General features: G+C 39.1%; 135 protein-coding genes, 1 tRNA gene and 1 pseudogene (2 of these 137 running past the window's edge). 45 read left to right on the top strand and 92 right to left on the bottom strand.

What is annotated here, in order from left to right:
- From FA584_RS11435 to FA584_RS11520, 18 genes are all read right to left on the bottom strand, one after another.
- Positions 1–479, bottom strand: the 5' end (the start) of a protein-coding gene (locus tag FA584_RS11435; protein ID WP_167749539.1) for a PD-(D/E)XK nuclease family protein. Its footprint begins 1870 nt before the window's first position; the window shows 479 of its 2349 coding nt (coding positions 1–479); its start codon is at positions 477–479; its stop codon lies off the left edge, out of view.
- A gap of 240 nt (positions 480–719) precedes the next feature.
- Positions 720–1214 carry a FixH family protein gene (locus FA584_RS11440; protein ID WP_096047347.1) on the bottom strand — a complete coding sequence of 165 codons (495 nt, stop codon included), beginning with the start codon at positions 1212–1214 and terminating at the stop codon, positions 720–722.
- On the bottom strand, positions 1195–1815 hold the full coding sequence (locus FA584_RS11445; protein ID WP_096047348.1) for a hypothetical protein: 621 nt from the start codon (positions 1813–1815) through the stop codon (positions 1195–1197). Before FA584_RS11445 ends, FA584_RS11440 begins: the two co-directional genes overlap by 20 nt.
- Before the next feature lie 111 nt (positions 1816–1926).
- Entirely contained in the window at positions 1927–2139 is a 213-nt protein-coding gene (locus FA584_RS11450; protein WP_087439348.1) for a DUF4006 family protein, read from the bottom strand.
- A 10-nt stretch (positions 2140–2149) separates the two neighbouring features.
- Positions 2150–2998: a c-type cytochrome gene (locus tag FA584_RS11455; protein WP_167749540.1), complete on the bottom strand. Its 849-nt coding sequence runs from the start codon at positions 2996–2998 to the stop codon at positions 2150–2152.
- Between the two features lie 13 nt (positions 2999–3011).
- Positions 3012–3221, bottom strand: coding sequence for a cytochrome c oxidase, cbb3-type, CcoQ subunit (locus FA584_RS11460; protein WP_369805675.1), 210 nt, complete (start codon positions 3219–3221; stop codon positions 3012–3014).
- A 16-nt stretch (positions 3222–3237) separates the two neighbouring features.
- A complete protein-coding gene (ccoO, locus tag FA584_RS11465) occupies positions 3238–3903 on the bottom strand; it encodes a cytochrome-c oxidase, cbb3-type subunit II (protein WP_096047351.1) in 666 nt (221 codons plus the stop codon).
- A 15-nt stretch (positions 3904–3918) separates the two neighbouring features.
- The gene (gene ccoN, locus FA584_RS11470; RefSeq protein WP_096047352.1) at positions 3919–5385 is read right to left on the bottom strand and encodes a cytochrome-c oxidase, cbb3-type subunit I; all 1467 of its coding nucleotides are present in this window, start codon (positions 5383–5385) and stop codon (positions 3919–3921) included.
- Positions 5386–5541: 156 nt separating this feature from the next.
- Positions 5542–6222 carry a response regulator transcription factor gene (locus FA584_RS11475; protein ID WP_096047353.1) on the bottom strand — a complete coding sequence of 227 codons (681 nt, stop codon included), beginning with the start codon at positions 6220–6222 and terminating at the stop codon, positions 5542–5544.
- A gap of 12 nt (positions 6223–6234) precedes the next feature.
- Positions 6235–7458 (bottom strand): PAS domain-containing sensor histidine kinase, encoded by a 1224-nt coding sequence (locus FA584_RS11480; protein ID WP_096047354.1) that lies wholly within the window; start codon positions 7456–7458, stop codon positions 6235–6237.
- Positions 7455–8066, bottom strand: coding sequence for a sulfite exporter TauE/SafE family protein (locus tag FA584_RS11485; RefSeq protein WP_369806280.1), 612 nt, complete (start codon positions 8064–8066; stop codon positions 7455–7457). The genes FA584_RS11480 and FA584_RS11485 overlap by 4 nt, the downstream gene beginning before the upstream one ends.
- 85 nt (positions 8067–8151) lie before the next feature.
- Positions 8152–9282: a glutamine-hydrolyzing carbamoyl-phosphate synthase small subunit gene (gene carA, locus FA584_RS11490; protein ID WP_167749542.1), complete on the bottom strand. Its 1131-nt coding sequence runs from the start codon at positions 9280–9282 to the stop codon at positions 8152–8154.
- On the bottom strand, positions 9279–9833 hold the full coding sequence (locus FA584_RS11495) for a DUF507 family protein (protein WP_087439354.1): 555 nt from the start codon (positions 9831–9833) through the stop codon (positions 9279–9281). Before FA584_RS11495 ends, carA begins: the two co-directional genes overlap by 4 nt.
- Before the next feature lie 83 nt (positions 9834–9916).
- Entirely contained in the window at positions 9917–10444 is a 528-nt protein-coding gene (locus FA584_RS11500; protein WP_087439355.1) for a MotE family protein, read from the bottom strand.
- Entirely contained in the window at positions 10441–10875 is a 435-nt protein-coding gene (locus FA584_RS11505) for a flagellar export protein FliJ (protein ID WP_167749543.1), read from the bottom strand. The genes FA584_RS11500 and FA584_RS11505 overlap by 4 nt, the downstream gene beginning before the upstream one ends.
- A 105-nt stretch (positions 10876–10980) precedes the next feature.
- Positions 10981–12228, bottom strand: coding sequence for an adenylosuccinate synthase (locus FA584_RS11510; RefSeq protein WP_167749544.1), 1248 nt, complete (start codon positions 12226–12228; stop codon positions 10981–10983).
- Position 12229: 1 nt separating this feature from the next.
- Positions 12230–13084: an ATP phosphoribosyltransferase regulatory subunit gene (locus tag FA584_RS11515; protein ID WP_167749545.1), complete on the bottom strand. Its 855-nt coding sequence runs from the start codon at positions 13082–13084 to the stop codon at positions 12230–12232.
- 2 nt (positions 13085–13086) lie between these two features.
- On the bottom strand, positions 13087–14196 hold the full coding sequence (locus tag FA584_RS11520; RefSeq protein WP_167749546.1) for a pyridoxal-phosphate-dependent aminotransferase family protein: 1110 nt from the start codon (positions 14194–14196) through the stop codon (positions 13087–13089).
- Between the two features lie 221 nt (positions 14197–14417).
- On the opposite strand from FA584_RS11520, the gene FA584_RS11525 reads away from it, so the two are divergent.
- Both FA584_RS11525 and FA584_RS11530 read left to right on the top strand, forming a co-directional pair.
- Positions 14418–16283 carry a methyl-accepting chemotaxis protein gene (locus tag FA584_RS11525; RefSeq protein WP_167749547.1) on the top strand — a complete coding sequence of 622 codons (1866 nt, stop codon included), beginning with the start codon at positions 14418–14420 and terminating at the stop codon, positions 16281–16283.
- A 239-nt stretch (positions 16284–16522) separates the two neighbouring features.
- On the top strand, positions 16523–18385 hold the full coding sequence (locus FA584_RS11530) for a methyl-accepting chemotaxis protein (protein WP_167749548.1): 1863 nt from the start codon (positions 16523–16525) through the stop codon (positions 18383–18385).
- Between the two features lie 3 nt (positions 18386–18388).
- Here FA584_RS11530 and FA584_RS11535 read toward each other — a convergent pair whose 3' ends face one another.
- The 38 genes and pseudogenes from FA584_RS11535 to rpsJ all read right to left on the bottom strand — a co-directional run bounded on the left by FA584_RS11535 (position 18389) and on the right by rpsJ (position 39872).
- Positions 18389–19045, bottom strand: a complete 657-nt coding sequence (locus FA584_RS11535; protein WP_167749549.1) for an HAD family hydrolase — start codon at positions 19043–19045, stop codon at positions 18389–18391.
- The gene (gene tkt / locus FA584_RS11540) at positions 19023–21017 is read right to left on the bottom strand and encodes a transketolase (RefSeq protein WP_245394688.1); all 1995 of its coding nucleotides are present in this window, start codon (positions 21015–21017) and stop codon (positions 19023–19025) included. Before tkt ends, FA584_RS11535 begins: the two co-directional genes overlap by 23 nt.
- A gap of 7 nt (positions 21018–21024) precedes the next feature.
- On the bottom strand, positions 21025–21885 hold the full coding sequence (locus tag FA584_RS11545; RefSeq protein WP_167749550.1) for a polyprenyl synthetase family protein: 861 nt from the start codon (positions 21883–21885) through the stop codon (positions 21025–21027).
- A gap of 10 nt (positions 21886–21895) precedes the next feature.
- Positions 21896–22972, bottom strand: a complete 1077-nt coding sequence (locus FA584_RS11550; RefSeq protein WP_167749551.1) for a DUF7488 domain-containing protein — start codon at positions 22970–22972, stop codon at positions 21896–21898.
- Between the two features lie 9 nt (positions 22973–22981).
- Positions 22982–23299: a YbaB/EbfC family nucleoid-associated protein gene (locus tag FA584_RS11555; RefSeq protein ID WP_087439362.1), complete on the bottom strand. Its 318-nt coding sequence runs from the start codon at positions 23297–23299 to the stop codon at positions 22982–22984.
- Positions 23299–23664 carry an aspartate 1-decarboxylase gene (gene panD, locus FA584_RS11560; RefSeq protein ID WP_087439363.1) on the bottom strand — a complete coding sequence of 122 codons (366 nt, stop codon included), beginning with the start codon at positions 23662–23664 and terminating at the stop codon, positions 23299–23301. Before panD ends, FA584_RS11555 begins: the two co-directional genes overlap by 1 nt.
- 44 nt (positions 23665–23708) lie before the next feature.
- Positions 23709–25022, bottom strand: a complete 1314-nt coding sequence (locus FA584_RS11565; protein WP_167749552.1) for a UDP-N-acetylmuramoyl-L-alanyl-D-glutamate--2,6-diaminopimelate ligase — start codon at positions 25020–25022, stop codon at positions 23709–23711.
- Positions 25023–25031: 9 nt separating this feature from the next.
- Complete coding sequence (locus FA584_RS11570) at positions 25032–25595, bottom strand: tetratricopeptide repeat protein (RefSeq protein ID WP_087439365.1); 564 nt, start codon at positions 25593–25595, stop codon at positions 25032–25034.
- A complete protein-coding gene (locus FA584_RS11575) occupies positions 25592–25876 on the bottom strand; it encodes a NifU family protein (protein WP_087439366.1) in 285 nt (94 codons plus the stop codon). The genes FA584_RS11570 and FA584_RS11575 overlap by 4 nt, the downstream gene beginning before the upstream one ends.
- A 151-nt stretch (positions 25877–26027) precedes the next feature.
- Entirely contained in the window at positions 26028–26378 is a 351-nt protein-coding gene (rplQ, locus tag FA584_RS11580) for a 50S ribosomal protein L17 (RefSeq protein WP_087439367.1), read from the bottom strand.
- A 3-nt stretch (positions 26379–26381) separates the two neighbouring features.
- A complete protein-coding gene (locus FA584_RS11585) occupies positions 26382–27395 on the bottom strand; it encodes a DNA-directed RNA polymerase subunit alpha (protein ID WP_087439368.1) in 1014 nt (337 codons plus the stop codon).
- A gap of 15 nt (positions 27396–27410) precedes the next feature.
- Entirely contained in the window at positions 27411–28037 is a 627-nt protein-coding gene (rpsD, locus tag FA584_RS11590) for a 30S ribosomal protein S4 (RefSeq protein WP_167749553.1), read from the bottom strand.
- Positions 28038–28115: 78 nt separating this feature from the next.
- Positions 28116–28508: a 30S ribosomal protein S11 gene (rpsK, locus tag FA584_RS11595; RefSeq protein WP_014770213.1), complete on the bottom strand. Its 393-nt coding sequence runs from the start codon at positions 28506–28508 to the stop codon at positions 28116–28118.
- A gap of 21 nt (positions 28509–28529) precedes the next feature.
- Positions 28530–28898, bottom strand: a complete 369-nt coding sequence (gene rpsM, locus FA584_RS11600; protein ID WP_069478756.1) for a 30S ribosomal protein S13 — start codon at positions 28896–28898, stop codon at positions 28530–28532.
- A 2-nt stretch (positions 28899–28900) separates the two neighbouring features.
- Positions 28901–29014 carry a 50S ribosomal protein L36 gene (rpmJ, locus tag FA584_RS11605; RefSeq protein ID WP_038533455.1) on the bottom strand — a complete coding sequence of 38 codons (114 nt, stop codon included), beginning with the start codon at positions 29012–29014 and terminating at the stop codon, positions 28901–28903.
- Between the two features lie 163 nt (positions 29015–29177).
- Positions 29178–29396, bottom strand: a complete 219-nt coding sequence (infA, locus tag FA584_RS11610) for a translation initiation factor IF-1 (RefSeq protein ID WP_012857710.1) — start codon at positions 29394–29396, stop codon at positions 29178–29180.
- A gap of 16 nt (positions 29397–29412) precedes the next feature.
- The gene (gene map / locus FA584_RS11615) at positions 29413–30171 is read right to left on the bottom strand and encodes a type I methionyl aminopeptidase (RefSeq protein WP_167749554.1); all 759 of its coding nucleotides are present in this window, start codon (positions 30169–30171) and stop codon (positions 29413–29415) included.
- Positions 30172–30176: 5 nt separating this feature from the next.
- Positions 30177–31439, bottom strand: coding sequence for a preprotein translocase subunit SecY (gene secY, locus FA584_RS11620; RefSeq protein ID WP_087439371.1), 1263 nt, complete (start codon positions 31437–31439; stop codon positions 30177–30179).
- Positions 31436–31840: a 50S ribosomal protein L15 gene (gene rplO, locus FA584_RS11625; protein WP_096047364.1), complete on the bottom strand. Its 405-nt coding sequence runs from the start codon at positions 31838–31840 to the stop codon at positions 31436–31438. Before rplO ends, secY begins: the two co-directional genes overlap by 4 nt.
- Positions 31841–31857: 17 nt before the next feature.
- On the bottom strand, positions 31858–32301 hold the full coding sequence (gene rpsE / locus FA584_RS11630) for a 30S ribosomal protein S5 (protein ID WP_012857714.1): 444 nt from the start codon (positions 32299–32301) through the stop codon (positions 31858–31860).
- A gap of 24 nt (positions 32302–32325) precedes the next feature.
- On the bottom strand, positions 32326–32682 hold the full coding sequence (rplR, locus tag FA584_RS11635) for a 50S ribosomal protein L18 (protein ID WP_167749555.1): 357 nt from the start codon (positions 32680–32682) through the stop codon (positions 32326–32328).
- 9 nt (positions 32683–32691) lie between these two features.
- The gene (rplF, locus tag FA584_RS11640) at positions 32692–33228 is read right to left on the bottom strand and encodes a 50S ribosomal protein L6 (protein ID WP_096047366.1); all 537 of its coding nucleotides are present in this window, start codon (positions 33226–33228) and stop codon (positions 32692–32694) included.
- A 75-nt stretch (positions 33229–33303) separates the two neighbouring features.
- Positions 33304–33699, bottom strand: coding sequence for a 30S ribosomal protein S8 (gene rpsH / locus FA584_RS11645; protein ID WP_096047367.1), 396 nt, complete (start codon positions 33697–33699; stop codon positions 33304–33306).
- Between the two features lie 11 nt (positions 33700–33710).
- The gene (locus FA584_RS11650) at positions 33711–33896 is read right to left on the bottom strand and encodes a type Z 30S ribosomal protein S14 (protein WP_012857718.1); all 186 of its coding nucleotides are present in this window, start codon (positions 33894–33896) and stop codon (positions 33711–33713) included.
- A 1-nt stretch (position 33897) separates the two neighbouring features.
- Positions 33898–34443: a 50S ribosomal protein L5 gene (rplE, locus tag FA584_RS11655; protein WP_087439375.1), complete on the bottom strand. Its 546-nt coding sequence runs from the start codon at positions 34441–34443 to the stop codon at positions 33898–33900.
- A complete protein-coding gene (gene rplX, locus FA584_RS11660; protein WP_096047368.1) occupies positions 34443–34679 on the bottom strand; it encodes a 50S ribosomal protein L24 in 237 nt (78 codons plus the stop codon). The genes rplE and rplX overlap by 1 nt, the downstream gene beginning before the upstream one ends.
- The gene (gene rplN / locus FA584_RS11665; RefSeq protein WP_012857721.1) at positions 34679–35047 is read right to left on the bottom strand and encodes a 50S ribosomal protein L14; all 369 of its coding nucleotides are present in this window, start codon (positions 35045–35047) and stop codon (positions 34679–34681) included. Before rplN ends, rplX begins: the two co-directional genes overlap by 1 nt.
- On the bottom strand, positions 35047–35298 hold the full coding sequence (gene rpsQ / locus FA584_RS11670; RefSeq protein WP_069478761.1) for a 30S ribosomal protein S17: 252 nt from the start codon (positions 35296–35298) through the stop codon (positions 35047–35049). The genes rplN and rpsQ overlap by 1 nt, the downstream gene beginning before the upstream one ends.
- Before the next feature lie 9 nt (positions 35299–35307).
- The gene (rpmC, locus tag FA584_RS11675; RefSeq protein WP_037960715.1) at positions 35308–35496 is read right to left on the bottom strand and encodes a 50S ribosomal protein L29; all 189 of its coding nucleotides are present in this window, start codon (positions 35494–35496) and stop codon (positions 35308–35310) included.
- Positions 35483–35908 (bottom strand): 50S ribosomal protein L16, encoded by a 426-nt coding sequence (rplP, locus tag FA584_RS11680; RefSeq protein ID WP_087439377.1) that lies wholly within the window; start codon positions 35906–35908, stop codon positions 35483–35485. The genes rpmC and rplP overlap by 14 nt, the downstream gene beginning before the upstream one ends.
- Entirely contained in the window at positions 35908–36621 is a 714-nt protein-coding gene (gene rpsC, locus FA584_RS11685; protein ID WP_087439378.1) for a 30S ribosomal protein S3, read from the bottom strand. Before rpsC ends, rplP begins: the two co-directional genes overlap by 1 nt.
- 4 nt (positions 36622–36625) lie before the next feature.
- Positions 36626–36955 (bottom strand): annotated as a pseudogene (gene rplV / locus FA584_RS11690) (50S ribosomal protein L22); the annotation flags it as partial.
- 7 nt (positions 36956–36962) lie between these two features.
- Positions 36963–37244, bottom strand: coding sequence for a 30S ribosomal protein S19 (gene rpsS, locus FA584_RS11695; protein ID WP_025345775.1), 282 nt, complete (start codon positions 37242–37244; stop codon positions 36963–36965).
- Positions 37245–38075 (bottom strand): 50S ribosomal protein L2, encoded by an 831-nt coding sequence (rplB, locus tag FA584_RS11700; RefSeq protein WP_087439380.1) that lies wholly within the window; start codon positions 38073–38075, stop codon positions 37245–37247.
- Positions 38076–38077: 2 nt separating this feature from the next.
- Complete coding sequence (locus FA584_RS11705; RefSeq protein ID WP_025345777.1) at positions 38078–38359, bottom strand: 50S ribosomal protein L23; 282 nt, start codon at positions 38357–38359, stop codon at positions 38078–38080.
- Positions 38360–38361: 2 nt separating this feature from the next.
- Positions 38362–38976 (bottom strand): 50S ribosomal protein L4, encoded by a 615-nt coding sequence (gene rplD / locus FA584_RS11710; RefSeq protein WP_087439381.1) that lies wholly within the window; start codon positions 38974–38976, stop codon positions 38362–38364.
- On the bottom strand, positions 38973–39551 hold the full coding sequence (gene rplC / locus FA584_RS11715) for a 50S ribosomal protein L3 (RefSeq protein WP_096047369.1): 579 nt from the start codon (positions 39549–39551) through the stop codon (positions 38973–38975). The genes rplD and rplC overlap by 4 nt, the downstream gene beginning before the upstream one ends.
- A 9-nt stretch (positions 39552–39560) precedes the next feature.
- The gene (gene rpsJ / locus FA584_RS11720) at positions 39561–39872 is read right to left on the bottom strand and encodes a 30S ribosomal protein S10 (RefSeq protein WP_096047370.1); all 312 of its coding nucleotides are present in this window, start codon (positions 39870–39872) and stop codon (positions 39561–39563) included.
- 168 nt (positions 39873–40040) lie between these two features.
- Between rpsJ and FA584_RS11725 the strand changes: the two genes are divergently transcribed.
- A complete protein-coding gene (locus FA584_RS11725) occupies positions 40041–41114 on the top strand; it encodes an ATP-binding protein (protein WP_167749556.1) in 1074 nt (357 codons plus the stop codon).
- Here FA584_RS11725 and FA584_RS11730 read toward each other — a convergent pair.
- The gene (locus FA584_RS11730) at positions 41103–42353 is read right to left on the bottom strand and encodes an ATP-binding SpoIIE family protein phosphatase (protein WP_167749557.1); all 1251 of its coding nucleotides are present in this window, start codon (positions 42351–42353) and stop codon (positions 41103–41105) included. The two genes, FA584_RS11725 and FA584_RS11730, sit on opposite strands and share 12 nt — an antisense overlap.
- 67 nt (positions 42354–42420) lie before the next feature.
- On the opposite strand from FA584_RS11730, the gene rnhB reads away from it, so the two are divergent.
- The 11 genes from rnhB (at position 42421) to feoB (ending at position 53836) form a co-directional block, all read left to right on the top strand.
- On the top strand, positions 42421–42969 hold the full coding sequence (gene rnhB / locus FA584_RS11735; protein WP_167749558.1) for a ribonuclease HII: 549 nt from the start codon (positions 42421–42423) through the stop codon (positions 42967–42969).
- A 229-nt stretch (positions 42970–43198) separates the two neighbouring features.
- Entirely contained in the window at positions 43199–45115 is a 1917-nt protein-coding gene (locus tag FA584_RS11740; RefSeq protein ID WP_228447989.1) for an FTR1 family iron permease, read from the top strand.
- A 52-nt stretch (positions 45116–45167) separates the two neighbouring features.
- Positions 45168–45701: an iron transporter gene (locus FA584_RS11745; protein WP_041959187.1), complete on the top strand. Its 534-nt coding sequence runs from the start codon at positions 45168–45170 to the stop codon at positions 45699–45701.
- A 111-nt stretch (positions 45702–45812) separates the two neighbouring features.
- Positions 45813–47225: a Fe-S-containing protein gene (locus tag FA584_RS11750; RefSeq protein WP_167749559.1), complete on the top strand. Its 1413-nt coding sequence runs from the start codon at positions 45813–45815 to the stop codon at positions 47223–47225.
- Complete coding sequence (locus tag FA584_RS11755) at positions 47222–48499, top strand: ABC transporter permease (RefSeq protein ID WP_167749560.1); 1278 nt, start codon at positions 47222–47224, stop codon at positions 48497–48499. Before FA584_RS11750 ends, FA584_RS11755 begins: the two co-directional genes overlap by 4 nt.
- Positions 48486–49649 (top strand): ABC transporter permease, encoded by a 1164-nt coding sequence (locus FA584_RS11760; protein ID WP_167749561.1) that lies wholly within the window; start codon positions 48486–48488, stop codon positions 49647–49649. Before FA584_RS11755 ends, FA584_RS11760 begins: the two co-directional genes overlap by 14 nt.
- A gap of 6 nt (positions 49650–49655) precedes the next feature.
- On the top strand, positions 49656–50318 hold the full coding sequence (locus tag FA584_RS11765) for an ABC transporter ATP-binding protein (RefSeq protein ID WP_167749562.1): 663 nt from the start codon (positions 49656–49658) through the stop codon (positions 50316–50318).
- A complete protein-coding gene (locus FA584_RS11770) occupies positions 50311–50796 on the top strand; it encodes a peroxiredoxin family protein (protein WP_167749563.1) in 486 nt (161 codons plus the stop codon). Before FA584_RS11765 ends, FA584_RS11770 begins: the two co-directional genes overlap by 8 nt.
- Positions 50796–51293: a TlpA family protein disulfide reductase gene (locus FA584_RS11775; protein ID WP_167749564.1), complete on the top strand. Its 498-nt coding sequence runs from the start codon at positions 50796–50798 to the stop codon at positions 51291–51293. The genes FA584_RS11770 and FA584_RS11775 overlap by 1 nt, the downstream gene beginning before the upstream one ends.
- Before the next feature lie 141 nt (positions 51294–51434).
- Positions 51435–51659 (top strand): FeoA family protein, encoded by a 225-nt coding sequence (locus FA584_RS11780; protein ID WP_096047854.1) that lies wholly within the window; start codon positions 51435–51437, stop codon positions 51657–51659.
- Entirely contained in the window at positions 51659–53836 is a 2178-nt protein-coding gene (gene feoB, locus FA584_RS11785; protein ID WP_167749565.1) for a ferrous iron transport protein B, read from the top strand. The genes FA584_RS11780 and feoB overlap by 1 nt, the downstream gene beginning before the upstream one ends.
- A gap of 42 nt (positions 53837–53878) precedes the next feature.
- On the opposite strand, the gene aroC is transcribed toward feoB, so the two are convergent.
- The 4 genes from aroC to FA584_RS11805 form a co-directional block, all read right to left on the bottom strand.
- Positions 53879–54961: a chorismate synthase gene (gene aroC, locus FA584_RS11790; RefSeq protein ID WP_167749566.1), complete on the bottom strand. Its 1083-nt coding sequence runs from the start codon at positions 54959–54961 to the stop codon at positions 53879–53881.
- Positions 54958–55641 carry a ribonuclease III gene (rnc, locus tag FA584_RS11795; protein WP_167749567.1) on the bottom strand — a complete coding sequence of 228 codons (684 nt, stop codon included), beginning with the start codon at positions 55639–55641 and terminating at the stop codon, positions 54958–54960. The genes aroC and rnc overlap by 4 nt, the downstream gene beginning before the upstream one ends.
- Positions 55642–55744: 103 nt before the next feature.
- The gene (rnhA, locus tag FA584_RS11800; RefSeq protein ID WP_087439390.1) at positions 55745–56170 is read right to left on the bottom strand and encodes a ribonuclease HI; all 426 of its coding nucleotides are present in this window, start codon (positions 56168–56170) and stop codon (positions 55745–55747) included.
- Complete coding sequence (locus FA584_RS11805) at positions 56145–57191, bottom strand: tetratricopeptide repeat protein (RefSeq protein ID WP_087439391.1); 1047 nt, start codon at positions 57189–57191, stop codon at positions 56145–56147. Before FA584_RS11805 ends, rnhA begins: the two co-directional genes overlap by 26 nt.
- A 67-nt stretch (positions 57192–57258) precedes the next feature.
- Between FA584_RS11805 and dnaG the strand changes: the two genes are divergently transcribed.
- The 5 genes from dnaG (at position 57259) to FA584_RS11830 (ending at position 61926) form a co-directional block, all read left to right on the top strand.
- The gene (gene dnaG / locus FA584_RS11810) at positions 57259–58917 is read left to right on the top strand and encodes a DNA primase (protein WP_087439392.1); all 1659 of its coding nucleotides are present in this window, start codon (positions 57259–57261) and stop codon (positions 58915–58917) included.
- Positions 58895–59878, top strand: coding sequence for an argininosuccinate synthase domain-containing protein (locus tag FA584_RS11815; protein WP_167749568.1), 984 nt, complete (start codon positions 58895–58897; stop codon positions 59876–59878). Before dnaG ends, FA584_RS11815 begins: the two co-directional genes overlap by 23 nt.
- Positions 59879–59939: 61 nt before the next feature.
- Entirely contained in the window at positions 59940–60320 is a 381-nt protein-coding gene (locus FA584_RS11820) for a response regulator (RefSeq protein WP_228447993.1), read from the top strand.
- Complete coding sequence (locus FA584_RS11825; RefSeq protein WP_167749569.1) at positions 60321–60926, top strand: chemotaxis protein CheC; 606 nt, start codon at positions 60321–60323, stop codon at positions 60924–60926.
- A 40-nt stretch (positions 60927–60966) separates the two neighbouring features.
- Complete coding sequence (locus FA584_RS11830) at positions 60967–61926, top strand: GGDEF domain-containing protein (RefSeq protein ID WP_228448565.1); 960 nt, start codon at positions 60967–60969, stop codon at positions 61924–61926.
- Between the two features lie 34 nt (positions 61927–61960).
- On the opposite strand, the gene FA584_RS11835 is transcribed toward FA584_RS11830, so the two are convergent.
- From FA584_RS11835 to FA584_RS11855, 5 genes are read right to left on the bottom strand one after another with little or no spacing between them, the layout of a single operon-like run.
- On the bottom strand, positions 61961–63259 hold the full coding sequence (locus tag FA584_RS11835; protein WP_167749570.1) for a response regulator: 1299 nt from the start codon (positions 63257–63259) through the stop codon (positions 61961–61963).
- Positions 63260–63262: 3 nt separating this feature from the next.
- A complete protein-coding gene (locus tag FA584_RS11840) occupies positions 63263–64771 on the bottom strand; it encodes a PAS domain-containing sensor histidine kinase (RefSeq protein WP_167749571.1) in 1509 nt (502 codons plus the stop codon).
- Between the two features lie 9 nt (positions 64772–64780).
- The gene (locus tag FA584_RS11845) at positions 64781–65806 is read right to left on the bottom strand and encodes a protein-glutamate methylesterase/protein-glutamine glutaminase (protein ID WP_167749572.1); all 1026 of its coding nucleotides are present in this window, start codon (positions 65804–65806) and stop codon (positions 64781–64783) included.
- Positions 65799–66272, bottom strand: coding sequence for a chemotaxis protein CheD (locus tag FA584_RS11850; protein ID WP_167749573.1), 474 nt, complete (start codon positions 66270–66272; stop codon positions 65799–65801). Before FA584_RS11850 ends, FA584_RS11845 begins: the two co-directional genes overlap by 8 nt.
- A complete protein-coding gene (locus FA584_RS11855; protein WP_167749574.1) occupies positions 66272–66505 on the bottom strand; it encodes an ATP-binding protein in 234 nt (77 codons plus the stop codon). Before FA584_RS11855 ends, FA584_RS11850 begins: the two co-directional genes overlap by 1 nt.
- Before the next feature lie 87 nt (positions 66506–66592).
- Between FA584_RS11855 and FA584_RS11860 the strand changes: the two genes are divergently transcribed.
- From FA584_RS11860 to FA584_RS14745, 3 genes are read left to right on the top strand one after another with little or no spacing between them, the layout of a single operon-like run.
- Positions 66593–67054, top strand: a complete 462-nt coding sequence (locus tag FA584_RS11860; RefSeq protein ID WP_025343414.1) for a transposase family protein — start codon at positions 66593–66595, stop codon at positions 67052–67054.
- Positions 66976–67203 (top strand): transposase family protein, encoded by a 228-nt coding sequence (locus tag FA584_RS14930; protein WP_167749575.1) that lies wholly within the window; start codon positions 66976–66978, stop codon positions 67201–67203. Before FA584_RS11860 ends, FA584_RS14930 begins: the two co-directional genes overlap by 79 nt.
- The gene (locus FA584_RS14745; protein WP_167749576.1) at positions 67163–67441 is read left to right on the top strand and encodes a transposase family protein; all 279 of its coding nucleotides are present in this window, start codon (positions 67163–67165) and stop codon (positions 67439–67441) included. The genes FA584_RS14930 and FA584_RS14745 overlap by 41 nt, the downstream gene beginning before the upstream one ends.
- 14 nt (positions 67442–67455) lie before the next feature.
- On the opposite strand, the gene FA584_RS11875 is transcribed toward FA584_RS14745, so the two are convergent.
- From FA584_RS11875 to FA584_RS11905, 7 genes are all read right to left on the bottom strand, one after another.
- A complete protein-coding gene (locus tag FA584_RS11875; RefSeq protein ID WP_167749577.1) occupies positions 67456–68085 on the bottom strand; it encodes a sensor histidine kinase in 630 nt (209 codons plus the stop codon).
- Position 68086: 1 nt separating this feature from the next.
- Positions 68087–68905: a CheR family methyltransferase gene (locus FA584_RS11880; protein ID WP_167749578.1), complete on the bottom strand. Its 819-nt coding sequence runs from the start codon at positions 68903–68905 to the stop codon at positions 68087–68089.
- A complete protein-coding gene (locus tag FA584_RS11885) occupies positions 68905–70935 on the bottom strand; it encodes a chemotaxis protein CheA (protein ID WP_167749579.1) in 2031 nt (676 codons plus the stop codon). The genes FA584_RS11880 and FA584_RS11885 overlap by 1 nt, the downstream gene beginning before the upstream one ends.
- Entirely contained in the window at positions 70928–71197 is a 270-nt protein-coding gene (locus tag FA584_RS11890) for a hypothetical protein (RefSeq protein WP_167749580.1), read from the bottom strand. Before FA584_RS11890 ends, FA584_RS11885 begins: the two co-directional genes overlap by 8 nt.
- Positions 71198–71260: 63 nt before the next feature.
- On the bottom strand, positions 71261–73246 hold the full coding sequence (locus tag FA584_RS11895; RefSeq protein ID WP_167749581.1) for a methyl-accepting chemotaxis protein: 1986 nt from the start codon (positions 73244–73246) through the stop codon (positions 71261–71263).
- Positions 73247–73249: 3 nt separating this feature from the next.
- Positions 73250–73753 (bottom strand): chemotaxis protein CheW, encoded by a 504-nt coding sequence (locus FA584_RS11900; protein WP_087439405.1) that lies wholly within the window; start codon positions 73751–73753, stop codon positions 73250–73252.
- A gap of 1 nt (position 73754) precedes the next feature.
- Positions 73755–74141: a response regulator gene (locus FA584_RS11905; protein ID WP_087439406.1), complete on the bottom strand. Its 387-nt coding sequence runs from the start codon at positions 74139–74141 to the stop codon at positions 73755–73757.
- A 170-nt stretch (positions 74142–74311) separates the two neighbouring features.
- On the opposite strand from FA584_RS11905, the gene FA584_RS11910 reads away from it, so the two are divergent.
- The 3 genes from FA584_RS11910 to FA584_RS11920 all read left to right on the top strand — a co-directional run bounded on the left by FA584_RS11910 (position 74312) and on the right by FA584_RS11920 (position 75762).
- The gene (locus tag FA584_RS11910) at positions 74312–74818 is read left to right on the top strand and encodes a J domain-containing protein (protein ID WP_167749582.1); all 507 of its coding nucleotides are present in this window, start codon (positions 74312–74314) and stop codon (positions 74816–74818) included.
- 43 nt (positions 74819–74861) lie between these two features.
- Positions 74862–74937: transfer RNA gene (locus tag FA584_RS11915), tRNA-Ala, on the top strand.
- A 180-nt stretch (positions 74938–75117) separates the two neighbouring features.
- Positions 75118–75762: a cytidylate kinase-like family protein gene (locus tag FA584_RS11920; protein ID WP_228447995.1), complete on the top strand. Its 645-nt coding sequence runs from the start codon at positions 75118–75120 to the stop codon at positions 75760–75762.
- Between the two features lie 32 nt (positions 75763–75794).
- Here the strand turns inward: FA584_RS11920 and FA584_RS11925 are convergent, their stop codons facing one another.
- Genes FA584_RS11925 through FA584_RS11930 form a run of 3 tightly spaced genes read right to left on the bottom strand, consistent with a single transcriptional unit; the run spans position 75795 to position 77249 of the window.
- On the bottom strand, positions 75795–76574 hold the full coding sequence (locus FA584_RS11925; protein ID WP_245394671.1) for an Opr family porin: 780 nt from the start codon (positions 76572–76574) through the stop codon (positions 75795–75797).
- Positions 76575–76584: 10 nt separating this feature from the next.
- Entirely contained in the window at positions 76585–76929 is a 345-nt protein-coding gene (locus FA584_RS14545) for a hypothetical protein (protein WP_228448566.1), read from the bottom strand.
- Between the two features lie 14 nt (positions 76930–76943).
- Positions 76944–77249 (bottom strand): DUF2325 domain-containing protein, encoded by a 306-nt coding sequence (locus FA584_RS11930; protein ID WP_096047396.1) that lies wholly within the window; start codon positions 77247–77249, stop codon positions 76944–76946.
- 161 nt (positions 77250–77410) lie between these two features.
- On the opposite strand from FA584_RS11930, the gene FA584_RS11935 reads away from it, so the two are divergent.
- Genes FA584_RS11935 through FA584_RS11945 form a run of 3 tightly spaced genes read left to right on the top strand, consistent with a single transcriptional unit; the run spans position 77411 to position 80125 of the window.
- On the top strand, positions 77411–78157 hold the full coding sequence (locus FA584_RS11935; protein ID WP_167749583.1) for a nickel/cobalt transporter: 747 nt from the start codon (positions 77411–77413) through the stop codon (positions 78155–78157).
- A 3-nt stretch (positions 78158–78160) separates the two neighbouring features.
- The gene (locus FA584_RS11940) at positions 78161–79600 is read left to right on the top strand and encodes a nickel/cobalt transporter (protein ID WP_167749584.1); all 1440 of its coding nucleotides are present in this window, start codon (positions 78161–78163) and stop codon (positions 79598–79600) included.
- A 9-nt stretch (positions 79601–79609) separates the two neighbouring features.
- A complete protein-coding gene (locus FA584_RS11945) occupies positions 79610–80125 on the top strand; it encodes a DUF1007 family protein (RefSeq protein WP_167749585.1) in 516 nt (171 codons plus the stop codon).
- A 133-nt stretch (positions 80126–80258) separates the two neighbouring features.
- On the opposite strand, the gene FA584_RS11950 is transcribed toward FA584_RS11945, so the two are convergent.
- Both FA584_RS11950 and FA584_RS11955 read right to left on the bottom strand, forming a co-directional pair.
- Entirely contained in the window at positions 80259–80765 is a 507-nt protein-coding gene (locus FA584_RS11950; protein ID WP_167749586.1) for a flavodoxin, read from the bottom strand.
- Between the two features lie 23 nt (positions 80766–80788).
- Positions 80789–81235, bottom strand: coding sequence for a hypothetical protein (locus FA584_RS11955; protein WP_167749587.1), 447 nt, complete (start codon positions 81233–81235; stop codon positions 80789–80791).
- A 104-nt stretch (positions 81236–81339) separates the two neighbouring features.
- Between FA584_RS11955 and FA584_RS11960 the strand changes: the two genes are divergently transcribed.
- Positions 81340–81966, top strand: a complete 627-nt coding sequence (locus FA584_RS11960) for a LysE family translocator (protein WP_096047400.1) — start codon at positions 81340–81342, stop codon at positions 81964–81966.
- Here FA584_RS11960 and FA584_RS11965 read toward each other — a convergent pair.
- Genes FA584_RS11965 through FA584_RS11990 form a run of 6 tightly spaced genes read right to left on the bottom strand, consistent with a single transcriptional unit; the run spans position 81963 to position 86401 of the window.
- A complete protein-coding gene (locus tag FA584_RS11965; RefSeq protein WP_167749588.1) occupies positions 81963–82781 on the bottom strand; it encodes a TIGR01777 family oxidoreductase in 819 nt (272 codons plus the stop codon). The two genes, FA584_RS11960 and FA584_RS11965, sit on opposite strands and share 4 nt — an antisense overlap.
- A gap of 1 nt (position 82782) precedes the next feature.
- Complete coding sequence (locus tag FA584_RS11970) at positions 82783–83292, bottom strand: hypothetical protein (protein WP_167749589.1); 510 nt, start codon at positions 83290–83292, stop codon at positions 82783–82785.
- Positions 83289–84251 carry a hypothetical protein gene (locus FA584_RS11975; protein WP_167749590.1) on the bottom strand — a complete coding sequence of 321 codons (963 nt, stop codon included), beginning with the start codon at positions 84249–84251 and terminating at the stop codon, positions 83289–83291. Before FA584_RS11975 ends, FA584_RS11970 begins: the two co-directional genes overlap by 4 nt.
- The gene (locus FA584_RS11980; protein ID WP_167749591.1) at positions 84248–84916 is read right to left on the bottom strand and encodes an ABC transporter ATP-binding protein; all 669 of its coding nucleotides are present in this window, start codon (positions 84914–84916) and stop codon (positions 84248–84250) included. Before FA584_RS11980 ends, FA584_RS11975 begins: the two co-directional genes overlap by 4 nt.
- On the bottom strand, positions 84913–86100 hold the full coding sequence (locus FA584_RS11985) for an ABC transporter permease (RefSeq protein WP_167749592.1): 1188 nt from the start codon (positions 86098–86100) through the stop codon (positions 84913–84915). The genes FA584_RS11980 and FA584_RS11985 overlap by 4 nt, the downstream gene beginning before the upstream one ends.
- Positions 86090–86401 (bottom strand): hypothetical protein, encoded by a 312-nt coding sequence (locus FA584_RS11990; RefSeq protein ID WP_167749593.1) that lies wholly within the window; start codon positions 86399–86401, stop codon positions 86090–86092. Before FA584_RS11990 ends, FA584_RS11985 begins: the two co-directional genes overlap by 11 nt.
- Before the next feature lie 118 nt (positions 86402–86519).
- Here FA584_RS11990 and FA584_RS11995 point away from each other — a divergent pair, with 118 nt between their 5' ends.
- On the top strand, positions 86520–87143 hold the full coding sequence (locus FA584_RS11995) for a LysE family transporter (RefSeq protein ID WP_167749594.1): 624 nt from the start codon (positions 86520–86522) through the stop codon (positions 87141–87143).
- Here the strand turns inward: FA584_RS11995 and FA584_RS12000 are convergent.
- Positions 87140–87481 (bottom strand): arsenate reductase family protein, encoded by a 342-nt coding sequence (locus FA584_RS12000; RefSeq protein ID WP_191342052.1) that lies wholly within the window; start codon positions 87479–87481, stop codon positions 87140–87142. The genes FA584_RS11995 and FA584_RS12000 overlap by 4 nt on opposite strands.
- Positions 87478–89580 (bottom strand): diguanylate cyclase domain-containing protein, encoded by a 2103-nt coding sequence (locus FA584_RS12005; protein ID WP_167749595.1) that lies wholly within the window; start codon positions 89578–89580, stop codon positions 87478–87480. The genes FA584_RS12000 and FA584_RS12005 overlap by 4 nt, the downstream gene beginning before the upstream one ends.
- A gap of 139 nt (positions 89581–89719) precedes the next feature.
- Between FA584_RS12005 and rarD the strand changes: the two genes are divergently transcribed.
- The 6 genes from rarD to FA584_RS12035 all read left to right on the top strand — a co-directional run bounded on the left by rarD (position 89720) and on the right by FA584_RS12035 (position 96055).
- Complete coding sequence (gene rarD, locus FA584_RS12010) at positions 89720–90616, top strand: EamA family transporter RarD (protein WP_096047410.1); 897 nt, start codon at positions 89720–89722, stop codon at positions 90614–90616.
- Positions 90617–91291: a response regulator transcription factor gene (locus FA584_RS12015; protein WP_167749596.1), complete on the top strand. Its 675-nt coding sequence runs from the start codon at positions 90617–90619 to the stop codon at positions 91289–91291.
- Entirely contained in the window at positions 91278–92672 is a 1395-nt protein-coding gene (locus tag FA584_RS12020) for a sensor histidine kinase (protein WP_228447996.1), read from the top strand. The genes FA584_RS12015 and FA584_RS12020 overlap by 14 nt, the downstream gene beginning before the upstream one ends.
- A gap of 62 nt (positions 92673–92734) precedes the next feature.
- On the top strand, positions 92735–94291 hold the full coding sequence (locus FA584_RS12025; protein WP_167749598.1) for a phosphoethanolamine transferase: 1557 nt from the start codon (positions 92735–92737) through the stop codon (positions 94289–94291).
- 34 nt (positions 94292–94325) lie between these two features.
- Entirely contained in the window at positions 94326–94799 is a 474-nt protein-coding gene (locus FA584_RS12030; protein ID WP_167749599.1) for a DNA-deoxyinosine glycosylase, read from the top strand.
- Positions 94800–94867: 68 nt separating this feature from the next.
- Complete coding sequence (locus tag FA584_RS12035; protein WP_167749600.1) at positions 94868–96055, top strand: EAL domain-containing protein; 1188 nt, start codon at positions 94868–94870, stop codon at positions 96053–96055.
- On the opposite strand, the gene FA584_RS12040 is transcribed toward FA584_RS12035, so the two are convergent.
- From FA584_RS12040 to FA584_RS12050, 3 genes are all read right to left on the bottom strand, one after another.
- Entirely contained in the window at positions 96036–96863 is an 828-nt protein-coding gene (locus FA584_RS12040) for an FAD:protein FMN transferase (RefSeq protein ID WP_167749601.1), read from the bottom strand. The genes FA584_RS12035 and FA584_RS12040 overlap by 20 nt on opposite strands.
- A gap of 11 nt (positions 96864–96874) precedes the next feature.
- The gene (locus tag FA584_RS12045; protein WP_167749602.1) at positions 96875–97339 is read right to left on the bottom strand and encodes an EF-hand domain-containing protein; all 465 of its coding nucleotides are present in this window, start codon (positions 97337–97339) and stop codon (positions 96875–96877) included.
- Between the two features lie 82 nt (positions 97340–97421).
- On the bottom strand, positions 97422–98189 hold the full coding sequence (locus FA584_RS12050) for an undecaprenyl-diphosphate phosphatase (protein WP_167750641.1): 768 nt from the start codon (positions 98187–98189) through the stop codon (positions 97422–97424).
- A gap of 96 nt (positions 98190–98285) precedes the next feature.
- On the opposite strand from FA584_RS12050, the gene FA584_RS12055 reads away from it, so the two are divergent.
- The 3 genes from FA584_RS12055 to FA584_RS12065 all read left to right on the top strand — a co-directional run bounded on the left by FA584_RS12055 (position 98286) and on the right by FA584_RS12065 (position 101112).
- Complete coding sequence (locus FA584_RS12055; protein ID WP_167749603.1) at positions 98286–98858, top strand: flavin reductase family protein; 573 nt, start codon at positions 98286–98288, stop codon at positions 98856–98858.
- Between the two features lie 176 nt (positions 98859–99034).
- Positions 99035–100354, top strand: a complete 1320-nt coding sequence (locus FA584_RS12060; protein WP_167749604.1) for a double-cubane-cluster-containing anaerobic reductase — start codon at positions 99035–99037, stop codon at positions 100352–100354.
- Complete coding sequence (locus FA584_RS12065) at positions 100354–101112, top strand: acyl-CoA dehydratase activase (protein WP_167749605.1); 759 nt, start codon at positions 100354–100356, stop codon at positions 101110–101112. Before FA584_RS12060 ends, FA584_RS12065 begins: the two co-directional genes overlap by 1 nt.
- 46 nt (positions 101113–101158) lie before the next feature.
- Here the strand turns inward: FA584_RS12065 and FA584_RS12070 are convergent, their stop codons facing one another.
- The 3 genes from FA584_RS12070 to FA584_RS12080 all read right to left on the bottom strand — a co-directional run bounded on the left by FA584_RS12070 (position 101159) and on the right by FA584_RS12080 (position 105147).
- On the bottom strand, positions 101159–102229 hold the full coding sequence (locus FA584_RS12070; RefSeq protein WP_228447998.1) for an ABC transporter substrate-binding protein: 1071 nt from the start codon (positions 102227–102229) through the stop codon (positions 101159–101161).
- On the bottom strand, positions 102211–102978 hold the full coding sequence (locus FA584_RS12075) for a class I SAM-dependent methyltransferase (RefSeq protein ID WP_228447999.1): 768 nt from the start codon (positions 102976–102978) through the stop codon (positions 102211–102213). The genes FA584_RS12070 and FA584_RS12075 overlap by 19 nt, the downstream gene beginning before the upstream one ends.
- A gap of 72 nt (positions 102979–103050) precedes the next feature.
- Positions 103051–105147 carry a TonB-dependent receptor gene (locus FA584_RS12080; protein ID WP_191342053.1) on the bottom strand — a complete coding sequence of 699 codons (2097 nt, stop codon included), beginning with the start codon at positions 105145–105147 and terminating at the stop codon, positions 103051–103053.
- A gap of 242 nt (positions 105148–105389) precedes the next feature.
- Between FA584_RS12080 and aspA (FA584_RS12085) the strand changes: the two genes are divergently transcribed.
- The 6 genes from aspA (FA584_RS12085) to FA584_RS12110 all read left to right on the top strand — a co-directional run.
- Positions 105390–106820, top strand: a complete 1431-nt coding sequence (aspA, locus tag FA584_RS12085; protein WP_167749607.1) for an aspartate ammonia-lyase — start codon at positions 105390–105392, stop codon at positions 106818–106820.
- Positions 106821–106979: 159 nt separating this feature from the next.
- Positions 106980–108386 (top strand): aspartate ammonia-lyase, encoded by a 1407-nt coding sequence (aspA, locus tag FA584_RS12090; RefSeq protein WP_167749608.1) that lies wholly within the window; start codon positions 106980–106982, stop codon positions 108384–108386.
- A gap of 130 nt (positions 108387–108516) precedes the next feature.
- Entirely contained in the window at positions 108517–109818 is a 1302-nt protein-coding gene (locus FA584_RS12095; protein WP_096047424.1) for an anaerobic C4-dicarboxylate transporter, read from the top strand.
- Positions 109819–109891: 73 nt separating this feature from the next.
- On the top strand, positions 109892–110944 hold the full coding sequence (locus tag FA584_RS12100; protein WP_167749609.1) for a type II asparaginase: 1053 nt from the start codon (positions 109892–109894) through the stop codon (positions 110942–110944).
- 83 nt (positions 110945–111027) lie between these two features.
- A complete protein-coding gene (locus FA584_RS12105; RefSeq protein WP_167749610.1) occupies positions 111028–112878 on the top strand; it encodes a sensor histidine kinase in 1851 nt (616 codons plus the stop codon).
- Positions 112875–113161, top strand: the 5' portion of a protein-coding gene (locus FA584_RS12110) for a response regulator transcription factor (RefSeq protein WP_096047427.1). It continues 361 nt past the right edge of the window; only the first 287 of its 648 coding nucleotides appear in the window; its start codon is at positions 112875–112877; its stop codon lies beyond the right edge, outside the window. Before FA584_RS12105 ends, FA584_RS12110 begins: the two co-directional genes overlap by 4 nt.

Genomic DNA, 113161 nt, shown 5'->3' on the forward strand with positions numbered 1-113161 from the left:
AAATGAATACGAACTTCCCCTAAAGAGCGAATGTACGACTCGTTGAGTTCATAACACTCAGGAAGCGTGATGCGATCATACAAGGCGTGTTTTGAAAGAAGCGCTTTATAGTGCTTAAGCAAGGTTTGTAAGACCTCTAAATGCTCAGCGTAGTGCTCATAGGTATCAGCACTTAACAAAGCATCCAGTGCGACTTTTTCATGGCTGAGTTCTTCAAAAAAACGAAAGAGGTAGGAGGAGTTTTTCAAAAAAGTAAAAAATTCACGCTCAATGTACAAAAGCTCAAACTTGGTAAAGCGTGAAGCTTCTTGCATCAAAAGAACACGCATATCGTCATCAACTAAGGAATGATGAGGCACTAAGACAGCTTTTTGCTCAAGTTCTGCAATGGTAATAGCTTTGGGAAGAAGCGTATTAGCATCTAAAAATGTGTCATAAAAGGAGCGTACAGCACGACTCGTTGCAAAAACTTCTAACATCTTCCCTCTTTATTTTAATTCTTGACACGCTTTTAGAGCAAAGCTCAAAAACTACGTTAACACTAAGTTTTCCTAGACGCAATGCCCGAGCACCATTGGTACTTTTTTGCAAAGTGACCTTGTAAAAGGGACTATTATAACAAAGGAAAGATTTGAGAAGAATTTTTATATCAAAATGAAAGAAAACGGTAAGATCACACAACCGATCTTACCGTAGGTTATTAAGGGAGAAAGGGGAAACTACTGTGCTGCATAGGCTTCATTTTTATGATAGCCCTTAAATTCACCTAGTTCTATTTTACTCAAAATCTGCCAACGACCCGGTTTATTAATTTCAAAAGGTCCAAAGGTATAATTGCCATTTTCTACCTTAGAAGGTAATAACTGCTTATTATCCTTATTGCTATCAGGGCGAGAGAGCATCATTATAATATTTGCATTATTAACGGCTACTCCACTTTTATCGGTGAGCTTTAACGTAATGCTATTTTGTCCTATTACAAATTTTTCTGTGGAATAGGCAAGATCAAATTTAGTATCAAACTTTTCCTGTAATGCCATAATTTCATTAATATTATTCTCAACCTTTTGATATTTTTCCATATAAAAGGTATCCATCTCAACAGGATTATCAATAGCAATTTTAATGGTATAAGCACACCCAATCACACATCCAATAATCATACCGATAACTACATGAGGATAGTAGGTACGTTCACTTTTCACTTTGTCCACGGCTTTTTATCCTTTTATAAATGATGAGTATTACAACAATCGCCATAAATCCATAAATCAGAAGTCTCACAATATTGATGGTAATTTTATTGGCACTGCCAATGGCACTCTCTAACTCTATTTTACGATACGCTGCGATCTCTTCAACCAATTCCGCATAGCCATTGAGCAATGCAGGTCCAACACTCACTTCATTTTTTTTAGACGTTAGTAGTGGAATAATCGTACCATTCCATGGTAAAGGTGAGAGGAGCGCTTCACGATCAAATTCTTTCTCAAGCCCTGCTGATTGGTATACATCTACTTTTTTTTCTGCTTGAAAAAGCGTTAAAAGCACATACGGTGTGGTTAAATTTTTGGCAAAGTTTTGCTCATATGCGAGAATATTTTCACCCTCGCCACTTTTTTTAGCAATCAAAATAACTTTTACACCACTTTTTGCAAAAAGTTCACTGCCCATCTCTTCAATTTTCTGAGCGGTTCTCTCTTCTAGGCTATCATCATAAATGACAAATTCCTTGGCAAAAATCAACACTGGGAAAAAGGCAAGAAAGCAAAGAAGCCATAGCTTCTTTGCTTTTACATGTAACAAATTTTTCATTAACCGATGAACAAATGGTGTGGTGTTAATACAGCCCATACCGATACTGCTGCTAGTATAACTAAACCTAGAACAATCACTTTATCCATAATTTCAGCCATGTTATACTCCTTATTTTGCTATAACTTTTTGATTCGCATTCGCAGCATCTCTCATTTGAAGTGCTTGCGGATCCGTAATCTTATAAGGTTTATCAGCAACTGCTTGTTGTGCCTTTAATCCAAAGAATGTTAATACCCCAAGAATAGAGAGCAACAATACTGTTGCAATCAACATTCCTGTAATACCATTAAGTCCAAAGACGTTTCGATTTGTATTTTCCATTGATGAGTCCTTATTTTGCTAAAGAGCTGACATAAGTGCCAACCGCTGTTTTTTGAACATTGGTTAAGCGTCCATCATTAAACTGTGGCATATTACCAATCGTTCCTTTTTTACCCAAACCAAGGACATTGACAACAAATTTAGCATTACCATAGACGCTAAGATCTGGCGCGCTTCCAGCCATTCCTTTACCATCATCACCGTGACATGCAGCACATGTTGCCCACAGTGCTTTACCACTCTCAACAAGTGCTGGATTGCTACTTTTTTTAACTACAGAAACTTCTTGCATTACATATGCTGCAACGGCTTTGGCACTTTCTGCATCCAAAAGTCCAGCTGGCATCTCACCAAGAGGATAATTTGAACCTTTTGCACCACCCAGAATAGTAGCAACAATCGCTGCTTCATTACCCCATTTGGCTAAGTTCATTGCTTTTCCATTCATGCCATCACCCGTTACACCATGGCATGGTGCGCATTGTACCAAGAAAACGCCCTCACCCATTCCCATCAATGTAGCATTGTCAGGATTTGCAAATTTACTCTCAAAATGAGTGTTGTAGCTTTTTACTTCTTGGTTATATTCACCTATTTGTGAATAACTCGCAAGAGGGTATCCAGCAAGGAAATACCATAATCCCCATATAATAACTCCTACAAAGGAGAGTGCCCAACCAATAGGAGGTACATTTTTGTATTCTCCAATACCATCCCAATTCTCTTTTGCTAATTCTCCGCTATTTTTATCGGTTTGCATCTGTCTTATATATTTACCAACAACAAAAATAGTGAGAATTAAAATTGCTGCTGCACCAAGCAATGATAATACGTTTACATTGTCATTCAGCCAATTCATTTATTGCTCCTCTTTATTCTTTCTCTTTGTTTGATGGAGTACGGGTTTCAACTGGAGTATCGTCAATATTGTCATGCAATGCGATATCGCCATATTGCTCATAATTTCGTGTACCTTTTTTTTCAGCCTTGTAAAGGTGATACAAATAACCATACATCATTACGACCAAAAAAACTGTAGCTACCACATAAGCATATGCTTGAATTTCTCTAATTGTTTCCATACTCACCGTGAACACCTTATTTTAAGCTATTGAGATAGGCAATGAGGGCCACAATCTCTTTGATCTCACCGCGTTTAAATGCCTCTTTAACCTCTTGGCTTTTCATGTCTGCAACAATCAGTGCAGCTTCTTCCATAACAGCTTTTTTAGCCTCTTCATGGGTACCAAGTTTAGGCATATCAGGTTGATCGTAAGGTGTGTTGAAAACTTTTTTTACGGTCAATGCTTCTGCGTATGCTGTATCAATGTCAGCAATGTTTTTAAACATATGCTTGTACGCTGGCATAATAGAACCAGGAACAACGCTGATAGGATCAGACATATGATACTCATGCCAGTCGCTTGTTCGATAGTTTCCAACCCGCATCAAATCTGGTCCAGTTCTTTTAGAACCCCAAAGGAATGGTCTATCGTAAGCATACTCACCACTTAAAGAGTACATACCGTAACGGTCTGTCTCTGATTTGAATGGACGAACCAATTGTGAATGACATGCATTACAGTCATCTTTAATGTAGACTTGACGGCCTGCTAATTGAAGTACTGTATAAGGCTTTGTACCAACAACTGGACGTGCTGTCTCCATAAAATCAGGTAAAATTGTTACAACACCTGCATATGCAATCACCAAAAATACACCTACCGCAAAAAAGAATGGGTTTCTTTCTAACCAATGAAACATAATCCTATCCTCCTTTTACGCTGCCATAGGTGAAGCATTTTGAGGTTCAGCCTCAATTGCTTTACTTACAGTCATTGTTTTATACATATTGTAAGTGAATATGAAGAAACCGACAAGGTATAGTAAACCACCTGTTGCACGAATAGCATAGTAAGGAATCAATACAGTCACAGTATCAATAAATGAATAAGCAAGGTTACCAAATTGGTCTGTTGCTCTCCACATCATACCTTGTGTAATACCTGCAATCCACATACTTGAGAAATAAAGTACGATACCCGTTGTTTGAATCCAAAATTGTGCTTCAATTAATTTTTTACTGAAAATTTCACGGTTAAACATACGAGGAGCCATATGATACAGTGCTGCCATGATCATAAAACCAACCCAGCCTAATGTACCATCATGAACGTGTCCAGGAACCCAATCTGTAAAGTGCGCAAGGGCATTAACAGATTTAATCGCTAAGATTGGACCTTCAAGAGTACTAAACATATAGAATGTTGAAGCAAAAATCATCAATTTAATCAATGGATTCTCTTTGAGTTGACCCCACTGTCCTTTCATCGTAAGGAGAATGTTAATCGCACTACCCCAAGAAGGAAGAATCAAAATAATTGAGAAAATTGAACCCATGGTTTGTACCCAATCTGGAACAGTTGAGTAAAGTAAGTGGTGTCCACCTGCCCAAAGGTATACGAACATCAATCCCCAGAAAGAAAGAAGTGATAGTTTATAAGAAAAAACTGGTTGACCAGACTCTTTTGGTAAGAAATAGTAGATCATCGCAATAATAGGCACGGTAAAAATAAATGCTACGGCATTGTGACCATACCACCATTGTACCATTGCATCATTTGAGCCTGCATACATAGAAACGGAGTGATACCATTTTCCTGTGCCCGCAACAAAGTAGGTTGGAACTTCCATGTTATTGAAAAGGTACAACATAGCAACACCAAGAAATGTTGCAATAAAATACCACATAGAAATATAAAGCGTCTTCTCGCGCCTAATACCAATGAGACCAAAAATATTTAATCCCCAGAGTACCCATACCACGACAACAAGAATATCCAATGGCCATTCAAGTTCTGCGTACTCTTTAGAAGTAGAAATACCCATAAAAAGGGAAATAACTGCACATACCATTAAAATCATATAGAGCCAAAAATGAAGCTTTGATATGAACATTAAGAATGGTGATTCTGCAATCGAAACCTTGAGTACTCTTTGCCCGATATAGTACCACGCTGCAAAGATTCCGCTTAGTAAGAATCCAAAAATTACTCCTGACGTATGTAATGGTCTTAAACGACTGAAAGTACCATATTCACCTGCCAAGTAATTCAACTCAGGGAAAGCCATTTGATAAGCGATAACCACGCCTATTAACATACCAACGATTCCAAAAAGGATCGCTGCGTAGGTAAAACATTTGGCTACTGAATAGTCATAGTTCAATGCATCTCTAGCCTGCATCAATTCCTCCTACTTGTGTTTTTATGTCACAAAAATATCACATAATGTAAGAATTATAGTGCACCAAATCTACAACGAAGCTTAAGAAGATTAAATTTGTGTTAAATAAAAAATGTTAAGAAAAAATTTATAATTAGCAGTACAAGAACGATGGAATTATCGTTCTTGCGTGTTGATTTTGTAGCCAAGACCGGGAATATTTTTGATAAACTCTTTATCTGTTTTTTCACGAACACGCTTAATAAAGGTACGTATGGCTGAATCTGTTACTTTTTTGTTTGTCCAAACATACTTTTTAATCTCTTCATGAAGGACAAATACACCTAAATTTTTAACAAGAACTGAGATAAAAAGTAACTCTTTTTTAGTTAAGAAAATTGTTTTACCCTCTTTCACTAAAACCCGTCTACTTTTATCAAACTGATAGCTGTATCCTAATTCAACGATATCACTTTGATCTAACATCTCTTTGGAAACAAATTTGAGTGTTGTTAAGAGCTCATCTGGATCAATTGGTTTGATGAGATACTTGTCAATACCAACATCAATCGCCTCTAACAATCGCTCTTTTTCACTAAATGCACTTAAAATAATAATAGGGGTTTGCTTCGATATATGTTTAATCTCTTTTGCCATCATTAAACCATCCATAACCGGCATCATAATATCTGTGACAACAATGTCAGGTTTATACTTTTTGAATTTTTTTAACCCATCATCACCATCACGTGCAACAATGAACTTAGCAAACTCATCCCCGATGGCGCTCTCTAAGGCATTTCTGAGATCTTCTTCGTCCTCAACAAACAAAACCGTCAATTTTGACAATCCACTCATAGCTCTTCCTTTTTACTCTTTGACTGAAGGAATAGTGATAGTGAAACAGACTCCATCATTGCAATTCTCTGCAACGATAAGTCCTTGCATACTATTATTGATAATCATCTTACTCATATAAAGCCCCAAGCCAGTGCCAGCACTCGCATGTTTTGTTGTAAAATAAGGCTCGAAAATCTTATCTAAAATAGTTGACTCAATCCCACCAGCATTATCGCAGACTTTAATTATAGCATCTCCAAGCCCTAATGTGTCAATTTCAATATAAATTAATCTATTTTTTATTTTGTTGTTGCAAAATGCGTCAATCGTATTATTGATTAAATTGATTAAGACTTGAGAAAATTCATTAAAATAACCTCTGATGTTGGCATCTTTTTTTATATTAAGCTCGATAGTAACTTCATTTTTTTCTAAAGTACCTCGCATAATATCCATTGCTTCGTTCGCCACATGACTTAGCGCAAAAACTTCACTTTGACGATCAGGGCTGAAAAAATGACGGAAATCTTCAATGGTTTCGGACATTTTGGAAACAATCTTTTTGGCATGCGCGTAACTGTCTTCAAACTCTATCCCTTTACCTTCATTTTGAAGACGATAGAGCTTGTTCATTTTATAAAGTGTGATATTAAGCTCAGAAAGGGGCTGTCTCCATTGGTGTGCAATATTGGCGATCATTTCACCCATCGAAGCAAGACGTGATTGCTGAAATAAAATACGATCTTTCTCACGATTTTTTTCAACTTCTTCTCTCACACGCTCTTCCAACGTTTGATTGAGGATTGTTAAGGCTTTCGTCTGTTCTTTAACTCTCTCTTCAAGGGTTTCATTAAGTTCTTCGAGCTCTTCATCTTTGGCTATCAGCGCCTCGCTTAAGCGGACACTTTCTGTCACATCATAACGAATAGCAATAAACTCTTCAATATCACCATTTTCATCGAGTATAGGGAAAACTGTCGTATTGACGTAAAACGTACTGCCATCTTTGGCTAGATTTTTAACCGTTGACTTATACGTTTTTTTTTGAAGTATGGTTTGCCAAAGTTGCTTAAATGTCGAAGCAGGTACGTCAGGATGTCTTACAATATTATGGTTTTTTCCTACTAGCTCTTCTTTAGTATAACCCGAAATTTTGCAAAACTCATCATTAACAAAGGTGATAATACCGAAAATATCGGTTTTTGAGATAATATTACTGCTTTCAATAGCACTCTGATATTGTTCTAATTTCATATAATTGCTGCACTGTAACCAAGATACGCCATATAAATTCCATAACCAACAATAATCAATGAAGCTATTTTAATCATAACTTCTCTAAATTCACTTCCTTTTAAAAATCCTACAATAAATCCAAGCCCTAACATTGCAGGCATCGTTGAAAGTCCAAAAATAGCCATTGTGAAGCCACCCAAAAGAAAAGAACCCGAAGTGGTTGCAGCCGCTAAAAAGAAATAGACTAGACCGCATGGCAAGAAACCATTTAAAAGACCTAGCCCATAAAAACTTCCCATGGATTTAGAGTGAATGAGATGTGAAAAAAGTGTTTTAATCAAAGGATTAAAAGCGACAGTTGCCTCTAATGAAGTTAAAAATTTTATTTTTCCCATCATTGATAATCCCATTAAAACCATAAGAATACCAATGACAAAGTAGAAATAACCATTAATCTGGGCGGAAAAGGTAAAAATACTCCCCAATGCACCAAAAAACATGCCAAGAAATGTATAGGCGCTAATTCGTCCTAGATTGTAAGTAAGATGTGCGAGAAATTGTCTGAATGAAGACGTGGAAGAGTCAATCTTAGCACTACTGTATGCCATGACAAATCCTCCACACATGCCTATGCAATGCCCTAAACTTCCTAAAAACGCAACACTAATGATTGCTGTAATATCGATGACGTTAATGGCATTGCTCCGTTATTTAAAGTCTATTGGCAAACTCTTGGAAAATGTATCGACTCTCTTGCGGACCTGCACTCGCTTCAGGATGATGCTGTACGGAAAAAATGGGCGAGTTATTGTATTCAAGCCCCTCAATCGTATTATCAAAAAGATTCACATGCGTAATACGAGCGACCTTACAAATATCATCAGGAACATTGTAATTATGGTTTTGCGTTGTAATTTCCACAATACTAGTTTTCATATTTTTAACAGGGTGATTACCACCATGTTGTCCAAATTTTAACTTATAGGTCGGATACCCATGCGCAATAGAAAGTAATTGGTGTCCTAAACAGATAGCAAACATAGGTACTTTTGCTTCAATTAATTTTTGAATTTGTACCGCTTCATCTTTCAAAATAAGTGGATCCCCGGGGCCATTGGATAAAAAGAGTCCGTGGATTTCACCTTTTTTGTAGCGAGCAATGACATCATCAGCACTAAAATTATGAGGGATAACCTCAACATCAAGTCCAACTTCACAAAGTTCATTTAAGATATTGCGTTTAATGCCTAAATCTACGGCAAGAATTTTTTTACCCAATCGTTTAGGTGTGGCATTATACGCTTGAGCTTCAGCGTCCCAAACACCGTTGACATGGACATAAGATTTTGGAGTGCTGACTTTTTCAATATAGTTGACATCTTCAATACGAGGGCTGGCTTCAAGCATGGCTTTGAGCTTTGCAGGATCGCTCACTTCTGTTGAAGCGATCATCATTTTAGGGCCTGAATCTCGAATCATTTTGGTAAGATAGCGTGTATCAATGTCACAAATACCCATACTTTCATATTTTTTCAAAAACTCGGGTAACGTTTCATGTGAACGGAAATTAGAAGGCGTTTCGTTAAGACTTCGCACAAACATACCGCTCGCATAAATCGTAGAACTTTCCATATCATTCTCATTGCATCCCACAATACCAATTTCAGGCATTGTAAATACAACAAACTGTCCTGCATAGCTCGGATCACTCATGATTTCTTGGTAACCACTCATAGAGGTATTAAAAACAATCTCTCCTGTTTTTGAACCATCAAAACCAAAACTTTTTGCTTCTAAAAAAACACCATTTTCAAGATAAATCCATACAGGTTTTAACATCATACTAACATTCCTCTTTTTCTAAGCTCTTCTTCATAGAGCTTTTCAAAAATCAAATCATACTCTTCAGAACCAGGAACTAAGGTTCGCTTGTAATTTGAAATTTTCTCTGCTACATCATCTTCAATCGCTTGAAAATTCGCAATATACGTTTCAATCGCAGTATAAACAACATTCTTAACACGATTTTCGGTGACATTATAGTCAATCAAACCACTTTTCCAACAGATCTCTAAAATTTGGTGCGCAATATCGTTATACCTATCTTCATAGGACAATGTAACACCAAATTCACGTGCAAGTTTTTTCTTAATTAACCAAAACATACTTCTTCGGTCAACTCGCTGAAACTCCATCTCATCTTCATTTTGATCCAAAATCTCTGTAACACGCTCTTCAAGCGCAGTCTCTTGTTTAATATCGGCAACAATCAAATCCTCAGCGACTTTTACAATAGGCTCTAAGCCCTTAAGCATGGTAACAAATCCACAATTTAAAATATCGATCGCTATTTTATTGGCAATATAAGGGGCATGAGGCAATCTGATTTTCATCCATAAACCTTACTTCTGAATTTTCCACATTCTATCAAAAGTAAGGTAAATATCTGTTTAGAGAAAGAAAGGGGAAGGTTTCGTCACTCTTTTGTTTGATTATCTTCTACAAAAGGAGGACCTTTCTTAAGGCGTTGGGTAATATCAGAAGCAATTTGGGGATTCATCTTTGCTAAGATTTGCGATATTTTCTTAGGTGGCAATCCAAAAATAATGGCTGCTCCCTCATGAATAGGGAGTTTTTCAACAATAGCGGCAGCTGCCGCATCTTTCATCTTAATATAGGTCTCATCTAGTTTATCATTTTTCTTCGATTCAACTTGCTCTAAAAGCTTTTTATTTTCAGCCAACATTGCAGCAATCTGTTGCTCTTTGGCTTCGATCTCAGCTTTAGTTTTAGCCAATGCATTTTCTTTCTCTTTGAGTGCATTCTTTTGTTTTTCAAAAAGTGCATTCGTTGCGGCTTGCAAAGCTTCAAAGGATTGTCGTGCTTCATCGATTTTTTCAACTTCATGCAAAAGTTCCCCTTTGCGCGTTTCAAAGACTTGCGTACAATCAATCGTTTCTGCATACACTAAAGAGCTGATCAATAAGATCCAAATACACTTCATTCTCGACCTTTTTTACTTATTTCACCCGCAAATAACATGGTTGATATTTCGTCCAAATAGAGCTGTTCTTCACGTTTGAGCTTCTCCATCATCGTTTGAAGCTCTTGCTCTTCAAGATACTTAAACTTTTCATATTCAATATGTGCTTTTTTATACTCTGATTGGAGCTGTTTTGTGTTTCGCTGAACAGAAACAAGTTCTTGCTCACAACGTTTTTTATCACGATTTAAGATGCTTTTTTGCTCACCAACCATGAGAAGGAGTGAAATCATACCTTCTTTCGGTATTTGAACTGCCGAAATTTCATCGTAAAGAGCCGCTATTTTATGATTTAACATGCGCTCTTTATTTTGGCTTTTTAAGAGTTCACGCTCGATTGCATCACGTTTTTGTTTTCGAATTTTAGCAATCTTGGAGAACTGGCTTTTCATAAATTACCTTTACATGTAAAGATGAAAGATATTCTTGCGAAATGGCAAAATATTCCTAAAACTATAGCGCTCAAACATATATCACGTGAGCGCTATAGTCTTATTTTACAAGATAATTGTATCGTTTCTATCTGGACTTGTTGAGATAAGTCCTATTTTTGTGCCTGTCAAAACTTCAAGGCGTTTAAGATACGTTTTGGCAGCTTCAGGAAGATCTTCAAATTTACGACATCCAACAACACTCTTCCAACCTGGCAACTCTTCATAAATTGGTTTAACATTATCCAAATCTTGCGGCAGTGTTTCAACTCTCTGACCGTTTACTTCATAAGCAACACACACTTTAACGGTTTCAAAACCATCTAATACATCAAGCTTCATAATGGCAAGATCATCACAACCATTGATGCGACTCGCATAGCGGCATGCAACGGCATCAAACCAACCACAACGGCGAGCACGACCCGTAGAAGTACCATATTCGTGACCTTTCTCACGAAGTTCATCGCCTTCCGTTCCAAAATCTTCTGTAGGGAATGGTCCATTACCCACACGGGTGCAGTACGCCTTAACAATACCTGTCACCTTACCAATATCTTTAGGATTGAGTCCCAAACCAACACAGGCACCTGCACTGATCGTATTGGAGCTCGTTACAAAAGGATACGTACCATGATCCACATCAAGCATCGTTCCTTGAGCGCCTTCTAAGAGTACTTTTTTGTTCTCATCCAAACATTTCCAAACCATGTGTGTCGTGTCTGTCAAGAAAGGTAAAAGGGCTTTAGCATAGCCGTCTAATTCACTTTTAAGTGTCTCAAAATCAGGTGTTACAATACCAAGGGCATTAAAGAGCGCTCTGTTCTCATCGTAAAATTCAACCAAGGCACGTGCAAGTTTGTTGGTGTCTCTTAGTTCACCTAAACGGTGTCCGCTACGCTCAATTTTACTTCCGTAACTTGGTCCAATGCCACGTCCTGTTGTACCAATGGCTTTAGCGCCACGAAGTTTTTCTTTGGCTTGGTCAATTAAAATATGATGATTAAGAATCATATGTGCTTTGTCACTAACAAACAGGCGACCTGCAAGCTTTTCAAATTGTGCCATCTCTTTAATGAGGGCATCAGGACAAACAACGACACCATTGCCAATAACATTGAGTGCTTTTGGATTTAAAATACCAGAAGGAATCAAATGAAGTGCATAACGTACACCATCTACCCAGATCGTGTGACCTGCGTTGTGACCGCCTTGATAACGGCAAACAACATCATAGTGTTGAGCCATAAGATCAACGATCTTACCCTTTCCTTCATCACCCCATTGAATTCCTACGATCATATCAGCTTTCATCTTATTGTCCATCTCTTTTAATTAATATTTCGATCAAATCATCCGTGTAAAGTCCAAAACCGCTTGAGCCAATGCCCTCACAGTCATAACTTCCACCTGAACCTAGTGTAAAATTTTTGTAGATAAATCTAAAAAATAGCGCATTATAATAGCGCATTTTCACATAGTAAAGCGGTGAAAAAACAATATTATCACATGAAATATGAGCAGAGAGAACTTTCAGCTTTTCAAGTTCAACCTTCAGTTCATCTGGAACCTCATCAATAACCGCTTCCAATTCTTCCAATGTTTGTAAACAAGTTAATTTTGTTAACCATGGAATATCAAGTGCCAAGAGCTTTTGAAGCTCTCCTTTTTCAAAGATTTTCAGATCCAAATTGAGCATCTGAGACAGCATTTTGGGAATGTTAATATTGCTTACATGTAAAAGTGGTTTGATTGAAAATTTTTCAAAAATAGAGACACTTGTAGCAATGCTCAAAGCCAAATTTTCTTCACCAATCAACTCCGCGCCAATCTGGTGTACTTCGTGGCTAGGATAGCGAAAAACAGGTTGAATGTAGAACCATTTCGAATGATGTGTACTTCTCCCCATACGTTTTGTACTGAGACGTACGACGTCCATCGTACTATCAGCTCGCAACGAGACAATATGATTTTGTTCATCTGAAAAACGTAACAACTCTTTTTCATCAATACTTTTGTGCTGATGGTATGAAAAGAAGGGTGTTACAATCTCTTCAAATCCTGCATCGTAAAAAAGTTCACTTGCCACATTTTCAATCTTTCGCTTTAATTTGGCACTCTCTCCAAAATAAAGCTTACTCCCCGTGGGTATCTCGTGCTCATAAATCATTATTAACCTTGGTAAAATTCTTGGGTAAAGACCCTATTGGCAGTGCCATCGTATGCTCGCTTGCCAAGTTCCGCAAGAGCTAATTCAACAGCATTGAGTGTCCACGCAGTCTCATATACATTAACAAGTCCCATGTGGTTGATTCTAAACAGTGTCTCTTTTATGTGATCTTGTCCACCTGCCATATTGACACCGTATTTACTTTTCAAAATTTTACGGATTTTGCTCGCATCGTCATGTAAAACGGCACTCATCGCTTTAGCGGGTACTTTTGGATAGATGTGCAATCCCAAAGCTTGTAAAGCTTTATTGGTGGCAAAAGCTCTTTTCGCCGTATCCGCATAGAGCGCATCCAAACCGCCCTGGGAGTCTATGAGTTCAAACATAGCGACAAGACCAATAACCAGTGTCGTTGCTGCTGTCCATGCCGTTGTATTTTTCCGTTGATTTTTAAGTTCCGTTTTGAGGTTAAAATAATAACCCACGCCGCCATTTTCAATGATCTCTAACGCTTTAGCATTTAGACCAATAAAGGCAAGCCCCGGAGGAAGCATCAACGCTTTTTGACTGCCTGAAATGAGTGCATCAACATGGGTCGTGTCAACTTTTTCAACGCCCACAGCGGTGATACCATCGGCAATGACCATAATATTAGGGCGAATCGCTTTTACTGCTTTGGCTACGGCTTCAACAGGATGACGAAGGCCACCTGCACTTTCACACACTTGCATACACACAGCATCAATGCTCGGATCGTTTTTAACAAGCTCAACAATGGCATCGACACTCACAGGAGTATCCCATTCATTTTTAATTTCGACAAATGGTTTATTGTAGGCAGCACAAATTTTGCCAAAACGCTCGCCAAATTTGCCCGAATTGACGACAATCGCTTTACTTTGGCACAAATGAAGCACACACGCTTCCATGGCACCAGTTCCACTGCTTGCAAGCATCAAAACTTCTTCCATATCAAACAGTTGTTTTAAATAGCCTCTTGCTTTTTCAAAAATAGACTCAAATTCAGGTGTTCTATGGTGAATGGTAGGTGTTCCCATCGCCATACGAACCGCTTCAGGAACAGGAGTTGGTCCTGGTGTCAAAAGTAACATAAGAGATCCTCATCGTGTAGTTTTAGAAGCGATTGTAACAAAATATTGCTTGTTGTTTCTTTAGCACCTCCCATATTTACTAGCTTTACTTTTACATGTAAAAAGTCTTTTACGAGTCGCTTTTCTACTTTAAACTTACATAAATAATGTAATGATGTAGAATTTGATTGTCTCATTCGTACGTTGTACCACTTGTATAAAAATACCCAAGGAGTAGAATCATGTCATTTAAAGCCAAAATCATCCTGACAATTTCTGCGTTAATGTTTTTAAGCCTCAGTATCTTTTGTACCATAAGCTATATTGATACGAAGAAAAATAGCGTTGTTCAAGTTGAATCAAGCCTGAAAATGGCATCACGTGCCTTAACAGACTACATTGATCTGTGGGTCGAATCGAAGAAAAAAGGAGTCGCCGGTTACGCACGATCCTTAAGTAACAGTTCCACAATGGATGAAGCAGAACTCGAAGCCAAGCTAAAAGACATGGCTAAAACCTTTGACGCGCTAGATGCGTATGCAGGGTTTGAAGATGGTCGAATGTTTTACGGTAGTGGAAAGAAAAAAGCAGAAGGATACGATCCTAAAACAAGAGGCTGGTATAAACAAGCGAAGGTGGATGGTAAAGAAGGTATTACGGATGCTTATGTCGGTGCAACGGCGAAAGTATTGATGGTAACGGTGATGGCGCCCATTATGAAAAACAACACTATGATTGGTGTTTTTGGTATTGATCTTCCGTTAGAAACACTGACCAAAGCCGTTGGAGATGTTAATTTTAATGGTGGATATGGAATGCTTTTGGATACAAAAAAGATGATTCTAGCCCATCCTAAAAAAGAACTCCTTGGAACCGAGTCAACATTGAGCCAAGAATTTAAAGATAAAAAAGAGGGATTTATTGAGTATATCTTTAATGGTGAAAACAAGATATTTGCTTTCAAAGTCTCAGAACAAACGGGCTGGACACCAGGAATTACATTTGATAAAGAGACTGCTTATGCCTTTTTAAAGGTGCAAGTTCAAAGCCTAATGATGGCAGGCTTTATGATGCTAGTCCTGTCCATTGGCATCATGATTATACTCATTAAAACACTGCTTCGTCCACTCGATCATCTGAATGATGTTGTCCAAGAACTCTCAAGTAGTGAGGGTGATCTGAGACAAAGACTTGAAGCATCAGCCAATGATGAATTTGCACATGTATCACAAAACATCAATAAATTTATTGAAAAACTGCATGAGATCGTGAAAAAATCTAAAACAATTAGTAATGAAAATGCTTCTATTTCAGAAGAGCTTTCACGTACCGCATCCGAAGTGGTACGCAATGTCGACACCGAATCGAAAATAGTTGAAAACACCAAAGAAGAAGGGATCGCTTTAGTTAAAAGCATTGAAAGTTCTGTTCTTAAAGCAAAAAATTCGCAACAAGCCCTCTCTAATACGCAAAAAGATATTTCGGATGTAAAAACCAAAGTCGAACAACTCGAATACACGATGCAGGCCACAGCAGCCAAAGAACAAAACTTAGCAGAACGCCTTAATACCGTTAGTCAAAATGCCAATGAAGTGAAAGATGTTCTTGGTATTATTCGTGATATTGCCGATCAAACCAACCTTTTAGCCCTCAATGCTGCCATTGAAGCGGCACGTGCAGGAGAACATGGGCGTGGGTTTGCCGTAGTTGCCGATGAAGTAAGGAAGCTGGCTGAACGTACGCAAAAGAGCCTTGTTGAAATTGATGCAACAATCAATGTGGTCGTTCAATCTATCATGGATGCCAACACCGATATTGCTCAAAATGCCGGTGAGGTAAATGCTCTTGCTTCTATCTCAGTAGAACTACAAGAGGGAATGAATAATGTTGCAAATATCATCCATCAAACCATTGAGGAGAGTGACCATACGGTTCATGACTTTATTGATACAGCTTCAAAAATTAAAAAAATAGTCGATGAAATTGAAAAAATAAATGCAATTTCCAAAGAGAATGTGGGGAGTATTGACAATGTTTCTCAAGCGAGTGAACATTTACATGTAATGACTGAAAACCTCAACAACGAACTGGGAAAATTTAAATCTTAAATACATTTTTCTACAGCAAGGGGTTTTCTCTTGCTGTTGTGTGATGCAAAATTTCACGTATACTCTCAAAATAAATCTTTCGACAGTACAAACAACTCTTTTCTCACTTGAGCATGCTATAATCAAAAAGTCTCATTTTGGTCATATTTCCCGTGTTATAATAAAATATGTCTTTCGCTCTATATGATATAAAATCCCTATTTTGCATTTATTACTCAAAATAATACCAAGGAGTCATGATGAACTTCAAGACGAAGGTTACTCTGATTATCGCACTCTTAATCTGTATCAGCCTTACAGCATTTGGTTTTGTAAGCTATATTGATACCAAAAAAAACAGCATCACTCAAGTTGAATCAACCCTCAAGATGGCATCCCGTTCATTGACCGATTATATTGATCTTTGGGTTTTAAGTAAAAAACATGGGTTAGAGAGTGCTGCTCGCATGCTCACGGATGTTGAAACGATGAGTGAATCACAAATCAAAGCTGTTTTACAAGAGACAACACTTGCATCCGGTGGACGTGATAGCTTTTTGGGTATAGAAGCCAGTGGTGTCATGATCTACGGAAGCAATACAATCGCAAAAGTTGACCCAAGAGCACGCCCATGGTATATTATGGGAAAAACAACAGGAAAATCTGGCATGACCGATATTTACAGAGGTTCTGCTGACCCCATTGATCTTGTTGCAGTTATGGCGCCCATTATTAAAAATGGTAAAACCATCGGCATTGTTGCAACTTCTTTTGAGCTAAAGCATATTGTCAAAGCCGTTAGTGATATTAAGTTCAATGGTGGTTATGGCATGCTTTTGGATGCTAAAAAAACAATTGTAGCCCATCCTAAAGCGGAGTTCCTTGGGAAAGAATCTATTTTAAGCCAAAGATTTACAGGAGAGCCGGAAGGTATTATTGAGTATACACAAGAGGGAGAGCATAAGCTTTTTGCATTTAAAATGTCTCAAGAGACAAATTGGATTCCAGGTATTACATTTGATAAAGAGACTGCTTATGAATTCTTGAATGCTCAAGTGAAAGAGCTTTTTGTGATGGGTTTAATAATGCTCGTGCTTTCTATCGCCATTATGGCCTTTTTAATCAAAATGCTTCTTAATCCCCTTGATAAACTGAACCATGTTGTCAAAGATCTGTCCAGTAGTGAAGGCGATCTTAGACAAAGACTTCAAGCCTCAAGTCATGATGAATTCGGACAAGTTTCGAATAATATTAATCTCTTTATTGAAAAGCTTCATGAAATTGTCAAAAAATCTAAAGAGATTAGCAATGAAAACGCTTCTATCTCAGAAGAACTTTCACGTACGGCTTCCGAAGTTGTGAGAAATGTGGATGCAGAAGCTAAGATTGTGAGTAAAACCAAAGAGAGTGGTATTACGCTCACCAATGCAATTGAGGTATCAGTTCAAAAAGCGACCGCTTCTCAAGAAGCATTACATAAAACGCAACAAGACATCAATACCGTTAAAGATCAAGCAGAGCATTTAGAAAAAACGATGCAAGCCACGGCAGCCAAAGAACAAAACTTAGCAGAACGCCTTAATACCGTGAGTCAAAATGCCAATGAAGTCAAAGATGTTTTGGGGATCATTCGTGATATTGCCGATCAAACCAACCTTTTAGCCCTCAATGCTGCCATTGAAGCAGCGCGCGCAGGAGAACATGGACGTGGATTTGCCGTAGTAGCGGATGAAGTACGAAAGCTGGCTGAACGTACTCAAAAAAGCCTTGTTGAGATTGATGCCACCATCAATGTGGTTGTTCAATCGATCATGGATGCCAACACCGATATTGCTCAAAATGCTGGAGAGGTGAATGCTCTTGCTTCTATCTCTATCGAATTACAAAACGGTATGAATAGCATCGATGCAACCATTCAGAAAACCATAGAAGGGGCACATGAAACTGTTAATAATTTTGTCAACACTGCATCGCAGATCAAAGGAATGGTTGAGGAGATTGAAAAAATCAATGTCATCTCCAAAGAGAATGTCACGAGCATCGACAATGTTTCTCAAGCATCCGAACATCTCCATGCGATGACCGAAAATCTTAACAATGAATTAGGGAAATTTAAATCCTAAGACTTAAACCTCAGCGAGCAGTTTAATCACATCGCTGGGGGTTTGAACCAAATACTGTGCTCCATGTTCTCTGAGTTCATTTTCCTCTCTAAAGCCCCATAATGCTCCTATGGCTATCATGCCAGCGCTATTGGCTGTTTTCATGTCAATCATGGTATCGCCAAGATAATAACAGTCGTTTGGCTTTACATGTAAAAGCTCACAAATCTCTAAAGCTCCTCTGGGATGAGGCTTTCTAGGAACTCCTTCACGTACACCATACACCACATCAAACTTCCATGAACGCAAATATTTTATCGCACACATTTTGGTAAAGGAGTTTGGTTTATTGGAGAGGATTGCCATTTTAAAATTTCGTTTTTGAAGAAAACTCAGCATTTTACTCACACCCTCATACAGCTTAGTATTTTGGTTAAACTGCTTTGTATAATGTGTTTCAAAAAGAGTAACGGCCTGTTGGATAAGCTCAGGAGTTTGAACATTAGAAGCGAAAATGTTTTCAAATAATTTGAAAACACCTTCACCTACGAAATAGCGGTATTTTGCACTCTCTTGTGGTTGAAATCCAAGCGAAACGAGTGCAAAATTTGCACTGATGGCAATATCTTCTAAGGTATTAAGAAGTGTGCCATCTAGATCAAATACAATGTTTTTTTTCATTATCTCGTTCTAACTCGGCCTTTAGTGCATTATAATCTAAGCCTAAAAACTCACATGCCACTTGAGTCGCTTGATGAGCTTTAAAGCCAAATTTTTCAAATAAAAGCTCCGCAGGACCACTCGCGCCAAAACGCTCCATGCAGATGACTTTATCAGCATAACGATACCATTCAATTCCTGCACCCGCTTCGATTGCAATGACTTTCGTTTGTGGTTCAATGATTGTTTGAATATACGCCTCATCTTGCTCATTTAAAAGATCAAAACAGGGGACACTGACCATATTGCTTGGAATGCCAAACATAGAAAGGTAACAGGCAACCTCTAACGCAAGATAGACTTCGCTTCCACTTGCCATGATGGTTACTTGCGCGTTTTCACGTCTTTTTACAAGATATCCACCATTTTCAACATCACCATATGCTCGGTCATCTTTGAGTGCTCGAAGTTTTTGACGTGAGCAGACAAATGCTGCAGGAGCTTGCATACTCAGAGCCTTTTTCCACGCTTTAACATTTTCTCTACCATCGCATGGGCGGTATACGTAGAAGTTTGGAAGGGCTCTAAATTGGCTGAGTTGCTCGATGGGTTGATGCGTTGGGCCATCTTCCCCCACACCAATGCTATCGTGTGTCCAGATGTAAAAATTTTTCAATTTCATGAGTGCTGCTAAACGTACCGTTGGTTTCATGTAATCGCTAAAGATAAAAAACGTTGCGCCAAATGGGATAAACAGACCATACAAAGCAAACGCGTTGATAATCGCACCCATTGCATGTTCACGAATACCAAAGTGAATATTGCGTCCTAGTGGAAAATCACCCATATCTTTCAATTCGCTTTTATTGGAAGGACTAAGATCAGCACTTCCTCCTAGAAAACCAGGAATGGCTTGTGCAATAGCATTCAAAATTTTACCATTGCTGTCACGCGTTGCCACATCGCTATCAAAATTTGGCCATTCGATTTTTGAAAAATCAGGCGTTAGCAATGCTTCTAAAAGAGCCTTTTTCTCACTACTTAACTCGTTTTTAACCAGTGCATTCCACTTGGCCTCAGCCAAGTCACCTTTTTCAAGCGCACAGTTAAAACGTGCATAAACATCATCATCCACGCTGAAGTTTTTCTCTGGATCAAATCCTGCTTTGATTTTAGAATTTTTAATCTCTTCACACCCCAAAGGTGCACCATGAGCATGATGGCTTCCTTCCATCTCGCAAGCACCTTTGGCAATGGTTGTATCGGCAATAATTAAATAGGGTTTGGTTTGCTCTTTGGATTGCTCTAAAACATCATTAATTTCTTCATAATCGTGACCATCAATACGGGAGACTTCCCAACCTTGGGCTTCAAAACGATGTTTGACATCTTCACTCCAAGCAATTGACGTATCCCCTTCAATGGTAATAGCATTACAATCGTAAATCACCACTAAATTATCTAAACACAAATGTCCTGCTAAGGAGCATGCTTCGTAACTGATACCTTCTTGAAGATCACCATCACCGCACAAACAGTATACTTTATGGGAAATCACTTCTGTTTTGGGTGTATTTAAAAGAGTCGCTGCATACTTAGCCGCCATTGCAAAACCAACGGCATTCGAAATACCTTGACCTAAAGGGCCCGTCGTTACTTCAACACCGGGAACATCACCATACTCAGGATGACCTGGCGTTTTACTACCGAGTTGCCTAAAATTTTTAAGATCTTCTAAACTAATGTCATATCCACTTAAATGTAAAAAAGAGTAAACCAACGCTGAAGCATGTCCACCACTAAACACTAAACGATCACGATTGAGCCACTTTGTATTTTTAGGATTATGTGTGATATGTCGTGCCAAAATGGTGACGATATCGGCGAGTCCCATAGGAGCACCAGGATGTCCACTATTAGCACGTTGTACCATATCTGCCGCTAAAAATCGGATTGTATCAGCTTGTTTTTTTAATATTTTTTCATTTTCCATTGGGTCACTATCCTTTAAAATATTCATCTACAATGCTTTTAAGCCTTTTTGACAAAGCAGCATCAAGCTTACCTAGTTCAACATCTAACTCTGTTAACAGTTTGCGTTTCTCAACTTTTGCGCCCTCTAATCCCAGTAGGTTCACAAAAGAGTTTTTATGCCCATCATTTTGAGTGGGTTTCCCTGCCTCTTCACTGGTCAGTGTTGCATCGATAATGTCATCTTGGACTTGAAATAAAAGCCCAAGTTTCAATCCAAACTGATAAAGTGCTTCTTGTGTCGCCTTATCCAACTCGCAAATCACAGCTCCCATCAAAAGTGAAGCTGCTATCAATTTAGCTGTTTTATGCAAATGTAAAAAAGTGAGTTCATCCACATTTAAATGCTTATCTTCAAAAAAGCAGTCAATGGCTTGACCAAGTACCATACCATAGATACCTGCATCACTTGAAAAGATGGAAACCAGTTTAATTTTAATCTCTGCGCTCAAAGGAGCATTTGCTAATAGATAAAAAGCATGGGTATTTAAAGCATCTCCGACAAGCACGGCAGTCGTCTCATCATAGCTTACATGTAAAGTGGGATGTCCTCGCCTAAGCGCTGCATTATCCATGCAAGGCAGATCATCGTGAATGAGTGAATAGGTGTGCATCATCTCTAAACCAAGCGCTACATGTAAAGCATTTTCAATCAAAAGTGGACGGGAACAGTGGACAACACTGAGCAATAAAAGCGGACGAAACCGTTTTCCTCCCACATCAAGCATTTCGCCAAAAGCATGGCTAAAATGAGGGTGAAAACTCTCTATTACGGGAAGTTTCTCTTTTAAAAAAACTTCAAATTTTGATACTAACTCTTTAGAACTCAAAACGAACCTTTCAGCGTGGTAATGTTACAAAAAATTGGAAATCATCACGGTCAAATAACAGGCTAACATCACGATTATGTATTTTCGACAAATAAGCATCTGCATTTTGGATCTGTGAAACAGAAACTCCATCCACTTGCATTAAACGGTCACCTACTTTTAAACCACTTTGCTCAGCAAAAGAACCATGTTTTACATATTCAATCTTAAGATTATTATCGAATGTAAATCCTTTGCCGTGTAAAATAGTCTCTTTTTTTGACTCAGGGAGTGGCACTTTTTTAGAATCGACTTTTTTACTGGCCGGTTTTGGTGTTACAATAGTCTCGTCTATCCATGCATTATTGCGTTGAATGTGAGCAGTCACTTTAGCAGAATCTTTACCCGCTTTGAGAGCATCAGCAAATTCGGCGATAGTGCTTACTTTTTTACCATTAAGCGATGTAATGCTATCGCCAGCTTTGAGCTTTGCATCTTTAAAAGTTGGATCAACAAAATCAACGATCACACTCTCATTACCATCTATAATCCGAGCACCCAACTCTGGGAAAAAGGCTGATTTACCTGTTATAAAACGTTCTAATTCTTCGGAACTAATAAAAAACTTATCTCCAATTCCAAGTCCATACATTTCACAACATAACCCACCAACAAGACTATTAATTTCACCGACCCCACCAAATTCAAACAACTCATTGCCACTTTTACCTATTTTGGAAGCATTAACAGCCACCAAAGAATTATCGGTCATGCTAACAAGCCATTCCCCCAACTTCAGCTCAGCGGTGGGTTTAAGTTTGACAGGAATCAGTGGTTTTGGAGAATCAAATAAATAGAGGTGAGAGAATGCATCGTATCTCGCAAAAGGTACACTTGGCTTTTCTTTAGAAAACGCAATTGCTTGTTTTTCACTAATGGCAATTGCACGCGTTTTACCAAAATAAACAACCGATTGCTTATTTTTTTCAAAACACTGTGAAAAATCAGGGTAGACGAACTCTGCTTTGCTAGCAGGAGCAGGGATAGGAATATCCGCCGCGAAAAGAGCTTGGAGTATTAAAAGAAGAGAAAGTCCTAGACGTTTCACATACGCTCCTTAATTTTTTGCGCCAAATCCACCAATGCCTGAGAGCATCTGAGATGTTGCTAGTTTTTTATTATCTTCTACCATTTTGGAAACATCATTAATGGCACTCATGAGTAAAATCTGTAACGATTCTTTATCACTTAAAAGCGAATCATCAAGCGTAACATCGACGACTTCGCCATTACCGTCCATGCTCACACTGACCATGCCACCACCGCTTTTAGCAGTAAATTGCTTATTTCTTGCGTCTTCTTGCATTTTTTGGGCTTGCTTTTGCGCTTCTTCAAGCATTGCACCCACTTTTGATAAATCAAAATTTTCAAACATTAGATGTAATCTCGTACTTCTACCAACGCGTTGGTTTCATCAACTAAAACAACCGTAGGTTTGAAAACTTCCATTTCAGCTCTCGTCATATGCGCATAAGCTATGATAATAATCTTATCACCAATATGTGCTTTTCGTGCAGCTGCGCCATTAAGACAAATATCTTTCCCACCTGCCTTACCTTCAATGACATAAGTTGTAAAACGCTCACCATTGTTAATATTCACCACTTCTACTTTTTGTCCCACGCTAAGATTAGAAGCCATGATTAACTCTTTATCGATTGTAATAGAACCAACATAGTTTAAATTGGCATCTGTAACAGTAGCTCTGTGAATTTTGCTATATAACATCTCAAGCGTCATCGCTTTTGTACCTCTTTTAGATTAAGAAATTTGTTTATTTTATCCTATTTTTGCTTAGCCCATTGAGCGATAAGCTCCCTAACTACTTCTCTATCATCAAAAGGATATTTTTGACCTTGAATCTCTTGGTAAGTTTCATCCCCTTTACCAAGTATTAGAAGCACTTCGTTTTTACCTTGTAATTTCAGTGCTTTTTCAATCGCTTTGTGGCGATCTGCTTCTACATGTAAATGCTCACGAGGGTGCATCCCTGTTAAAATTTCAGTGATAATACTTTGTGGATCTTCTGAACGTGGGTTATCGCTGGTCACCACAATCTTTTTAGCATAGCGCTCAGCCATCGCTCCCATTTTGGGACGCTTCGTACGATCTCTGTCTCCTCCAGCACCAAAGACAACCACAATATCGCGCTCTTTCATACTATCGAGCACTTTTTCCATACCATCAGGAGTGTGCGCAAAATCAACGATCACGAGAGGATCATTGCTCACTACCTCCATACGACCTTCCACGCCACCAAAATGCTCTACCGCTTCACAAATAGCCTCCATTGGTGCAACACCTAACATATCAACCGCACTAATCGCTGCAAGTATGTTATAAAGGTTAAAAAAGCCATGTAAAGGTGATTCAAAGTCATAAACTTTATCGATTTTGGCTACCGCGGCACTAATACCTTCTTTGAGTGAATAAGCTAAAATTTTATAGGTTGCGGGATGCTCAATCCCATAACTCATCGCGTTGGTACGATTGAAACGAATTTTACTCTCATCTTTGTTGATGAGCTTCAAACTCTCATCTTCAAAAAAACGACTCTTGACGGCAATATATTCATCAATCGTTTTGTGAAAATCCAAATGATCTTGGGTGATATTTGTTAAAATCTTTAAAGCAAAAGGAAGCCCATCGATGCGATTTTGAACAATAGCATGAGAACTCACTTCCATGACAAAATACTCGCACCCTGCTTCTACTGCCAATTTGAGATTATGGATAGTCTGTAAAACGGGTGGCGTTGTCAGACTTTTATCTTCAATGCGATGATCGTTAATAAAACAGCCACGAGTCCCTTGTAATCCTGCTTTTTTACCCAAATCTAAGAGGATAGAGTAGATAGCTGCTGCTGTCGTTGTCTTACCATTGGTACCCGTTATGCCAATAATTTTGATCGCATTGGTAATAGCGAGAACATCTAAACACTCTTTGGATGAAATAATTTTAGTACATCCATGATCTCTTGCGCTCTGCTCATAAATGGCATTGAGCTTTGTTGAAACAAAGATGCTTGAAGCATCACATTCATTTGAATTATCCGTTACATGTAAAAACGGCGCATGGTTTTGCAAATCTATTTTCAAGGTAACTCTTTATTTTTGTGCTTTTTTAATGAGCGATAATAGCTGCTCATCATTTGGGAAAAGAGTGATAGCACTCTCAAGGTAATTAAGAGACATTTCGATAAATCCATTGTCAATCAATTTAGATAAAAAATCAACAAAATCTTCTTTTTTTGAGATAATGACTTTGGTAGAGAACATAATATCTTCAAAAGCCTCTTTAAAACTACCACGAGATTTGATTAAACTCATAAAGTCTTCATACTTGATACCATTTTCTGCATTTATGCGTGCTTCAAGATCATTCTCTGTAAATAAATGGGCAATTTTTTCGCTATGTTCTTCCACGGAATTAATAATTTCTTCCATTACATCTTCACAATCTTCAGCACCATTCTCTTTGGTTAAAATATAGTACTCAAAAAGAGCCATTGCTTGTTCTTCATTTTGAGCTGCCATATCACATAAAATAGCTCCAATTCGAGCTTCTTTAGATTTTGGGTCTTCACTCAAAGCCAATGCAAACTGTAGCATTGCCTCAGCAAAGTTCTTTGCGTAAAATTTTTCAATACCTTTTTTTATATAAGCGTTCATTGCTCTCCTAATACTTCAAACTCATTCTCCGTGCCTGGTAAAATATTTACAACTTCTATTTCAGGGTGAATATCAATTCTAAGTTGGCGTTCAACGCCATATTTAAGTGTTTGCCCACTGGACGCACATCCTTGGCACGCACCTTGTAATTGAACAAAAACACGCCCACCTTTAATGCCAAGTAACGTTAGTCCGCCACCGTCTAATGCCAACATTGGCTTAATTTTTTCAAGTGATTTTTCAACAACTGGAAGTAACTCTTCGTCACTAAATGGTATCATAGATTCTCCTATAGCAAAAGTATCTAATTTAACAATAGTTTGAGTTAAAAGTGACTTAATTTTTTAGTGGAGGAGAAGTGTTTTGGGTTAAAAAAATTTAACGAAGATATGCCTTGAGAGTAAACGACTCCCAAGGCAAAAAAAGTGAGATTTAAACGAGTTCTAAAAACGCCATAGGCGCTGCATCGCCTTTTCTAATACGTGTTTTTACAATACGGGTGTAACCACCATTTCTCTCAACATATTTAGGTGCGATCTCATTAACTAATTTTTTTGTACACTCTTTATCTTGAAGTGCAGCAAAAACTGTTTTGTGAGCATGATCGCCACCAACTCCAGCTTTCGTAATCAATTTTTCAACATATCCTCTAAGCTCTTTTGCTTTTGGAAGTGTTGTCTCGATTTTTTCATATTTAATGACAGCTATAGCCAAGTTCATCAACAATGCCGCTCTGTGTGATGAAGTACGACCAAGCTTTCTGTATCCGTGCTTATGTCTCATAAATTAACCCTCGTTGGCTTCAGATTTTAAATCTTCAATTTTTTTCTTGAGCAAACTTGCCGTATCGTCAGAGAAATTATATCCGACAGGATAACCACTCTCTTCCATAACTTGTCTGATCTCTTCTAACGATTTTTTACCTAGATTTTTAAGGTTTTTGAGTTCTAACTCACTCATCAGAGTAAGCTCACCAATATATTTAACCTCTGCTCTATCTAAGCAGTTGAAGCTACGAGCACTCAGATTTAACTCTTCAATACTCTGTAATAGCTTTCCGAGCTCTACACTCTCATTAGAACTCTCACTCTTTGGAGCCACTGCAATATCTAAAATGCCATTAAATACTGACATCTGTGCATACATCGCTTCAAGCGAATTTTTAAAAGCTTCGATTGGAGAAACAAGTCCATCTGTTTCGATTGTGAAAACAATTTTTTCGTAATTAGGATTGTCTTCAACCAAAACATTCTCAATATCGTAAACTGCTCTTTTTACAGGTGTAAAGAAAGCATCAAGTGCGATATAATCTTCTCCGACCAAACCTCTAATGTTCTCACTTGGAACATAGCCGATTCCTTTTTCGAGAATCAAAGAAAAGTTAAATTCTGCATCTTCATTAATTGTTGCCAAATATGCGTCTGGCGTAACAATCTCAATTTGTGCATTTGCTAAGTCACTTCCTTTAATCTCTTTTGGTCCAGTAAATGAGTAGTTAACCTCTACACGTTTCTCATCACCTTTGATTTTGAAACGAATATTTTTAAGATTAATGATGAAAAGAGCAACATCTTCAAGCATACCACGCATGCTATCGAATTCATGGGTTACGCCTTCAATCTTTACAGCCGTTGGTGCAGATCCTACTGTGCTACTTAAAAGCAATCTACGTAAAGGATGTGCTAATGTTACCGCAAAACCAGATTCAAATGGGTATGCACTAATTTGAACCTTATTTGCAGCAATATTTTCTACCTCAATTTCAGTTGGCATGTAAGCTGATGTATTGATTTTTTTCATATACTACCTACTTTATTATTTAGAGTATAGCTCAACGATTAATCTTTCTTCAACCGGAATAACTATTTCTTCTCTCTCTGGAATACGTGTAAAAATACCCATTGCTTTTTCTCTTTCAACATCAACCCATGGTGCAATACCAGTTTGTTGTGTTAATTCAAGAGCTCTTTTCACTTGTGGATTATTTTTAGATTTCTCACAAACTTCTACTTTGTCACCTGCACGTACTACAAATGAAGGAATGTCAACTCTGCTGCCATTTACCAAAATATGTCCATGTGTGACTAATTGACGTGCAAATCTTCTTGTAGTTGCAAAACCCATGCGGTATACAACATTATCAAGTCTTCTTTCAATAAGAAGTACAAGGTTAATACCTGTATTTCCTTCTCTTCTTGCTGCTTCGTCAAAAATACGTCTGAATTGTTTTTCAGAAACTCCATACATAAATTTAGCTTTTTGTTTCTCTCTTAATTGGAGTCCATACTCACTAATTTTTGATCTTCTTTGTCCATGTTGACCTGGTGCATATGGTCGCTTATCTAATGCGCTTTTACCAGCAAGTCTTCGCTCACCCTTAAGGGCTAAGCTAACACCGAGTCTTCTCTCGAGCTTTTCGACTGGTCCTCTATATCTCGCCATTTTTTCTCCTAATCTATTGCGTAAACGAAAAAATTATTTTGTTTCTCTATAAAGAAGTTATATTCTAAAGATTAGAAATTAAACTCTTCTTCTTTTGGGAGGTCTACAGCCATTGTGTGGAAGAGGCGTAATATCTTTTAGGAAAGATACTTTAATACCTTCTGTTGTACCAGCACTTTTTACCGCTGTCTCGCGACCACTTCCAGGTCCTTGAACTTTAATACCGATTTCTTTGAGTCCATGCTCTTTTGCTTTAGTCAATGCATCTTCTACGGCTTGTTGTGCTGCATAAGGAGTAGATTTTTTACTACCCTTAAAGCCCAAGCTACCGGCACTGCTCCAAGCAATAACATTCCCCATCTCATCAGTTACAGTTACGACAGTGTTATTAAATGTTGCAGAGATATAAATAATACCTTTAGCAATATTTTTCTTAACAACTTTTTTACGTACTACTTTTCTTTTTGCCATCTGTTTCCCTTTGAGACTTCGTTATTTAGCTTTTGCGCCAACGGTACGTTTTTTACCTTTTCGGGTACGCGCATTCGTTTTTGTTTTCTGACCACGAACTGGTAAGCCTTTTCTGTGTCTAAGACCTCTATAGCTTCCCATATCCATTAAAGCTTTAATATCCATAGCCACTTTTTTACGAAGGTCACCTTCTACTTGGAAATCTGCTTGGATCTCTTTACGAATGGCAGCAACTTCATCTTCACTTAGCTCATGTACTCTTTTATCAAACGAAATCCCAGTAGCTGTTAAAATAGCTCTAGAACTTGTCAAACCTATACCGTAGATATATGTTAAACCATACTCTACTCTCTTTTTCATTGGAAGGTCTACACCTGCAATCCTTGCCATGCTTATCCTTGTCTCTGTTTGTGTTTTGGATTTACGCAAATGACTCTAACGATACCTTTTCGTTTAATCACTTTGCACTTATCGCACATCTTCTTTACAGAAGGTCGTACTTTCATTCGTGACTCCTGAACTTTATTTCCACTGGAATTTTGAGTTAAACTGTCACAGGTTTGATGATGTATCTCAAACCAACAATCGAAAAAACAGTGGTTTCTTTTTCGATTATTCTTCACACAGCTTTACAAAAGGGGTAAATTATACATAAATTAAGCTAATAATTTACTTATACCTATAGGTTATACGCCCTTTATCTAAACTATACGGTGTTAACTCAACCTTTACAGTATCTCCTGGCATTATTTTAATATAATGCATTCTCATCTTTCCTGCAATATGACATAAAATCACATGGCTATTTTGTACTTCAACTTTAAAGGTTGCATTGGGAAGTGCTTCGATCACTTTACCGTCTATTTCAATCACATCATCTTTTGCCATTTTACCTCCTATAATCTCAAGATAGAGACAAAATTTCTACTTTACCATCTACGATAGCAACTGTGTGCTCGTAGTGGCTTCCTCTTAACCCATCGGCAGAAACTACGCCCCATTTATCTTCTAAAATCTTTGGTGTACCATCTTTATAGCAGATCATTGGCTCTATACAAAACACCATACCATTTTTGATTTCAGGACCACTTTTAGGATTGATTCCTTCTAAATAATTAGGAAGTTCTGGCTCTTCATGCGCTTTTCTACCAATACCATGTCCACAAAATCCACGCAAAGGAACATAGCCTTTTTGTAGAATAAATTGCTCAATAGCATAGCTCAACTCTTTAAAGCGCATTTCCGGTTCAATAATATCAATGGCATAATAAAGTGCATCCTTAGCACATGCAATTAAGGATTCATCACTCTTTGAGATCTCACCGACTCCTACTGTTACAGCAGAATCTCCATACCAGCCATCAATTTCTGTACCAATATCAAGACCAATAATATCCCCTTCTTGAAGACGATACTCTGTCGGAATTCCGTGAATAATTACCTCATTAACTGACGTGCAAACCCCCGCAGGAAATCCATAAAGGCCTTTAAAGGCAGCACGCGCTCCCATACTTTTAATGTAAGACTCACCCATGGCATTCAGTTCTTTCAAACTGATCCCTGGATGAATATTACATGTAAGATAGTCTAATGTTTTTGCAACAATTTGATTTGCTACCGAGAGCTTTTTGATCTCTTGCGGTTTTTTAATAGTAATTGCCATACTCGTTAAAGTCCTACAGCACTCAATGTTTCATATTTATTCATGTACATTTGTGCCTCAATTTTACGCATTGTATCAAGTGCTACTTGCACAACAATCAAAACTGCTGTTCCACCAAAATAAAAAGGAACGCCCATGAATTTTACTAAGACCCAAGGAAGTGTTGAAATTAGGCCTAAATAAATAGAGCCCCAAAAAGTTAGTCTACTTGCAACCTCATTTAAGAAAAGTGCCGTACTCTCACCTGGACGAACGCCAGGGATAAAGCCACCTTGCTTTTTAAGATTTTCTGAGATATCTTTTGCATTAAAAACAATTGATGCATAAAAATAAGCAAAGAAAATAATAAATAAGAATGTTAATACATTAAATACATAACTATTTGGATTCAAAAAATCATGGATCGATTGAATAATAGGATTTGTACTTGCTTGCATAATTGTTGATGGAAACATCAAAATTGCACTTGCAAAAATAGGAGGAATAACACCACTTAGGTTCATTTTAATAGGAACATAATTCATAATACGTTTATGTTGATTTTGAAGCACTACTTTGCGTGAATACGAGATAGGAACACGTCGTTCACCCATTTCAACATAAATAATTGAGCCAACTGTCGCTAAAATAACGGCTAAAATTCCAATAACGACAAGGAAATTCAATTCACCTGTATTTACAAGGTTAATGGTTCCTCCAATTGCATGAGGGATACCTGAAACGATACCTGCAAAAATAATCAAACTGATACCATTACCAATACCACGTTGCGTAATCTGTTCACCAATCCACATGAGTAGCATGGTTCCAGTAAGCATACTTGCAGCTGCAATGGCTGTAAAGGTAGTCATATCGATCATAATAGCACTCTCGCCCGCTCGACCACTAAGCCCTCCAAGACCAACGGAAACACCAATGGCTTGTACAACCGTAATAACAATCGATGCATATCGAATGATCTGCATATATTTAACCATACCATCGCGTTCTTTTTTCATTTTACCAAGTGTTGGAAAAGTTGCTGCAAGAAGTTCCATAATAATGGATGCGGTGATATAAGGCATAATACCTAGCGATATAATACTAAGGCGTTGTGCAGCGTTACCACTGAACATATTAAACATTCCAAGTGCGTTGGAACTATTGGAGTCGAAGAATTCTTTAATTACTTCTAGGTTAACACCAGGCACTGGCACATATGCCAGTATCCTGTATGCTAATATAAAACCTAATGTAACTAAGATCTTCTTCGTGAGATCTTGGCTCATTTACTCATTCCAGTAAAAATGACGTTTTCGTCTTTGATTTTAGCAGCAAGTTCTTTTGCATTCACACCAATCAATTTTACTTTTACAACCGTACTAGCAATTTTATGTACTGTACGAATTGCATCAACAGTAATTTCAGCAAGTTCTGAAACTGCCTTAATTCTATCGATATTAATAACATAAGGTTTTTCAATTTTAGAAGTAAAACCAACTTTTGGTAATCTTCTTTGAAGTGGTTGTTGACCACCTTCAAAACCTCTTTTACGTTTATAACCCGTACGAGATTTTTGACCGTTATTACCACGGCTTGCAGTTTTACCCATACCACTACCTTGACCACGACCTACGCGTTTGATCTCTTTGGTAGAGTTTTCTGCTGGTGTAAGATTATCTAATGCCATTTTGAATCCTTCTCCACTTAGCTTTTAATCATACTAAGAGCTTTAATTGTCGCTCTTACCACGTTAGAAGCATTGTTTGAACCTAATGACTTTGTCAAAATATCTTTAATACCTGCAAGCTCAACAACAGGGCGAGTTGCACCACCAGCGATTACGCCGGTACCGTCACTTGCTGGTTTAAGAATAATACGACTTGCATTAAATTTAACTTCAACATCATGAGCGATTGTTGAACCTTTGATATTTACTTTGACAATGTTTTTAAATGCATCATCAACTGCTTTTCTAATAGCATCAGGAACCTCTTTAGCTTTACCAAAACCAAAGCCAACAAGACCTTTTTTATTTCCAACAACAACGAGTGCTGTAAATCTAAAACGTCTACCGCCTTTAACAACTTTTGTTACGCGGCCAATGTTAACGATGACTTCTTCAAACTCTTCTCTGTTGTATTTTTCCATTGAATCGTTTTCCTCTTCTTTTTCTTATAGCACTATGCCGTTTGCTCTAAGGCCATCTGCAAAAGCAGCAACTACACCATGATACAAATAACCATTTCTATCATAGACAACTTTAGTCAAATTCTTAGCCTTGAGCGTCTCTGCAAAAGCTTTTGCAACTTCTATTGCACTTGCTTTGCTAGCATTGAAACCTAATTTTTTGCCATCTACACTTGCCAAAGTAACACCACTTATATCATCAATCGCTTGCGCATAGATAAATCTGTTTGATTTAAAGAAAGAGATTCTTGGTCTCTCAGCTGTGCCAGAAATATCTGCTCTTACTCTTTTTTTACGCTTAACTCTTAATGCAAGCTTTCGTTTTAAAATATTTGCTCTCATCTCTTACCCTTACTTCTTGGAAGTTTTTCCGGCTTTACGGATAATAGTTTCATCAGAATATTTAACACCTTTACCTTTGTAAGGCTCTGGAGCTCTAAAACTTCTAATTTCGGCAGCAATCTGACCAACTACTTGCTTGTCATCACCTTGAATAGTTACCACGTTTTTTTCAACTACAATGTGAATATCTTTTGGAAATTCATAATTGATTGGATGAGAAAATCCAAGTTGAAGTTCAAGAACATTACCACTAACGGCAGCTCTATAACCAACACCGTTAATCTCAAGTTGCTTTTTAAAACCTTCAGTTAAACCTGTGACGATATTTTGACCAAGCGCACGGTATGTTCCCCAAAAAGCGCTGCTCTGACGATCAGCACCTTTTGAAATAAATACAAGCTCTCCATCCTGAACATTTACGTCAACATTTCCTTTAGTATCCAATATTTTTTGAACACTACCTTTTTTAAACTCAACGAGATTACCATTTACTGACACATCAATGCCAGCAGGTATCTTGACAGGTTTTTTACCAATACGAGACATTTTATTTCCTTTTACTTGTCTACGATAAGCTTACAATCTTAGAATGGATATCGAATACCATAAAAGAACAGCTAATTACCAAATACTACAGATAACTTCGCCACCAAGACCTGCTTTGTGAGCGTCATCATTACTGAGAACACCTTTTGATGTACTAACAACAATCGTACCATAACCATTTTTGAAGCGTTTAATCTCATCACGACCTTTATAGACTCTACGGCCTGGTTTTGAGATTTTTTTCACTTCATTAATAACTTGGATGCCTCTTGCGTCATACTTCAAAACAACATTGATAAATTTCTTAGGACCTTCTTCAACAACGTTAAAACTTTCGATATAACCTTTGTTTTGGAAAATAACTAAAATCGCTTCAACCAGTTTTGAATGCATTAACTTTGTGACATCAAGTTTTCTCATTGATGCATTTCTGATTCTTGTTAAAGAATCTGCTACTAGATCATTAATCATAGTCTATTTCCTTACCAGCTTGCTTTTTTGAGGCCTGGAATAAGACCCTCATTTGCCATTTTACGAAGACAAATTCTGCAGATACCAAAATCTCTGTAAACAGAGTGTGGACGTCCACAAATTTGACATCGTGTGTATGCTCTTACTTGAAACTTAGGCTTTCTCGCAGCCTTTGCAATCATCGATTTTTTAGCCATATTATTTACCTTTTGCGAACGGCAAACCAATGAGTTCAAGAAGTTTAAATGCCTCTTTATCATTGCTAGCAGTTGTTACGACTGTAATATTCATTCCGTGAGTTTTCATGATATTATCATACTCAACTTCAGGGAACATCAATTGTTCATTAAGACCAAAGTTATAGTTTGCACGTCCGTCAAAACCTACTCTTGGAAGACCTCTAAAATCTTTTACTCTAGGAAGTGCTACAGAAATAAGTTTGTCCAAAAATACATACATATTCTCTTTTCGAAGTGTTACTTTAACACCGACTGGATAACCAGCACGTACTTTAAAACCAGCAACTGATTTCTTAGCATTCGCAACAACCGCTTTTTGTCCAGCGATTAAAGAGATAGTATCAACGATATTTTGCAATAACTTAGTATCTTTACCTTCTTCACCAGCACCAACGCTAATAACGATTTTTTCGATTTTAGGTGACAACATAGGATTAGCAATATTAAACTCTTTAACTAATGCTGGTTGAACTTCAGCATTAAATTTCTCTTGCAATCTGTTCATTATTTACCCTCTACTTTAGCTACGTTAGAGACATGAATTGGTTTTTCAATATTTGAAAAACCACCCTTAGGATTGCTCTCACTTGGCTTAATGGCTTTTTTTACTACTTTGCAACCTTCAACAACGACTTGTGAAGTTTTGGGCATTACTTGAACAACTTTTGCCTCTTTACCTTTATCGTCGCCTGCGATTACTTTAACAGTATCACCTTTTTTAATTTTCATCTTAGTCGCCATTATAGTACCTCCGGTGCCAAAGATACGATTTTCATGAAGTTAGCATAACGAACTTCACGACCAACTGGTCCGAAAATCCTTGTACCGATTGGCTCTCTTTTATTATCAAGAATAACAGCTGCATTTTCATCAAAACGAATCAATGAACCATTTTCTCTTTGAATCTCTTTTTTTGTTCTTACGATAACCGCTTTGACAACTTGTCCTTTTTTAACTTTACCGCTTGGCAAAGCTTTTTTGACAGAAGCGATGATAACATCACCTACCGTTGCATAACGACGTTTACTACCACCAAGAACTTTAATACACATGATTTCTTTAGCACCACTGTTATCAGCAACAGCTAATCTTGTAAAACTTTGTATCATTATTCAACTCCCACTTTAACAACTGCGCTAAGTCTAAAAGACTTTCTTTTTGAAAGTGGTCTGCACTCGATAGCGCTTACTGTGTCGCCGATTTTTACTTGGTTGCTCTCATCATGGACTAGGTATTTTTTGAAACGTTTAACGAACTTGCGATATCTTGGGTGCATTACACGTCTCTCTACCAAAACGGTGATAGTTTTATCACCAGTTTTCTGAACAACTACGCCTTGAATCTCTCGTTTTAAAGCCATTAGTTACCCCTACTTGTTTTGAGCAGAAATTGCCGTATTAATACGCGCGATATCTCTTCTAACTTCTTTAATCTCATTTGGATTAGTAAGTTGCATTGTTTTTAACTTTTGTCTTAATGTAAACAAAAGAACCTTTTTCTCTTTTAACAACTCTAAAAGCTCTGACGCGCTTTTGCCGTTTAAATCAATATACTTCATTTTCGCTCTCTCGAGTTACAATCTTGGTTTTAAAAGGCAATTTATGCATTGCAAGAGTTAATGCTTCACGAGCCAACTCTTCAGGTACACCTGCCATTTCAAAAATAATTCTACCAGGCTTAACATTCATAACCCACTTATCAACAGAACCTTTACCTTTACCCATACGTGTTTCGATAGGTTTAGCTGTTAATGGTTTGTCTGGGAATACACGAATCCAAGTCTTAGCTTGACGTTTAACATGTCTTGTATACGCAATCCTCGCAGCCTCAATTTGACGTGAATCAATACGTCCAGCTTCAACAGCTTTGAGACCGATTTCACCAAAAGAGATTGAAGCACCACTATGGGCTTCACCGCGATTGCGGCCTTTCATCTGCTTTTTATATTTCGTTCTTTTAGGCATTAACATTAGTTTTTACCTCTCTCTTTACGCGCTCTTGGCTTACGTGAATTCTCTTTTTCAGATGCTTCTTCTTTTTCCGGAACGATACCTTTAACAAGTACCTCACCTTTGAAGATCCATACTTTAACACCAATCACACCGTATGTTGTGTGTGCTTCAGCAAAACCGTAATCGATTTTTGCACGAAGGGTATGAAGTGGAACGCGTCCTTCAAGATACCATTCAGTTCTTGCCATCTCAGCACCACCAAGACGTCCAGAAACAGAAATTTTAATACCTTTAGCACCTGATTTTTGTGCACCTTGAATTACTTTTTTCATTGCTCTTCTAAAGGCTACACGACGCTCAAGTTGCATTGCAACGTTTTCTGCACAAAGTTGTGCTGAAGCTTGAGGACGTCTCTCTTCTTTAATGTTAACATTAACGTCTTTATCAATCAATTTAGTCAATTTGACTCTTAATTTTTCAATATCAGAGCCTTTTTTACCAATAATGATACCAGGACGTGCAGCAACAACTGTAACTCTAAGCTTTTTAGCAGTACGCTCGATCAAAATTTGACTGACACCTGCATAGTAAAGCTCTTTTTTCAAAAATGTTCTAATTTTGTAATCTTCACCAATGCTTGTCGCTAAGGTTTGCTTACCTGGAAACCAACGAGAATCCCAGTTTCTATTAATACCAAGTCTTAAACCAATCGGATTTACTTTTTGACCCATCTTAGTCTTCCTTCTTTGCAGCTTTTGCTACTTCAACAAATACATGAGAAGTTGGTTTTCTAATGCCACTCGCACTACCTCTTGCTCTTGGCAGAAAACGTTTAAGTACCGGACCTGCGTCAACACGGCAAGAAGCGACAATGACTTCTTGTGGTTCAAATCCGCCATTAGAAACAGCAGAAGCGATCACTTTAGAGATGATTTTTGCACCTTTGTTTGGCATAAATTCCAAACTTGCCATAGCAAGCTCAGCATTCATTCCTTGAACTTCACGTGCAATTAACCTTGCTTTTGTAGGAGATAATCTGATAAATTTTAATATTGCTTTACTCATAGTCTACCTACTTACCAATTTTTTTCTGAACAGAGCCTTTATGACCCTTGAACGTACGAGTTGGTGCGAATTCACCCATCTTATAACCGATATGGTTCTCTGTAACATATACTGGAACAAAGTTTCTACCGTTATGGACGTTAAATGTCAAACCGATCATATCAGGAATAATAGTACTTCTACGAGACCATGTCTTAATCGGCTTGTTTGATTTTGTCTCTTTTGCTTCAACCGTTTTTTTCAACAAATGAGCATCAACAAAAGGACCTTTTTTTAGCGATCTAGCCATCTATTTTCCTTTTCTTCTAGAAATAATCAGTTTGTCGCTCGCTTTTTTCTTACGAGTTTTTCTACCTTTAGTTGGTTGTCCCCATGGAGTTACTGGATGACGTCCTGAGTTGGTTTTACCCTCACCACCACCATGTGGGTGATCGACTGGGTTCATTGCAGAACCACGAGTTTGAGGTCTAATACCACGGTGTCTGTTACGACCCGCTTTACCGATAACAACATTCGCCCAATCTTCATTTCCGACAACACCCACCGTAGCCATACACTCAGCCAAGATTTGTCTCATCTCACCACTTGGAAGTCTTACCATAACATATTGAGTCTCTTTACCCATAAGTTGAGCGTAACCACCAGCACTACGTGCCATTTGTCCGCCTTTACCTGGTTTAAGTTCAAGGTTGTGTAAGATAGTACCAACAGGGATACTTTTTAGCTTCATTGCGTTACCTGGTTTAATATCCAGTCCACTTTCAGCTGCTTGAATTTTATCACCTACTTTTAATCCTGATGGTTGAAGAATATAAGCTTTTTCTCCATCAATATAATTAATAAGTGCAATTCTACAATTTCTGTTTGGATCATATTCAATAGCAGCAACTGTACCTTCGATACCAAATTTTCTACGTTTGAAATCAATAATTCTGTAAAGTTTTTTTGCACCAGCTTCTTTATGACGAGAAGTGATTCTACCATTGTTATTTCTACCTGCAGTTGCAGCGATTTTCACGAGAAGTGAAGGAACACTCGCTTTAGCAGTAATGTCACCAGAATCAAGACTTGTTAAAAATCTACGACTTGGTGTATAGGGTTTAAATGATTTTATTGCCATGATTACGCCTCCACATTCTCTAGTTTAGCGCCCTCTGGCAACTGAACATAAAACTTTTTAAAATCATTACGTTTGCCTTCAATGCCTTTAAACTTCTTAACTTTTCCCATAACTCTAAGAGAATTGATTTTTAATGGAGTGAAACCAAAGTATTGTTTTAATACTTCTTTTAAACCATTTTTTGTCATTCTTACTGAAGTTTGGATAACAACTGTACCATTCTCTTGAAGGCTCAAGCTCTTTTCAGTATAAAGGATTGCCTTAATATCAGTAATATCAGCCATTCTTAGCCCTCTTTTGTGATTGTTTCAAGCACTGATTTTTCTATGATTACCGCATAGAACGCAGTTGCTAAATACGCATTAAGCTCATTTGCTTCGACAAGGTAGCAGTTTTGAAGATTTCTAAACGCTAACAATGTTTTCTCATCAACCAATTCTTTAACGATTAATGCGTCTCTTGTGCCAAGTGTTTTAACGATTTTTGATGCGTCTTTGGTTTTACCAGATTCAACGCTCAAAGAATCAACAACAAAAAGTGCGTTATTGACTGCTTTTTCATTCAATGCGAATTCAAGCGCCAATTTTTTCTGCTTTTTGTTGACTTTTAAATCATAATTTTTGTTAGCTTTAGGGCCAAATGCAGCACCACCACCAACCCATACTGGACTTCTTCTACTACCAGCACGTGCACCACCTCGACCTTTTTGAGCCCAAGGTTTTTTACCGCCACCGCTTACTTCACCTTTTGTTTTGGTGTTTGCAGTGTTTGAACGAAGTGCAGCTTGGTATGATTTGACATAAAGATATAGGTTATGTGAATGGACTTCTTCAAAACTTGCAGGAAGAGCCAATGCACCAACATTTTCTAATTTTTCATTTAATACGATTGCACTACTCATTTAACAATCCTTACTTTACCTAATGATCCATTTGCACCTGGAACTGAGCCTTTAACAGCCAAGATACCATTTTGTGCGTCAAATGAAACGATCTCATTTTTTACGGTGACTTGAGTGTTACCATAGTGACCAGGCATTTTCTTGCCTTTTTGAACACGACCCGGCCATTCACAGTTACCGATTGAACCAGGAGCTCTGTGAAAACGACTACCATGTCCACCAGGACCACCTTGGAAATTGTGGCGTTTAATAACACCTGCAAAACCTCTACCTTTAGTATTCAAAGACACTTTAAGTGTTTTTGCTTCGCCCAAAGGTGCTGTATCTAAATCGCCCGCTTCTGCATTTGCAACATCAAGTGTCACAAAACGATTGAATGCAGCAGAAAGGTTATACTTTTTTTGCTGACCTGCAATAGCTTTGTTCATTTTTTTGCCACTAACATACGAAACTAAAGCGCGTTTGTCAGCGTTAACTTCACATACTTTCGCTTCTAAAACTCTGAGTAACGTGACAGGAACGCTTGGTACTGCAATTGTTCGGCTCATGCCGATTTTTTCAATAATATATTCCATCATTACCCCTTATTTACCCATAGCTCTAACTTCAACATTGACTTCTGGAGCGAGGTCAAGTTTCATGAGTGAATCAACTGTATCCGTAGTCGCAGACACGATGTCAATCATACGTGCATGGATTCTCATCTCAAATTGCTCTCTTGAAGTTTTATTTACGTGCGGAGATCTAAGCACTGTATAGCGCTTGACTTTTGTAGGCATAGGAATTGGTCCGACAATTTCGGCTCCAGTTCGTTTAACAGCTTCAACGATAGCTGCAACAGATCTGTCTAAAACTCTATGGTCATACGCCTTGAGTTTAAGTCTAATTTTTTCCATTTGTACCCCTGTAAAGAACTTGCCACCTTGAAGATGACCTAATTAAAGGACTGTGATTTTACAACAATAGATATCAAAAGTCAACAAATATGGGGCTTTTTGTATTAAGAATAGTTATTTTATTTCCTTTTAATAAGGAAAGTTATACACTTTTTTCAAAGGAAAGAGATGCAAACACTTCAATTTTTTTATGAAATGAATTTCAAAAACACACTCTTTTTTGATCGTAAAATTTCTATTACCCATAAAAAAAGCATTCTTTATGGACCACGGAAGAGTGGAAAAAGTCATCTGATTATTGATCATTTAAGTCATTATGAAAAAGGTAGCTACCTTTATATTGATTTTTCCGATGACCGCATTGAGCCTCATTTAGTCGCTGAAAATCTAGCCACTTTTGTGCAAAAAAATCGTATCAAACTACTGGTAATAGAGCATTTTGACTTCTCTTTTGAACTTCCAAACGTCGATGAAATTTTACTGACGACTATCTTTACATGTAAAACACTTAAAGGCTATGATTCACTCATACTTTTTCCACTCGATTTTGAAGAATTTATCTCTTTTGACAAAAAACACTCTAATATTGAACATCTTTTTAACTTTTATACCAACAATGGAACATTTCCACAAATCGTGCAAAATAGTGAACAAAATTCCCAAAAACAGATGCAAGAGATGCTTCACCTAATTTTAGGAGATACCACAACATTTCTCATTTACAAACGTTTATGTGAAATGCAAGGCTCAAAAATTTCACTTTTTCAGATTTATAATCATCTGAAAGTTTTTACAAAAATTTCCAAAGATAAGCTCTATGCCATAACTTCTGAACTCATCGATCAAAATCTTCTTTTTTTAGTAGAAAAATACAATCAACCAAGTAGCACGAAAAAAGTCTATCCCATTGATTTTGCACTCAAAGATGCCCTGACTTTCAAAAAAGACTTTTTGAAGCGTTTTGAAAATATGGTTTTTTTAGAACTCATCAAGCGCGGTAAAAAAGTCTTTTACGAAGAAGGAATTGACTTTTATCTACCCGATGAATCCTTAGCTATTTTATGCGTAGGCTTTGCGACCACAGAGGCGATTGAGATGAAACTTCAAAAGCTTTTACCAACTTTTTGGGCTTTACATGTAAAGCGTATTGAAGTCGTCACGCTGAGCAGTGAAAGTGCCAAAGACATTGAAGGATTTAGCTTTTCCATTGCTCCCTTTTGGGAATGGGCACTACAACTCTAAAAAAGGTGTAATAAATTTTTGAATCGTAATGGCATTACCTTTTTTATTAAAATAGAAGTGATCTAAAAGTTTTCGAATAATCACAAATCCTCTACCATTAAATTTTTCAGCATTAATGACAATGTTTTTCAACACCATCGTATCAAACCCTTCTCCTTGATCACTAATGGTCGCCTCAAAGAGTTGACGCTTTCCGCTTGGAAGAATTCCATACGTTATTTTGATTTTTTTGTGTTGATGTAGTTTTTCAAGACGTGCCATCTCATCATCAAATAAATTATGCTCTATCAAATAATTTTTATGCGCTTTATCAACGCCAAAGCTCCCGTGTTCCAAAGCATTGAGTAACAGCTCTGAAAGTGTGAGCATAATCTGGCTCAACGTTTTACTGTCCACATCATGCTCTTTTAAATACTGCGAAATGGTTGTTAAAGATTCATCAATGGCTTCGTAGGTGCTTGCAATACGTAATGTTTCAAACTCTTTGGATCGTGCAAGCTTTTGAATATAAACGTAGGTCAAATCGTCATCGCCTTTGCCAATACGTGCGCTCACTTTATCGCGAAAGTCTTTGACACAAATCGAATCAATAAAATCCTCCTTCAAGTAGGAAGCATATAACTTACCATCCGAGGTGCTACTCTCACTCAATCCATCACTGTAACAGAGCATTTTAGCAATAGGAATAGAAGGCAGACTCATCGTGCGCACATTCTCGGTAAAAATACTCAGTGGCGGATTATTACTGCGAATTGCTTGAAATTCATTTTCCTCACTTAAAATAAAAAAAGTCGGCATGCCACAAGATGCATACTTGATGATAGATTCTTGTATGTCATACTCAACGAGCACAATACTCATAATTTCTTCATCAAAAAGATTTTTTTGTAAAAATTTCAATGTCTTTTTAATCCAAACATCAAAGACAAAACCCTCTTCATCTTCCAACTCATCAAAAAAATAGTTTAAAAATCGCGTGATCGCCATCGCACTCATCGCCGCGGAGAGTCCTTTACCCATTGCATCGGCGATAAAACCAACCAGTCTTCCGTCATTGGTCTTACGTAAAGAGTAGGTATCTCCGCTGAGTGTGCTGTGTGGTCTATAGGAAATATCCACACGTAAAAGCTCTTTCTTGCCATTTTTAGTAAGATCAATCTGTTGATAATAGAGGTCATTTTTAATGACAAAAAGCTCTTTATTAAATGCTTTTTCAAGATCTTCTTTTTCGTGTAACATGGATAGACTCCTTTGGGACATTTTAGCAAATCTACACTAAACTTCGTTTACATGTAAAGGAGTTTGAATGTTATGTGGTATTGATGAAGCGGGACGTGGATGTTTAGCCGGTCCTTTGGTTGTAGCAGGAGCCATTTTAAAAGAGCCTGTCGTAGGACTTAACGATTCCAAACAACTCAGCGAAAAACAACGTGAAGCTTTTTTTGAGATATTACAGAGCAAAGCAGAATTTAAAATCGTCTTTTGCGATAACCTCATGGTTGATACCAAAGGCTTAAGTGCTTGTCTTAGGTACGCCATAAAAACAATCAAAGCGCATTTTGAAGATCATGATATTTTGATGGATGGTAACTGCAATTTTGGTGTATCTGGCATTACCACCATGATCAAAGCCGATGCCAAAGTGCCTGAAGTGAGTGCGGCAAGTATTTTGGCTAAAGTGAGTCGTGACCGCTATATGTATGAAATTGCCTCTACGTATCCTCAATATGAATTTGAAAAACACAAAGGTTATGGAAGTGCTTTACATGTCGAAAAAATTAAAGCCTTTGGATACTGCGAACTGCACCGTAAATCTTTCAAAATTAAATCCCTCACACAACCTTCTCTATTTTAATAGAGTTCTGCAAGAACTCTTGAGCTATCTTTAATACAAGATCCATACACACTTTTTAAACATTTATTTCAACTTTCTTCTTTTTTACTATTTTATTTAACACAAATTTAATTTAATAATGATTTTTATTTATATAAAAGGAATAGAGTACTATTATTCGATTACGATTATCAATTATAAATACTTAAACGGTTTTAGATAATCCTCGAATAAACAAAAAGGTAACTCAATGAAGTATAAAATGCTCTGCTTATTTTTGCTAGGCTTTCTCCCCTCCCTACTTTTTTCGGCGGCAACAACAAATTATGCTGATATTATAAATAGAATTAATCAAACCTTTAAAGAGAGTTTAGCTCTGTACGAAAAAGGAGCGCAAGAAGAGGCAAAACAAGTGGCACAAAGTGCTTATTTTGAGCTTTTTGAAAATCTTGAAGGTCCTATTCGTATTAATGTATCGGGTAAAAAATCGTATGCGATGGAAGCAGAATTTGTATCGATTCGCAAGCTGATTAATGATGGTGCATCGGTTGCTGAAGTCAAAGCCGTTATGGACAATCTCGCGTCTGAAATGGCAGAAGTACTTCCTAAACTTGAAAAAGGGACACGCCTCATTGGTGAAAAGGGCGATGATAGTCATCTAAAAGCTGTAGAACAAACACCCGAGCCTACATTAGATATCAAATGGAAAACACTCTACAAGCAAATCGAAACCAAATATGCCAAAGCCTTAAATGCTTTCGAAAAAGGCGATAAAGAAGAGACAAAATTTCTCATTACCTCTGCTAAATTTGAAGATTACCGTAACGGCATGATCGAAACAGCGGTACGTAAATACATCTCCAAATGGCGCGATAGCCAAATTCAGCAAGAGATGGGGCGTGTCATTCGCGCTGTGGATGAAGAGATTCACACCAAAGAGGAACTCAAAGAGGAGTTGGAGCGTTTGAAGAGCAACATCTGGCACTCAATGCTTGAACTACCAACAGATGCTGCTAAATTAGCGGTTGTAACTGTTAAAGAAGAGGCTCAAGAAGCGGTCAAAGAAGACTTCACGCCTGTCATGGCAAATCTCAAAGCAAAACTAACAGAAGCACACAAACTCTACAGTGCAGGCGATGCTAAAAAAGCGATGCAACTGGTTCAAAATTCCTATTTTGACATCTTTGAAGCCAGTGGGATGGAAGTCAAAATTGGCGCTGTTGATAGCAATCTAAAAACAAGCATCGAAAGCTCCTTCAGCAAAATCGTAGCGCTGATGAAAAATCAAAGTACACCTGAAAGTGTGTTAAGCGAGATGGATTCACTCAACACGCAAGTTGCAAGTGGCGCTGAAAAGCTCTCGGGTTCGGATTCACCATGGAGTCAATTTCTCTACTCTTTGATCATCATTTTACGCGAAGGCATTGAAGCACTCATCGTTGTCACCGCCGTCATTGCCTACTTAATCAAAAGTGGCAATGCAACACGCCTTAACATCGTTTACAGCGCTTTATGGAGTGCGATTGTACTTAGCTTTGTGACTGCTTTTGTGATGAATTTGATCTTCCAAAATCCAGGAGAATCACGCGAAATGCTAGAAGGTGTGACAATGCTCGTCGCCGTTGGACTACTGTACTACGTGGGCTTCTGGCTTCTCTCCAATGCGCATGCGAAAAAATGGAGTCATTACATTGCGGAAAAAGTCTCGGAATCACTGAGTTCTGGCTCAATTAGGGCACTCTGGTTTACCGTCTTTTTAGCCGTTTACCGTGAAGGTGCGGAGACGGTACTGTTCTATCAAGCACTCATTTTTGATGCAAAAACTCCGCTTGGGTACAGCATGTTAGCCGCAGGTTTTGGCGCGGGCGTCATTGCACTTATCATCCTCTTTTTCCTCCTCAAAGCGGGAGCGATCAGGATTCCAATTAAGCCTTTTTTCATGATTACCAGTGCGATCATTTTTTACATGGCAATCGTCTTTACTGGCAAAGGTATTATGGAACTGGTGGAAGGCAAAGTGTTTCAACCAGCCCTGATTGAGGGCTTTCCAACACTAACGTGGCTTGGAATTTACCCGTATATGCAAAGCCTTATTCTCCAAGCAGTGCTTGTCATTGGGCTGATTGTGGGCTCGTTATACATCATGATTCAAGCGAAAAAAGCTTGAATCTCAAAAAAAGGAGAACGATTTTGAGATCTAAATTTTCTAAGGAGGAACTATGTTAAAAATGTTGGCAAAATCAGTATTAGCGCTGAGCGTAGCCGTTATGTTAGCCCATGCCGCAGAGGCTGAGATGAAAGAGTACCCAATTGGTGAAGAGGTTGTGATGAATCACATGACCGTAGCCGCTGTGTACCTTAAACCGATCGATATGGAGCCAAAAGGTATCGACCTCGCACCTTCACAAGCTGATGTGCATCTTGAAGCAGACATCAGTGCAACGGAAGGTAATACCAACGGTTTTGCAGCAGGTGAATGGGTTCCTTATTTGAGCGTGAGTTATGAGCTTAAAAACCTCGATACCGGCAAAAGTAAAAAAGGTACATTTATGCCAATGGTTGCAGCCGATGGTCCTCACTATGGTGCAAACGTGAAAATGTTGGGTGTTGGTAACTACGAACTGAAATTTACCATCGACAATCCTTCAAAACAAGGTTTTGGAAGACATGCTGATGCAGCATCAGGTGTTGGTAAATGGTTTGAACCGTTCACAACGACATACAAATTTAAATACACAGGTATTAAAGACTAAAAACCCTAAGAAGAGCCTTGGTGCTCTTCTTTTTCTGCCCAAAATTTGCGTCTCTTTTTTTTACATGTAAACGAAAAAAGACGCAAGTTTTTTGTTGAAGGACACGATGCAATGTCGATTTATTTTATCCACGTGATGCAAGCATTACTGGGCTTTACACTTTTGAGTGCTTTATGGAACAAACACATCAGCCTCAAGACCTCTTTTTTAGCCTCTTTTATCGGTATTTGGATAGGTATTGGACTCTTTGAATTCGCCAATCTCTATCTCTGGGACACCACACTTAAACTCTATGCCAACGGTGTTATCGTCGTTTTATTGCTTCTGGGCTGGGCTGTGTGTCTGCTCCCCTTTAAAAGCGTTAAACTGGCGCTCATGGCACTGCTTGCGATCTCTTTTGGTATAGAATACGGCACACTTAGCCGTGATTTTCCATTGCTGAAGGGTGCGCTTTTAGACACGCTTTCCATCGTCTCTTTGGGCATTGTAATTTTGAGCGCCTGTTTGCTCCTACTACTTTTCTGGTTAATGACAAAGGTCAATGAAACACTCAGCCCTAGAGTTCGAAACTCCGCCATTACCCTGAGCACCCTCTTTTTGCTATTAGATATTTGCGGGGAACTTGGCATTGCCTTGATGCGTTTAGGTGTGCTTCCAACCTCAACATGGCTTCTCTCAGCCGTTGCCAAAGTGTTGCACTACTCTTCGTTTTTCACCTATGTTTACCTTGCCATCATCATTGTCTTAAGCGCTCTTTTTCTACGTCAACAACCGCAAAAAGAGCGTAAAGAAGATGTGGGTGTTATCGCTTCTAGACGCATTCGTGCTACGAGGGCGCATCTGCAAAAAGTCTTTACATGTAACATCCTTATAGTGCTAGTGATGAGTACATTTATACTCTATTACGATCTTGTCGCTTCACGTCCGCCAACCATTTCGACACCTACGATTTTAGAACCCGTGAACGGTGAATTTAAAATCCCGATGGAGCTGTTACGCGACAACGACCTACACCGTTTTGCGTACATTACCGATGAGGGCAATAAGATTCGCTTCTTTCTACTTAACCGTTACAAAGAGAAAGACGCACCTGTTGCCGTGTTTGACGCGTGCATGATTTGCGGCGATATGGGCTATGTCAAAAAAGGTGATGAGCTCATTTGTATCTCGTGCAATGTGCGTATTTTTATTCCTTCTGTTGGTAAAGAAGGTGGATGCAACCCTATTCCTTTTCCATATGAATTTGATGGTAAAGAGATCACCATCAAGCTAGAGACGATTCTCAAAGGGGTGAACTACTTCTCAGAGATCGTGGAAAAAAGTGTGAGTGATCCCGTCAGTGGTGCCAAATTGATTAACCTCAAAGCTCCTAAAACGTATGTTTTTGGTGGAAAAACCTACTACTTTGAAAACAGCGATACGTATGAAAAATTTAAAGAAAATCCTGAACGCTACGTGGGTACTGCCAGTGAATCGCACTGGAGAGCGCAAGGCTACCAAGCGTTAGGAGATGTGAGCAAATGATGGAATACAAACTCCTTAAAAGCGCTCTCTGGGGCAATAAAACTCAAAAGATGCTCGCCTTTTTGACCATCTTTTTAGCCTCTATGTTGGTCGCTTCGATGCTCAACATTACGCTTGGCATTGGCGACAAGGTCGCACTTGAACTTCGCAGTTACGGCTCCAATATCATTGTATTGCCCAAAGGTGGCGCACTGAGTATGGAGATCGAAGGCAAAACCTTTAAGCCTTTGCAAGAAGATGCTTACTTGGATGAGAGCAAACTTCCCAAAATCAAAGAGGTATTTTGGCGCAATAACATCGCCGCGTATGCTCCTTTTTTAGAAGGGAAAGTAGCGTGGTCAAAAGAGTCGATACCTGTTGCCATCGTAGGCACTTATTTTGATAAAAATCTCCCCATTGCGGATGAGCCAAACTACCGCATTGGCGTCAAGTCACTCTACCCGTTTTGGAGTGTTGAGGGAGCGTGGATCGAGGATGATACGGAAGCAAATATTTTAGTCGGTGAAACTCTCGCAAAAGAGCACCACATCGCGGTTGGCGACACGGTTATGCTTGCAGGTAAATCTTTACATGTAAAGGGTATTTTAAAAGGCGCACAAGAGGCGGAGAGCAAGATCATGATGTCCATGGCTCTGGCACAAACACTGCTGGGTAAACCTGAAAAAATATCCCGTGTGGAAGTCTCAGCCCTCACCGTTCCAGAGGATGACCTCTCGATGAAAGCCAAACGTAACCCTGCAGAACTGGACACATTAGAGTATGACCATTGGTACTGTACGGCGTATGTGAGCTCGATTGCCTACCAAATCGAAGAAGAGTACAAAGGTGCTACGGCAAAGGCACTGATGAAAGTGAGTGATGGCGAAAGCAAAGTCGTGAAAAAAATCCAATCGCTGATGGGAATGGTGAGCATCATCGCATTGATTGCGGCGTCCATTGGCATCGCTTCATTGATGGCATCGGAGATTCACCGTCGTAAAAAGGAGATCGGACTTTTAAAGGCGCTAGGAGCGAGCAATCTTGCGATCTATGAGCTTTTCATCGCCGAATCACTGAGTGTCGCCCTCATCGCTGGAGCTGTTGGAGCACTCGTAGGGTATGGGCTTTCGATGCTAATAGCGCTTAGTATCTTCGGGCATGCGGTGGATATTTCATGGATTATTTTACCCCTTACGATCAGTTTTGCGCTCATCATCGCGTTTGTGGGCTCACTGCTCCCCATGCGCGGCGTGATCGATCTTTTACCTGCGGAGGTGCTTTATGGTCGCAAATAAAAAACAGTCCTCACGCAGTACTTTTTTACTTCGTTCGGTATTTAAAAGCCTTCGTTTCAGTTACGATCGTACCCTCATCATTTTTATCTCCATCATGCTAGGGGCGTGCGTAACGGGTGCTTTTGTTAATGCCTATCTGGACATCGACTCTAAAATGCGCAAAGAGCTGAAGGCGTATGGTGCGAATGTGCTTTTCACGCCACAATCGGTTGAAAAATCACTTTTCTTCGATCAAAGCGATTATGAAAAGTCTTTACATGTAATCCCAAAAGGCTCCCTATTAGGTGCCTCACCCTACCTCTTTGGAACGGTTCGTTTAAGTCTGGGTGATGCCGTGATGGCAGGTGTTGACTTTGCAGGAATGAAAGTGGCTAAACCTTTTTTAGAGGTCGTACAAGGAACCTACATCAACGTCGATTTTGATGAACGTAACGCCCTCATTGGTGTAGATCTGGCGAAAAAGATGGAACTCAAAGTGGGTTCAAGCATCAACTTAGTCAATGAGCAGAGTGGCTTTTCCACAACCATTCGCATCAAAGGAATTGTCTCCAGTGGCGATAAAGAAGATGGACTGCTCTTTGTCTCCCTGCCTTTGGCACAAAAAGTTTTAGGCAAATCGGGAAAAATCCATCTGGTTGAGGCGGTCATATTGGGCGATTTTGATCAGATCAATGCGATTAGTTTAGAGCTTTCCAAAGTAGGCAGTTTCAACGCCAAACCTCTTGCGCGTATCTCACTCTCAGAGGGTCTGATCTTAGATAAGATCAAATTCTTAATGGCATTGGTCGCTTTTACCGTACTACTCATCACCTCCATGTGTGTCAATACCACACTGAGTTCCATCATCTTTTCACGCACCAAAGAGATCGCCTTGCTTCGTGCGCTTGGAGCATCGAAGCGCAATGTCGCCACCCTTTTTGGCACGGAAACTTTTTTGATGACACTTTTTGCTTCGGTGTTAGGGGCATTTCTAGGCTTTTTTTTATCCCAATTTTTTGGCACGGTTATCTTTGGCTCAGGCATTGATTTTCGCTTTTTATCGATTCCGATTGCGACCATTTTATCACTACTGTTTGCAGCCATTGCCGCATACTTTCCCATCAAGCGTTCATTGAACTTGCCTGTGGCTACTATTTTAAGAGGAGAATAATTCTTTATGACATCTGTATTAGAACTTAAAAACATTGAAAAAAAATTTGGCGACGTGATCGCATTAGAGGGCATCAACCTCTGTGTACACAAAGGCGAGTGGATCAGCATCATGGGGCCGTCAGGTTCTGGAAAAACAACGCTTCTGAACATTCTCTCGTTGATGGATGCACCCTCAAACGGTGAGTACCTCTTAGGTGGCATAGATGCGGGTTCTTTAGACGAGGCTCAAAAACTGGTTATCAGACGTGAAAAAGTGGGGCTTATCTTTCAACAATTTCACCTCATTCCCTACCTCAGTGCGCTTGAAAATGTCATGCTTGCGCAGTACTACCACAGCAGTGTGGATGAAGAGGACGCCAAAGCAGCGCTTGAAAAAGTAGGACTCTCCCACCGTTTAACGCATCGTCCTTCCGAGCTTTCAGGCGGTGAACAACAACGCTTGTGTATCGCTCGTTCACTCATTAACGACCCTGAAATTCTCCTTGCCGATGAACCAACGGGCAATTTGGATGAACAAAATGAAAAAGTTATCCTCGATCTTTTTTGCCGTTTAAGAGAAGAAGGCAAAACGATCATTTTAATTACACATAACCCAGAATTGGGACGCTATGCGGATCGCATTATCAACCTTCGCCATGGCAAAATGGAGGAGATACCTCATGCATAAATCTGTTTTAACACTACTACTTTTTGCACTGCTTTTCAATGCCTGCTCAGCAGTCCCTCAAAAAGCCAAAATGAATGCACAGGCACCTGAACTCTCGGCTAAAACACTCAGTGGTGATCCTGTTACGCTATCAAATTATGCTGGCAAAGTCATTGTGCTTCGCTTTTGGATGATGGGATGTCCATCGTGTACCGAAGCAATGCCACTGTTAGATCAATTACAAGAGCAATATCCCGATAAATTAGCCATTATTGCGGTGAATTCACTTAATGAAAACAAAGATATTGCCGCTTTTGAAGCCCAGTCAAAATTTCACTATCCGCTTTTAAAAGATGATATTGATATTACCGCAAAACGTTACAATGTACGCTCGGTGCCGATTATGTTTTTGATTGACAATCAAGGTGTTTTAAAAGAGGTCATCCATGGTGAACTGCCATGGAAGGAAGCTCAAAAAATCATTATGAAGTATCTCTAATGCGTTACTTTGCCTGCATTCTGATCTTATTTCTAAGCGGATGTGGTGAAAATCTCACGCAAAAAAATCACATCGTCATTGGTGAGAGTAAACCCATTCAAAGTACGTTTACGCCCAAAGAGGCTCGTCTAAAGCTCTCCTATGAAAAACCCTACCTACTCTTTTTCTTTACCAAAACGTGTGGCGCCTGCAAAGAGGCAATTCCTTACCTGAATGAATTGGCGCAGAAGTATCAAGGTCAAATAGAGGTTATCGGTATTTTAGGAGGAAGTTCACGCAGCGATGATGACATCACCTTTTTAAAAAAGTACAACGTGGCTTTTAAAGTGATCTCAGAGCCCCAATCGAGTGAATATTTTAGCAAAGCAGTGGGCGGTGTTTACGGTGTTCCTCTGTTTGCCTTTTTCTCAGAGGATGGCAAGGAGATGAAGCGCTTTTTAGGGCTTGTTCCAAAATCTCTTCTCGAAGAAACCGCTAAAACGATACTTCCCAACTAGTTATTCAACGATAACTCATATTAAAAGCTGCAAAAAAAGCATCTCCATTTCATATTCAATTTTAATAATCGTTTTTATTTAGATAAAAGGAAGTAGCTTATATAATATCGCTTATGTTATGAGATTAAGAAAGGAATACTTATGGATTTATCGCAAATCAACAAAAATCAAAAAGCGCATATTAAAAGCATTCACGCGCAAAACACCCTCAAAAAACGTCTTCTCTCACTCGGACTGGGCATTGGCAAAGAGGTTGAAGTGGTCGAAACAAGCCTTCAAAAAAATACCATTAAAGTTTCACTGGGTTATAGCTCTATTGCTTTGCGTTTTGATGAAGCCAAACTCATCGAAGTAGAGGTCGCCTAATGCAAAAAATAGTCATAGCTCTCGTAGGACAACCCAATGTGGGCAAAAGCCATCTTGCCAACGCGATGAGTGGATCTAACCTCAAAATCGGTAACTTTGCAGGTGTTACGGTAGAAAAAGCAACCGCTCGTTTAAAAACAGAAGATTTCGCGATTGAGTTTATTGATCTTCCCGGTCTTTATTCTCTTGAAGATTTTTCGGCTGATGAGAAAGTCACCAAAGATTTTTTACAAAAAGGTGAATACGATCTCATATTAAACGTTGTTGATTCTACCAACTTAGAACGCAATTTAATGCTGACAACCGAATTGATGGAGCTTCAAAGAAAGATGGTCATTGCTTTAAATATGGACGATGAAGCCATTAAAGAAGGCATTGACATTGATGCGGAGACTATGAGCAAAATTCTCTCTGTTCCTTGCGTGCGTGTCTCTTCAAAAATCAAAACGAACATTGAAATGTTGATTAATCAGGTTTTACATGTAACCAAAAATGAGTTCATTGCACCCAAATTGGTTTACAGCGATGAAGTCGAAGAACAACTCCAAACGATTGTACGTTTTTTAGAGGATAAACATTTTACAACGCCTCATTTTAGCAACCGTCAAATCGCAGTGGGACTTCTATGGCAAAAAAGAGAAATTTACGCGCTAATGCATGAACAACCTCTGTATGTTGAGCTACATCCTATTCTCAATAATGCCCTTGGACATGTTTACATGTACGCTCAAAGTGAAGATATCGAAGAGATCATCAACCGTCAACATGGAGCGTTTAGTGCAGGGCTGAGTGCCGAAGTGCTTCATGTCACCAAAGTAATACGCAAAAATCTCACACAGACGATTGATGCGATTTTGATTCATAAACTTTTAGGGCTTCCAATCTTTATCTTTTTAATGTGGGGACTGTTTCAACTCACCTTCACGCTAGGGCGAATTCCAATGGACTGGATTGAGGCAAGTTTTGGCTGGCTAGCAGAGACTGTCGGAAATACCATTGATAATGAAGCGATGAAGTCACTGATTGCCGATGGTATTATCGCAGGTGTGGGCAGTGTTGTAATGTTTTTACCCAATATTATGATTCTCTTTTTAGGCATTGCACTACTTGAGACCACTGGGTATATGTCTAGAGCAGCTTTCTTGCTAGATGGCTTCTTCCACAAATTTGGGCTTCATGGCAAAAGCTTTGTTCCCCTTGTAACGGGCTTTGGATGTTCCGTTCCTGCCTATATGGCAGCACGTACTTTGAAAAATAAAAAAGACCGTTTGCTAACGATGTTTATCATTGGGTTTATGAGTTGTGGCGCACGACTTCCTGTGTATGTTCTTTTTGCAGGCGCTTTTTTTGAAGAGAATATGGCGGGAAATGTCTTGTTTGGCATATACATCACAGGGGCACTTTTAGGGCTTATTGCCGCTAAAATTCTTCGTGTGAGTGCGTTCAAAGGCGAAGATGAACCTTTTGTTATGGAGATGCCAAAATATCGCTTACCGAGCTTAAAGCTTTTATGGTTTGTGGTCTATTCAAAATCCCTAATGTATATCAAAAAGGCGGGAACGTTTATTTTGATGGCTTCCATGCTTATCTGGTTTATCAGTTCATACCCCAAAAATAGTCTGATTGAAGAAGAGTATACGACCAAAATTGAAGCGTTACAACCAAGCGTGACTGAAGAACAGAGCAACAGTATTGAAGAGGTTACAAAAACCGTTGAGGAAGATAAAGGTACTTCTCTTGAAGAGGCAACCAAAGCCTTAGAAAATGAAAAACGTGAGAAATTGATGGAGCACACCTACCTTGGCATGATTGGTAGAACGATTGAGCCTGCTTTTGCACCACTGGGCTTTGACTGGAAAATGAGTGTCGCAACGTTCAGTGGACTAGCCGCAAAAGAGGTCATCGTCTCAACGCTGGGAGTTTTGTATTCATTAGGTGATGGTGTCAAAGAAGATGATGGTTCTCTTCGTGCGATCATTACCGCCAATATTAGCTTCCAATCGGCAATGGCATTTATCGTCTTTGTCATGGTGTACTTACCGTGCCTTGCAGCAACCGCAGTCTTTGCCAAAGAGGCAGAAGAGACAAAATATACCGTCTATTTGGTCATCTTTACCTTTGCAACAGCATGGGTGCTGGCCTTCATCACCTACCAAGGATTAATGCTTCTTGCATAAGTGACACGAGGTGGCTACCAACATTGGAAGCCACCTCATTATTTATCGATTGTAAACGTGTTTGAGATGCTCTATTTTAGCTCCAAGGTTCAAAAGAAGCAGATCAGCAATGACTAACGCTGCCATCGATTCAGCAACCACACTGCCTCGCACCGCGATGCACGGATCATGCCTCCCTTTGAGATTACATGTAAGCGCGTTCCCTTCTGTGTCAATCGTCTCTTGTGCGATAAAAATAGACGGTGTCGGTTTGAAATAAACTTTACATGTAATGGTATCGCCATTGCTCATGCCACCCAAAATTCCACCACTATGGTTGGTTACAAAACCCTCTTTGGTGATCGCATCATTATTTTCTGAACCTTTAAGCGAAGAGGCATGAAAACCCTCGCCAATTTCAACCCCTTTAACGCCGTTAATACCCATCATCGCTTCAGCTAACAGAGCATCCAGTTTATAATAAATTGGTTCTCCCAGTCCAGCGGGCGCGCCTACAACATGCACCAAAGCCGCACCACCCACGGAATCATGCGCATTTTTAGCTTCTAAGATAGCCGCTTTTTGTGCCGCTTCAACGCTTTTATCGAGGGCATAAATCTCGCTCTTTGCCACACGCTCAAAATCATAGCTTTTTGCTTCAATATCCCCAATCGCGCAAATACCACTTTGAACCTTTACATGTAAAGTATTTAAAAGCAGTTTTGCAATCGCTCCAGCGGCTACACGCGCGGCAGTTTCCCTGGCACTACTGCGTCCGCCACCTCTATAATCTCGAAGACCATACTTGGCAAAATAGGTAAAGTCTGCATGTCCTGGGCGAAAAAGGTCTTTGACACTGTCATAATCTCCGCTTTTTTGGTTTTCGTTAAAAATAACCATGGCAATGGGAGTTCCCGTGCTTTTGCCTTCAAACACACCGCTTAAAATTTCGATGGTATCGCCTTCTTTGCGTGCGGTAGCAAATTTATTTTGACCGGGCTTTCTTCTATCTAGCTCACGTTGGATAAATGCTTCATCAATTTCTAAACCCGCAGGTACACCATCGACGACACAACCGATTGCCTTTCCATGCGACTCGCCGAAGGTTGTGAAGCTAAACTTTTTGCCAAATGTATTGCTACTCATCGGATCTCTTTTTTTAAAATTTCTAATGCTAACATTGCCGCTTTTTGTTGCGCCTCTTTTTTACTTTTGCCACTGGCAATGGAGAGGTCACGACCACGTACGGAAACAGCGATTTCAAACTCTTTCTTATGATCAGGTCCAAAAGAGCGTACAAGTCGGTACTCTGGTGTCATCCCAAAATGCGCTTGAGTCAGTTCTTGCAAGGTGGTCTTGTGATCTCTGAAGATCGCATCCATATCAATTTTAGGGTACGCCTCTTCCAAAAGAGCAATCGCCAAATTTTTGGCTTTTTCAAGTCCAGCTTCAAGGTAAAGCGCTCCAAGAATGGCTTCAAACGCATTGGAGAGTAAAGAGGGTTTTTCACGTCCATTATTGTTCTCTTCCGCTAAAGAGATGTAGATGTATTCTCCTAAATGCAAAAGGCGCGCAAGTTTTTCAAAGCTTTTTTCATTCACCAAGGAAGCGCGAAGTTTGGAAAGTTCTCCCTCTGCAACCTGTGTAAACTCATGGTAAAGGTACTCCCCAACGATAAGATCAAGCACTGCGTCGCCCAAAAACTCTAAGCGCTCGTTGTTGTAAGGTTGTTTAGAACTTTTATGCGTAAGTGCCTCGATTATCAGGTTTTGATCTTTAAACTGATAACCCAAACGCTTCTGTAACGCCTCTAATTTTTTTTGCATTATCTTTCCTTTGTCATTTTTACAACGCTATTTAGGCAAAGCCTAAAAGCTACGTTAGCCACTAGGGCGCTAAAGCTAGCCTCTTGCGAGGCAGAAAAGCTACTTAACCTATTTTGATTTTAGTTGCTTCTTCTTTAGCGATTCGATCGCACATCTCGTTCTCAGCATGCCCATCATGCCCTCTCACCCAAATGCCATGCACTTTATGAATTTTTGAAACCTCAACATAACGCTGCCACATTTCTGGGTTTTTCACCTTGGCAAAACCTTTGCGTTTCCAGCCTTCAAGCCATTCATTAATGCCTTTAATCACGTAACTCGAATCGCTAATGAGTGTTACATCGCATGGTTCTTTAAGGGCTGCTAAGCCTTCAATAACTGCAAGCAGTTCCATCTGATTATTGGTGGCATTTGCCATTCCACCACTGACCACACGCTCCACATCACCAAAACGTAAAATCGCACAATAGCCCCCAGCCCCAGGATTTCCTAAGGAAGAGCCATCACAGAAAAGAGATATTTTCTTCATCGTCTGCTTTGGTAAGTCTGGTGTGAATTGTTACCGTATTGATGCTTTGGCAATGAGGGCATCTGTAAAAATGGATCGGAAAAACTTGCTTGCACTCAGCGCAAAGGTACTCAAAACCAAGACTTGCTTTGTGATACCCAATACTTTGAAGTTTTCCTAAAACATCAATCGCAAAAGGTGCTTCGCTTTCTAACGCTGCATAAGGGCGAAGTCCCCGTGCCATCGCAATTTGCTGCACTAATGGATCTTTACATGTAAGAATGTCATACACCATCGGATCAACATACCATAAAAGATCAATCATATCCGAAGAAGAGAGTGTTTCAAAAAAAGAAGACTCGATTTTAATGCCATTTTCCTGCAAATATTCAAACAATCTTCGCTTTAAAAAAGGTGCTGTCTTGCAAAGTTCTAAAAGCTTCTCAACTTTTTGGCTCTCTTTAAGATGACTCTCTTTAATCGTTTCTAGTGCTTTAAGATACGTTCTTTGCACACTCACTTTTGCACCCAACTCTTCCAATGAGTCCAAAACCTCTTCGGCTTTAACATACTCTTGGAGCTGTTCATAGGCTACGGTTAAATATTTGAGGGATTCAGCATTTCGGGGATGTAAGCGCAATGACTCTAAAAAGACTTCGGAACTTCGTCGCAAAAAGCCTGCTTTAAAATAAGTCTTTCCAAGGGTTGAAAGAAGGTACTGCTTTTCGTCTTTGCCTTTGACACGCTTTAACGTCACAAGATAGATATTGATCGCTTTTTCATAATCGCCACTTTTGGCATAAGCATGCGCCAGCAACGCTAAAGATTCCAAAGGAATAGAAGCATCTTCTAAAAGCTTTTTATACTCGTTTTCATCGGTGACAATTTCAAATTTTTTAACAAATTTATCGATGCTCTGCTTCTCTTCTTTGTTCTTAAAAACACCCCACCAATAGTTGGAGAAAGAGATCACAAACACAATCGCAAACAAGATAATGACACCAAACAGCGGATCACGATACGCTATAAAAAAATTATCCAAGATATAAACCTTCGCATGTGAAGTTTGAAACAGAATTCTATTATACCAAACTTGCTATAATTTAACCATGATAGATAAAACATCCATAGAGAATCTCAAACAACGTCTTGATATTGTCGACGTCGTAGGCTCCTACTTGGAGCTGAAGAAAAATGGTGCAAACTACAAGTGCGTCTGCCCCTTTCACAACGACACCAGCCCTAGCCTTGTCGTGAGTCCTTCAAAACAAATTTACCACTGTTTTGCCTGTGGCGCAGGAGGAGACAGCATCAAATTTGTGATGGAATACGAAAAGCTCTCCTACCCTGAAACTATCGAAAAACTCGCCAACATGGTTAATTTTTCGCTCTCCTATACCACAACGGATGGAATCAAAAAAGAAGATCGCAAACTTATGGAGAACTTGAATCTTTTCTACGTCAAACAGCTAGATAAGACTCTTTTTGCCAAAGAGTATCTCATCAAGAGAGGCATTTCCGAAGCCTCTGTTGAAAAATTTGAAATCGGTTATGCACCCGCTTCTTTTGCTACGTTGGATTTTTTAAGTTCAAGAGGGTATGCCATGAGTGAAGGGATGGAATATGGAGTAGCCGGCATTGGAGAAAACAATCAGCCGTATGCCCGTTTTATCGAGCGAATCACCTTTCCCATCTATTCACCCAGTAACAGACTTGTTGGTTTTGGAGGACGCACCCTTTCAAACCATCCCGCCAAATATGTAAATTCGCCCCAAACCAAACACTTTAATAAGTCACAACTGCTGTATGGCTATCAGCTCGCCAAAGAGAGCATTTACAAACAAAAAACCATCATCATTACGGAAGGTTATCTGGATGTCATTATGTTGCATCAAGCAGGCTTTACCCATGCGGTTGCTACGCTTGGAACGGCACTTACAAACGAACATATTCCGCTTATTATGCGAGGTGATCCCGAAGTCATTGTGGCGTACGATGGTGATGATGCAGGGATTAACGCAGCACTCAAAGCCTCTTTTTTGCTAAGTGCCCATGGTATCAAAGGTGGCGTTGTGCTCTTTGGCAATGGTATGGATCCTGCTGATATGGTACAAAATGGCCTAATGGATGCGCTCAACCATCTTTTCCGTACCCCTCAACCCTTCATTGAATTTGCATTAGAACGTATGGTTAAAAAGTACAACCTCAAAGACCCTTTAGCCAAACAACAAGCATTAACCGAAGCGATGAGCTATCTTAAAACGCTCCCACAAGCTGTTCAAGAGAGCTATACAGGGATGCTTTCTGAAAAATTGGGGCTTCATCACAATTTGGTAAAAATTCAAAGTCACAAGCCTCAAAGACTCGATAAAAAAGAGCGTGCCTTTGAGGATATGTTAGAGCTTACCATCATCAAAACCATTTTGAGCGAACCTAGTCTGATTGACACGGTGCTGGATACCATCGATAGTTCTATGTTCAAAACCCACCATGAAGAGTTTTCACTACTTTTGGACAATCAATTTGAACATCCGAAACTAAGACGTATTATGTTGTGGGAAGACATCAAGGTGTACGATGAAAAATCTCTGATCGCTTCAATGGTCGCATTTTTGTATCACTACTACAACGAAAAATTCCAAGAAATCAGAATGGCGAAAGAACTCAGCTACGATAAAAAACAGTTTTTAATCCGTAAAATACAAGAAAAAATGATGAAATTAAAACAAGGTGAATTGGTTCCGTATGAAAGCATTAGTACTCTATAGCGGCGGGCTTGATAGCATGCTCGCAATGAAACTTTTAACAAATCAGGGCATTGAAGTGATTGCTCTGCATATCAACATTGGTTTTGGCGTCAAAGAAGACAACTACGATACACTTAAAAGACGTGCTAGCATCGCTGGTGCAACACTGGAAGTCATCGATGTACGCGATGAATACCTCCAAAAAATTCTTTTTAGCCCGAAATACGGCTATGGTAAACAGTTCAACCCATGCATTGACTGTCATGGATTTATGTTTACAGTCGCCAAGGCACTCCTACCTCGTTATGGGGCTTCGTTTATTGCCACAGGTGAAGTCGTTGGACAACGTCCCATGAGTCAAAATAAAGATGCACTAAGATTGGTCAAAAAAATTGCGAATGACATTGATGAAGATTTGATTCTTCGTCCACTCTGTGCCCTCGTGATGGAAGAGACAAAGCCGGAGCGTGAAGGGTGGGTCGATCGCAGTAAACTTTTAGGCTTTAATGGCAGAGGGAGAAATGCTCAACTTTCCCTTGCCAAGGAGTGGGGCTGGGAAGACTACCCTACACCTGCGGGGGGCTGTTTACTGACCGATGTTCAATTTAGTATCCGCTTACGTGATTGTGTAACGCACGAAACGTTTGACAAAGAAGACATCGAAGTGCTTAAAAATGGCAGACATTTTAGATTGCCAGATGGCTCAAAACTCGTTGTGGGGCGTAACGAAAAAGAGAATGATATTATTGATAATCTCAATAACCCTAAATTTAATCTTTTACATGTAAAAGAAGAGATGAATGCCCCTTCTTCCTTACTCTCAAAAAACGCTTCCAGTGCGGATGAAGCTCTAGCATGTCGTATTGTTTTAACTTTTACCAAAGCGTTTCCCGATCAAAACTATGCGCTTTGCATTGGCGAAAAACTTTTTCAATCATCACCGTTTAACACAAAAGAAGATACCAAAAAATATCTTATATAGTTTTTTAAAGATAATTTTTGTACTATATTGCCTTATAGAATTACAATATGAGGATTATGAGATGGGCTTATCAAACAAAATGATTTTTTTAGTCGTGGACGATTCAAAAATATCACGGAAATGGCTCATCGAGATGATTCCAAAGAAAATTGTAGAAAGTGCTGAAATTATCGAAGGATGTAATGGAGAAGAGGCTATTGAGCTGTATAAGCAGCACCAACCCGATATTGTTTTTTTAGATATTACAATGCCCGGAATAGATGGTTTTGAAGCGTTAAAACATATCAAGGAGATCAACGCCGATGCACTTGTGGTCATGGTCTCAGCAGATCGCCAAAAAAGTACCAAAGAAAGAATTTTGAACTTAGGTGCTTCTGCCATTATTTCTAAACCGATTGATGAAGAAGAATTTCGTACAACATTACTAAAGTTGGTATTTTAAATGACAAAATCGTCCTTTAATCCGCAACAAGAAGATATTTTAAAAGAACTCATCAACGTCTCTTTTGGGCTTTCTGCCTCTTTGATTGGTGACATGTTGGATAACCGTGCTAAACTTCATATCCCTGAAATTTCTAGCATTGACATCCAATACTTAGATGATAAAATTATTGAAGTATTGGACAATGACTCTGAATTTTATCTCACAAAACAGCGCTTTTTAGGCTCTTTTAATGGTGAAGTTCTCTTTGTTTTCAATAACTATTCAGCCAAAGTATTTTGTAGCCTTTTACTCAAACAAGAGATCAGTGATGAAAGCGATATTAAATCATCTATTATGGAACTTACTAACATTATCACATCTGCATGCATTGGTAAATTCTGTGAAATTATTCATGGCGAAACCATCTTTAAAGTTCCATCCATTGAAAAACGCGACATCTCAGAAATGGACAAATATGACAAGATTGAGGGGTATGACAATGTTATTGTTATCAAAACAGCCTTGGATATTGAAAAAGAAAATATCTTAGGGCATATGTTTATCCTTCTTAACAACGAAATGTTAGAGCAACTAAAATGCACCATAGATAAGCTAGAACAATGATAAACTGCGAAAAAATAATTGACTCTATCAATTGGGTATCTTGACGGTTGATACAGATCTCAACATCTACTACATTAATAAGTGGTTTGCCGTTCACAATAATGTTGAAGCTGAGCATATTATAGGAAAAAATCTACTCTCGTTATTTGAATTAACTTCAGAGCGATTAAAATCGCTCAAACGTCACATCAAAGCTGCTTTGACACTGAACAGCCCCTCTTTTTTTACAGCAGATTCCAATGACTACCTTTTCCCCGTGAAAAACTCTATGACAACAAAATCTATTTTTGAGTTTATGCAACAAGATGTTACCATCATGCCATACAACCTTGAAACAAAGCAAGTAACGATCCTAATTTATGATCAAACGGGATTAATGGAAGAAAAATCACGCTGCCATAAAGAAAGTGAAGAATTGGCGAAAGCGGTTAAAATTGCCAATGCAACCATTCGAAAACTCGAAACCGCAAAAAGTAAACTTATTAAGCAAAAAGACATCATTTATAAACAAGCGCATTATGACCACTTAACCTCTTTGGCGAATCGTACACTGCTCAATCAAAGACTTCAACTTTTGGTGGAAAATAATCAATACAGTGGCAAAAAATTCGGAGTACTCTTCTTGGATCTGGATAATTTTAAAGAGATTAATGACTCAATGGGCCATGATGTTGGCGATATGATCCTCATTCATGTGGCAAAAACACTCCTTCTCGCTACGCGTAAATCAGATACAGTTGCACGTTTTGGAGGGGATGAATTTATTATTCTTATTGATGAAATAGAAGAAATTAAAGCATTAGAAAATATTGCTCAAAAACTGATTGATGCAATCCAACAACCCATTAGGATACATCATTTAGATATTCATATTACCATGAGCATAGGCATTAGTCTCTTCCCAGACTCAGGAAAAGACTTTAATCAACTGATTAAAAATGCTGACCTAGCACTCTATCTGGCTAAAGAATCAGGAAGAAATAACTTTAAAATATTTTAATATAGATAAATTAAGCTTGTTAAATTTAAAGTTATTAAAAGAATTCTATTTCATCATCTCCACTAACGTCTGCACTTTTATCTTCAAAAATAGCTTCAACTTGGATACAAGAAGAGAGCAATGATGCATCAAGATAGTGGACATCGCGAGCTACTTGAGTGATAAAGACATTTTCCCGCCAAGAAGCAAGATCATGAAGAAGATTCAAAAGCATAGAAGAAAGTTTTTTGACTTTGGTATCTTCAAATTGATCTTCGGTTAAAGTTGTGAGAAAATTTATCAATGTTTGTATCGCAAATCCTAGATGAGCAAAATCCACTAACTCCTCTAAAACATCCGCATACTCTTGGAAATTATCACAAATAATCAGCGCTGTGCGTTTACTAGGAGAGCGTTCAAAATCTAAAATTGCCTTATCTGTTTCATCATTGATGGATTCAAGCCCATCGATTTTACCCATAAATGAAATGGCTGTATTTTCGATGTATTCTGTAGCACAAAGTGCATTATCATGGGTTTTTGCGAGTATCTTTTTGGCTTCTGCACTAACTTCCACACTCTCTTTTTTAACCTCAACACTTGATTTGATATCCATATCTAATTGAAAAGAAAGCATCTCTTTAGATAGGATATATTTAGCTTGGGCAAAATGTTTGAGTAAAAGATTTTTAATGACGATACTTTTAATTGCTCCTTGATGAAGAAGCATCATGTAGACTTTATCACTGCTTTCTTCCATCACGATTGTAAAAGATTGCTCATTTTTGAGCAACCACAATCCAAAACCATAGATTAATCGCACACAATCGCTTAGATCAATGATATTTTTTTCACCCTTAAGCCAATAGTCCCAAAACTCACCCAAAGCCTCTTCTTTGTCAATTCTAAAGGTAGTACTTCTGCTATACACCTTAGCATCAAAGGGATTAAGCACTTGCGAAGTCGTGGAGGTTTCTTTATTTCGCAGTGCAATAATGCGAAGATAATGTCTAACCCTTGTATTAAATAATTCTGCATCAACAGGCTTAGTCAGATAATCCTCAGCCCCCAAAGAGAGCATTTTGTTTTTAGAAGTTTGATCATCAAGTGCGCTAAGTGCAATGATCATACAATTTTTTTGGAGTTGTTTGATAAGTTTGGTTGCTTCAAACCCATCCATGTTGGGCATCATGATATCCATAAAAATAAGGTCAAAGTTTTGTCTTACACACATTTCAACTGCTACTTGACCATCTTCTGCTTCACAGACTTCTACGCCTGCTATATCTTCTAGAAGAAGATTGAGTGTCAGTCTGTTGTTGTCATTGTCGTCAACGATAAGTACTTTAACCATTTTTTAATCCTTCAATTTTTTCGTTACAATAAATTTTGCCCCACCCAAAGAGAGAGAATCTTCGATGACACAGCTAAAGCCAAGATCTGCACAGAGCAATTTGACAAAATTAAGCCCAATGCCCGTACCTTTTTTCTCCATATTGGTATTGCCTCCAGCACTTTGCTCATAAAGTTCAAAAACACCCTCTTTGTCACTAATACCTTTACCGTCATCTTCTACAATAATCTCTATCTTATCTTTATCACTGAGTAAAAAAACTTCTACGGAAGAATTGCCATACTTGATGGCATTAGAGAGTATATTAGCAATGATTTGTTTAAACCTAAATTCGTCACTACTGATGTAAGATTCAATTCCATCATCTTGAAATACAATCTCTTTTTTATTTTCCAACGCTAATGCCTCATGTTTATCGATGACATCTTGAATGCTCTCTTTGAGGTTAAAAAGCGTATAGGTATAATTGATTTTATGGTTTCTAAGTTTACTGAGATCCAAAATACTTGTCACATTTTCCAACATCATAGAAGCACTTTTGTAAATTTGCTCCAATAGATGAATCCGTTTTTCTTTAGGGATTTCTTCTATACGGTGCATGTTTTTATACAAATACTGTGAAAAATTAATGATGGCATTAAGGGGAGTTTTCAGTTCATGGGTGAAGAGAATTAAAAAGGAGTCTTTTGCTTCAGAAAGCTTTGTTTGCTCATTAGCTTTTATCTCACGGGCTTGAATGGCACGACGTTCTTCTAGCATCTGTGTGATATCGCGCCTAATCGCAATGTATTGAATAATTTCACCTGATTTTTCATCTTTAAAAGGAATGATGATAGTATCTGCCCAAAAGTCACTGCCATCTTTATTTTTATTGAGAACCCTCTCTCTCCAAACTTTACCTTGGGTAATCGTCCCCCACATATCTTTAAATATCTCTGGTCCATTAGCGGGATGTCTTAGAATACGATGATTTTTGCCTAGTATCTCTTCTTTGGTATAACCAGTCACTTTGGTAAAATTATCGTTGATATAAGTGACATTGCCTTTTATATCGGACTGCGAAACGACCGATGACTCGATAAGAACATTAAAATATTGCGTATCTTTAAGAAAAATATCTTTATGCGAAATGACATCAAGGCCATCTTTGAAATGTTTAAAAAGATGTTCTTCTTCCTCTTTCATATACAAATATCTGCTACATTTAAGGGCAAGTGCATCATACAAATAATCCACATCTGCCACTTTTAAAAAGAGAATGACTTCCATTTTAGGATTGATTTGCTTAATCTCTTGAAGCACTTTAAGGTACGAAACGCCTTGGCATGAAAGTGTTCCAAAGATAAGGTCAATTTTACTTTCTAAAACCATTTTTTGAATTTGGGGGGCAGATACACTTACATGTAAAGATTTACAAATATTGCGAGCAAGGCCTACAAAATCCTCATCTTGGGCTATATCTCCGATGATAAGTGCTGATAATTGATTTGCTTCGTAAAAAATATGTTTCATATTTAAGCGCTAATGTGATAGTTTTGAGACAACAACACTGCTAATCTCACCAAGCGGCACTACAGAATCAACAGCCCCTAGCTTGATCGCCTCTTTGGGCATGCCAAAGACAACACAGGTCTCTTCAGACTGAGCAATAGTTTTGGCTCCCGCTTGGTGCATATTGAACATACCTTTTGCACCATCACTGCCCATGCCTGTTAAGATAACACCAAGTGCATTTCCACCTGCAACTTTTGCAACAGAGTTAAACAACACATCCACACTTGGACAATGTCCACTCACTTTTTGCCCTGAACCAATTTCAACAAAGTACCTTGCGCCTGAACGACGCAGTACCATATGCAATCCACCTTGTGCAATGTAAGCCGTACCCATCGCTAAGAAATCTCCATTTTTAGCTACTTTAACATCAATTTCACAGAGTGAATCAAGCCTTGAGGCAAATGGCCCTATAAAACTATCTGGCATATGCTGAACGATGATGATAGCCGGTGAGTTTTTAGGCATCCCTTGAAGAACAACTTTAAGCGCTTCTGTTCCTCCCGTGCTAGAGCCAATAGCAATAACTTTATTGGTCGTCTCTGCAATGCTCAGGCGGTTAGTGAGAATGGAAGTGCGAGGAACAACTTTTTGCACCCTTGCATACGAAGCATCGATAACTTTTTGGATGAGTTCATCACGAATTTCATCTTTGCCATCATAGATATTGGAGTGAGGTTTTGCAACATAGTCAACCGCCCCTGCTTCAAGAGCATCGAGTGTCACTTGAGCACTTTTACGCGTCAAAGACGACACCATGACCACAGGAGTAGGAAAATGTGTCATCAGTTTTTGTAAAAAGGTCACACCATCCATACGTGGCATCTCAACATCTAAACAAATCACATTAGGCTTGAGCTCAAGTATCATATCACGTGCAATAAAAGCGTCAGCAGCAAGTCCTACGACTTCAATACGTTTATCGCTCTCTAAAATTTCCCGTAAAATATGCCTCGCTGTGGCACTATCATCGACGATTAAAACCCTAATCATTGTCCATTATCTCATTTTGTACATATTTGAGGATGATTCTGTTAGCATCACTTACCATCATGATGCGTCTGCCATTATTTCCGCCCGTATCTTCGGCTTTGATAGGAATAGTATATTGCTTCAAAATCTCCTTGGCAATCATGATATTTTTTTGCCCTATCATCTGCCCTTCGGTGTTGGTTTTATGGATATTTGCTCCTCCGAAGATTTTCGCTTCCATGTTGCGCCTTGAACATCCAATATTTTCCATATTTTCTATCATCTTAGGAATAGAGATATTGCCAAATTTTGGACTCTCCAATCCATTGCCATTCCATAGTGGTAAAAGATAGTGATTCATTCCACCAATCATTTGCACTTTGTCGTACAAGCAGACTCCAACACAAGAGCCTAAGACTGTGACGATTTCTGTGGGATTGATGGCAACAAAAATCTCTCCTACATGGATAAACTTTCTTGGCAACATTAAAACTCTTTCATATCATCAAAATCATCAAACATAAACTCATTACCACCTTCACCCAAGAGTGCTTCCGCAGCATTTTTATCTTGCAGCTTCAATACAACCGTAAAAGTCGTTCCCTCTTCACTCGATTCATAATCTATCTCACCATCCAATGAATCAACAAGAGCATTAACAACACTGAGCCCTAAGCCAAGGCCCTCAACAGATTCTCGTGCTTTGCTTTTTTTATCCACTTTTTTGAAGCGATTAAAGACTTCTTTTTTATACTAGACATCTTGCAAAACTCAAATAAAAGGCACTAAAAATGCTTGGCAAGAGGCATGAAAAAATATGAACAAATGCAAAAGCATAAACCCAAAGATTTTAAGCGCCATATTGGCGTTAATGAAGAGACATTTAACGCAATGATAGAGGTGTTTAGGCAATACGATGAGAATCGTAAAAAAGGATTAGGTGTAGGAGGGAGGAGATCTCTTTCACCAGAAAATAAAGTACTTTTGATGCTTGGCTATTATCGTGAGTATCGCACCCTTGAACATATTGGATTTGATTATGGTGTGAGTGAATCAACGGCTTCAAGGATTGTATGTGAAGTAGAAGAAGTGTTGATTAAGTCTGGTAGATTTTCATTGCCAAGCAAGAGAGAACTCTATAAAAGTGATGTTGCCCTCTCTTTTGTTGTCATTGATGCGACAGAAACGCCTTGTCAAAGACCCAAAAAAAGCAAAGAGAGTACTACTCAGGTAAGCAAAAGCGTCATACCCTTAAAGGACAGATTGTGATTGATAAAGAGGAGAGGATTATGTGTGTGCATACCGCTAAAGGTACGACACATGATTTTAGACTGTTTCAAGAATCTAATCTCCCCTTGATGCCCAAGACCTGTGTTTATGTTGATTTGGGGATATCTGGGTATTGCCAAAGAACATAGCCATTGTCAAATTCCCCATAAAGCCTCCAAACTTCATCCTTTGAGTGAGGAGCAAAAAGAGGAAAACAGACAAAAAGCAAGTGCTAGAATATGTGTTGAACATGTGAATGCTAAAATCAAAACATTTCAGATACTCACCCAAAAATACAGAAACAGAAGAAAACGATTCAATCTACGCTTTAATTTGATATGTGGATTAATCAACTTTGACCGTGGTTTTGCTGTGGAATACAAATGAGTTTTGCAAGATGTCTACTCTTTTAAAATGACATCACCGATATTGGTGATAGCAATGACAAGATTTTTGCCTTGAATGTCTACTTTAACGGTGATTTTTTTGCCTCTAAAAGAGTACTCACAGGCATTTGAAATGATATTAGAAAAAATACAATGAAGTTTTTTTGTATCACTAATAATGGTCTCTTTCAAGTCAATGTGTGATTCTACTACCAAGGATTTTTCTTCTATCAAGTACACAAATAAGCTCAACACTTCATCAAATAGCTTTTGCACATCAACTTCACTAAAATAACTGCCTATCTCTCCTGCTTCAATTTCAGCAGCAGTGAAAATATTGGTAAGTTGAAAGTTGAGTTTGAGGAGTTCTGTATTTAAAAAACTTTTGATTTTTTCTGTCTTGGGGGAATCTTCGTTTTTTTGCATCATCGAAGAGAGGTTAAGGAGTGAACTTATAGGATTGTTAAACACGTTTTTAATCAGCGATAAAAACTCTCCTTTGACCGAGTCATTTTCTTTGAGTTTTTCATTGAGGTCGTACAACTTTTTGGTGGTAAACTCTAACTCTTCAAGCATCGTATTTTTTTGCTCAAACCGTCTTTCTATCTCGTCAAGTAATGCCTTATCGCTCATGTTTTCAGCCATGTTATACCTTTTGATAAATTGAAGCACTTCTGGATTTAAATCCTGTTTTTATATCGGTCAAGGCTTCAGAACTTCCGATAAAAAGATATCCACCTGGTTGCAACATGTTGTAAAATTTTTGTACCAAGGTCGCTTGTGTTGGTTTGTCAAAATAGATCATGACATTACGACAAAAAATGATATCAAATTTTTTTTCTTTAAAAATATCGTAATTACCCGTTACAAGATTAAATCCTCGAAAAACGATATGACGTTTGATTTTTTCATCGATTGTGTAAACGCTATTCTCGTTATGGTGTACTTTATTAAAATACTTGTTGAGATAAATATTTCCTAATGATTCTACGGCTTTTTCACTGTAAATGCCACCACTGGCTTCTTTTAAAACCCGAGGTGAAACATCGGTCGCTAAAATCTTTATATCAATATTGGGAGCATTTTCTTCTAAAAACATAGCAATACTGTAAGGTTCTTCCCCTGTAGAGCATGCAGCAGACCAAATGCGAAGCTTATTATTTTTCTTCTCCATCATGGTTGATAGATTATTTTTCCAAAACTCCCACTGCTTCGATTCTCTAAAAAAGGACGTCACATTTGTCGAGATTAAAGAACAAAGGTATTCAAGCTCATGTCCAGTTTTATCATTCACTAAAATGTTGTAATACTCGCTAAAATCATTAAGATGCAGCAGCTTAACCCTTTTGGCGAGTCGCGCTTGCACTAAATAAATTTTTTGAGCCCCTAATGAAATACCAATGTGCTCATAAATATAATGTCTAAATAGCTCAAACTCTTTTTTACTGAGAGTGAGCCGCTCCATTAGTACAGTTCTTCTACATTTAAAATCAGAGCAACTTCACCGTTTCCCATGACAGCTCCGCCACTGACACCCTCAGTTTTAGCAAAAAACTTGCCTAATGTTTTAATAACGACCTGTTGTCGACCAACCAGTTCATCTACTAAAAGGGCAAATTTGCCTTTGTCATTTTCAATGCATACCAAAGTTGACTCCCAAGGATTTGGAGAAGTGTGTTCAAGTTCTAAGGCGCGGGCTAATCTTATAATCGGTAATAGTTCAGAACGCAATTGTACAAACTCTTCTTTACCACCAGCAATATGTACGGATTCTTGTTGTGGTCTAAAAGATTCTATGATGGAAAGGGTCGGAATAATATAAATTTTATCCGAACATCGCACGATCATTCCATCAATAATTGCCAACGTTAGAGGTAAAACAATCGAAAAGGTACTCCCTTTTCCCTCAGCGGAGACAATGTCGATTTTACCTCGTACACCCTCAATGGCATTACGTACCACATCAAGCCCTACTCCTCGACCAGAAAGATCGCTAATGGTATCGGCAGTTGAGAAGCCAGGTTGCATAATAAGCCCATAAACTTGTGCGTCACTCAGCTCATCACTTGCATTGATAATACCTCGTTCTAAAGCTTTTTGATACACTTTTTGTTTATTAATACCTCTGCCATCATCGCGCACCTCAATAATGATATTGCCCCCTTTATGATATGCACTCAGTGTTACAACGCCTTCTTCCTCTTTACCTGCTTTTAGTCTATCCGCAGGCGTACTTTCAATGCCATGGTCAATGGAATTTCGAATAATATGAATGAGTGGGTCGGAGAGGGCTTCTACCATTGTCTTGTCAATTTCGGTATCTTCCCCTTCCAGTACAAGATGAATGGGTTTATTGACTTTTTTGGATGAATCTCTCGCCACTCTTTTCATCTTTTCAAAGGTGTCGCGAATAGGGATCATCCTCAGCCCCATCACACGATTTTGAATTAATTTGGTAATTTTTGAGAGATTTTCAATGGTTTTCGTTACTTCAGCATCTTTGACTGCCTTGATTTTACTGTTTTCTCCAAGATAGTTTTGGGCAATAACCAACTCACCAATAGAGTCAAACAATTCATCAAGTTTTTGGGAATCTATCTTTAAAAAACTTTTTTGTGCTACAACGGTTTTGCTCTTTTCTTCTTTTATCTCTTCTTTCACTTCAATTTTTTCTTCATTTTTGAAAACTTCCACCTCTTTTTGATGAGGAGAAACGAGCATTACTTCAAACTCTTCCGTTTCTAAAAAAGCAAATACATCTGCAATATCTTCAACCATTTTAAGACTTGCAAGATAAACCGTCACTTCTTTGATTTCATTATTTTCAGCATTGAAAGACTCAAGGTCATCGCATTGCGGTATCTGCCAAAAAGAGGAGAGGATTCTCCCTACATGTAAAAGGTTTTTGAAAAATAAAAAATGGTCAAAGCCACGTAAATAAATATCTGTATCGAGTTTAAGTGTAATTTTGAAAAGCTTTTCATCTTTTTGTAAAGCACTGAAAAATTCTTCTTCATTCTCTTTTTTTTGAGGAGTCATCTCAAAATCATCATTTCCAAATTCTAAAGCTAAATCATTAGATGTAACGCTTTTGGGTTCTTCTTGACTCTTTACATGTAAAATAATATTACGTATCTTTTCTAAACATGCTTCATAGCCATTAGGGGTGCCACTTTGATCTTCAACTTCATAAACAAGCGTCTCTTTAATAACCGTAACGCCCTCTAAAAAAACGTCGACATGACTAGCATTAGGAGCTACATCACTACTTCTGAAAAAATCTAATACATCTTCAAAGTGATGAACAAATTCTCCAAGGCGGGAAAAGTTAAACGCATTGGCACTTCCCTTGAGCGTATGGACCCCTCTAAATATCTCATTCAAAAGCCCTTTATCACTCGGAGATTCTTCAAAATTAAGAATATCAATATCCATTTTTTCGATAATCTCAGTGGCCTCTTCAATAAATATCTGTTTTAATTTTTCTTTACTCATGCGTATTCCAATACATCATTCCAAAACTTTCTAAATCTAAAGAGAGGGTATTCATAAAATCTATTTTAAGAGAAGGCTTAACCTTCTTCATACAAAAAAGAAGTGAAAAAAGAGCCGAAGTGGTAGGTAAGCCCGTTCCTGAACGAAGCAGTGAAATCTCTTCGATATAACCAAGCCTATCTTTGACAAATACTTGCAATGCTTTGACCTCTTCTAAATCCATCTCTATATCTAATTCTAAGATATCACCATCAATACACATATCAAAACCTTTACTACAAGCTTTTTACAAGGAGATTGTTTCATCTCCTTGTGAAGATTTGTTCTAAAATTCCTTGAGATCGCTTTCTTCTAGAGGAAAAACATCTTCATTAGTGCGTCGTGAAGTTGTGGATGACGGCTTACTTATAGGCTTTTTACTCGTTGTCGACATCGAAAGTCGTTTAGGAGTTATACTCGGAGTTGAAATTCTTTTGATATTCGAAGGAGCGCGATTTTCTTTTCCCATATCAAACCCTGCGAGCAATGCTAATTCTGAGACATTATCAAGCATAGAAAGCGCTTGAGCATTTAGTTCTTCCGCTGCAGCGGCTGTCTCTTCGGAAGCTGAAGCATTTTGTTGTGTGATTTGATCTACTGAACCCATTGCCGTGGCAATTTGATTCATTCCTTCTGCTTGCTCTTTAGCAGAAATAGCAATCTCTCCAATAAGATCTGAAGTCTTTTTAATACCATTTAAAATATCTTCAAAAGACTCTTTGGTTTTATTGGCAACTTCGGTTCCAGCTTTCACTTGATCGATACTCGCTTCAATAATGCCAGTAATCTCTTTAGCAGCCCCAGCACTTCTCTCTGCGAGGTTTTTCACTTCTTCTGCAACTACGGCAAAGCCAAGTCCATGTTCACCCGCACGTGCAGCCTCAACGGCAGCATTGAGTGCCAAAAGATTGGTTTGGAAAGCTATTTCATCAATTGTTTTGATAATTTTGGCTATTTTTTGAGAAGAAGCGGTGATTTGCTCCATCGCACTCATAAGTTCTATCACCCTATGGTTACCGACTTTCGCAGCATCATTGGAGTGTTGTGCCAAAATATTAGCTTCTCGTGAATTATCAGCATTTTGATTATTACTAGCAGTAGCTTCTTCAATAGTGGCGCTGACCTCTTCTACGCTACTCGCCTGAGAACTCGCTCCTTCCGCTAAGGAAACCGAAGCTGAGCTAATTTGCTCGCTGGCGCTCACCACTTGAGTGGTTCCCTCAGAAAGTGATTTCACTGCATCTGTAACTATTTTAACAATACTTCTGATAATAAATAATGCAACAATCGAGCTAATAATCAATGCTACAATCAACCCAACAATCATGATCCAAGAAGCAACACTTAATGAACTATTTGACTCATTAGAGATATCTTTTACATTTTTAAGTCCCAAATCTTGAACAGCTTCGGCAGAATTTAACACATCAATGGATATTCTGACTAAATTTTTGCCTTGATTGGATGATTCTTGCATAATACTTATAAAACCTTTAAGTGCACTTTCATAGGCTTTCGCAGAAGCTTCAATATTTTTAAGTTGTTCCAAGTTAACGGGGCGCACTGTTGTAGCTCTCATTTGTGCAATATTTTTATAGATACTCTCAAATTTACCAACAGCTGTCTCCAACAAAGAAACATCATTCTTCACTTGTGCTCTTTGCCCCGCGATTCTTGCTTCGGTAGCAATTGATATCACATTGTTAATTGAAGCTATTTTTTCATATCGATCCCAAAGTTTTGTCTTATCCGCTTTATCCTCTAAATCTTGCTTAAGTTGTTCTTGCTGAGAATCAACATAGGCTACGGTACTTTTTATAAAAATAGCTGCATTATCAACCATAGCTAAATCTAATATTTTCTTTTTTGCTAAGGTTTTTTCACTTTGCTCTGTCCATGTTTGGTATTCATCTAATGATTTTGAAGCAGATTTCTCTTCCTGTAACAATTCTTTAAGGTTATTTTTTTTACCAAGCTCTTCTGCTTGGGAAAGGTATTTTTTAAGTTCTGCGAAATTTTTCTTAACATTGACAAGAACGGTTTCATCATCATTTAAAACAAATGCGCGCATGTCGTAACGTATTTCATTGGCTGTTTTAAAGATGTTAGAGGCAACATCTACTCCTGGGACATAAACATTTGAGAGTTTTTCAGCCCCGCTTGCCGCATTGCGCATGTTAACAACACCTATAATACCTAACACCACAGTGATAAATACTAAAATGCTAAAGCCAATCGTAATTCTCTTTCCTAACGTCATATTGCTGCCCATTTTCTATCCTTTATCACTGATTGTTTTACTTAAATTTTGAACTAAACTCAACTCTTCTTCACCAAAAAGTGCCACTAAATCAAGTATCATCACGACTTTATTTTTCTGTTTAGCCATATTTTCAATGAATCTTGTATCTATATTGGAACCAAATTCTGGTGGAGGAGAGATATTTTCATCATCTACATTAACCACTTCCTCGACTTTATCGACAATAAAACCAATATTTTTACCCTCAATGGTGATGATAACAATAGCCGTATACATCTGTGGTTCAACTTCTGGCATATCAAACTTAACACGCATATCCACGACAGGAATAATATTACCTCGTAAATTCATGACCCCTTTGATAAATCTGGGTGTTTTAGGCACAGGCGTTGTCTTCATCATCGCAATAATTTCTTTGACATCGGAGATCTTGACACCATAAATCTCCTCTTCAAGATAGAAAGTAAGAAATCGATTTGCCACTCGCCCAACACCTTTGATCTTGTTCTCTTCCATTTTAGAGTCCTAATACCATCGTTATAGCTTTTACAAGCTTTTCATCACTAAAAGGTTTTACCATCCAGCCTGTTACACCGATGGATTTACCTCTTGCCTTCATTTCAGGGGAACTCTCTGTAGTTAAAATAAGTATAGGTCTATTTTTAAATTTTTCATGGGATTTTAACTGCTCTGAAAGGTCAAGCCCACTCATCTGAGCCATATTAATATCACTAATGAGAAGGTCGTAATTTTCAGCACCTCCAAGAAGCGCCTCTAAAAGCTCGGCAGGATTAAGATACGTTGCAAATTCGATAATCCCTTTTCCTATCATATCTTCAAGTGCCATCTCAGCAGTCGCCAAAATTGTTTTAGAATCATCGACCAAAATTACACGTTTACTCACAAAATCTCCTTGCCTATGACATTTACTTAACTATACATGAATGGAAATTAAAAAATAATTAACATTTAGAATCAAAACATTACAGAAATCCTCTAATCTTAAAATAACTATTAAAAAAGGAACTTCTTTTGCTTAAGGTGACGTAGATTGCTTATTAAAAAGGAAAACATATGCGTTTGCATCTGAGTTCTGATTGCATCACGATTAATATCTCTGAATACTCACCATACTTTTTACATGTAAACCAAACGTTGTCCCAAAAATTTACTAAATCTTTTTGGGTCAATGATACACTCATTAATTTTTCGACACCAAAAGAAGCAAAAAAAAGAAAAGAATTTCTGACTTCTTTATACTACACATGTGCTCGTGCCTCACAATCCCAAAACTTGGTATTTTTACAAAAACTTGTCGCAATGTACGATAAACCTATCAAAGTCGTCAAAAAAGTCGTAAAAAAAATGATTATACATCAACCATATACTCTGGATAAATACTATAAAATTCTCGAAGTTTCACAAACAGAAAGTTTACAAACCATTCGTAAGAAATATCTCTGCCTCGCCAAAATATATCATCCAGATCACCAAGATACCTCATCTGTTGAGAAGTTTCAACAAATCCAAGAAGCCTACGAAACTATTAAAGAACAAAAGCGTAAAAAAATAGCTGCTTAGAGCTTTTCTTAAGCTTTGCTTGGTTACAATCATGTCTCTTTTTGGGGTGTTAGCTCAGCTGGGAGAGCGCAACGCTGGCAGCGTTGAGGTCAGGGGTTCGATCCCCCTACACTCCACCATTCTTCAAGTCATTTTCTCAAATATACCTCTTTATGCACGCTGAACAAGTCATTGAACCCTTCTTCTTTCAGCTCATTTGGCAAATTTCATTTCTACACTTTTTATTTTTTTTATAGGCTATAGAGGAGTATACTTAAGCAATTAGTGCACTGGCATTCATTTTTGAGGAGATTATAAAAATGGAAAATACATCCCATAAAATCATCACTATTAGTCGCCAAATAGGTAGTGGTGGTGCTTATGTTGGGCAACAATTGGCGAAAAAACTTAATTTTAGTTATGTTGACCGAGAAATCATCTCTCAAGCAGCTAAAGAATTTTCCATGCTTGAAGAAGATCTAGAATCACGTGATGAAAAAGTACCCTCTTTTTGGCAATCCTTCTTACAATCTAGCATTTGCAGCCCCGATGTTTATCTGCCACCACAAGTTTTTGTTCCCACAGAAGAGGCTATTTTTAAAGTTGAATCTGAAATTATTAAAGGTATTGCCAAAGATCGTTCTGCCATTATTATAGGAAGATGTGGCTCACATATTTTGCGCGACAATCCAAATCATATCAGTATTTTTTTACACGCAGAAAGTCAATTTCGTCAAAAACGCATTAAAGCGTTATACCATCTTTCAAATATTGAAGCACATAAAATGCTGGAGCAAAGCGATGATGAACGCGCTCGTTACCATCAATTACTCACAGGAAAATCATGGAGTGATGCCACACAATACGATCTTTGTATGAATACAAGCAAACTAGGGATTGACTTCAGTATAGAGCTCATTGCACAGATATTAAACACTCATAGCCCTCTTTTAGATTCAAGATAGAGAGACCACAACTCTCTCTATCTTTTCATATTTTAAAACTTATAGGCGATATGCGCTTTAATGGCATTATAGCTTTCATCGTTGTTGTCGTTATCAATATTGGCATAAATCATCGAAGCTTCAAGGTTTTTGATGATCTCATATCCAATAGTCAAGTTAAGCTCTTTCTCTCTGATTTTATCCCCTGAAGTTTCATCTAAATAGCTTGTGCTACCGTAAATGGCACCCAGCTTAATGCCTTCAATTTCATATGCTGCACTTATATAAGGTGTTTTAGCATCTTTATCAAACGTATGATTGTGCTCTTCAAAAGGTAATTGATCGCCAAACTCCCCAAGCCCTGCCATGCCATCTTTATTCACTTTAATATACCCAAGCGCTAATTTCGCACCCAAAAAGTCAACACCTTGTTCTACTTGAGCAAAAGAACCATCCAACGTGCCTACAACATCACTGTTAATCGTTACATAATGCGCCATGGTAATCGTTTTAAACGCTTCACTTGGCTCTAAGGTCACGGTCGCTTTAAGACCGTAAGCACTCAAAAGATTATCGCCATAATAAAGATAAGGATTGAGTTCCAGCGCTTCAATCGGCGTGTATTTGAGATCTAACATATAGATGCCATTGTTATTATTAAGTTTACTAAACGCTTCAGAAACTTCATCGATGTCCACAACCGAGTATTTACGTGCCCATGCCATATTGAAAACAAGACTTTCAATGCCTTTAAATTCAAATGTCGCACCCTCGATATAATCGGTCAACCAATTAAAATCCACTGCTTGGCGACCAAGAACGACTTTTCCCATACCATCATGCTCAATCTTGATGTAAGCTTGAGAAAGGACACTTTTGATCGGCTATAGCATTTTTATAATCACCGTCGTTTTTTTCACTGGCACTGGTTTTGACAGTACCCCATCCAGAAACGCCTAAACTAACGCCGTATAATGGTGCTGTCTCAAACCCCACATTTAAATATCCATTTGAAAAACCACTATCCGCAGTGGTACCTTTGGCATTATTAGATTGCCCAAACCAACCAAGAGTACCTTCTATTTTGCCTTGTGTAAAAACCTCTTCCAAATTGGTAGCCTCGCTTGCGATACTTAAACTACTTCCTAAAACCATCGCCATAATCATATGTGAATAACGTAATTGCATCTATTAACTCCTTTTTATTTTTCGAACATACAACCATTTGGGCTGTATTTTTTACAAAGCTCACAAAAGACAGAACTTTCACTGCGCTTTGCACAGATAAATTCAATGGCCTTTCGTTTTGCCTCGCTTTTAAATTTATTCATCGCATTGTGATTTAGAAAATTCGTCAACATGATGACCAGATGAACATCTTGCGGAATATCTTTTTTCACGACAGAAGGATTTCGCGCATCCCAATGTGTGATTTTCTCAAAAGAGAAATCTTGCAATACCGACGCTATCGAATCAATTTTATCTCCACCTATGACAAGTACTGACATCCTTTCTCCTTTTTGATAATTGTTATTGAAATAATAGAGTATCTTTGCTTAATTTCTTTTAAATTTGATAATAAATATCAAATAATGAACTAAAAAAACTTATTTATCTTTTTCACAATGACGCTTCTGTACAATAACCTTTACTTATTTTGGAGACTCACATGCTTTCATCCCTCGCTATCAGTTTTGCTGAAGCAAACCACTATTTCAATACCGAACTTTCTTCTCATTTCCGAGCCATTGACGATGGAAATCTAATGCCTATGTTGCTTATTTTTCTGCTCTCTTTTGGTTATGGTGTGGTGCATGCCATTGGTCCAGGTCATGGCAAAGCACTTGTTGCGGGTTATCTTTTAGCCAACCCAACTAAACGTGCGCATGTTTTTCAAATAGGCTTTTTAATCGCCATCGTTCATGCGCTTTCAGCCCTTGTGGTGACACTGGCGGCAACGTATCTGATTCAAATCAGTGCGATGAAATTTTTTCGTCAAGTCAATCCACCTCTGTTTCAAATTTCAGGTGCACTGATTGTCCTCATGGGATGCTGGTTACTTTACGATGTTTGGCGCTCACGCACAATGACAAAAGAGAGTGTTCGCCCACAAAAAAGCCGTTTTGGGGTCGTTGTATTAGCCGGTGTCGTTCCTTGCCCTGGCGTTATTACCCTTTGCTTTTTTGCCATTACGTTAGGGCATATTACTATAGGAATGATCGCTGCCATCTTTATGAGCCTTGGTATGGGACTTACCATTTCGCTTGCAGGTTTATTGGTCAATGTCATGCAAAAGACGAAACCTGTTATCGCTCAGCCACGTTGGTTCTGGACATTGCGCCTTTTGGGTGTTCTCATCGTTATAGGACTGGGACTATTGTTTTTGCTCAACCCAGTTTCAACCAGAGCTTTTTAAAGCATGCTTCGAAAGTTTCTCTTAGCCTTTTTGATGCTTGCCCTTCCTTACAACCTTTTTGCCTGTGCATTGTGTGCTTTATACACCCCATCGGCTACCGTTATCATTACAATGAACGGAACGCCTTCAAAAGTTGAAACCATTACCTTTGAATGGACATTTACACAAGATTTCATCAATACTCTCTTAGCACGTTACGATGAAAATCACAATAACAAACTCGATCCCAAAGAGCTAGAGCGCATCAAAATTATTTTGGAAAATTACATCGCAAAGCGCCATTACCTAACAACCATCGAATACCTCAGTGCAGCGCGACCTAATCAAGACGATGTAAAAAAAATACCTTTACATGTAAAAACAAAAAATCTCTTTTTAGACGGTGACACGCTCATTTTTCGTTTCACCACCGAGGTCAATCAAGCAGTGACAGCAGGCGATGAACTCTCCTTTGTGACCGAAGACAAGGAAGAGTATTTTAAATTTTTAGTGCACAATGTGACCTATACGATAGAAAAACCTTTTACTATGGAATTCAATATTTTTAACCATATTGCTTTTACCAAAATTACCACGGGCATGCCAGCGGAGGCAAATATCACCGCGCCCATCATGCCGGCTAAAGAAGCGGCGATACCTCCTGTGATAGAACAACCCAAAGAGCTTCCAGCCCCTATGTCATGGCTTCAATCACGATTAACCCATATGCAGCAGAACATTCAAGAAGCCATCACCGATCTTAAAGAGAAAGGGACACTCTTAGCCTACGCACTTTTTTTAGGAACTTCCTTTTTATACGGTCTGCTTCATGCCGCAGGTCCTGGACACGGTAAAGCCTTGGTCAGCTCTTATCTGTTTGCCTCAGATCATCGCTACACCAAAGCATTGAGCATGGCTGCACTCATTGGCATTGTGCATACGTTTGCCGCTTTTTTGCTCACACTCGTCATTTACGGACTTTTTGATCTCTTCTTTAATGCTTTTTTTACCAACGTGACGTACTATGCGACGAAACTCTCAGCGCTGATGATTATTGCCATTGCGGGTTATTTAGGTTGGCAAAAAATCAAAGCAATGAGGTCGTTTAAACAGACTCCCAAAATCGTCTCATTTTCCGAACACCCTTTTACATGTAAATGCTCCGCCTGTTCACCAAAGTCGCAAAGTACCGATTGGGGCGTAGTTTTAAGCGCTGGAGTCATTCCGTGCCCGGGAACGATTACGATCTTTATTTTTGCACTCAATACGGGAGCGTACCTTCTAGGTTTTTTAGCCGCTCTTAGCATGAGTTTAGGGATGAGTAGCGTCATCGCTATAACAGCGATTGCTTCGGTCTTTACCAAAAATCGTTTTCAAACCAAAAGCCCAAAAATTCTCATTTACAGTGAGAGCATCAGTCTTAGTATTATGCTGATTCTTGGCTTTATTTTATTGATTGCTTAAGGAGTGGTTGTGTTTACTCGCTTCATTTTTTTCATCTGTTGTCTTAACACTTTTTTAGTGGCACATCCGCATATTTTTATTGATACCCAAGTGCAAGTTTTGCCTGAAAAGATCATTATCATATGGAGCTTTGATGAGATGACTTCTGCCATGCTCATGGACGATTACGACAAAAATAAAAACAAAAAGCTCGACCCTGACGAAGTTGCTTTTATGGAAAAAGATCACTTTAGAACGTTAGAGCCTTACAGTTATTTTATCCATATGTCCGATGGGAAAGATGAGTTTGACCTTAAACGTATCATCGAATTCACAGCCTCTTTTGAAAACAAAAAACTCATCTATACCTTCGCCATTCCCAAACCAAAACTGAAAAAATACGAACTGCGTTTTTACGATGCGGAGATGTATGTAGCGCTCATTTTAAAAAATGAGTGGCTTACATGTAAAGAACCCGTTAAGTGTAAAATTGAAGGGTATGATGCCGATTTTTACTACGCCTATAAGGTGATGGTTCAAGAATAATGTCAAAGAGAAGGAGTGTCCTTCCCTTTGTTGATTTAGCATGTACATTTGCAAAAAAGCAGACGCTCTTTCGCACTTTTTTCATGCTTTTCTTCCGTAGGTTTAACCGTTTGAGGTTTTGGATATAAGATACTCATGCACTCACCTTCAAAGAAGCTTCTAATTGATCGCACCATAGTGCTATGCGCCCATCGGTCAGTTCACTTTGATTGTCTTCATCCAGTGCGAGTCCCACAAATTTTCCATCTATAACAGAAGCTGAACTCTCATACGAGTACCCCTCATCTGCCCATGCACCAATGACGTTAGCTCCTTTTTCAACCACTACATCGTAAATCAAGCGCATACCACTGACATAATCACTCCCGTAACCTTCTTGATCACCTAAACCAAAAAGCGCTACGGTTTTACCATGTATGTCGGTTGCTTTTAAAGAACTCATAAAGCTCTCCCAATCATCTTGTAAATCACCATCATACCATGTTGATGTGCCTAAAATGAGTAGATCATATTTGGCAAGATCATCTCCATTTTTGAGCTTTCCCACATCGTAAATATCTGTATTTAAACGTTTTTGAATTTTCAAAGCAACATCGGCAGTATTACCATTGGTGCTTCCATAAAAAATAGCTATTTTCATAAATGCATTCTCCTTTGTAAGATTTAATAGATAGTATAAGGTACTAATTTTAAAGTGTACTCAATGGCTAAGGCATCAAGCTTTGGACTACGAATAGGCACATGTTTCCTGAAATTTTCACTGCGTGGGAAAAGCAGATAAATGTGCTTGCACTCAAATGAGGCGAGTAAATCAATCGCATGGTTGATCTCTTCACGTGCTTCAAGGTCTGCACGTTGCTCAATCGTTTTCCATGTCGGATATAAGTGTAATGACTCAGCACTCTCTTCACTTTGAATCACAATGCACTTTTCCTCTTGCCGAATTTCTTTATCAGGATTTTGACGTTTGACACGATTAAAAACATGGTGCGTAAAGAGTTCATAACTATTGATCGTGAAACACAAATCGGGATGTTTTGCGAGCAATGCCAAATCGTCTTTATCAAAACGACGACTTATTTCATTTAGGGTTGAATACGCTTCAGACATTTTTTACCTTTTAATTTTTCATAATGATAACCGTTTTCAAATAATAAGTCAATATCTTTTTATTCTTTTCGATGTAAAATATAATTTTTAAAAAGGAACTTGCTATGCCACTCGATCTTTGGACATTTTTAATTGCTATTACCTTGCTTACAATGACCCCAGGGGCTGATACGATGATCGTTATTCGCAATACCGTACGTGGTGGGGCAAAAGATGGGCTTGTTTCAAGTTTGGGAATTTGCTCAGGTCTTTTTGTGCATGCAACACTTTCAGCGGTGGGTATTTCAGCGATTTTACTCTATTCAGCAACCGCATTTACTATTTTGAAAAGTGTGGGAGCGCTCTACTTACTTTGGCTGGGATTTAACTCATTCAAATCATTTTGGAATGCAAAAGGCGTTCATCAAAAACACATTGCTCCAAAACCTTTTCGTTTTTTGAGCTCTTTACAAGAGGGGTTTTTATCCAATGTTCTCAATCCCAAAGCGATCATTTTTTATATGGCATTTTTACCACAATTTATTTCACATGAGAGCTCCGTCCTCGGGCAATCACTCTTTCTCGCATTTTTACACTTTGTTGTAGGAACGATCTGGCAGGCAATTTTGGTCTACACCATTGTCTCTGCCAATGGCTTTATCACAAAAAAAAGTGTCCGTCAAAGCTTAGATGCCATCTCAGGAACGGTTATGATAGCGCTTGGTATTACGCTCTTTTTGGAAAAACGCTAAACCAAAATCTTTCGAAGTGAGCTCTCTAAATCGGGATATTGAAACACAAATCCTTTTTCAAGTAAACACTTAGGGTAAACCTCTTTGCTATCCAGTAAAACCGTTGAACCCTCTCCAAAAAGCAGTTTGATTACAAACGTGGGTACGGGCAAAAAAGTGGGGCGATGTAACACTTTACCCAAGGTCTTCGTAAAATCGTAATTACTCAGTGGTTGTGGTGCAGTGGCATTATAAATGCCCTCACATTGATGCTCTAACACAAAAGCGTAAATGGCAACAAGATCATCGAGATCAATCCAGCTGGTCATCATCCATCCATCACCAATGATGCCTCCAAGCCCCAGTTTAAAGGCGGGTAACATTTTGGCAAGTGCACCACCATCCGCACCCAAGACGACACCAAAACGTAAAATGGCCGTGCGTTTCGTACATTTCAAAGCTTCCGCTTCCCAATCCTGCGCCAGTTTTCCTAAAAAATCATCACCAAGTAAGCGCGTGCTCTCATCACACGGCACATTATTCGGGTAAATACCTACCGCAGAAGTGGAGATAAAATGCTCTATTTTGCTTTGATTAATCGCTTCAACCAATTTTTTGGTTGTCTCAATACGACTTGCATAAAGCACTTTTTTATACGCCTCATTCCATCTTGCAACAATGGGCGCACCTGCGAGATTAAAAACTGCGTCTACTCCTTCAAGTTTTTGTTGGATCGCTTTTGCATCATCTTTGCGTTCAATGACTACAAAATCAGGAAATCTCTTTTTCAGTGCATTGGCAACAAAACCGCTCGCTCCGCTGATGGCTACTTTCATTTTAGTGTCCTTGTAAGTGTTGACGTATCTTAGGGTCGCTCATATTTTCACCCCTGAGCATGCGAAGACGCATCTCATTAAAGTCTATTATGCCTTCTTTTTCCTGTTGTTCATACGCCCCAAAGCCATAATGCATAGGGGTTTCATCATTGATCGCGTAAGAGGCTTTGAACGCATCGATATAACGATGGGTGTCATTACTGAATACCCACATCGTAACGCTTTGAGGCTCTATCTTTTGCTCTTTAAGCCATAAAATAGCACACCCAACATCATCAAAAAAGTGTGTTTTAGCATCTTGTGTGATAACTTGTGCCGTGTGTTTTTTACCCACAAGATACATGTGACACTCAGGACATTGAATGGTATTGTCCTTAAATTCTAAGGCGACTTTGGCACTATTGGCTTTATCGGTTGGCAGTTGATGCTTTACATGTAAAAACCAAAAGAGTCCACCGAGGGCAAGAAGCGGAAAGATAATCAGCACACCCATAAAAATAGTTTTTTTCACAACCAAACTCCATTCCGTATAAAATAGATGACAGGGTAACTTGTTATGATCAAGAGATAAAGTGCACACAGTATTAAAGAGACTCTCATAAAACGAGGGTGCGCTTTGTGTGATACCAGCGCTAAAATGCCTCCACCGATGCCGTAAAACGTGCCTGCAAATAAAAGTGTGTAAAGAAGATACCCCACATAATAATAATCTATTTGCAATAAGCAAAACGGACAACGGTGTGTGGGAAGTTCATACACATACGGACTAAAAAAGACAATTAACGCAATGATTGAAAAAATTAAAAACATACCATTGGCAAAAATCATTAAAGGCGTATGTTTCAACCCATACGCAAGCACCATCAGTCCAAAAAAGCCATAGAAAAGCCAAACCCATAATGAAGCGTCTACTGTAAATAACAAAGAGATATACGAACTGCTTGATGCAGAAAAAAGTGTCCCGCAACAACTAACGATCTTACTGATATTCAGCCCTGCAAAGAATGCTATCTCCAATCCGATCTCTGCAAAGAGCGGAACTGAGAAAAGGACAAACAGAATAAATTTGAGCTTGGTGTAAGGGAGTTTCTCATCATGAATATCAGCAGAATGAAGCAATAACCAAAAGCCAAACAGATACAGATTTAAAAGTTTAAACAGTGTCAAATACAACCCAAAGTCCACAGAATTGACCACGCCACTCGCACACATAGCACCGGTGATAATGGTAGAGAGCTTATCGCACGTGTAGATAAAAAAAGCAAACAAAGGCAGTTTGAGCATAAAGATATATTTGATCATGGTCGAAACCAAAGCGCTCTGCTTGGATAGGGTGTATTGAAGGGAGGTAGTTGCTTGATTGTCCCATTTGAGTGCTATGCGAAAGCCAATCACCAAGGCAATCACACCAAAGAAGAGAAAAATAGCATCCAAAATAAGCAGTGAGATAATCTCAGGGGTTAAACTCATACGATAAGCTCGCCATTATGTATTTCAATGATTTTATCCACAAACCCCAAATCAAAAAAGAGCGGATCATGGGTTGCGATGAGGAGGGTCACCCCTTTTTGTTTGAGTTTCTCAAGCGTGGCTATCAGTTCACGGGAAAGCTTTTCATCGAGATTGGCGGTGGGTTCATCGGCTAAGATGATTAAGGGATCGTTGATTAAAGAGCGTGCAATGGCGACACGTTGTTGCTCACCTCCTGAGAGGCGATTGATTTGCATCTTTGCTTTATGCGCTATGCCACACTGCTCCATCACTGCTTTGGCTTTGCTCTCAAGTACATGCCAAGGAAGGTTCTCAGGAATCAAAGGTGTCATGATATTTTCAAGAGCACTCAGATGGGCTATAAGATGATACTTTTGAAAGATAAATCCCATTTTCTGCCGTCGAAGAGCGGCACTAAAATGCTCAGGGAGTTTGGAAATCTCCTTCCCATCCACACGCACTTCACCCTGAGAGGGTTGCATCAGCCCTGCAATTAAAGAGAGTAAGGTACTCTTGCCACTGCCACTGGATCCCTTGAGTACCACACACTCCCCACACTTTACATGTAAAGAGATATTGGTAAGGGCATGAATGCTCTCATCGCCTTGTATAAAGCTTTTACTCACCTCTTTAATCCAAATCATCGCATCACCTCGTCAGCATCTAAGCTTGAAGCTCGCCATGCGGGAATCAAGGTAGCGGCGATGTAAATAGGAACACTTAGTAGAAATAGTAAAAATGGCATTGCAAAATCGATATGAAAAGGTAATATAAAAGCAGGTTTAAGCTCGGAGTAACCCATAAAAACATTACGTAAAAGAGGTGCTTGCATGCCATAGACGTAAAAAAGAGAAAACGCGATGCCGACTAAAAAAGCACTCATAGCAAGGATAAAGCTCTCATAAAACTTCTCTTGTAAAATATCATCACTGCTCCAGCCAATAGCTTTTAAGATACCGATCTCTCTTTTTTCTTCCGAGCTTAACCCACTGGTTTTATCGTAGACAATAATAAAAAAGGCAAAAGCGCAGACACTAAAAAGGGAGAGAAAGAAACCACTTTTATAATCAAACAGGTTCTGGTAACTCACCCTAATGTCATCTTGGGTGATAGCACGTAGATCAGGATACCGTGCGGTAATTTTCTGAACGATGGTGGGAATCTCTTTGACATTGGCGACTTTAACAACCATATCGGTTGCTTTATCGTTGTCCATGCCTAAAATGGTGTAGGCTAATGATTTAGGCATCACGATAAGATCATTAGATTCTAAGGCAAGGTCTGAATGAAAAACGCCTGCGATGGCAACACGTTGCCATTTGCCCTCACTGGTGACAAAGTTGAAAAAGTCGGTGTAGTAATTCTCACTCAAGACTTTTTTAACCCCAACACCGATGATCATTGCTTGTTCACTCTCCAGCAGTTTCAGATCAAAATGCTGTGCGAGTTTCGACAGTGTTTGGGAGTATTGCTCTTCATACGCATCAATACCAACCACCGAGAAATTCACACCCGCGGGCTTGAAGTAGTAGTAGCCCCATACACGAGGGGTAATGGCACTAATCCCTTCAATATCCAAAAGGGCATCCACACGACTGATGGGCACATCCCTCTGTTTCCCCGCAACAAAACGTTGCAAGGTAATCTGTGGCAAGGTTTTAAGGGTTGTATTCAGTTCCAGTTTAATGGCATCGGCGATCATCAACACCGAAGAGAGCAAGAAGATGAGCAGACTTAAGATCAAAAAGATGAAAAAGCTTTTACTCGCACGACGAAGGATCGAGCGAATCGCGTAATCGAGCAGTAAGAGATTAAGTTTAAAAGACACGGTCTATCCTTGAAGGATTTGCATTGGGTGCATAGTGATAGACAAAGGTGGAAGGAAAATACTCTAAGAGTTCAGGGGATTCATTGAAGTAGGAGAAAACATCACTCAGACTTCGGTGACGCACATAGTGTGCTTCACTCACTAAAGCAAGATCGGGTAAGCCTACCAACGCAACCAAATCTTCTTTACATGTAATCATAGAAGACGTGAGCCCTTGTATGTTGGAGAAGTATAACAGTTGTGCCATTATCGTGACGCAAACCGTGAAAAATAGTGTTAAAAACGTGACCCGCGCAACCATCGTATCTCCTCTAACCTAAGCGAAGATTGTACCACATGAACGCTCTTTTATCAATACCCTCTAAGCCATTTTGGATTACAATACCCTCTTTACAAAGCTTCTCTGTTAAGGACGTTTTATGCAACTCGATATTTGGCTCACGATGCTCGTTGCCTCTATTCTTATTAGTGTCTCTCCTGGGGCTGGGGCGGTTGTCTCCATGAACTATGGACTTAAATACGGACTTAAACGCTCATATGCAGCTATTATGGGGCTTCAAGTGGGTCTTTTTGTGCAAACGTTTATTGTCGTCATAGGATTAGGCTCTCTCATCATGAGTTCGCTGCTTCTTTTTAATATCATCAAGTGGATTGGTGTGGTGTACTTGGTCTTTTTGGGAGTTATGAAGTTTATTGAAAAGCCACACTTGCCAGATGACACAGCTAAAATCAAAGCTTTTTCGGCTTCAAAAGCGTTTATTCAAGCCACGCTGATTAACCTGACCAACATCAAAGCAACCGTCTTTTTAGTCGCGTTTATTCCACAGTTTCTGAACCCCAATAAACCACTTCTTGGGCAATTTGCTATTATCTGTGCAACGCTCATTTGTGTGGACATCATCGTCATGACAGGTTATAGCTCGCTCGCTTCCAAGCTTAAAAACGTCATCAAATCTATTCGTGCCATTAAGATTCAAAACCGCCTTACAGGAGCTTTTTTACTCCTTGCTGCCTTTTTTATCTCAACGGCAAAACGCGCTTAAGCAAATTTTTTCGCGTACACTTCTTCATCAAAACCCACTAAAAGCGCTCCATCTTCACACTCGACGATGGGGCGTTTAAACAGCAGTTGCTCTCTTAAAAGCCAACCTCTTTTTTCTGCATCGTCCATCTCTTTACTAAGTCCCAATGTCTTAAACTTCGTCCCTTTGGTATTGAAAATCACCGACATCGGCTGACAACTAAGCCACTCTTGAAGCTTTGCTTCGCTGATCTGTGTACTTTTAAGATCGACAAAGGTATAAGGAACAACCTTCGCTTTAAAAAAAGCAATCGCTTTTTTCACACTTCCACACGTGGTAATACCATACACTTTGATCATACATTCTCCTTATAAAATTCTATGCAATTTCGCCCTTTTTGTTTGGCTTGATACATTGCTTTATCCGCTTCACTAAAAATAGTTTCTTGATGCTGCTTTTTATCGCTAAATAACGTAATTCCAATACTCGCTGTACATTGGTGATGAATGACTTTTTCATCCTCTTCTTCCTGCAATGCAATCACGTACGGTGCGCTTACATGTAAAAGAATAGAAGAAGCAATTTTGATAGCCTCTTCTTGGGCAATATACTCTTCTAGGCTTAAATTTTCCACTGCAATTAAGAATTCATCTCCACCAAAACGAGCAACGACATCCACATCACGCACACATGTTTTTAAGCGTTTAGCTACGTCAATGAGGAGCACATCTCCCGCTTTATGTCCAAAAGCATCGTTAAGGGGTTTGAAATTATCCAAATCCAGTACCAAAAGAGCCCCATACTGTTTTATTCGCTTTGCGTGTGATAGCATCATCGTAAAGCGTTCATGAAACAATCGCCGATTGGGTAACTGCGTTAAAGAATCATGATAAGCGAGCTCACGGATAAGCTCTTCGGTTTTTTTACGCTCTGTAATGTCCGTAGAAATACCACACAATGCGTAGACACTCCCATCTTCACGTAGAAGTGGGATTTTCGTTGAAAGACAGGTTATTGCTCTTTCTGTATGCTTGCTGGTGAGGTGTTCTTCGATCGTCACTTTGCGCCCGTATTCGATGACTTCCCTATCTGCTTTTCGAAGAGCTTGAATGGTTGGCTCATCAAAAAAATCTTCATCGGTTTTTCCAACAACTTCAATTAAATCACAATGCTTTCGGTTAGCATAAATATAACGATACTGTGTATCTTTAATGTAAATAAACGCTTCAAGGCTCTCTAAAATCGTATTGAGTTTCGCTTCACTTTGCATCAATCCTAATGTGCGTTCTTGGATTTTCTCTTCTAACGCTCTATTATTAGAGCGTACATACTCTATCATCGTGCTAAACTGTTGCGAAAGGTCTTTAATTTCAGCACTCCCAACAGGATGAAGGTCAATCTCGTAATGGCCATGTTCAATGGCTTGCATGTTCGTTTTTAAGCGATTCAAAGGATTAAGAATTAACGTGCGTAGCTGGTAACCAACGGCGATCAATGCAATTAAAAAAAGTGCACTGAGGAGGGGAAAGATGGAAAAATCTTTAACCGCATCAAGCTCTTTTGCGTCAATAAGCGTTAAGCTAAACCAATCAATTTCGTGAAGATACGTCAACCCTAAAAGCTTTTTGACATCACCATACTCTACCCAAATAGTACGTATTTCATCGGGATGCGTACTTAAATAACTAACAGCTTCACGGATAGCATCTTTATCTTGCTGACGAACAAACAATGTATCAATCTTTTGATATGTTCCCGTAGTGTTTTTGTGGCTCAGATAATCACTAAGTTTTGTACTGCGTTCCAGTTGAATATCCAAATAACGGTTGATAAAAAAGTTTTGAATTCCCTCTTGTTCAACGCCAACAGACTCTCGTACAAAACGGGTAAAATCCAGTCCCGTCCCAACAACGCCAACCACTTTGTTATGGATTACCACATCATAGTTAAGCCAGATATAGGTATGTTTAAGGACCTCATCGGTATCAACATTAATACGATACGCTTGATTATCGGCGATAACATTATAAAACCATGCATCATTTTTTGAAGCAGGTGAAAGTTTATACTGAAGTTCCTTGCCTGCATAACTATTTTTTGCATCATTAAAATAGTAGTTTTCACTTTTAACAAAAGCAGCAAAATAACTTTTACTTTGAAATTTTTGTCGATACGATTCTAAAATAGCTAAACCATTTTTGCGTTTGCTTTCATTTGTATCATCCAGTGCCATGGCGAGAATAGCAGGCTCATTTGCCATTTCTTGAATAATCTCATGCTCTTGCAATAGAGGAAGAAGGGTGCGATTTTTATCAAAAATAATCTGTTTTTTAATAAACCGTTCTGCCCATTTTTCATTGACCTTATCGAATAATATCTCCGTGTAAAACCAAACACTCAAAGAGAAAAAAAGAAACAGCGCTAGCATAAAAATAAATAGTTTCCCTTTTATACGCATCTGCGTTTCCTTATATTTCTCGTTTTGAACATTATAACAGTTATACGTAACAAATAAAAATCAAAAAATGGTTTTAATTTAGACCTATAAGTATCTTTACCCTATAATAATGAATACTCTTTATAACAAAGTTGGAACAATGAACAATCTCTCGAAAGAGACACAAGGCTACATCTACGCTCTTTTAGCGTTTGTTTTCTGGGGTTTAATCCCGATCTATTTTAAACTGATTGCTTCAGTATCCGCCGCAGAAATACTCGCACACCGTATTATCTGGTCTGTGGTACTGCTCTTTGGTATGATTATTGTAAGTCGTCAATTCGGTGCATTTACCCTTCTGATTCGAGATATTCATAAAATCAAATACCTCGTACTCTCCGCTCTTTTGGTTTCGCTGAATTGGTTGGTATTCATTTGGGCAGTCAGTCATAATATGATTGCCGAATCCAGTCTTGGCTATTACATTAATCCGCTGGTGAATTTTGCTTTGGGCATCCTCTTTTTTAAAGATCGCCCTACGTTTTGGCAAAAAATTGCTATTGCCTTAGCTTTCAGTGCCATTGTGTACCAAGCAGTCACCCTTGGGTCTATTCCTGTCGTTTCATTGGTCTTAGCATTTAGTTTTGGCTTTTATGGACTGATTCGTAAACAGATTAACCTTCCTGCTATGACAGGACTGTATATCGAAACACTGATTTTACTCCCTTTGGCACTGCTCTATTTTGGGTATTTAGTGGCGACACACCAAAATGCGTTTGTCTTTCCTCCCAATGCAATTTCGTGGCTTTTACTTTTAGCCGGTTTTATCACGGTTGTTCCGCTTTTATGGTTTAACGCGGCGGCTACACGCATCTCTCTCATTCACTTAGGCTTTTTCCAGTACATTAGCCCTACCGTTTCCTTTTTGTTAGCTATTTTTGTTTATGATGAGATTTTAGTTCCCGAAAAGCTCACCAGTTTTGTGCTCATTTGGATTGCACTTGCTATCTTTAGCATGGATGGATACCTAAAAAAGAGACGTACCAAAGAGGTCTAAATGAAAGTTTTGATCGTAGAAGATGATACTAAAATCGCCGCTTTTTTAAAAAAAGGGTTAGAGGAAGAGTATTTTTGTGTTGATATCTGCTATAACGGCGAAGATGCCATCTATTTATCAGGGATGAATGCCTACGATGTCATCATCTTGGATATTATGATCAAAGGGCTACAAGGCGATCAAGTTTGTCAAAAATTACGAGAGCAAAAAATTGCTATTCCCATCATTATGCTCAGTGCTAAAAGTACAATCAGCGACAAAGTCAGTCTGCTCAACTTGGGAGCAGATGATTATCTGACCAAACCTTTTAGCTTTGACGAACTACTCGCACGCATTCATGTGCAACTCCGAAAGCATGATCACAAAGAAGTGCTTCTTAACGTAGGCGATCTTATACTTAACCCTCTTACCAAAACCGTCACACGAGGAAGCGAGGCTATTGCTTTAACGGCTAAAGAGTATGTCCTTTTAGAATACCTGATGCGCCATAAAAATGCCATCATTGAAGAACACCTTTTAGAAGAACAAATTTTTAGCATGGAACAGAGTATCCAAAGTAATATACTCAATGTTTACATGTACCGCTTACGCACCAAAATTGATAAAAATTTTGAGCTCAAACTCATTAAAACCTATCGTAACCAAGGATACACGATCAGTGATGCAACGCTTTAAAAACCTCAAGTTCAGACTTCTTGCAACGCTTGGTACTGTTTTATTTGCACTTTTTTATGGCTTTGGGTACATTGTTGTGCATTCGCTTGAAAGCTCTTATCAACAAACATCAGAAGCAACGCTTTTTGCGGTGCTTAAAGATATTAAACATGATTTTAATTTAGATCCTAGCAAAGAGATCATTTTCAATGACAATAAACAAGAATTTAATATGCCCATCTTATACGCACAAGTGGTTGCATATGACAGTTTATCCAATACGCCTACCGTCATTCAACGCTCGAATGATCTTAAAGAAAGAACACTGAAAATAGAACCTAGTATTATTCAACAAATTTTTGAACGCCCAAATGAAATTGTCTTTTCAACCATGTCCGATTCAAATCTAACACAACAAAAAATCTATATTGGCACACTACTCTTAGCACAAAATGAAGACCAAATACTCTTTTTACAGTGTGCTATGCCCTATGACAAGCATACGCCACAAGTCAAAGAGATGACCTCTACCCTTTGGGCGGGACTTTCTTCATTACTTATGATCATTTTAGTATTGGCCTCTATTTTAATCTCAAAATCACTCCAAAATGTTCAAAAGGTGACAAATACTGCCAAAGAAATCAGTACGCAGGATTTGCACTCTACGATTCCTCAAACCCATATTGCCTACGAGATTGATGATTTAATTGCCACATTTAACACACTGCTTAATGAACTTCAAAATGCGTATGCCCAAGTCAAGCAGTTTGGTCAAAATGCTTCTCATGAGCTTAAAACTCCTCTTACAATTATCCAAGGTGAAGTTGATATAGGACTTCGTAAAGAGCGCACTATTGAAGAGTATCAACGTATTTTGCACAAAGTTGCTAAAGAGGTCAGTACCCTTCATGCGGTCATTGAAAAAATTCTCTTTTTGTCCAGTACCACTAAAAACGATCTCAAAAACCATTTTAGTGAAGTCTATTTAGACGAGGTTTTACTGGATGCCATCGAAGAAAAACGTTCTTTAAGTGAGCAGAAAAATCTAACATTACATGTAAACACCCTAGAAGCGGTCAGCGTCTTAGGCAATGCTGCTCTTTTAAAGATTGCCATTGCCAATCTCATCGATAATGCCATCAAATACACGACTGCTCCAGCAACCATTGAGATCGCTCTTTTTACACATGAACTTCAGATTAAAGATGAAGGGTTGGGCATTAAAGAAGAAGAGTTAGCACATATTTTTGAACAGTTTTACAGAGGCGATACCAGTAAGCAAAGTACCCAAGGAAGTGGGCTTGGGCTTGCTATTGTCAAAAATATTCTCGACCTACATAATTTTGGCATTACCGTTCACAGCCAAGAAGGCGTTGGCACACAGATATTGATTACAATCTAATTCATCTTACATTCATCTATTTATACTAAAATGCATCAACTTCATCAGTAAGGATAATACGTATGCCTTTTAAATTTTTTGCATCGCACAGTCAACGAACCATTTTACTACTCTCTTTGGGCATGGTTTCGCTCTACAACATTACTTTCTTTTCAAAAATTTTTACGTTTGCGATGGAGGAAAAAAACTATTTTATTGCTTTCAGTGCACCTTTTATTCTGATGCTTATGTTCATTTGTATCCTCAACTTTCTTCTACTGCTGACACATCGAAAAGCTTTTAGAATGGTCGTTTCCACCCTGATTGTTACAGGAGCGATGTCCAGTTATTTTATCGATACATTTGGAACGGTTATCGATAAAAATATGTTCATCAATGTCATGCAAACCGACAGTGCTGAAGTACTTGATCTTTTTACGCCTAAACTTATCGCCTATTTAACTTGCGCTAGTGCTCTCTCGTTTTGGGTACTGTTTAAAGCACCCATCTCATTTTCAAGTTACGCGAAAGAGTTTGCACAAAAAGCCCTTGTAGGGGTTCTTTCACTGCTGATGGTTGCAGGGCTTTATATGATGGTGAGTAAGTCGTACAGCTCTTTTTTTCGAAATCACCATGAACTCAAAATGTACCTCAATCCCGCTTATCCTATCGCCTCTTTTTCAAAATTTGTCTATGCTAAATTCAAACCAAAGCCTCAGTTTATGGCTATTGCCACCGATGCAACACGCCAAAATAAAGAGAAGAAGAAACTGGTTGTCTTTGTTTTAGGCGAAACAGCGCGTGCTCAAAACTTTTCACTGGGTGGCTATGACGTACCAACCAATCCACTTTTATCGAAACGAGATGACATTGTCTACTTACCAAACTTCGCCTCATGTGGTACGGCAACTGCTATTTCAGTGCCGTGCATGTTTTCAAAATTTGGAAGAAATGATTGGGGCGATGACAAAGAATATTTCGAAAATGCTGTCGATGTACTGGCAAAAACCGGTGTTCGTATCATCTGGAGAGACAATAACTCTGGTGGCGACAAAGAGATCGCTAAACGCATGAGCGATGTTGTTCAATATGGTGGTCAAGGCTTTGATGAAGTGTTGCTCAAAGATTTCCAAGCCAATATCGACAAACACTATGAAGATACGTTCATTGTTCTACATCAAGAGGGCAGTCATGGACCAACCTATTTTAAGCGTTATCCTGAAGCCTTTAAAAAATTTACCCCAACCTGTGACACGCAAGAGCTTGATAAATGTACCCAAGAACAGATTGTGAATACGTATAATAATACGATTCTCTACACCGATTACATCGTCAATGAGACGATTAATCTGCTCCAAGCCAACGAAGACAAATATGAGACAACCCTCATTTATATCTCAGACCATGGTGAATCACTTGGTGAAAATGGTGTTTATCTGCATGGATTACCTTATATGATTGCGCCTGAAGATCAAAAACACGTGCCTGCCCTATTCTATTTCGGCGATAAAGCCAAGCGTGAATTTTTACATGTAAAAGCCAATGAACGCTTTTCACAAGACAATCTTTTCCATACACTCCTAGGTCTTTTTGCTGTCAAAACAAGTGAATACAAGCCAACTCTCGATCTCTTGCACTAGGGCTTTTGATCTTTACATGTAAAGCAAAAAATGTATGAAACACTCGTTTGATCCCATTTACGATACCAACTCGAAAGTGCTTATTTTAGGTACTTTCCCTTCCGTTAAGTCACGTGAACAAAACTTTTATTATGGACATCCACAAAACCGTTTTTGGAAAGTGATTGCCGCATTAACCCACACGCCACTGCCGATAAGCATTGAAGAAAAAAAAGCAATGTTGTTACATCATGGCATTGCACTTTGGGATGTGATTGAAAGTTGTGATATCACAGGCTCAAGCGATAGTAGTATTAAAAATGTGGTGCCGATGGATTTTTCGAACATACTCCATCACACTCCTATAACCCACATTTATGCCAATGGAGCTACCGCGTTTAAACTCTTCCAAAAATACTGTGAAACCGCCACAGGCATCAACATCATTAAACTTCCATCCACGAGTCCTGCCAATGCTGCCTTTTCGTTCGAAAAACTCTTACACGAATGGAGCATTCTCAAAATATAAATAGTATCTTTGATTTTTTTAATCAGCCCCGTGTTATAATAGAAATCATACTATTAAAGGAATTATGCGTGGTTTATGAGCTTATACAAGACAACCGTATTCACATCCATTTTCAACCGATTGTCTCTATCCGCAGTGCCAAAGTCATTGGATATGAAGCACTGATGCGCGCCTTTGATGAAAACAATGAACCCCTCTCCCCTATCTTTGTTTTTGAGCAAGCCAAAAGCGAAAACCTCACGTTTGAACTTGATAAGTACGCACGGATTAAAGCATTAGAGCGTTTTAAGTCCATTTTAGATGCCAATAACGAAGTGCTCTTATTTCTCAATTTTGAATCCCACCTGCTTGATAGCCATATTAGCTTTGCCGACTTTGCTTTTTACACTCTTGCCAATGATCTTGGCATTCCTCCTTCGCGTATTGTGATTGAGATCAAAGAGTACCAAATCAAAGACAGTGAACGTCTCAAACAGTTCTGTGATTTTTACAAAGACCATGGCTTTCTGATCGCCCTTGATGATTTTGGTGCGGGCAATGCCAACTTTGACCGCATCTCTACGGTTCGCCCCCATATTGTCAAAGTCGATCGTTCCATCGTTTTTAATGTACATAACAATTTCATTCACAAAGAGATTTTAAAATCCATCGCCAATATGTGCTTTAATATCGGTGCACTCGTCCTTGCAGAAGGGGTTGAAGAAGAAGAGGAGATCTTACGCTCTTTAAAACTTGATATCGACCTCTTTCAAGGTTTTTGGTTTGCCAGACCTAGTGCCACGATTTGTGACAAAACCCTTTTAGATAAAAAAATTACCTACATTGGAGAAAAGCACACCCAAAATGTTAAAACGTCCATGCAACACAAAGAATTCTTAATCGAAAGTGCTAAAGCCTATACCCATACAATTATTGAGTCCATTAAAACAACCCATCAAACGAATCTTTTTGATTTTCTGAAAAAATTTGACATCATTGAAGCCATTTATTGCATTAATGCCACTACAGGCATCCAAGAGGGTAACACCTTTATCAGTGCCGATACCAACGAGTTTTTCCAACCTGCACGAGACGGCGACAATCATGCGCTCAAAGAGTATTTTTACATTACCAAAGAATCAAAACGGGGCAATTATCTCAGTCAAAAGTACATTTCCCGTGCATCGGGTCGCATGTGTCGTACTTTTGCTCAAAAATTTATCTTAGATAACCATGAGCACATTCTCTGTTTGGATCTTAAAGTACAAACGCTTTAGACATATGTTTGGGTAAACTCAACGTCGGATTGACTAAAAGTGCGGTACTCCAAACACCTGCATCCACCGTTGTCGGAGCAATGATACTCATTTGAGCATATCTCTGTTCACTGTGAGGTGAGATAATATGCGAAAAGCGGTGTTCCTCAATCGCCGTGTAACGTTTGGAATGCCCCGACGTACACAGTGATGCGTCTCTTAACATTACCGTTGCGACATTCACATCAGGTTTTTTGGGGTCTTGAATACCAATACACCAAGACTCATCATGGCACATTCCATACGCCGCAATATCGCCTCCAAAATTCACTAAAGCCGAGCTAATTCCCATCGTTTGAAGTCGCATGATGGTCTGATCTACCGCATACTCTTTGACAATACCTCCCAAATCAATCTGCGTATAAGGATTTGAAAAATAAAGCCTCTCGCCTTCAAGGCTTAATGCAGTAAAGTTAGCAAAAGGTGTTAATTTAGCACTTATCGCTTGGTATTCGTGCAATGAAATTGCTTTTTGCGCTTGTTTGAGTGTTCCTGCCAACGCAATATCAAAAGCACCTTGCGTTAGACGTGCATAAAACAACGCTAACGCTAAAAGGGCGGAAAGCTCTTTGCTAAGAGTGAAGGTATCGCTTTGACGGTGGTTAATCGCATAAATTTCGGAGGTAGATTCAAAAAAACTGTACTGTTTTTGCAGGTATTTGACATCTGCTAACAAAGAAGCAAGGATGCGATCTCCCTCTTCTTTGGTTGCAACGTCAAATTGAAGTTCACACGGTGTTGTAAAGGCTAAAAAATGAGCGATATACACCGTGTTAAGTTTTAGGCGATAAGGCTTGCATTGCTACTTGTGGTTGTATCGGTGCTGCCGTATGCTGCCAAAATCTTTTGTAACAAGCTTGATTGCAAATCTTCAATTGATTTTTGAGTGGATGTTTGTGTTGCAGAAGCATCATCCGATGACTGAGCTTGTTTTAAAGCGCTTAAAAGCTCATCCGAGCTGATCGTACCATCTTTGTTGGTGTCAAGAGCACTAAAGATTTGATCGGTATTGCTAGAACTTGTACTAGTATTGCTCGAATTACCCGACAATGAATCAATAGCTTGTTGAAATTCCGACTTATCAATGCTGTTGTTATTGTTGGTATCCATTGATGTCATCAGTGTTGATGCCATCTGGCTCATAACATTGCCAAAATCTTGTGATGATGAGGACATGCTACTTGCACTGCTTTGACTATGAACATTACTGCTATAAGATGACGTAAGACTATTGCCGATTGTCATATGAAACTCCTCTTTACTGCCATAAAACTTTTACACTATTTTACAGCAACAATAGTAACTGAAAAGTAACAAAAGACTCTCATTACGCATAATACGCTAAAAGAGCCACCCCAAAAAAAATACGATAAATACCAAAAGAGACAAAGGTATAATTTTGTAAAAATCGTACAAAGAGTTTAATGGTGAAATACGCCGTGATGAACGCAACTACAAAACCAACCCCTAAAACGATGAGATTGTCAACATTAAATTCGTTATAATTTTTAACAATACTATACCCTGTTGCAGCACTCATAACAGGAAAAGCGAGTAAAAAGGAAAACTCCGCACTGGCTTTGCGTGTCAATCCTACAAACATAGCGCCCAAGATAGTTGAACCAGCCCTACTTGTTCCAGGAACCAGTCCTGCCAGTTGTGCTAAACCAATGAGAAATGCCTGTTTATAGCTTACTTTTTCGACATCATTGATAAAATGCTCTTTGGGTTTATAGTACTTCTCCGCAATTAAGAAAATCACACCGCCCACAATAAACATCGTCGCAACAATTTCAACACTAAAAAGCGTTTTAATCTGTTTTGCAAATAAAAATCCAACGATACCAATCGGTAAAAATGCGACTGCAAGTTTCTTCCAAAGTTCTATTTTTTTGAGCGTAAACTTCTCTTTGTACGCTAAAACAACTGCCATAATGGCCGCAAACTGAATGATAATCTCATACGCCTTCGTAACCGTGTCCTGTTTAATGCCTAAAAAATCTGCCGTAACGATCATATGCCCCGTTGAAGAAACAGGAAAAAACTCAGTGAAACCCTCTACGATTCCCATAATAATTGATTGCAAAATATCCACGAAAAATCCTACATGTAAAATAAAAAAAGATTGTAACATAAGCAATGTTATAATCTTTTTTAGGCACTAAAACTTTTTACATGTAAAGGAAAACCTATGCTTTTAGATTTCTCAAAACTTGACACCACCAGCATCTATAAACTCATCTCCAACACCGTCACCCCACGTCCTATTGCATGGATCAGCACCGAACACAATGGCATCACCAACCTTGCCCCTTTTAGCTATTTTATTCCCCTCTCGTCCGAGCCTCCAATGCTCATTGTCTCTATCGGTAAAAAAGAAGACGGTAGCCCCAAAGACACGCTGGCTAACTTTTTGAATGGTTCGAAAGCGACGATCAATTTTGTCTCCAAAGAGCTCAAAGATGTCATGAGCCAAAGTGCGACGTCACTTGCGTATGAACAGAGCGAATTTGAGCAATTTGGCATTAGTGGACACAAAGTGTTGCCAAACTACCCGATGGTTGTGGAAGGAACGCATGCTGTGTTCTTTTGCAGTTTTGTCAAAACTATGCCCATCGAAGGCAGTGAAACCACACCGTGTTTGCTGCTTGTGGAGCACGCATATTACGCTGATGGTGTCATTGACAAAGCTTTACATGTAAAGCTGGATAACATAGGACGCGTAGGCTCAAAATTTTTGGTCGATGGCTCGCTCGTATTATAAACTTAAATAAAAATAATTTTTAAAGATTAAACTTTTTTTAATGTCGAGTCGATTACAATACATTCATAATTGCTGTTAGTCTAAGGCTTAGACGTACATGAAGTAGCATCTTTTTTTCTGCTTACCCTCTTTACATGTAAACTCCACAGCACTACATTTTCATACAAGGAAAGACAATGGGTGTTGAACTCCATAAAGATTTACTCTCAAGTATCGGTGTTGATGTTGAACGTCACGCAAAAATGATGGGCATGGGACTTGCAGGCTATCAAGCAGGCTTCATGAGCCAACCCAATCGCCCCAAAGCGATGGCGTATTTTGACTGGTTTATGAGCGAAATCCAAGCCGAGCGTATCGCTGAGATTAACGCGCTCAAAGCACAAAAAAAACCTGCCGTGGGGACGTTTTGTATCTTCGTTCCTGAAGAGATCGTTGTAGGTGCAGGCGGAGCGTGTTTTGGACTCTGTGGAGGAGCCAATCCTCCTATCGCGGACGCGGAGAGCGAACTGCCTCGCAACATCTGTCCCCTCATCAAATCCGCGTACGGTTTTAAACTCCAACACACCTGTGCGTACACACAATCAGCCGATTTTATCTACGGTGAAACCACCTGTGAAGCAAAGAAAAAAACATGGGAACTTCTAGGCAAACACCACCCCGTGCATGTGATGAACATTCCGCACATGAAGCGCGAACGTGACCTTAAAATGTGGCAAGAGGAAATTAAAGAGTTTAAAGAGCACATCGAAGAAGTGAGTGAGCGCAAACTCAGCCTTGCAGAGATGCTTGAGGGCGTTAAAGTCATCAACGCCAAACGTGACGCGATGAAACGCCTTGACACGCTTCGCGGTATGCACCCAGACATCATGCCAATTAGCGGTAAAGACGCACTCTTCATCAGTCAAATGAGCTTTTTAGATGACCCAAAACGCTTTACGCAAAAAGTGAATGAACTCTGCGATGAACTCGATGTTCGCATTAAAGAAAAAGTGAGCGTTTTTCCTGAAAATACGCCTCGCATCATGGTTTTAGGCACGCCTATCGCGCCACCAAACTGGAAACTGCACACCGCTGTTGAGGGTTCTGGTGCGTGCATCATCAACGAAGAAGGCTGCATCGGTCATCGTTACTTTAAAGACAATGTGGATATCGAAGGAGTTCAAAGCGAGGACGAGCTTTACGAGCGTCTGATGAAACGCTACTCCAAAATCGACTGTGCGTGTTTCACGCCAAATCAAGGCAGAACCGACAAAATCATTCAAATGTATAAAGATAGAAAAGCCGATGGCGTCATCTACTACACGCTCTCTTTCTGCCACACCTACAATGTCGAGTCGCATCTTGTAACCGAAGCGCTCGCCAAAGAAGGCATCCCATGCCTCGTCATTGAGTCGGATTACTCGCCAGAAGATGCAGGACAGATCAAAACCCGTGTGGAAGCCTTTTTGGAGAGCATCACGTTTAAACAAAAAGCCGAAGTGTTCGCAAACAAATAATGTTTTGGGGCGTGGATATAGGCTCAACCTATACAAAAATCATCGGCATTGGCAAAGAGCGGGAGATCGTCAATATGACGGTCATCCCGACCATCTTCAATCAAGACAAAATCGTGGGTGAGTATCTAGCAGACAAAGAGGTTAAGATGCTCGTCGCCACGGGCTACGGACGGCATATGCTAGCAGATTCGCATGGCGCACCCGTCATCTCCGAGATCAAAGCCCACGCCAAAGGGGCGTACTTTTTTCATAACGACGTCAAAACCGTCATCGACTTAGGCGGACAAGACAGCAAAGTCATCAAAATGGGCGATGACGGTGGCTTTACCGACTTTCGCATGAACGACAAGTGTGCGGCAGGGACGGGCAAATTCTTAGAAATCGCCGCGAATCGTTTAGGCTTAGACATGCAAACCTTCGCCAACGCAGGCTTTGAACACGACAAGGAACTGACCATTTCGAGCATGTGCGCTGTTTTTGCCGAATCTGAGGTCATCTCGCTGATCGCCAAAAAAGAAAGCTTAGCGAACATCTGCTACGGTGTTCATGAATCCATCGCCTCTAGGCTAGCGTCGATGGCGAAGAAATTTGTACTCAACCCAAACGACTGCATCGTCTTTAGTGGCGGCGGCGCACTCAATCCTTTTTTACACCATATGTTAGAACTCAAACTTGAACGCAAAATCCTCGTACCTGAACATCCACAACTTATCGGTGCAGTGGGTGCGGCACTTTCGGGCTTTGAGGTGGTAAATTAGAGCATCAGAATGATTTTTTGATGTTCTATCCTCTTTACATGTAAAGCTATCGTAGCAAGGTTTTTTCAGCGCCATCTAAAATCATCTTAATCTCATCATCCGATGCCCCATAGTGGTAAAACGTTTTGTAAAACTGCTTGACCTCTTGCTCCATCGAAATATCTGAGAAGCGCTCGGGGTAAAACATTTTCCCAAGCCACAGTGGTTGCAAAGCACCCTCGGCACTGCGGACGGACCAGAGGTAAACACCTGTTGGCACGACATAGACGCGCTTATTTTTGATTGCATCCAGTGTTTGAAAAGCGGGGTTATTCACGATCACATCGCGACTTGTGTTGCTATTGGTGATGATGACATCAGGATTCCAAACTAAAACCTGTTCAGCGTTGATGATCTTCACCATATCATTGGAGTCGATCGCGTAGTCACGCGCAACATTGTTCCCACCTGCGATTTTGATGTACTGCGCACCAATATCACTATCGTTGATTGTTGAGTAATTGCCTGCCGAAAAGTTAAGCGCCAAAACATTGAGTTTTTGGGAAATCGTGGAAGTGTGTCTTTCAACCATTTGAAGCATCATTTCATAGTAGTCGTTGAATACTTGTGCTTTTTGAGGGGCATCGTCTCCTAAAATTTCGGCAATTAAACGAATACTCTCCTTGATCTCCGCAATGGTGGCAAAGTTACTGATCTTAACAACAGCTATGCCTGAAGCTTTAAGTTGCGCAACATTGGCTTCACTGAGAAAAAACGATGTCGGTCCAAAAACAACTTGTGTTTTAGAAGCAATAAGTGATTCAATGCTTGAGGGAAGAGTAGTGCTTGAGCTATTTTGCTTTAAAGAGGGGAAGATTTTGTAAAACATTTCAGAGAGTCTGGGAACACTGGAAGCTATTTTCTGCTCACCGCCCAACATACATGTCACTTGGGCAAAAGCACCAATCAGCGGTGTAACTCTTTTTACATGTAAAGGAACAGCAACTTCTTTTCCATCGCTGTCTTTAACTATGCGAAACCCATCATCGGCGTAACTGAGCGAAGAACAAAGCAAACATACAAACAGTACAATGCCATGCAGTGCTCTCATTGTCTGTCTCAAAGCTTGATTTCGCATGGTTTCCACCACATAACGTAGGTTTTAGTTTTACGAAGTAAATGCACTCTACCATCATCTAAAATATTTAAATAGCGATCTACATTCATACGATACCGCTCTTCATGTTCTGGTAAAATGGTTCCTAAAAAACGCAAATCTTCATACGCCTCTTCATTGGAAGTGTAAAATCGTTCAAACCCATCATCCAAAACCACAACACTAGGATTTGCGCCCATGTCATAGATCATATTAAATGTCACATTATAATCAAGCATGCGCGCATCGGGGCGTGGTTTGAGTGGTGGAATATCAGTGATGCCTTCTAAAAAATCGAGTTGAATTTCGCGAAGACTTGGCGCATTGGCAAAGCTCATGACAAAGACATATTTGGTCGCAATTTGGTTAAGTTTGATAAGATCAAACATTCCTACAGAGCGTGAAGCTACGGCAATATCATGCTTTCCAATTTTTTCTACAGCATCCTCATCGAGCCAACTTTGAAACAGAGGCGTGACATTTTCAAGCCCCTCATTTTTGGCGTTGAACATACAACGCTCTAACATTTTGTCATACGCATCCACGCACGTAACCGATTTAGCTTTTTTTGCCATTGGGACGGTTAATCTTCCAGGTCCACTGCCGATATCCACGACGGTATCTTCTTTTGTAATCAACATGGTATCGACCTGCTTTTGCGTAAATGCCTTTTCTAGCTTTGCCATACCATCGTACATCTCTGTGATTGTATTCCAATCAATCTCTGGCATCTTAAGACCTCCTTGCATCGCAAAACGATTGCGATGCAGGAATTCCCAGTTTACTAAACCATTCATCATGACTTAAAACTTGACTTCGATAGAGGCTGTAACATTGCGACCATCCCCTAAAAACAGTGTTGTCGTACCTGCCGTAGCGTCACCATCTAACCCTGAGACATTACCAGCAAAAATACCTGCCCAATATTTTTCATTGGTAATATTATTGACAGAAAGTCTTAAAATAGTTTTATCTCCAAATAATTGCTTCGTAGCATACCTCGCACCTATATCCGTTGTAAAGTATGAGTCAGCCCACTCAGTATTGGCAGGGTCAATTGCTCTTTTGCCCGTATAGTGAAAATTACTACTCAAGACCAACTCTTTATAACTTGGGACGGTATATTCTGCTAAAAGATTTGCTTGCCATTCAGGCATACCAATGGCTTGTTTATTATCAATATTCGCTATTTTTGCCCCTGTTATGTCTGTATCCATATAGGTAATGCCTCCAAATAAGGCAACCGATTCAGCAACTTTTCCAGAAGCCATAAACTCAACACCTTGGTTAGTTTGGTCGCCTTGTATTTCATAAATACCATCATAACCTAGATAAGCCGTTGGGCGCTTGATTTGGAAAAGAGCCGCGGAGAGATCAACACGGTCTAAAGAGAGTTTAGAACCTATCTCATACTGCTTGCTACGATAGGGATCAAGAATAAACGTTTTACCAGAATACGTCACAGGATCAAACTGCTGTAAACTGTCAGCATACGTGATATAAAAGCTAAGATTTTTCAACGGTTTGTAGATCAAGCTTGCCGCATAGCTGTAACCATCTTTGGATATTTCACTGGTCGTAGCTCCCGTTGTAGCATATGCATCTTTATCGATCCAGCTTTTACTTGTGGAGAGAACCGTCTGCCACTGGTCGTTCAGCTTAATCGTATCCGCTAACGTCAAACTTTCTACATCGGTTGTTGAAGAGACATAGCGTCTAGAGCCATCTGCACCATAAATATCCCAACGATAGCCATTACCGCCTAGGGCAAGGTCATGTTCTAAACCCAAAAAGTTTTGCTCTGTTGTCACATACCCCATCCAACTATCAAGATCAAATCGTGCTGCCATAGGCGATACGGAGACAACAGCTGGCGTATACGTTCCTGCATTAGAATTAAAGGTACTCGAACCAATATACATATTTCTATCTGCTCTTTGATTCAGATAACCTGCCTCCGCATGCCAATTATCGGCTATCTCATATTTGAGTTTGGTACTGTAGGTCGTTGTCGTTATCTCTCGACCTCCATTGTTTGGTCCATACTTTTTGTCAGTAGCATCAAAGGCATCGGGAAGCGTGTATTTTGCTACACCAAGAGCAGTATATGGCATAAGATATGAGCTTGAATAGCCCTCTTTAATGTAATTGTAATAACTAAAGTTCGTCTCTAATGTCAAGCGCTCTGTTAGGTGAAAGTCCAGTCCTAGAGAGACAAGCTTTCTTCGTAAAGCACTATTGTCGACATAACCTTCTCCGTCCCCACCAATCACAACGGCACGGTAACCAATGGCATCATTTGCCATGCCACCAACATCTGCCATTGCTTCGCCGTAGCCTTTGTAACCATAGGTCATTTTTACAGAATTTTCATAATCTGCGGTAGGACGTTTACGTGTAAAACTATAAATTCCTGAGGGGGCTGTTGGACCGTAAAGAGCACCCGCAAGCCCATTGATAATTTGTAAATCATCAAACATTTCCATTGCGGTAGCGGTAGTAGAAACGATATGCAATCCATCCCAGAAACTGTTTGCAACGACTTCTCCGCGCATTCCTCTGGTTTGAGGACGACCAAGGTCTGCCCCACCACGATACTCAATTTGGGCAGAAGGAACGTACTTAATCACATCTTCCAAGCCCATTGCTTGAGCGTTTTCGCTCAAGTCTTTAGGAATCGTATTGATTTGATACGGTGTATCAATCGCTTTTTTCTTGCCCAATGGTCCAACAGTGACGTTTTTATCCAAGAAACCATCCGAAATACCATCGTTATTTACCATATTGACTTGTGTTGCCGTCGTTTCAACTGCATCTAACTTATACACATCCGCATGCAAAGTCAATGGAAATACCACTATGGCTACCATGACGCTTAAATTTAGCCTTTTATTGCTCATAAGTTCATCCATCCTTTTCGTTATTCTTTAAAATATATAACGGTTATTTAACTCTTAAATTACTTAAACATGCGTTAAATACATTTTAAGTGTTTATAAAAAAATCACAAAAATGAATAAAATTTAATCACTTGCTTTAAAAGAGATGAACGAAAAAATTAACCTTTACATGTAAAGATATTGCAACCCTTGAATGCTATAATGAGTCTATAAAATGAGACTTAAACTCAAGGAGCAAATACGTGCGTACTCGAATCGAGCATGATCTTATCGGCGATAAAGAGATTTCCAACGAATGTTATTATGGTGTTCAAACGGCACGTGCTATGGAGAACTTTCACATTACAGGTGTCACGCTTGGAAGCTTCCCCACTTTTCTTGAATCCATTGCCAAAGTTAAAAAAGCGGCGGCTTTGGCCAATTATGAGTTAAATCTTCTGAGCGAACTTAAAAAAAATGCGATTGTTGAGGCGTGCGATGCCATCATTGCAGGTAAATTCCACGATCAATTTGTGGTCGATATGATCCAAGGCGGGGCGGGGACTTCGACCAATATGAATGCTAATGAAGTCATCGCTAACATTGGTTTGGAGATTATGGGGCACGAAAAAGGCGAATACAAATACTTGCATCCTAACAACGATGTCAACCTCTCACAATCCACCAATGATGCCTACCCAACTGCCCTTCGCGTGGCACTCTATGAAAAATTGGGCGAACTCACCGAGTCCATGAGCATCATCAAAAACTCGTTTACCAAAAAATCTGCGGAGTTCAAAGATGTCATTAAAATGGGTCGAACCCAACTGCAAGATGCCGTGCCGATGACGCTTGAGCAAGAGTTTCGCACCTACGCTGTCATGATCGGCGAAGACATACAAAGAGTGCATGAAGCAAGGCAATTGGTGCGCGAGATCAACATGGGTGCAACGGCGATTGGAACGGGCATTAACGCGCATCCTGATTATGCCAAGATGGTTGAAGCCAAACTGCAAGAGGTGACGGGTCGTCCTTTTATTACTGCGGGCGATCTCATTGAAGCGACCCAAGACACAGGTGCATATGTGCAAATTTCTGGTGTTTTAAAACGCGTTGCCACCAAAATGTCTAAAATCTGCAACGATCTTCGCCTTTTAAGTTCAGGGCCACGCACAGGTTTTGGCGAGATCAACCTACCTGCGATGCAACCCGGAAGTTCCATCATGCCAGGAAAAGTCAATCCTGTCATTCCTGAAGTTGTGAACCAAGTCTGTTTTCAAGTCATCGGTACGGACATTGCCGTGACGATGGCGTGCGAAGCGGGACAACTGCAACTCAATGTCTTTGAGCCACTCATTGCTTACAACCTTTTTAACTCGGTCAATATGATGAAAAATGCCTTTGAAGCACTCGCGTACACGTGTGTCGATGGCATTACGGCGAACAAAGAGCGATGTAAAGCTTTGGTGCTTAATAGCATCGGACTTGTCACCGCACTCAATCCGTATTTAGGCTATGAAAACTCGACGATCGTCGCCAAAGAGGCGTTAGAGACAGGCGGTTCTGTCTATGACATCGTTTTAGAAAAAGGCTTACTAGACAAAGAACAACTCGATGAAATCATCAAACCAGAAAACATGATCCAACCCCACAATTTCGGGCTTTCCGAAAAAAGCAAATTTAATAAAGTTTAAGATTGAGGGCGTTTTGCCCTCTTTACATGTAACCATTTTCTACACTTAATTTTTATATATTTCAATTAGTATTATTCTTTCAATTTTTTTTCAAAAAGTCATTTTCAAGTCTCTTTAGAGGTTTAAACTTCCACTACCTTTAAATCTTAAGGAGACAAAATGTCAACTAGAATCGAACACGATCTAATCGGTGATAAAGAAATATCAAATGAGTGTTATTATGGCGTTCAAACAGCTCGCGCTGCTGAGAACTTTCACATTACTGGAATTACGCTTGAAAAATTCCCAACCTTTATTACATGCCTAGCAAAAGTTAAAAAAGCAGCAGCTCTTGCCAACCATGAGCTTGGACTTCTTGCGGAAAACAAAAAAAATGTTATCTGTGAAGCATGTGATGAGATTATCGGTGGTCAATACCATAACCAATTTGTGGTCGACATGTTCCAAGGTGGAGCGGGTACTTCTACAAATATGAACGCAAACGAAGTTATCGCAAATATTGGACTTGAAAAACTAGGTCACAAAAAAGGTGAATACAAATACCTTCACCCAAACAATGATGTTAACCTTTCTCAATCAACTAATGATGCCTACCCAACAGCACTTCGTGTTGCTCTTTTTGAAAAACTCGGTGAACTGACCGTTTCGATGAGCATCATCAAAAATTCATTTGCGAAAAAAGCAGTTGAGTTTAAAGATGTCATTAAAATGGGTCGTACTCAACTTCAAGATGCTGTTCCAATGACTTTGGAGCAAGAATTTCGTACGTATGCCGTTATGATCGGTGAAGATATTCAACGTGTCATCGAAGCACAACAATTGATGCGTGAGATGAACCTTGGCGCAACTGCTATTGGTACTGGTATCAATGCGCACCCAAATTACTCAAAAACCGTTGAAGCCAAACTCCAAGAAGTAACCGGTCGTCCTTTTGTCACAGCAGGTGATCTTGTTGAAGCAACCCAAGATACAGGTGCTTATGTACAAATCTCTGGTGTTCTTAAACGTGTCGCTACCAAAATGTCAAAAATTTGTAATGACCTTCGTCTTTTAAGTTCAGGACCAAGAACTGGCTTTGGCGAAATCAATCTTCCAGCAATGCAACCAGGCAGTTCTATCATGCCAGGTAAAGTCAATCCTGTTATCCCTGAAGTCGTTAACCAAGTCTGTTTCCAAGTCATTGGTACCGATGTTTCCGTTACGATGGCATGTGAAGCAGGTCAACTTCAACTCAACGTATTTGAGCCTGTTATTGCGTACAACCTTTTCACGTCCGTTAACATGATGAAAAACGCATTTGAGACATTGGCATATACCTGTGTTGATGGCATTACAGCTAATCCTGATCGATGTAAAGCACTCGTACTTAACAGTATTGGTCTTGTGACAGCGCTTAATCCATTTATCGGTTATGAAAACTCAACTTCTGTCGCTAAAGAAGCACTAGAAACAGGTGGTTCTGTTTATGACATCGTGCTTGCACGTGGTCTTTTAGCCAAAGCGGAACTTGATGACATTATCAAACCAGAGAACATGATTAAACCTCGTAGTTACGATAAAAAATAGCCTTCCGTGCCACAAGGAAGGCAACTTCCTTTCACACATTACTCACTTCCTTGTGGCCCCTGATTTCTTTGATTACTTCAAAAAAGCGATGAAAGAAGTTTACTAAGAAGATATATTAAAAGGAGTTACCATGTTATGGTTAGAAATTATCGTCGTTCTTGCTGCCATCTTTTTTGGTGCAAGACTAGGTAGTATTGGTATCGGATATGCAGGAGGATTGGGTGTTTTAGTTTTGACACTGGGTCTTGGGCTAAAATTAGGGTCGATTCCTATCGATGTTATTTTGATTATTATGTCTGTTATTGCAGCCATTGGTGCAATGCAAGTAGCGGGCGGACTTGACTATATGGTCAGTATCGCTGAGAAAATCTTGCGTAAAAACCCTAAACAAATCACTATTCTTGCCCCTATCGTAACGTATGTTATGACATTTTTTGCAGGTACGGGCCATACAGCGTTTTCTACGCTTCCCGTTATTGCCGAAGTGGCAAAAGAGCAAGGCATTCGCCCTTCTCGCCCACTGAGCATTGCTGTTGTTGCTTCTCAAGTTGCCATTACAGCTTCTCCAATTTCTGCTGCCGTTGTCTTTTTAAGCGGTGTTATGGAAAAACAAGGTATTGGTTATTTAGAGCTATTAGCCGTTTTAATCCCATCTTCTTTCCTAGCCTGTATGTGTGCGGCGTTTGTGGCGAACTTCTTGGGCAAAGATCTTAAAGATGATCCAATCTATCAAGACAGACTCGCAAAAGGCCTCGTAAAAACCAGAGGCGCTACCCAACTTGAAATCAAACCCGGTGCGAAGCTCTCTGTGGCTATCTTTTTAGTCTCTATTTTAGCCGTTGTTACCTATGCAACCTTAATTAGTGACAAAATAGGTGTAATCAAAAACCCTGTTTTACCACGTAATGAAGCCATTATGCTTTTCATGTTTGCAGCAGCAACGTTTATCTCTTTCTTTACCAAAATCGATGCAGCTCAAGTGCTTAACTCTGCAACGTTTAAATCAGGTATGAGTGCTTGTATTTGTGTTTTGGGTGTTGCATGGCTTGGTGATACCTTTGTTGTCAATCACATCAAAGAGATTAAAGCAATTGCAGGTGATTTATTGAACGTCTATCCTTGGCTACTCGCAGTGGTTCTTTTCTTTGCAAGTACCCTTCTTTATTCTCAAGCATCTACCGCTAAAGCTTTGATTCCAAGTGCTATCTTACTCGGTGTTTCACCACTCACGATTGTTGCTTCATTTGCAGCGGTCAGTGCGCTTTTCGTACTTCCTACGTATCCAACACTGATTGCAGCGGTTGAGATGGATGATACAGGATCAACCCGTATTGGTAAATATGTCTTTAACCATCCATTTGTTATTCCTGGAACCATTGCGATTGCTCTTTCTGTTATTTTTGCCTTTGTTATCGGCGGTATGATCTTATAATTTTTGCCTTCTTATCGGCTCTTGAAGAGCCGATTATGATTACATGTAAAACAACTTTTATAAGGAGTATGGTATGAATTTTTTGAGTAAATCTATCGTAGCGTTGGCACTGGTTGGTGCAACAACGAGTTTAATGGCAAAACCTACTATTGCCATTTTAGCAACAGGAGGTACCATTGCGGGTGCTGGTACATCTGAAATTAAAAGCAGTTACTCAGCAGGTGCGGTTACGGTTGATAAACTTCTTGCAGCAGTCCCAGCTATTAACGATATAGCAACGGTTAAAGGTGAACAAATCTCAAGCATTGGTTCTCAAGAGATGAACAACAAAGTTTGGTTAAAACTCGCAAAAAGAGTCAATGAACTTCTTGCACAATCTGACATTGATGGTGTGGTTATCACTCATGGTACCGATACAATGGAAGAGACAGCTTACTTTCTTGATTTAACTGTAAAAAGCAAAAAACCTGTTGTTTTAGTCGGTGCTATGCGTTCAGGTACATCTATGAGTGCTGATGGTCCTATGAATCTTTTAAATGCTGTTAATGTTGCAACCAATAAAGAGACAACAGGCAAAGGTGTTGTCGTTGTTATGAACGACGAAATCCACAGTGCAAGAGAAGTGACTAAAGTGAATACCAGCTCCGTTAACGCATTTGCTTCTCCAAATGCAGGCAAGATTGGTACTGTTTACTATGGCGACGTGAAGTATTTGATGCAACCAACGCGTAAACACACTGTAACCTCTGAGTTTGACATTAGTAAACTTGAAGATCTACCACGTGTTGACATTCTTTTTGCTCACCCAGAAGATACAGACACTTTAGTCAAAGCGGCTGTTGCTGCTGGTGCTAAAGGTATTATCCATGCAGGTATGGGTAATGGAAATCCATTCCCAACAACGGAAGTAGCTCTTGGTGAAGCCGTTAAAAAAGGTGTTGTTGTCGCTAGAAGTTCACGTGTTCCAACAGGTAGCACCACACTTGAAGGTGAAGTGGATGATGCTAAATTTGGTTTTATCGCGGTTGATAGCCTCAACGCACAAAAAGCACGTGTTCTTTTAATGTTGGGACTCACTAAAACCAACGATAAAAAAGCACTTCAAAAGATGTTTTTAGAGTACTAAGAGTTTACTCCATCTCTCTTGGCGGAGGGATGGAGAACTTTACATGTATGTTATAATATCTATAAAAAAGAGAACACATACTGATGAAAAAATTGATATTATTTTTTTCTGTTCTTCTTTTCCTTAGCCAATCCTCTCTCTTTGCCCACGATAAAAAAATTCTTGTTATCAACTCCTATCATAAAGGTTTTCAGTGGAGCGATGATGTTCTTTCAGGCATGGAAGAGGTCTTTTACAACCATCCTGAAATCACTATCAATATTTTATATATGGATTCTAAGCGTGTCAGTTCGGAAGAGTACTACGCCAAATTAAGAGAGCTTTATAAACTCCAACTCAAAAACCAAAAGTATGACCTCATCGTTGCTGTTGATAAATTTGCCTATGATTTTTTGATTAAATACTACCATGAACTTTTTACAGATGAGCCTATCGTCTTTACGGGGCTTGAACAATTTTTTGTCGAAGATGTCCAAAAACAAGGGCTTGAAGATCGCATATATGGTATTTTAGAAAAGCGATCTATCCCTGAGAGTATTCCCATGATCGCACGCATGATGCCCAATCTTAAAAAACTTTACATTATTAACGATGCAAGTGCCAATGGCGATGACTCTGAGCCGTTTATTCAACAAGCGATGAGTGAGCACAACAGTCAATTTGAGATCGAATACATCCGTCAATCCACACTTGAAGAACTTGAAGAACGTTTTTCCAAGCCCAACAAAGATGAAGCAGTCTTTTTTGTTCGCTTTTATAATGATAAATATGGCAATCTGTATAAAAACAGCCAAATCGCATCCATGATAAACAAAAGCGCTCTACCTGTTTTTATTACCGATACGCTTTTCATTGGTAAAGGAGCATTGGGCGGTAAACTTGTTCCTGTTAAAAATGTTGGTATTGCTACAGGCGAAATGGCGATTGATGTTTTAGATCAAAAAATTCCTCCTTTACATGTAATGACAATGGTGGATTATAGTTACCAATTTGATGTCCAAAAAATTAAACAGTTTGAAGTCTATCCCAATGCAGCAGTCAAAGATTTTGAACTGGTCAATGCACCACTAACCTTTTTTGATAAACACCGTAAATTTATCGATGCTGTTTTTTTAATCTCCCCTTTTCTGCTCTTTCTCATTTTAGGTCTTATCCACAATATCTACATGCGCGTACGCAGTGAAAAAGAGCTCAAAGCGATTGAGCTGCAAAAAAACAAACACCAACAATTCATCATTCAACAATCTAAACTGGCTGAAATTGGTGAAGTTTTTTCTTCCATTGCCCACCAATGGAAAAATCCACTGGTAGAGATTGCCACCCTTACGCAAGAGCATTTTTATAACTATGAAGATGAAGGAGATGAGCAAAGTAACCAGTATGTGCATGACATTATGGTGCAAGTACGTTATATGACAGATACCATCAATGACTTTCAAAAATTTATCATGCCCTCATCCACGAAAACCGTCTTTGATGTGAGTGAAGCCATTGATACTATGCTCAAAATCATCAATCACAATATCAAGTATAACTATATTGATGTGAGCATCGATATAAGCCATGCAACCAATCTCATGGTCAGTGGCTATAAAAATGAGTTTATGCAAACCCTGCTCAATGTGGTGAACAATGCCAAAGATCAGATCAAAGAAAGCAGAGATGCCAAGCATATTCAACGAGGTTCTATTCGTATTATCATCTACAATCACGCAAAAAATGTTATTATTGAAATCCATGACAATGCAGGGGGTATTCCCATTGAATGTATTGCAAATGTTTTTGATGCCTACTTTACCACCAAAGATCATGGACATGGCATCGGACTTTATATGTCAAAGCTCATTATTGAAGATAAAATGGGCGGAAGAATTCAAGCAAGTAATGCAGATGATGGCGCTTGCTTTACAATTACCTTAGGAAACGCAACATGAAAATACTGGTTCTTGAAGATAACGAACGCCTTGCCAATGTCATCAAAAGTGTCCTGATTAAAGAAGGCTATCATGTCGATCTTTTTCTGGATGGTGAAAAAGCATTGGATGCACTCAACAATGGCTATCACTGCTTTATCTTAGATATTAATGTCCCTTCCATCGATGGACTCTCTATCTTAGAGACGGTGCGTATCTACCATAAAGAGATTCCTGCCATCATCATGAGTTCGAACCACGATCTGGAGAAAATACAAGCTTCTTACGAGATCGGCTGTGATGA

The organism is Sulfurospirillum diekertiae (assembly GCF_011769985.2).
Lineage (GTDB): Bacteria > Campylobacterota > Campylobacteria > Campylobacterales > Sulfurospirillaceae > Sulfurospirillum > Sulfurospirillum diekertiae.

Excerpts from the sequence above, each read along its gene's own strand:
- FA584_RS11650 (WP_012857718.1), bottom strand. The coding sequence starts at position 33,896 with ATGGCTAAAAAATCGATGATTGCAAAGGCTGCGAGAAAGCCTAAGTTT.
- FA584_RS11990 (WP_167749593.1), bottom strand. The coding sequence starts at position 86,401 with ATGGTTGCGCGGGTCACGTTTTTAACACTATTTTTCACGGTTTGCGTC.
- FA584_RS11845 (WP_167749572.1), bottom strand. The coding sequence starts at position 65,806 with ATGATTAGGGTTTTAATCGTCGATGATAGTGCCACAGCGAGGCATATT.
- FA584_RS11740 (WP_228447989.1), top strand. The coding sequence starts at position 43,199 with ATGAAGTATAAAATGCTCTGCTTATTTTTGCTAGGCTTTCTCCCCTCC.
- FA584_RS11875 (WP_167749577.1), bottom strand. The coding sequence starts at position 68,085 with ATGGCTGAAAACATGAGCGATAAGGCATTACTTGACGAGATAGAAAGA.
- FA584_RS12080 (WP_191342053.1), bottom strand. The coding sequence starts at position 105,147 with ATGAGCAATAAAAGGCTAAATTTAAGCGTCATGGTAGCCATAGTGGTA.
- FA584_RS11760 (WP_167749561.1), top strand. The coding sequence starts at position 48,486 with ATGGTCGCAAATAAAAAACAGTCCTCACGCAGTACTTTTTTACTTCGT.
- aspA (WP_167749608.1), top strand. The coding sequence starts at position 106,980 with ATGTCAACTAGAATCGAACACGATCTAATCGGTGATAAAGAAATATCA.
- aroC (WP_167749566.1), bottom strand. The coding sequence starts at position 54,961 with ATGAGTAGCAATACATTTGGCAAAAAGTTTAGCTTCACAACCTTCGGC.
- FA584_RS11765 (WP_167749562.1), top strand. The coding sequence starts at position 49,656 with ATGACATCTGTATTAGAACTTAAAAACATTGAAAAAAAATTTGGCGAC.
- rpsH (WP_096047367.1), bottom strand. The coding sequence starts at position 33,699 with ATGATTAATGATCTAGTAGCAGATTCTTTAACAAGAATCAGAAATGCA.
- FA584_RS11450 (WP_087439348.1), bottom strand. The coding sequence starts at position 2,139 with ATGGAAAATACAAATCGAAACGTCTTTGGACTTAATGGTATTACAGGA.
- FA584_RS11815 (WP_167749568.1), top strand. The coding sequence starts at position 58,895 with ATGAAAGCATTAGTACTCTATAGCGGCGGGCTTGATAGCATGCTCGCA.
- FA584_RS11780 (WP_096047854.1), top strand. The coding sequence starts at position 51,435 with ATGGATTTATCGCAAATCAACAAAAATCAAAAAGCGCATATTAAAAGC.
- rplD (WP_087439381.1), bottom strand. The coding sequence starts at position 38,976 with ATGAGTAGTGCAATCGTATTAAATGAAAAATTAGAAAATGTTGGTGCA.
- secY (WP_087439371.1), bottom strand. The coding sequence starts at position 31,439 with ATGAGCCAAGATCTCACGAAGAAGATCTTAGTTACATTAGGTTTTATA.
- rplP (WP_087439377.1), bottom strand. The coding sequence starts at position 35,908 with ATGTTAATGCCTAAAAGAACGAAATATAAAAAGCAGATGAAAGGCCGC.
- FA584_RS12030 (WP_167749599.1), top strand. The coding sequence starts at position 94,326 with ATGAAACACTCGTTTGATCCCATTTACGATACCAACTCGAAAGTGCTT.
- FA584_RS11485 (WP_369806280.1), bottom strand. The coding sequence starts at position 8,066 with ATGTGTGGAGGATTTGTCATGGCATACAGTAGTGCTAAGATTGACTCT.
- FA584_RS11705 (WP_025345777.1), bottom strand. The coding sequence starts at position 38,359 with ATGGCTGATATTACTGATATTAAGGCAATCCTTTATACTGAAAAGAGC.
- rnc (WP_167749567.1), bottom strand. The coding sequence starts at position 55,641 with ATGCAAAAAAAATTAGAGGCGTTACAGAAGCGTTTGGGTTATCAGTTT.
- map (WP_167749554.1), bottom strand. The coding sequence starts at position 30,171 with ATGGCAATTACTATTAAAAAACCGCAAGAGATCAAAAAGCTCTCGGTA.
- rpsK (WP_014770213.1), bottom strand. The coding sequence starts at position 28,508 with ATGGCAAAAAGAAAAGTAGTACGTAAAAAAGTTGTTAAGAAAAATATT.
- feoB (WP_167749565.1), top strand. The coding sequence starts at position 51,659 with ATGCAAAAAATAGTCATAGCTCTCGTAGGACAACCCAATGTGGGCAAA.
- FA584_RS11910 (WP_167749582.1), top strand. The coding sequence starts at position 74,312 with ATGCGTTTGCATCTGAGTTCTGATTGCATCACGATTAATATCTCTGAA.
- FA584_RS14745 (WP_167749576.1), top strand. The coding sequence starts at position 67,163 with ATGTTGATTTGGGGATATCTGGGTATTGCCAAAGAACATAGCCATTGT.
- FA584_RS11750 (WP_167749559.1), top strand. The coding sequence starts at position 45,813 with ATGTCGATTTATTTTATCCACGTGATGCAAGCATTACTGGGCTTTACA.
- ccoN (WP_096047352.1), bottom strand. The coding sequence starts at position 5,385 with ATGCAGGCTAGAGATGCATTGAACTATGACTATTCAGTAGCCAAATGT.
- FA584_RS11935 (WP_167749583.1), top strand. The coding sequence starts at position 77,411 with ATGCTTTCATCCCTCGCTATCAGTTTTGCTGAAGCAAACCACTATTTC.
- FA584_RS11500 (WP_087439355.1), bottom strand. The coding sequence starts at position 10,444 with ATGAAGTGTATTTGGATCTTATTGATCAGCTCTTTAGTGTATGCAGAA.
- FA584_RS12020 (WP_228447996.1), top strand. The coding sequence starts at position 91,278 with ATGCAACGCTTTAAAAACCTCAAGTTCAGACTTCTTGCAACGCTTGGT.
- rpsQ (WP_069478761.1), bottom strand. The coding sequence starts at position 35,298 with ATGGCTTTAAAACGAGAGATTCAAGGCGTAGTTGTTCAGAAAACTGGT.
- FA584_RS11950 (WP_167749586.1), bottom strand. The coding sequence starts at position 80,765 with ATGAAAATAGCTATTTTTTATGGAAGCACCAATGGTAATACTGCCGAT.
- FA584_RS11520 (WP_167749546.1), bottom strand. The coding sequence starts at position 14,196 with ATGTTACTTTTGACACCAGGACCAACTCCTGTTCCTGAAGCGGTTCGT.
- FA584_RS11515 (WP_167749545.1), bottom strand. The coding sequence starts at position 13,084 with ATGATTTATGAGCACGAGATACCCACGGGGAGTAAGCTTTATTTTGGA.
- FA584_RS11555 (WP_087439362.1), bottom strand. The coding sequence starts at position 23,299 with ATGTTTGAAAATTTTGATTTATCAAAAGTGGGTGCAATGCTTGAAGAA.
- rplN (WP_012857721.1), bottom strand. The coding sequence starts at position 35,047 with ATGATACAAAGTTTTACAAGATTAGCTGTTGCTGATAACAGTGGTGCT.
- FA584_RS11980 (WP_167749591.1), bottom strand. The coding sequence starts at position 84,916 with ATGATTTGGATTAAAGAGGTGAGTAAAAGCTTTATACAAGGCGATGAG.
- FA584_RS11895 (WP_167749581.1), bottom strand. The coding sequence starts at position 73,246 with ATGGGCAGCAATATGACGTTAGGAAAGAGAATTACGATTGGCTTTAGC.
- FA584_RS11920 (WP_228447995.1), top strand. The coding sequence starts at position 75,118 with ATGGAAAATACATCCCATAAAATCATCACTATTAGTCGCCAAATAGGT.
- rplX (WP_096047368.1), bottom strand. The coding sequence starts at position 34,679 with ATGGCGACTAAGATGAAAATTAAAAAAGGTGATACTGTTAAAGTAATC.
- rpmC (WP_037960715.1), bottom strand. The coding sequence starts at position 35,496 with ATGAAGTATATTGATTTAAACGGCAAAAGCGCGTCAGAGCTTTTAGAG.
- FA584_RS11725 (WP_167749556.1), top strand. The coding sequence starts at position 40,041 with ATGCAAACACTTCAATTTTTTTATGAAATGAATTTCAAAAACACACTC.
- FA584_RS11955 (WP_167749587.1), bottom strand. The coding sequence starts at position 81,235 with ATGTCTGAAGCGTATTCAACCCTAAATGAAATAAGTCGTCGTTTTGAT.
- rplQ (WP_087439367.1), bottom strand. The coding sequence starts at position 26,378 with ATGAGACATAAGCACGGATACAGAAAGCTTGGTCGTACTTCATCACAC.
- FA584_RS11495 (WP_087439354.1), bottom strand. The coding sequence starts at position 9,833 with ATGAAAATCAGATTGCCTCATGCCCCTTATATTGCCAATAAAATAGCG.
- FA584_RS12075 (WP_228447999.1), bottom strand. The coding sequence starts at position 102,978 with ATGCCAGAGATTGATTGGAATACAATCACAGAGATGTACGATGGTATG.
- dnaG (WP_087439392.1), top strand. The coding sequence starts at position 57,259 with ATGATAGATAAAACATCCATAGAGAATCTCAAACAACGTCTTGATATT.
- FA584_RS11570 (WP_087439365.1), bottom strand. The coding sequence starts at position 25,595 with ATGAACGCTTATATAAAAAAAGGTATTGAAAAATTTTACGCAAAGAAC.
- FA584_RS12000 (WP_191342052.1), bottom strand. The coding sequence starts at position 87,481 with ATGATCAAAGTGTATGGTATTACCACGTGTGGAAGTGTGAAAAAAGCG.
- FA584_RS11825 (WP_167749569.1), top strand. The coding sequence starts at position 60,321 with ATGACAAAATCGTCCTTTAATCCGCAACAAGAAGATATTTTAAAAGAA.
- rpsD (WP_167749553.1), bottom strand. The coding sequence starts at position 28,037 with ATGGCGAGATATAGAGGACCAGTCGAAAAGCTCGAGAGAAGACTCGGT.
- FA584_RS11975 (WP_167749590.1), bottom strand. The coding sequence starts at position 84,251 with ATGAGTTTAACCCCTGAGATTATCTCACTGCTTATTTTGGATGCTATT.
- FA584_RS11850 (WP_167749573.1), bottom strand. The coding sequence starts at position 66,272 with ATGTTGCCAAGAAAGTTTATCCATGTAGGAGAGATTTTTGTTGCCATC.
- FA584_RS11775 (WP_167749564.1), top strand. The coding sequence starts at position 50,796 with ATGCGTTACTTTGCCTGCATTCTGATCTTATTTCTAAGCGGATGTGGT.
- rnhB (WP_167749558.1), top strand. The coding sequence starts at position 42,421 with ATGTTATGTGGTATTGATGAAGCGGGACGTGGATGTTTAGCCGGTCCT.
- FA584_RS11480 (WP_096047354.1), bottom strand. The coding sequence starts at position 7,458 with ATGAAATTAGAACAATATCAGAGTGCTATTGAAAGCAGTAATATTATC.
- FA584_RS11455 (WP_167749540.1), bottom strand. The coding sequence starts at position 2,998 with ATGAATTGGCTGAATGACAATGTAAACGTATTATCATTGCTTGGTGCA.
- rplE (WP_087439375.1), bottom strand. The coding sequence starts at position 34,443 with ATGAACAGATTGCAAGAGAAATTTAATGCTGAAGTTCAACCAGCATTA.
- FA584_RS14545 (WP_228448566.1), bottom strand. The coding sequence starts at position 76,929 with ATGCAATTACGTTATTCACATATGATTATGGCGATGGTTTTAGGAAGT.
- panD (WP_087439363.1), bottom strand. The coding sequence starts at position 23,664 with ATGACGCTTGAGATGTTATATAGCAAAATTCACAGAGCTACTGTTACA.
- FA584_RS11445 (WP_096047348.1), bottom strand. The coding sequence starts at position 1,815 with ATGAAAAATTTGTTACATGTAAAAGCAAAGAAGCTATGGCTTCTTTGC.
- FA584_RS11960 (WP_096047400.1), top strand. The coding sequence starts at position 81,340 with ATGCCACTCGATCTTTGGACATTTTTAATTGCTATTACCTTGCTTACA.
- rplF (WP_096047366.1), bottom strand. The coding sequence starts at position 33,228 with ATGTCTCGTATTGGTAAAAAACCTGTCAAGATACCTGCTGGCATTGAT.
- FA584_RS11930 (WP_096047396.1), bottom strand. The coding sequence starts at position 77,249 with ATGTCAGTACTTGTCATAGGTGGAGATAAAATTGATTCGATAGCGTCG.
- FA584_RS11530 (WP_167749548.1), top strand. The coding sequence starts at position 16,523 with ATGAACTTCAAGACGAAGGTTACTCTGATTATCGCACTCTTAATCTGT.
- rpsE (WP_012857714.1), bottom strand. The coding sequence starts at position 32,301 with ATGGAAAAATACAACAGAGAAGAGTTTGAAGAAGTCATCGTTAACATT.
- FA584_RS11770 (WP_167749563.1), top strand. The coding sequence starts at position 50,311 with ATGCATAAATCTGTTTTAACACTACTACTTTTTGCACTGCTTTTCAAT.
- FA584_RS11965 (WP_167749588.1), bottom strand. The coding sequence starts at position 82,781 with ATGAAAGTAGCCATCAGCGGAGCGAGCGGTTTTGTTGCCAATGCACTG.
- FA584_RS11505 (WP_167749543.1), bottom strand. The coding sequence starts at position 10,875 with ATGAAAAGCCAGTTCTCCAAGATTGCTAAAATTCGAAAACAAAAACGT.
- FA584_RS11745 (WP_041959187.1), top strand. The coding sequence starts at position 45,168 with ATGTTAAAAATGTTGGCAAAATCAGTATTAGCGCTGAGCGTAGCCGTT.
- FA584_RS11840 (WP_167749571.1), bottom strand. The coding sequence starts at position 64,771 with ATGAAACATATTTTTTACGAAGCAAATCAATTATCAGCACTTATCATC.
- ccoO (WP_096047351.1), bottom strand. The coding sequence starts at position 3,903 with ATGTTTCATTGGTTAGAAAGAAACCCATTCTTTTTTGCGGTAGGTGTA.
- FA584_RS11755 (WP_167749560.1), top strand. The coding sequence starts at position 47,222 with ATGATGGAATACAAACTCCTTAAAAGCGCTCTCTGGGGCAATAAAACT.
- FA584_RS11510 (WP_167749544.1), bottom strand. The coding sequence starts at position 12,228 with ATGAAAGCTGATATGATCGTAGGAATTCAATGGGGTGATGAAGGAAAG.
- FA584_RS11460 (WP_369805675.1), bottom strand. The coding sequence starts at position 3,221 with ATGGAAACAATTAGAGAAATTCAAGCATATGCTTATGTGGTAGCTACA.
- FA584_RS11525 (WP_167749547.1), top strand. The coding sequence starts at position 14,418 with ATGTCATTTAAAGCCAAAATCATCCTGACAATTTCTGCGTTAATGTTT.
- FA584_RS11925 (WP_245394671.1), bottom strand. The coding sequence starts at position 76,574 with ATGGGAAAAGTCGTTCTTGGTCGCCAAGCAGTGGATTTTAATTGGTTG.
- FA584_RS12025 (WP_167749598.1), top strand. The coding sequence starts at position 92,735 with ATGCCTTTTAAATTTTTTGCATCGCACAGTCAACGAACCATTTTACTA.
- rpsC (WP_087439378.1), bottom strand. The coding sequence starts at position 36,621 with ATGGGTCAAAAAGTAAATCCGATTGGTTTAAGACTTGGTATTAATAGA.
- rpsS (WP_025345775.1), bottom strand. The coding sequence starts at position 37,244 with ATGGCTAGATCGCTAAAAAAAGGTCCTTTTGTTGATGCTCATTTGTTG.
- FA584_RS11880 (WP_167749578.1), bottom strand. The coding sequence starts at position 68,905 with ATGGAGCGGCTCACTCTCAGTAAAAAAGAGTTTGAGCTATTTAGACAT.
- FA584_RS12105 (WP_167749610.1), top strand. The coding sequence starts at position 111,028 with ATGAAAAAATTGATATTATTTTTTTCTGTTCTTCTTTTCCTTAGCCAA.
- rplO (WP_096047364.1), bottom strand. The coding sequence starts at position 31,840 with ATGGCATTAGATAATCTTACACCAGCAGAAAACTCTACCAAAGAGATC.
- rpmJ (WP_038533455.1), bottom strand. The coding sequence starts at position 29,014 with ATGAAAGTACGACCTTCTGTAAAGAAGATGTGCGATAAGTGCAAAGTG.
- FA584_RS11995 (WP_167749594.1), top strand. The coding sequence starts at position 86,520 with ATGCAACTCGATATTTGGCTCACGATGCTCGTTGCCTCTATTCTTATT.
- FA584_RS12015 (WP_167749596.1), top strand. The coding sequence starts at position 90,617 with ATGAAAGTTTTGATCGTAGAAGATGATACTAAAATCGCCGCTTTTTTA.
- FA584_RS12065 (WP_167749605.1), top strand. The coding sequence starts at position 100,354 with ATGTTTTGGGGCGTGGATATAGGCTCAACCTATACAAAAATCATCGGC.
- FA584_RS12055 (WP_167749603.1), top strand. The coding sequence starts at position 98,286 with ATGCTTTTAGATTTCTCAAAACTTGACACCACCAGCATCTATAAACTC.
- carA (WP_167749542.1), bottom strand. The coding sequence starts at position 9,282 with ATGATGTTAAAACCTGTATGGATTTATCTTGAAAATGGTGTTTTTTTA.
- FA584_RS11835 (WP_167749570.1), bottom strand. The coding sequence starts at position 63,259 with ATGGTTAAAGTACTTATCGTTGACGACAATGACAACAACAGACTGACA.
- tkt (WP_245394688.1), bottom strand. The coding sequence starts at position 21,017 with ATGGAAAATGAAAAAATATTAAAAAAACAAGCTGATACAATCCGATTT.
- FA584_RS12060 (WP_167749604.1), top strand. The coding sequence starts at position 99,035 with ATGGGTGTTGAACTCCATAAAGATTTACTCTCAAGTATCGGTGTTGAT.
- rplB (WP_087439380.1), bottom strand. The coding sequence starts at position 38,075 with ATGGCAATAAAATCATTTAAACCCTATACACCAAGTCGTAGATTTTTA.
- FA584_RS11940 (WP_167749584.1), top strand. The coding sequence starts at position 78,161 with ATGCTTCGAAAGTTTCTCTTAGCCTTTTTGATGCTTGCCCTTCCTTAC.
- FA584_RS11535 (WP_167749549.1), bottom strand. The coding sequence starts at position 19,045 with ATGAAAAAAAACATTGTATTTGATCTAGATGGCACACTTCTTAATACC.
- infA (WP_012857710.1), bottom strand. The coding sequence starts at position 29,396 with ATGGCAAAAGATGATGTGATTGAAATAGACGGTAAAGTGATCGAAGCA.
- FA584_RS12070 (WP_228447998.1), bottom strand. The coding sequence starts at position 102,229 with ATGCGAAATCAAGCTTTGAGACAGACAATGAGAGCACTGCATGGCATT.
- FA584_RS12100 (WP_167749609.1), top strand. The coding sequence starts at position 109,892 with ATGAATTTTTTGAGTAAATCTATCGTAGCGTTGGCACTGGTTGGTGCA.
- FA584_RS11820 (WP_228447993.1), top strand. The coding sequence starts at position 59,940 with ATGGGCTTATCAAACAAAATGATTTTTTTAGTCGTGGACGATTCAAAA.
- FA584_RS11730 (WP_167749557.1), bottom strand. The coding sequence starts at position 42,353 with ATGTTACACGAAAAAGAAGATCTTGAAAAAGCATTTAATAAAGAGCTT.
- FA584_RS11860 (WP_025343414.1), top strand. The coding sequence starts at position 66,593 with ATGAAAAAATATGAACAAATGCAAAAGCATAAACCCAAAGATTTTAAG.
- FA584_RS12005 (WP_167749595.1), bottom strand. The coding sequence starts at position 89,580 with ATGCGTATAAAAGGGAAACTATTTATTTTTATGCTAGCGCTGTTTCTT.
- FA584_RS11885 (WP_167749579.1), bottom strand. The coding sequence starts at position 70,935 with ATGAGTAAAGAAAAATTAAAACAGATATTTATTGAAGAGGCCACTGAG.
- rpsJ (WP_096047370.1), bottom strand. The coding sequence starts at position 39,872 with ATGGAAAAAATTAGACTTAAACTCAAGGCGTATGACCATAGAGTTTTA.
- FA584_RS11890 (WP_167749580.1), bottom strand. The coding sequence starts at position 71,197 with ATGTGTATTGATGGTGATATCTTAGAATTAGATATAGAGATGGATTTA.
- FA584_RS11475 (WP_096047353.1), bottom strand. The coding sequence starts at position 6,222 with ATGAGTGGATTGTCAAAATTGACGGTTTTGTTTGTTGAGGACGAAGAA.
- rplC (WP_096047369.1), bottom strand. The coding sequence starts at position 39,551 with ATGGAATATATTATTGAAAAAATCGGCATGAGCCGAACAATTGCAGTA.
- FA584_RS11585 (WP_087439368.1), bottom strand. The coding sequence starts at position 27,395 with ATGAAAAAAATCAATACATCAGCTTACATGCCAACTGAAATTGAGGTA.
- FA584_RS12095 (WP_096047424.1), top strand. The coding sequence starts at position 108,517 with ATGTTATGGTTAGAAATTATCGTCGTTCTTGCTGCCATCTTTTTTGGT.
- rarD (WP_096047410.1), top strand. The coding sequence starts at position 89,720 with ATGAACAATCTCTCGAAAGAGACACAAGGCTACATCTACGCTCTTTTA.
- FA584_RS11900 (WP_087439405.1), bottom strand. The coding sequence starts at position 73,753 with ATGGAAGAGAACAAGATCAAAGGTGTTGGGCGAGTGGCAAATCGATTT.
- rpsM (WP_069478756.1), bottom strand. The coding sequence starts at position 28,898 with ATGGCAAGGATTGCAGGTGTAGACCTTCCAATGAAAAAGAGAGTAGAG.
- FA584_RS12045 (WP_167749602.1), bottom strand. The coding sequence starts at position 97,339 with ATGACAATCGGCAATAGTCTTACGTCATCTTATAGCAGTAATGTTCAT.
- rnhA (WP_087439390.1), bottom strand. The coding sequence starts at position 56,170 with ATGAAGAAAATATCTCTTTTCTGTGATGGCTCTTCCTTAGGAAATCCT.
- rplR (WP_167749555.1), bottom strand. The coding sequence starts at position 32,682 with ATGAGAGCAAATATTTTAAAACGAAAGCTTGCATTAAGAGTTAAGCGT.
- FA584_RS11575 (WP_087439366.1), bottom strand. The coding sequence starts at position 25,876 with ATGATACCATTTAGTGACGAAGAGTTACTTCCAGTTGTTGAAAAATCA.